We start from the raw sequence: 115,343 nt of genomic DNA, 5'->3' as shown, positions 1-115,343 counted from the left end.
ATACATGATTGTGGGCGGTATGCCGAAAAGCCTGTCAGCGTATTTGGAGAACAACCGGAGCTTCGAAATGGCCGATGTGGAAAAAAGGGATATACTGACACTGTATCGGAATGACATAATGAAGATAAGGTCAGGTTACAGGTCGAACGTATTGAGCATCTTTGACCAAATTCCCGCTTTTCTTTCACGTTCGGAAAGACGGGTAGTAATGAATCGTATTGAAAAGGGAGCAAGCTTCCCAAAGTATCATGATACTTTCTTTTGGCTCTCTGATTCAATGATTGCCAATGAATGCTTTAATTGTTCAGATCCTAATGTGGGCCTCTCGCTGAATGAAGACAGAACCTATGTGAAATGCTATATGGGTGATACCGGACTACTTATCAGCCATACATTCGATGAGAATGAAATCTCTGACGGAGAACTTTACCGGGAAATCCTGTTGGGAAAACTGTCGGTGAACGAGGGTATGTTCTACGAGAACGTAATCGCACAGATGCTTGTGGCTGCCGGACACAAGCTTTACTTTTACACCCGATACAATGAAGAAAAGCATCGCAACGACATGGAAATTGATTTTATCCTGTCGAACCAAAGCAAACTAAAATATAAGATTTTTCCGATAGAGGTAAAATCGAATGACAAGTATACTATTCGTTCACTCATCAAATTCAAAGAGAGTTTTCATCAGCGCATAGGAGAATGCTATGTGATTCATCCGAAGAACCTGTACGTAAAGGAAGGAGTAGTGTATCTGCCTGCCTATATGACCTTCTGCTTGTAAAGAGAGAGTATTCCTGCAGGAATTTTCTCTCTTTTTCCTTAAATCCGCAACAGTTATCATGAAGGACGCTTTCATGATAACTGTTGCGGATTTAAGGAAAAAGTATCAGAATGAGTTAAAATAATATTTGTTTCCCTACTACTTTCGCCCTACTTTTGCATCAAATAAAATAAACCTAATCGAAATAACGATATGAAACTACACGAAATCGATATTCTCATCATTTGTGCCTATCTCATCGCCATGATTGTCATCGGACTTATCCTGAAGAAACGGGCTGCCCAAAATATGGATTCTTATTTCCTGGGAGGGAAATCATTGCCATTTTATATGCTCGGACTCTCCAATGCTTCCGGAATGTTTGACATCACAGGAACGATGCTGATGGTATATTGGGCATTTGCCTACGGATTCAAGAGCCTTTGGATTCCCTGGTTGTGGCCAGTGTTCAACCAAATCTTTCTAATGGTTTATCTGTCCGTGTGGTTACGTCGTTCCAATGTACTCACTGGAGCAGAATGGATTAAGACACGTTTCGGTAAAGGCAAAGGATCGACTCTTTCACATACGATTGTTATCATCTTTGCATTACTTAGCGTACTCGGTTTTTTAAGTTATGGATTCATAGGTATTGGTAAATTTATGGAGATATTCATCCCCTGGGAAGTAGTATCTCCATTCATTCCTTTCAATGTGCCTGCAGAATATGTTCCTCATGTATATGGTATTTTCTTTACCACAATCGCCACTTTCTATGTAATGCTCGGAGGAATGTTGAGTATTGTATGGACAGACGTTGTGCAGTTCCTGATTATGACAGTAGCAGGTATCGTAATTGTTGTTATCGGAATGCAAATGGTAGCACCGGACATGATTCATTCTTTCGTACCGGCCGGCTGGGACTCTCCTTTCTTCGGATGGACGCTGGATATCGACTGGAGCAGTCGGATGAGCCTCTTGACGGAACGGATGGCGAATGAACCATATAGCCTGATTAGCATCTTCGTCATGATGGCCTTGCTCAAAGGAATATTTATGAGTATGGCAGGACCGGCGCCCAACTATGATATGCAGAAAATTCTATCTTGCAAATCCCCCAAAGAAGCGGCTATGATGAGCGGTTCCGTATCAGTCGTACTATTAATCCCCCGCTACCTGATGATTATGGGATTTGCTCTGCTGGCTATCTACTTCTTTAAAGAAGATGGCGGTCTGACACAAATGGAAGTGACACGAACGGATTTTGAAACTATCCTCCCCCATCTAATCACACGTTATGTGCCTGCAGGATTAGCCGGAATCCTACTAGCCGGACTACTGGCAGCTTTCATGTCGACTTTTGCGTCCACTGTTAATGCCGCACCGGCTTATATCGTGAATGATATTTATCTGAAATATATCAATCCGAAAGCGAGTGTGAAAACACAAATACGCAGTAGCTATATTATTTCTGTCGCAGTAGTAGTTATCAGCACTGTCATCGGATTCTTCCTGAAAGACATCAATGAAATATTCCAATGGATTGTAGGAGCACTCTTCGGAGGATACATCGCGGCCAACGTACTGAAATGGCATTGGTGGCGCTTCAATGGTGAAGGCTATTTCTGGGGAATGACCGCCGGAGTAATAGCAGCCATCGTCATGAAGTTCACTGTTCCCGACGCATGGGTACTCTATTTCTTCCCCGTACTGTTCGGAGTTTCCCTGATAGGATGCATCGCAGGAACCTATAGCGCACCTCCAACAGACGAAGAGACGCTCATCAACTTCTACACCCGTGTACGCCCATGGGGATGGTGGAAGCCGATTGAAGAAAAAGCATTGGCCCGTTACCCTCATATCCAGCCAAACCGCAACTTCAAAAGAGACGCATTCAACGTGGCAATCGGCATTGTGTGGCAATGCAGCCTTACCATTATCCCAATGTATCTCGTTGTCCGCCAACAATTGGGGCTCTGGAGCTCTATCGCATTGCTTCTGGTTACGACCTTGATACTAAGAAAGACTTGGTATAAGCCTCTGTGTAAAGAAGAAATCAGGTACAACGAAGAAATAAAACAACTAAAACAAGAGAAGGAATAATTAGCTTAACACACTAAAATTTGAGAACCGACCATGAAAAGACTATCTGTGATTCTGGTATCATTTTTACTATATCTGCCTCTATGCGCTCAATTTAAGGGAACAGTTTCTGTCGACACTAATCAATCGGGCATAGTTGATAAAGGCGATAAGCCGCTGGCGGGAGTTATGGTAACAGATGGATTGAACGTAGTAAAAACAGATAAGAAAGGTCGGTTCTCTTTGCCCGGATTCGAGAAAACAAGATTCATAAGTATTACAACTCCTGCGGGATTTGAAACACAACAATTCTACCTTTCTACCAAAGAGAACAGAAAAAGCTACGATTTTATCTTAACCGAAAGCGAGCGGACAAAACCCAGAAAACATTCTTTCGTGCAAATCACCGACACCGAAGTAACGGGTGGAATGGGGCGTTGGGTAACCGATCTCCAGCAATACATTGACAATGAGAAGCCTGCCTTCCTCATTCACACCGGAGATATCTGCTACGAACCGGGACTCACCATCCACAATCAAGTGGTAAATGCACAAACAATGGATTGTCCTGTTTATTATTGTATCGGTAATCATGACTTAGTGAAAGGCAACTATGGCGAAGAGCTTTACGAATCTCTCTATGGTCCGACATGGTATTCATTTGATATAGGTAACGTTCATTATGTAGTCACTCCAATCGACCACGGAGATAACCCGACCAACTATACCCAAAGAGATGTATACAACTGGCTAAAAAACGATCTTGCTCTCATAAAAAAAGACCAGGCACTTATCCTTTTCAATCACGACTTATTTACTCCAAATGACTCTTTCGTCTTTAAAGCAGATGACGATCATCTGCTTGATTTTCGTTCTTTCAATACCAAAGCCCAAATCTACGGACACATGCATTACAACTATGTCCGCAACCAAAATGGGATTTATACAATCTGTACCGGCACATTGGATAAAGGAGGCATTGACCATTCCCCTTCTTCTTTTAGAGAAATAAAAGTAGACGCAAACGACAATATCACCACCCAACTGCGATATGCTTTCATCGAGCCACAAATCGCAATAGTCTCTCCGATGAATAATCAGACGGCCGCAGCCTGCACCATCACTAAAGATCAGCTTCCTGTTTCCGTCAATACATATTATTCGCAGGCCAAAACGTCTCACGTTTCTTATATCCTAAGCGATTCGGAAAATAATCAAGAAATAGCTAAAGGCGATCTAGCCTCCCGTACAGAATGGAACTGGGGTGGAAACATTCAAATGCCGGCTAATGAAATGGGGAAAAAACTAAATCTCACAGTGACTTCATTCTTCAGCAACGGAAAGAAAGCGACTGCTACCAGCCAGTTTATCTACCAAAAGGACTTCAAATTATCCACTATTGCAGGTGAAGACTGGAATACATTACTTCAAAACGCAGCACACTCCGGCGGAGTCAACAACTCTCAAATCAAGCTCCCCCTGCAATTACAATGGACAGCTAATACAGGCAGTAACATTTTTATGTGTTCTCCCATTATCGCCGGACAGAAAGTATTTATCGCTACCACCGACGATAATGTATCACTGAACACATTTATCTGCGCATTTAATTTTAATTCAGGCAAACTGTTGTGGAAATTCCGTACTGCAAATTCTGTTAAGAACACAATAGCCTATGAAAATGGAATTGTAGTAGCTCAAGATGCCTCCTGCAACCTCTATGCCTTAGACAGTGAATCAGGGAAATTACTCTGGAAACAATCTATTAATTTGGACAGCTATCCCTATCTGACTGAAGGCTTGACAGTAGACAAAGGAGTGGTCTATGCCGGAATCGGCGCCGGACTATCTGCCTACAACCTAAAAACAGGACAAACGATATGGACTAACAAGGACTGGAAACAGCGGGAAGGTTCTACTACAACACTCACTATTGCCGGAGATGTATTAGTCAGCGGAACCCAATGGGGAGGTTTATACGGCAATGATATCCACACAGGAAAGCAACTCTGGAAACTATCTGACAACGGACTTGGCAACCGGGGAGCCTCTCCTGTCTATAAAAACGGGAAATTATGGATTATCTCTTCCAAGAGCTTCTTCACAATAGAGCCACAGACCGGAAAAGTATTGCAACAAAAAGAGTTATCAGCCAATCTGGATGTTACATCCACCCCACTCATCACCGAACAGGAAATCATTTTCGGTACTGCCGACCGGGGAGTTTTCGCATTGGACAAATCTACACTTTTCAATAAATGGAAAGCAGAAACGTCACCTTCACTTGTATATACTGCTCCTTATTCCACCACTCCGCAAGCCGGAGTTGAAACAAGTCCTGTTGCATCACAAGGAATTGTCTACATCGGAGCTTCCGACGGTTATCTATATGCCATCGACCAAACTACAGGAATTATAAAAGATAAACGACACATTGGAGCGCCTATATTTTCAACCGTAGCCGTATCCGGGAATAAGATGATTGTTTGTGGTTTTGCGGGTAATGTTTATTGCTTTTCATCGAAGTAAACTCCCTCTTCACTATCATAATGCATAAACTCAAATGGTACATAAGCACTAAAATTATATAGATACAGTTTTTGCCACCCCACACGTTGTAATTTAAAGATTATCACGTATCTTTGCCTGCTCAAATCATAAATACGAGATATGGCTATTACAATCAAGAAAGTCTCCACAAAGAGAGAACTTAAGAAATTTATCCGTTTCAATTACAGAATGTACAAGGGTAACCCTTACTCTGTGCCTGACCTCTATGACGACATGCTCAACACCTTCAACAAGAAGAAAAACGCAGCATTCGAATTCTGTGAAGCAGATTATTTCCTCGCATACCGGGACGATAAAATAGTAGGACGTGTAGCTGCAATCATCAACAATCAGGCGAACGAGAAGTGGGAATGTAAAAACGTTCGTTTCGGATGGATAGACTTCATCGACGATCCCGAAGTATCATCCGCACTCATCAAAACGGTGGAAGAATGGGGAAAAGAACGAGGCATGACTCACATTGCCGGTCCTCTCGGATTTACTGATTTCGATGCGGAAGGTATGTTAGTTGAAGGATTCGACCAACTTAGTACCATGGCTACTATCTACAACTACCCGTACTATCCTGTACACATGGAAAAGTTAGGCTTCGAGAAAGACGCCGACTGGGTGGAATACAAAATCTACATACCGGATGCCATTCCCGACAAGCATAAACGTATCTCCGAACTGATCCAACGAAAATATAACCTCAAGATAAAGAAATATACTTCCGGAAGAAAAATAGCCAAAGACTACGGACAGAAGATTTTCGAGTTGATGAATGAAGCATACAGTCCTCTTTATGGCTATTCTCCGTTGACACAGCGGCAAATCGACCAATACGTGAAAATGTATCTGCCGATCCTTGACTTACGGATGGTTACACTGATTACTGATGCCAATGACGAACTGGTCTGTGTAGGTATCTCCATGCCATCTCTCGCCGAGGCTTTACAGAAATCACACGGGCGTCTGTTGCCACTCGGATGGTTCTATCTGTTAAAGGCACTATTTATGAAACGCCGTGCCAAAATGCTTGATCTGCTACTCGTTGCAGTGAAACCGGAATATCAAAACAAAGGTGTTAACGCTTTGTTATTTTCCGATTTAATTCCAGTTTATCAAAAATTAGGTTTTATCTTTGCGGAAAGCAACCCCGAACTGGAACTGAACGGAAAAGTTCAGGCACAATGGGATTACTTTGAGACTCAACAACATAAGCGCCGCCGTGCGTTCATCAAAGAGATAAAATAAAAAAACAGCTATGGAAGAGAACGAATTGATACCTGTAGACAACAACAATGCAGTAGAGTACACTGACGACAACATCCGTCACCTAAGTGACATGGAACATGTACGCACACGCCCCGGTATGTATATCGGAAGGCTGGGCGACGGTGCACATGCCGAAGACGGAATCTATGTCCTCCTGAAAGAAGTAATTGACAACAGTATTGACGAGTTCAAAATGCAAGCCGGTAAGAAAATCGAGATTACCGTTGAAGAAAACCTCCGTGTCAGCGTACGCGACTACGGACGAGGCATCCCGCAGGGAAAACTCATCGAAGCCGTCAGCATGCTGAACACCGGTGGTAAGTACGACAGCAAGGCATTTAAGAAAAGTGTCGGACTAAACGGTGTCGGTGTGAAAGCCGTCAATGCCTTGAGCTCCCGTTTTGAGGTACGCAGTTACCGTGACGGTAAAGTACGTATCGCCACTTTCTCAAAAGGAAACCTGCTGACCGACGAGACGCAGAATACCGAAGAAGAAAACGGAACTTACATCTTCTTCGAACCGGATAATACATTATTCCTGAATTACTGTTTCAAGCCTGAATTTATTGAGACAATGCTACGTAATTACACGTACCTCAATACCGGGCTTGCCATTATCTATAACGGACACCGTATCCTGTCGCGCAACGGCCTGGTAGACCTTTTGAACGACAATATGACGGCAACCGGACTTTACCCGATCATCCACCTGAAAGGGGAAGACATCGAAATCGCCTTTACGCATACCGGACAATACGGAGAAGAATATTACTCCTTCGTCAACGGTCAGCATACCACCCAAGGAGGTACGCATCAGAGTGCTTTCAAGGAACACATCGCCCGCACTATCAAGGAGTTCTTCAACAAGAATATGGACTATACCGACATTCGTAACGGACTGGTTGCTGCCATTGCCGTCAATGTGGAAGAGCCTATCTTTGAGAGTCAGACGAAAACGAAGCTGGGTTCTACCAATATGGTTCCCGGCGGAGTGACAGTCAATAAATATGTAGGCGACTTTATCAAACAGGAAGTGGACAACTTCTTGCACAAAAATGCGGATGTAGCCGAAGCGATACAACAAAAGATCCAAGAATCCGAGAAAGAGCGTAAAGCCATTGCAGGTGTAACCAAACTTGCCCGTGAACGTGCAAAGAAGGCAAACCTGCACAACCGCAAATTGCGCGACTGCCGTATTCACCTCAACGACCCGAAAGGAAAAGGACTGGAAGAAGATTCCTGCATCTTTATCACCGAGGGGGACTCTGCAAGTGGTTCCATCACCAAAAGCCGTGATGTGAACACGCAAGCAGTGTTCAGTCTACGTGGTAAACCGCTGAATTCTTTCGGGTTAACTAAGAAAGTGGTCTACGAGAACGAAGAATTTAATCTGCTTCAGGCAGCCCTGAATATAGAAGATGGCTTGGACGGACTACGCTACAACAAAGTCATCGTAGCAACCGATGCCGATGTGGACGGTATGCATATCCGCCTGCTATTAATTACTTTCTTCCTGCAATTCTTCCCTGACCTTATAAAAAAAGGCCACGTATATATTCTGCAAACGCCTTTGTTCCGTGTACGCAATAAGAAAAAAACAATCTATTGTTATAGTGAAGAAGAGCGTGTCAATGCAATTAATGAACTAAGCCCGAATCCGGAGATCACGCGATTTAAAGGTTTAGGAGAGATTTCACCGGACGAGTTCAAGCATTTCATCGGTAAAGACATGCGTCTGGAGCAAGTTTCTTTACGAAAGACGGACGCAGTGAAAGAACTACTTGAATTCTACATGGGTAAAAATACCATGGAACGACAGAACTTTATTATAGATAATCTGGTTATAGAAGAAGATTTGGCATCATGAGAAAAGCAATATTCCCGGGTACTTTTGACCCCTTCACCATCGGACATTATTCGGTAGTGGAACGTGCACTCACCTTTATGGACGAAATCGTGATAGGAATCGGTATCAATGAGAACAAGAATACATACTTTCCCATTGAGAAAAGAGAAGAAATGATTCGGGAGCTTTACAAGGATGAGCCTCGTATAAAAGTGATGTCCTACGACTGTCTGACCATTGATTTTGCGCAGGAAGTAGGGGCCAGATTTATTGTCCGCGGTATCCGTACAGTGAAAGATTTCGAGTATGAAGAAACGATTGCGGACATCAACCGCAAACTGGCAGGCATTGAAACCATCCTGCTCTTCACAGAACCGGAACTGACTTGCGTCAGCTCGACGATTGTACGCGAATTATTGACTTATAATAAAGATATCAGCCAGTTTATTCCCAAAGGAATGAGGATAAGTTGAGAGTTGAGAATGGAGAATTGAGAAGGATGCAGGCGTATCTGTGCCCGGTTGTTAATACTCGGCTATTAATATAAAGTAAGATTATGAATAAGATTAAAATATACGTCCTTTTGGCTTGCCTGTGGGCAGTATCAGCCTTACAAGCCCAAAATTTCGGTTCTGAAGCCATGCGCAAGCTACAAATGGCAGAGTTCGCAATCTCCCATTTCTATGTAGACAAAGTAGATGAAGACAAGTTGGTGGAAGAAGCCATCATCAAGATGCTGGCACAACTCGACCCGCACTCTACCTACTCGGACGCAGAAGAAGTGAAGAAAATGAACGAACCTCTTCAAGGTAACTTCGAAGGTATTGGAGTTCAGTTTCAGATGATTGAAGATACCCTGTTAGTAGTGCAACCCGTCAGCAACGGACCCTCCGAAAAAGTCGGCATCCTTGCCGGTGACCGTATTGTTGCGGTCAATGACAGCGCCATTGCGGGAGTGAAAATGAGTACGGAAGATATTATGAAGCGTCTTCGTGGTCCGAAAGGCTCTAAAGTCAACCTGACTATCGTTCGTCGTGGCGTGCAGGATCCTTTATTGTTCACAGTGAAAAGAGATAAAATACCTATCCTTAGCCTCGATGCTTCTTACATGATTCAGCCTAAAACAGGTTATATCCGCATCAACCGCTTCGGAGCAACCACTGCCGAAGAATTCAAAAAAGCAATGACAAGCCTTCAGAAACAAGGTATGAAGGACCTGATTCTCGACCTGCAAGGAAACGGAGGAGGTTACCTTAATGCAGCTATCGACCTTGCCAACGAATTCCTGGGGCAAAAAGAATTGATTGTCTACACGGAAGGACGGACTGCCAAACGCAGTGATTTCTACGCCAAAGGAAACGGAGATTTCCGTAATGGACGCCTTATCATCCTGGTAGATGAATATACGGCTTCCGCCAGCGAAATTGTCAGCGGTGCAGTGCAGGATTGGGATAGAGGAATTATCGTAGGACGCCGTTCTTTCGGCAAAGGATTGGTGCAACGTCCTATCGACCTGCCGGACGGTTCCATGATTCGTTTGACTATTGCGCGCTATTATACTCCATCGGGACGTTCCATCCAGAAACCGTACGACAGTACTGTCGATTACAACAAGGATCTGATAGAACGTTTCAACCACGGTGAACTGATGAATGCTGACAGTATTCACTTCCCGGATTCACTGAAAGCACAAACCAAGAAGCTAGGACGCACTGTTTATGGCGGAGGGGGTATCATGCCGGACTATTTCGTACCTATTGATACTACTCTTTATACGGATTATCACCGTAATCTGGTAGCTAAAGGAGCTGTGATTAAATTCACCATGCAGTTTATCGAAGGGCACCGGAAGGAGTTGAAAAACAAATACAAGAAATTCGAATCGTTTGATGAAAAGTTCGTCGTTGATGATGATATGCTCGCCACTTTAAAAGAAATAGGAGAGAAAGAAGGAGTGAAATTTAATGAAGAACAATATCAGAAGTCGCTCCCTCTCATCAAAACACAGCTTAAAGCACTGATAGCCCGTGACCTTTGGGATATGAACGAATATTTCCGGGTAATGAATACCACCAATGAGAGTATACAAAAGGCGCTGGAGATACTGAATTCGGATGAGTATCAGAAGAAGCTGAAATAGGGTATTCAGTAAACAATCATAAGACACCATTTTTCAGTTCGGTGGACATATATACTCACCATAGTGAAAAAATATCTATCATAAGTATCATTCATTTTGATAGTCTTTTCATTATCAAAGGAATAAGTATGATAGATAGCTTTTAAAAAAGGTATCTATCATACTTTTACCAGCAAAAACAGGTTATCTATCATCTACAAAATAGCCGAATAAAGACCCTATATGCATAAGACAGCTTGTTTTTGTTGAATAGTTTAATTCTCCCCTGCCCTATATCTATCAGATAGAACAAGGCGTATAAATACCTCAAACAAGCAGAGATAGTTTGCTTTTCTCCCTGATATAGTTTATCTTTGTTACCGATATAGTTCATTCTTCATGGCCGTGGCGAATTCCTACCACGGCCGTGGAAAGATACTACCACAGCCATGAAGAGATCTCTCCACGGCCGTGGGAAACTAATGATAAAGGCACCGGAAGACAACTATCCCTATGCCTTAGTCCAAGAATAAAGGCAGGATAACTTATAAAAGCCGCTTGATAGCAAACAAACAACAGCTATATAACACCCTCCCCCTAAGTCCGAAGATGATCGATTAGCTTCGCAACAACAAAAAACAATGCCCTTATAGGCTTGCAACGGTAAATTAAAAAGGCGTAGCAATGTATAAGGCAAAAAACAAATAAATAATGGCAATACAATTTGAATTGTACAAGACTCCCCGTCCCAAGGATGAGGAAGACAAAGAAGTGTATCACGCACGTGTAGTCAACTTCCAACACATTGACACAGACTATTTGGCAAAAGAAATCCAGATAGCAACTTCTCTAACTGAAGGGGATGTAAAGTCAGTTCTCGAATCCCTAAGTCATTTTATGGGGGATCGTCTTCGGGAAGGACAAAGCGTCCATCTGGATGGCATCGGTTATTTCCAGATAAAGCTGAATAGTCAAGAACCTATCACTTCGCCCAAACTAAAAGCGAATCAGATAAAACTCAAAGCCAACATCAGCTTTAAAGCGGACGTCAAACTGAAAAAGTCTGTCAGTGTTGTTCATGTGGAGCGAAGTAAACTGAAACCCCATTCGGCTGTCCTTTCAAATGACGAGATAGACAAATTGCTGACAAACTACTTCAAGAGCAACCCTGTATTAACCCGTCGCGACTTTCAAGGATTGTGCGGCTTTACCCCTACCACTGCCGCACGGCAAATCAAACGGCTGAAAGAGGAGGAGAAGAAGTTGAAGAATATCAATACTTATTATAATCCGATTTATGTGCCGATGCCAGGATATTATGGCAAGGCGGAGATGAAGACAGATGAATAAAAGGAACAAACATAATACAGAAATAAAATGAAATCAGAAGAAATAAAAGAGCTATTTAAGCAGTTTGAGAGCATTGTTTGCGAATACAACAAAGTGGAATGTTGGAGTGCGAGAGAACTTTATCCATTGTTAGGATATTCTCAATGGCGTAACTTCCTGTCTATCACAGAGAAAGCAAAAGATGCATGTAAAAATGCCGGAGAAAATATTGCATACCATTTTGCTGACGTCAGCAAAATGGTTATATTAGGTTCAGGCGCTGAAAGAGAAGTAGATAACATCTTTCTGACCCGTTATGCCTGCTATCTGGTAGCACAAAATGGAGATTCTCGAAAGCAAGAAATTGCCTTTGCTCAAAACTACTTTGCAATACAAACGCGCCGTGCAGAATTAGTAGAGCAACGTTTAATAGAATATGAACGTGTCCAAGCACGTACCAAACTAGCCGAGACAGAGAAACTTCTCTCGGGTGTTTTATATGAAAGAGGAGTTGACAATCAAGGATTCGCCATTATACGTTCCAAAGGAGATAAAGCACTGTTTCACATGGACACCAAAATGCTAAAACGTAAACTTGGCGTACCTGATAGCCGACCATTGGCTGATTTTCTTCCGACCATCAGCATAAAAGCCAAAGACTTTGCCGCAGAAATGACCTCTGTGAATGTTCAGCAAAAAGACCTATACGGACAAACTGCCATTGAAAATGAACATGTTGACAATAATGTCGCAGTCAGAGATATGCTTGTTGGTAGAGGCATATTTCCTGAACAAATTCCTGCAAATGAAGATATTGCGGCAAGGGTATTTCTCTAAAGAAAAACGTTTTAACACATTCTTTATAAATCTGATTTATAATCAAGGAGGGGAGGAACCTATTAAAAAGAGCCTGTTAGACAGCATCTACAAAAAGAATCTACAAGCAGCAGTCGTGCGAACTAAGTCATTCCCTCAATTCTTCAGTCATTGTTTTTAGTAATGACCTGCTGTCACTTAATGGCAAATCCGTAGCTAAATCCCAACTCATCATACCTTTCAGCTTCTGTTCCTTTGCATAACGGGTTTTGATACGAATGTTATCCTGACCGTCAAACACATAAGTATCTCCCTGATAGATCACTTCATTCTGTGCAGGACTCGTAACCAATCCATTCTGTACAAAATTGAAATAAGCCTCTGTCTTCTTTGAATTATCTTTGGTCGCCCCATAAAAAGGAACTCCTGCCACCAGTTTTTCCTTCGGAATGCCATACTCCAATACCATCTGTATATCCGAACAATATTTCTCTATCGGAAAGCGAACCGGTGAAGGACCATAGCACTGAAGTGAAATAAAATCAACTGCTTCAATAGCTTCCTTACTAATCTTATAACAAACAGGATGCAGAGATACACTGAAAAGATACTTGTTTCCCAACACTTCCCGCATCTTCAGGATAGCCAAACTATAATCTTTATATTCTTTCTCATTTTCTGCCCACTCAAAATCAAGATCAATGCCATCCAGTTTATTCTTTTCCAGTACAGTCTTTATGTTCTTTGCAAACGTCGTACGAGCGGCCTCATCGGCTATCATCGCTTTCCATTCGCCACTGGAAGCTCCCAAACGTATTTTCACTTTTGTACCTTTTACTTTTGCACGAACCGATTTAATCAAACCTTCCCAAGTGGTCACCCCTTTTCCCTGAAATGCACGTGGATTCTCAAATGACAATGATCCGTCTTTATTAGGATGAACATTCAAGAAAATAAGGTCGTCACTTGCCCGCAAGCTTTCTGTAGAAATACGACCACGGTTGTAAAAATTACCCCGCACATAAGAACTGACCATATAGTCTTGTTGTGCAAACAATGATAATCCAACAAACACAAAAAGGAAGAATACAATTTTTCTTAGCATTAGCATAATGATTGATAATTAAAACATTTAGATCGCAAAAATACGCATATCAAAAGCAAACAGATGTTCAAAAACAACTATAATACTTCCAAAAATCAACATAAAGTTTTCTATTCAGAAATTTACAACAGATAAATATTGAATTCTCTAACATCATCCAAAGGGATAAGAATAATATTTGCAGGTTTCTACTAAAACATAAATAAAAGAAAGAGTTCCATTTTCCGCAAAAAAAGCCTATCTTTGTTCCGTTAAGATAATAAATCACGCATAAAACTCATGCCAGGAGATTCATTTTGCATACAATATACCAACTGTACGGGATGTCCAAAAAATGTTGAGAATATCCTTGTATATAGAAACTTACCTAAAGGAGAGCATATCCCCAAGGATAAGTGTACGCAGAATTGTATGCTTTTTATGATAAAGGGCGAATTACTTATCAATAGCGAAGAGCATCCCGGAATAACGTTACGCGAGAAACAAATTGTTTTGCAAGCTATTGGCTCCAAGGTCGAAATACTGGCACTGACAGATGTTGAATATGTTGTCTACTGGTTCAACGAACTGCCTTTGCTTTGCGAAGACCGATATAAGGAAATGATGGAACAGGCGGAAGCTCCTTTGACCTACACTCCACTGATTATGAGTGAAAGGCTTTACCACCTTGTCACCAGTATGCCCGAATTCCTCGCTGAGGAAAACCCTTGCAGCAAGTATATCGACTTAAAATGCAAAGAACTGGTTTTCTTGATTACTAACTTCTATCCGCTGCCCCAACTGGGTTCATTCTTCTATCCGATCAGCACTTATACGGAAAGTTTCCACTATTTCGTCATGCAGAATTACAGCAAGGTGAAGAACGTGGAAGAATTTGCGCATCTGGGAGGATATACGACCACTACTTTCCGCCGACTATTCAAAAACCTCTATGGTGTGCCCGTATACGAATGGATACTGGAAAAGAAACGGGAAGGAATCCTGGAAGACCTACAGCACACCAAAATGCGAATCACTGAAATCTGTAACAGATACGGATTCGACTCTCTGTCTCATTTCGCACACTTCTGTAAAGACTCTTTTGGCGATACCCCACGCGCTCTACGCAAAAAAGCAGCCGGCGGTGAGAAAATCGGGAAAGTACAATAAACAGCCTCATCCTACTAATGTGCCAATCAGTTGCACCATGCGTACATACTGGCTGGCATATTGACACATTGGCGCATTGATCCATTATTAAAGAATTATTTCTTTAATTCCTTGCTCAATCAATCTATTTCCCCTATTTTTGCAGTCCGTAAGAGGTGTAAAACGTCGAAATTTTAGTTCTAACAATTAAATAATTTAAATTCAATCATTTATGTGGTTAAGTAATTCATCTGTAGGAAGGAAAGTGGTGATGAGCGTTACCGGTATCGCCCTTGTCCTGTTTCTAACATTTCACATGGCGATGAACTTGGTTGCAATCATCTCGGCTGATGGTTACAACATGATTTGTGAGTTCCTGGGAGCAAACTGGTATGCGTTAGTGGCTACCGCAGGACTAGCCGCTCTTTTTGTGATTCACATCATCTACGCATTCTGGCTGACAATGCAGAATCGCAAAGCGCGTGGTAGCGAACGCTATGCAGTGGTTGACAAACCAAAAACTGTAGAATGGGCATCTCAAAACATGTTGGTGCTGGGTCTGATCGTTATCGTAGGTCTTGGTTTGCACCTCTTCAACTTCTGGGCAAAAATGCAGTTGCCGGAACTGATGCACAACATGGGCATGCACGCTGATACACTGACGCTGGCTTATGCCGCTAACGGTGCTTATCACATCCAGCAGACTTTCTCTAGCCCGGTTTACGTAGTTCTTTACCTCGTTTGGCTGTTTGCTTTGTGGTTCCACCTGACTCACGGTTTCTGGAGCTCTATGCAATCACTGGGATGGAACAACAAAGTATGGATCAATCGTTGGAAATGTATTTCTAACATCTATTCTACGATTGTTGTACTCGGTTTCGCACTGGTAGTAGTGGTATTCTTCGTGAAAACACTGATTTGTGGCGGTGCTTGCTAAATAGTAAATTGTAAATGATTAAATTGTAAATAATATTATGATCAAAATAGATTCAAAAATTCCAGAAGGCCCGGTGGCTGAGAAATGGACCAACTATAAAGCTCACCAGAAATTGGTGAACCCCGCTAATAAACGTCGTTTGGACATCATCGTTGTGGGTACAGGTCTGGCAGGTGCTTCTGCCGCTGCTTCACTTGGTGAAATGGGTTTCAGAGTATTCAATTTCTGTATTCAGGATTCTCCCCGTCGTGCACACTCTATCGCTGCACAGGGTGGTATCAATGCTGCAAAGAATTATCAAAATGACGGTGACTCCGTTTACCGTCTGTTCTACGATACTGTAAAAGGTGGCGACTATCGTGCCCGTGAAGCAAACGTATATCGTCTGGCTGAAGTGTCTAACGCTATCATCGACCAATGTGTAGCGCAAGGTGTTCCTTTCGCTCGCGAATATGGCGGTACACTGGACAACCGTTCTTTCGGTGGCGCACAGGTATCCCGTACTTTCTACGCTAAAGGCCAGACTGGTCAGCAATTGCTGCTGGGTGCTTACTCTGCATTGAGCCGTCAGGTAAACGTAGGTACTGTTAAACTGTATACCCGCTATGAAATGCAGGATGTTGTCATCGTTGACGGACGTGCCCGCGGTATCATCGCAAAAAATCTTGTAACAGGCGAATTGGAACGTTTCGCTGCTCACGCTGTAGTAATCGCTACCGGTGGTTATGGTAACGCTTACTTCCTGTCTACTAACGCTATGGGTTGTAACTGTACAGCTGCTATCTCTTGCTACCGCAAGGGTGCTGTATTCGCAAATCCTGCATACGTTCAGATTCACCCGACTTGTATTCCGGTACATGGCGACAAGCAGTCTAAGCTGACTTTGATGTCTGAATCTCTCCGTAACGACGGTCGTATCTGGGTTCCGAAGAAGAAAGAAGATGCTGTAAAACTCCAGAAAGGCGAAATCAAAGGAAGTGATATTCCGGAAGAAGACCGCGACTATTACTTGGAACGCCGCTATCCGGCATTCGGTAACCTGGTTCCGCGTGACGTTGCCAGCCGTGCCGCTAAAGAACGTTGCGACGCTGGTTTCGGTGTAAACAACACAGGTTTGGCCGTATTCCTCGACTTCTCTGAAGCTATCAACCGTTTGGGTATCGACGTTGTTCTTCAACGTTATGGTAACCTCTTCGATATGTACGAAGAAATCACTGACGTTAATCCGGGCGAACTGGCTAAAGAAATCAGTGGTGTGAAATATTATAACCCGATGATGATTTATCCGGCTATCCACTATACAATGGGTGGTATCTGGGTAGACTACGAACTGCAAACCACTATCAAGGGTCTGTTCGCTATCGGTGAATGTAACTTCTCCGACCATGGTGCAAACCGCCTCGGTGCTTCTGCATTGATGCAAGGTTTGGCTGACGGTTACTTCGTATTGCCTTACACTATCCAGAACTATCTGGCAGACCAGATCACTGTTCCTCGTTTCTCTACCGATCTTCCTGAATTTGCTGAAGCTGAAAAAGCAGTTCAAGCTAAGATTGACAAGTTCATGAGCATCCAGGGTAAAGAATCTGTTGATTCTATCCACAAGAAACTGGGTCATGTCATGTGGGAATATGTAGGCATGGGACGTACGGCAGAAGGCCTGAAGAAAGGTATCGCCGAACTGAAAGAAATCCGCAAGGAATTCGAAACGAACTTGTTTATCCCCGGTTCTAAGGAAGGTATGAACGTAGAGCTTGACAAAGCAATCCGTCTGTACGACTTCATCACTATGGGTGAGCTTGTTGCTTACGATGCATTGAACCGTAACGAAAGTTGTGGTGGTCACTTCCGTGAAGAATACCAGACTGAAGAAGGAGAAGCAAAACGTGATGACGAAAACTTCTTCTATGTAGCATGCTGGGAATATCAAGGTGATGATGAAAAGGCTCCGGTATTGCACAAAGAACCGCTGGTATACGAAGCTATCAAGGTTCAGACTCGTAACTACAAGAGCTAATCGGTGAAGTTAAACATTTAAAAGAATTAGAAGAAAATGGATAAAAATATATCATTTACACTGAAGGTATGGCGCCAAGCTGGTCCGAAAGCTAAAGGTGCTTTTGAAACCTACCAAATGAAAGATATCCCCGGTGATACTTCCTTCCTCGAAATGCTGGATATTCTGAACGAACAGCTCATCAGCGAAAGAAAAGAACCGGTAGTATTCGATCATGACTGCCGCGAAGGTATCTGCGGTATGTGTTCTCTTTACATCAACGGACACCCGCACGGTCCTGCAACAGGTGCTACTACTTGCCAGATCTATATGCGTCGTTTCAACGACGGTGATACCATCACTGTTGAACCTTGGCGTTCGGCTGGTTTCCCTGTCATCAAAGACTTGATGGTAGACCGTACTGCATACGACAAGATTATGCAAGCTGGTGGTTATGTAAGCGTACGCACAGGTGCTCCGCAGGATGCTAACGCTATCCTGATCGCGAAACCTATCGCTGACGAAGCTATGGATGCTGCTTCTTGTATCGGTTGCGGTGCTTGTGTAGCTGCATGTAAGAATGGTTCTGCTATGTTGTTCGTTTCTGCAAAAGTTAGCCAGTTGAACTTGCTGCCGCAAGGTAAACCAGAAGCTTTGCGTCGTGCAAAAGCTATGTTGTCAAAGATGGATGAACTGGGATTCGGTAACTGTACAAACACTCGTGCTTGTGAAGCTGAATGTCCGAAGAATATTTCTATCAGCAACATCGCTCGCTTGAACCGCGACTTCATCATCGCAAAATTAAAAGACTAGAAATTGCTAGATTTCAATAGCGAGAGCTTAATTTGATTAATGACAGAATCCCCTGCCGGCTAGTTCGACAGGGGATTTCTTTATATATGAGTAGATCACAATTATTATTAATACGGATCAGTAACATGAACTTTTAATTCATAAGTTTCACCGATTTCACCTTATAGCCAAAACTGTTATGAATGAGAGAATTACGGGTGAAAGCGAGGACTGAAATAAGGTAAAATCATTCGTTACCGCTTTCACCTGTCTTATTAAAATATCCCTTGAGCTAAAACAATTATCATTATAGCTAATCCGGATATGCTTATAGCAAATCCGCTTTCAGGTATTAATGAGTGAACTGTACGGATGTAATACTTTGGCCGCCAAGTCTTAACACCTTAGTTCTCATGTGTTAATACTTGAGTTGTTGCATCTATATATCCAGCATCTTGGAGCTATATATCCAACACCTTGGAGCTATATGTCCAACAGTCGGTATGAATAAACTCAATAGGTGAAATCGGGAAGGTTCAGTTTCACCTGAATTTCTCCCTTGCTTTCACCCGCTGTTACCTTATTCATCGGCATTTAGAGAATTGGGTGAAACCGGTGAACCGCAATTATCTTACATAGTTGCATTTATGAAATGTCTTGCCTACGTAAATTACGTGGAGAGGCACCAAAAGATTTCTTGCAGAAATTAGAAAAATGGGGTAAAGATTCAAAACCATATTTATAGCATATCTCCGAAATGCTATATTCAGAGTTGTTCAAGTCGTCCAAAATGCCCTCTTTACGTCTCGCCAGCATCCATTCATAAACAGGTTCATGAAAGACGTTATTGAAGATACGACGGAATGTACTAAGAGTATATCCACCCAATTGTGCCAGTTCTTCCACTGTCTTTACTTTCTTATAGTTTTGAATAATGAAATATTGGAAACTATTTACATATTTAGAGAGTGGGTGCACCAAGCTCGAAAGATCATAATCGGAATAATAGTATCCCAACACGAACGCTAACTCTTTTCGTTTCAGAGATAGCAAATCCCGACAGACTTTATCCCCTTTCAAATAAGTAATAGACCCATTGAGGAAATATTGTAGTTCTGGAATTATTTTTAATGGAGTATAAATAAGTGGAGGAGATACTTCCTTCATGATATGATTGAAACGGAAATCACAAAACAGTTCGGGCTGAATAAAACGATAATAAATGCACTCACATTCAGTCATAGCAAGCATCTCAAACATAGAACCAATAGCTTGAAGGATAAATTCACCTCCCTTAAGCATTGTCCCCGCATATTCCTTACTATTGACCAGTATTTCTCCCTTCATCAAAAAAAGGATAAGATTTTCTTCACACTTTTGAGCCGGTTTATGAAAACCACGCTGATAAATCACATGAGTAATGGCATTACTCACCGCTTTTGGACATATCTAACAATCCCAGGTTCCTTGACAAATAGATGGCATACGCTGACTGTGTTTGTTTTTGTTTATGCTGCCAGCAAAAATATATGAAATCTTTCATATTGCCATAAAAAAAGGAAGAAAAGTGAAAATAAACCTTTTACTATCACGAACCAATTATAAGACAACCCATATCATATACAAAAGCAGCACAAAGTGAATACTTCATGCTGCTTTTTATTAATATAATTATTTAACTCTATATGAAAGAACTGTATCTATATTTACTTAAGATCATCCGGTTGAGGCTCCTTATCAGCCCAACCATTGTTTACAACCTCACCTGAAATATTCATGATCTTACCAGGGGTTAAAGCAATAGTGAAAACAATTCTTTGACTCACTTCCCACTGGGCAGTCGGTACATTTACTTCTTTAGGAGCATTATTATACACAATATTCGTTGTCTTATCAGTAGCAGTATATGTTACCTCTATTTTTGCACTATTTGGAGCTTGAGGAATCAACATCAGCACTTTATCATCACCTGTCAATTCGACAGCATCTGCACTATCACCGACAAATGTTGCAGCAGAACTTACCATATCAATCGTATAATCTTTCGTTCCAGTTGTAGACTCCCATGTATTCGTTCCCCATTTATATGTTCCAACATTGTTAATCCCTTTCAGAACTAATTTTGTAACAGTGTAATTAACATTTGAATCACTCCCTTTCAACTTAAATGCAATCTGGGTCAGAGCATGTTTAAATCCTAAAGAAATACCATCCACATTAGTAGTTCCATTACCAGTCTTATCAGCAACCAAAAAATCTGATTGACTAGCAATATCATCATTAACTGTATAAACGATTGTAGGATATCCTTTAGAACTTTCTGGAGCAGTATAAGTAGTCCCTGTTTCTGCTACAGGGCTATATCCAAAGAAAGTTACATTACCTTCGGATGGCCAGTAAAACTTATTACTATCTTTCTCTGACCATTTTTTGTCTTCTGACTTATTAAAAATTCCTTCAACAAGAGTTTTACTTTCAGTCTCAGTAGTAAATCCACCTGTATGCGCATAGCCATACACTTTAAACTGCTTAAAATTATCAGTAATCATAGCAGTTGCTCTTGTAACAGCAGCTGTACTAAAATTAATTTCGGCTTTCTGTGAAGGGGAGTCAAACTCTTCATTCTGTGAGCAACCCGTAATTGCCAAAGCAGCTGTAACTGCCAATAAAATCTTCTTCATAACTGTATTTTTTAAAGTTTATAATATTGTTATATTTTGTTTATAGCATCTATTTCAATTCACGGGTAACTCAACATTATCTTCGGGTCCCCATCCATCAACATTGCCGCCCATTCCTCCACCTCCATCAGGATTCGGTGGTGTTTCCGGCTTATCAACCTCAATCTTATCATCAGGCGGTAACTCAATCTCCGGTGGTGGGGTTGGTTTTCCATCTTCCCCTGTTCCAGCATTTTCAAGTGTACCTATTATTTCAGTAACATCAATTGTTGCTTCCTGAACTGTATTATCTGTTTTGATAAATTTCAATATTAATATTATAGCATCTTTCTCACTAGAAGTTTCTCTCTCTGATGTTGACATTCGCGTCGGCATTGTCATTTCCTTTACTTGTTTGAAAGCGGTGAAAGATGCCGTTACCTTATTGTCTCCCTTCCTTACCTCAAAGTAGATAGGTTGTGAGCTACATACTCCACGACCTTTGCCTATACAGTAACAATCGGATAATCCATCAATGCTTCCTACCACTGTTGCAACATACTCCAAGCCTCTAGCCTCTACTACAAAAGAATATTTCTTCACCACAGATTCCAACTTCCAGTCTAAGCGAAGCACTTCTTCACTCTTCTCTATTTTCAACTCATCTATATTCAACACATACAATGAATCCGGTGACCAAACCATCTTTTCCGTTCCTGCAATCCCTAAACCGTTGCAGTTTCCCGTGTAGGCTTCTATCGTTTCATAGGACTCTTCACCCCTGATTCGTATAGATTCCGTGTTATAGTTGTAGACTACTACCGAATACCGTCCCGGAGGAACTTTCATTTCTCCGCCTCGTACCGAAAGGTACTTATCTACTTTCCTGCCATCTCCGTTCTTCGGATAAAAAATCACCCGAACTCCCTCCGGCAGTTGATCTGTCACTCCATCCCAATCCAGCTTTATATCTACCCCACTTACGGGATAATCATCCAATATATCGCGACGGCTACATCCAGTTAGCATCAGCAGCGAGGACAAAAGCACAAGAAACCCGTATCTTGTATTTCGCATTACGCCCTCCTATCTCTTTGTTGTTATCAACCATACCAAAGAAACTTTCGCCTTGGTAGGACCAATAAAGTTATAACGTCCACTATTTGTCCATACAATATCTCCCTCATAAGGAGTATATTTTTTATATTCTGTTGTCAAATACCCTATGCCAAGACTGAATTCAAGGGAAAAATGCCGTGCCAACTGCCGTGCATATCCATAAGTCACTCCCGCAGCTCCGTAATACTTACCTTGATAGCCATCTCCACGCAGCTGGAAGTCATATATCCCGCCTTCAGCATAAAGTCCGATAAAATGTCCGGTCAATCGGTCACGCTTCTGACGGTTTCCCAGCCAACAACGTCCTTCCATCCCTCCCGAAAGGAGCTGATAGCAGAAATCATGTTTGCTATTCAGCCACCACGGACATTTATATTCAGTATTCAAAGACCACCTCTTGCCCATCGGAATTTCCACTTCTATATTTGGCGCCAATGCCAAATCATATAACAGATTATTCTTCACTGCAAGTACAGTTTGGCTTTTCACCGGCCCTTCTGCCTCCGATATATCGACCTCACAGGCCTGTTTTTTTTCACTTTCTCCCACAGGCTTATCAGGTTGATCTTTCGGAAGCGCCTCTTCCTGCTTTGAAACAAACAACCCGGAGACAGAAGATACCGGTTCAAAAGCCTCTTTACCTAATTTCGAAGTTTCTCCGACAATCGTAATAACCGATCTCCGCAGTTCTGGAAAGATATTGTGAACAATGTATCGGTAAGCAATTCCCCGATTCAATTTTCGCAACAGTTGCTTCCGTTTATTGACATCATTCTTATGATAATCAATCAATATCAGCACTTCTTCCCGATCTGGTAAGTTAGAGTCGGATGCCACCAACTTACGAAACTCCGACCAATCCTCTCCCCCTGAAAAAAAATGAATCTTATCAACACTAACATCCGAATTATACCGTTGTAAGAATTCCTTTATCGAATCATTTCTCCGAGCAGCCAAACTTCTATTATAAGATTCATCACCATCAGGAGAAACAAAAGTTTCCACATTCAGCGCTGTTATATATTTCGTATTTAAATTTCCGAGAAGCAAAGAATCTAAAATTATAATTACCTGATTATTATTCTTATAACTAAGATCCACTTTCGCTTCATTCGCATCAAAATATATCACTGCCCGCCGGATTGTATCATTCGCAACAGCGAAAAATGGAATCGAAGCATACCCACTTTCTGGAAGGCTTAATAAAGCCATAAGAATAGTCAATATATAGATACCATGTTTCATTGTCGTTCGTTTCTGATAACAAATATAGAAGTTAGAAAACAAATCGAATCATACTTTTAGAACAAAAACAAAGGCATGAAAGGTTCTGTGAAACGATTGAAACTATTTTGCAAGTTTTGAGAGTTTAAGGTCAATAATAAACAGAAAAAGGAAGTTCTGACAAGCGGCTTTTCCACATACACATGGATGCCAAGCTTCATCGCCTCTATACAAATCGGGAAACAACTATGATCGGGAGTCGCCAGGAATTTTCTACGAGATATTTTATCCCCACCCAAAAATCTCATTAAAGAAATCATGTATCAAAGTAGGTTTATGAATAGATCACATTTCTATAAGGAGTTTACAAAGCGGATGGGAGTGGTACCTAAAGACTACCGTTTTGCATAATAAAAATTAGATATATATTGTTATAATGCAAATATTAAAATTTATATTGGAATTAGCAGATTCTTAATCATATTTTGTAGTATCACTAATTAAAAAAAGATGCACAGGTCATCGAATTTTCATCGATCCCCTGTACACCTACTACTCTAAATTCTACTTCAAAACATAAATAGCCTAATTATGCTGCCGAATCCATTATTAACAACCATGTTAGTTTTATCCATCAAAAGTACAGAACATAATTACGTAAATAGTTCAGAAGTGCCCAGAACGCCATCATCATTGCCAATACAAACAAAACGACAAGTCCGATTGCCAAAGCAATCCAATGTTGTGAATGATCATCAGAATATTCTTTATGACCATCATTAAACTTGTATATTGTCCGCACTGTCTGCGCTCCTGCCAATAACCCGAACACTCCGGCAAAAATACCATTATGAATATTTCCACCGCCACGAAGTGCCCGCTTATCAATTAAGAATTGAGGCGTCCTGCTCGCTACCACATACAAACCGGTAGCTATTAAAGTAGAAAACATCATACCGACTCCCATCATCCAATACATCAAGATACCCACAATGACACCTAACCAGATTAATTTCTTGGAACCATCAAAATGACGTTCTTCACCACTATTAATCACATCAGTCAATGAATTTAAGCGTTCTATGACATCAGCATCAGTAGGACACATACCGATAACCTGATCAATCAAAAGAACAGATTTCTTAATTTGCTTCATCTTTGTCGGCTTTCTGAATTCATCATCATCTGTTTTTTCAATCACCGTCCAAGTAGCAAATGCCTCATCCATCAGCTTCCACGCCTCCGTTATCTCTTCATCCGTCATTTTCTCCGGCATTCCGGCTGCAAGGCGTTTATTCAACATTCCTTCTACCGTAAAAACCTCTTTATAACGTGCGCCCTTATACCATACAAAAAACATATGCCCCACAATAAATAAAACAACGGCAATATACAAAATCAGTTGGAGAACAGCCAATATCTTTACTCCCAAAGGAACTCCGTCATCCGCCGCAGCATCAGCTATTGCATCAGCTCCACTACCGCTTTTTACAAGTGTCAATCCATTAAAGGCAGCATCTTTTCCGCCTTTATCAAGTCCGGTAAACGACAACTTATCATCCCTATAAACGACTTTGCATTGACCGGAAATCCCGGCATCAACCTCCGGACGTCCGCCTACAAAAGAAAGAGTCAGTTCATTCCCGTTCATACTCTCGACGTAAAACTCATAAGTTGCCATCAAAGATTCCCTTCCACCGGGTTCCAGCATATTCACTTCCATAAATCCATTGCATCTGGCATTCTCATTATAAGGATTCAATTGCCAATTACCATCACAATTCAATGTGAACGCAACCTTTAAATCGCCTTCTTTATTTGCTCCTAGCCAGTCACCGCTAAAAACATCTTCCTGCGCAAATGCAGTCATCGAAATAACCATCATTACAATGGCACACAAATACTTTTTAATATTCTTCATAATATAATAAAATTAATATTTCACCTTGGCTGCCACGTTCTTAAATTGCGGCATAGCAAGCCCGATAGAAGCTCCAATATAAGTCGGATCACAAATTATGTACTTCTTTCCGCTTACAGTTATATAATCTCCGTCAATGTTTTCATCAAAACAGACCGCTGTTGCCATGTGATTGGGATATTCCAACAATACAACATCAAGCCCCATAAGAGTACGTACCAAATAAGAGTATAACACAGCACGGTCTTCGCAATCGGAATAAGGATAGTAGAACAGCTCATCCACAAAGAAAGGCTTCTCATAACCAAACTGGTCACCATCTGTCTTATAATCAAAAGCTGTCTGCACGAAATTAATCAGTATATTAGCAGCTTCCGATTGTTTTTTCCCTTGTATGGCAGCTTGCAATGATGGAAGCACCGTCTGTTGTACTTCCTGACTGACAGGAGCTCCCACATAGACAGAAAAGTCACATTGCGGATAATCCTTATAGAAGGAAATAAGTCCCGAATTTACTTTCGAGCAGACTTTGACGGATGGATAAGCTTTCGCTTGCAATGTTTTCTCCACGTAAGTTCCTGAAAAGGATTGAGGAGTAGTGATATTCATATTTACCGGGTTCTTCGCATTGGCGAAATCACGGTTGTAAGTGTAAATAGAATTAGTTTTATCCGGGGTAGTATCAAACCTGTAATAGTTTACTCCATTCAAAGTAATAAAACAGGTAGCATAAATCATGTTACTCGAAGCATAGAATAAAGTAAGGCGGTTATCCATACGCGCCACCTTAACCCTATATCCCGATTGAGAAAGGAGAAACATTTGCATAAGAGCTATTTCATCGGAATGAGTACTTCCACATAGTTCAGTAGCAACTTTCCTCGTCAACAGCAGATAGCCATAGTCATTCAGGGCATTATCCTTTTTAAAAGCCAGACAGTCGTCTATCAAAGGCTGATAGTTGCTACGCGATAACGTCTCCCATCCGGCAGAAATATCTTTCTCTGCAATCCCTTTTAAAGTGAGCCGGTTCTTCAATGAAGCATTGACAACACAATCTTTACTGTAGAACGAAAACTCTACACCGGAAAGTGAGCGTTTGGCCGGAACGGTTTCTTCAGGCTTCACTTCCGGTTTTATTTCAGGGAGCACCGCAAAATCCTTTTCCGGTTCTACAGCCACATCTTTACCTCCCGGTATAACCGGAACCGGTGTTTTCCCTTTTGAAGGAGAAAATGTCGCACTTGGAGTCACTGTCGGAATGGGGAGTCGGGTCACCTCCCCTACTTTAACCTCTTGCGGTTTTGTTGCCGGCTTCTTATGGTCAAAGCTGACCGGTTTTACAGGCTCTGGTCTTTGAGGACGTACCACCGGCTTCTGCAAATCATACTCTTTCCAGGTTTCTTTCAGGAATTCGGCAAATTCCTTATTCTGTTCGCTCACAAAATCATCAAACTCTTTTTGCTGCTGCTTCACAAAATCGTCAAACTCCTTCATGTCTTTATCTATTTGCGCAAAAAGACTAAACGGCAAACACAATGAAAAAACTACCATAGATAGTATTCGTATCCTATTTTTCCTCATTTCCTTATTATATTTTGTTGTTCTGTTATCTGCCAATCCACATACAGCTTATTATTCCGTATATCTTTGATAAAGGGGGAAATGGACAAGACAGCGACAACCTTCTCCCGATACAAACCACAACCGGAATCAGTGCCGCCATTGAAACGATCGTCCACCTGCTTGACATTTACATCAGAAAACGGATATAACAACAGTGCCTTCACCAAAGAAGACATATAGGCATTCCAAAAGGCATTCCTCATATCCATCTTCTCCAATCCGTCCTGACCTCCAAAACCGGCATCTTCATACCAACAGCCTTCCTGTGAAGAACAAATTTCAACTCCGTTCATATATGAAATTATTTGAGGAGATGACTGTGTTCCCTTAAGCTGAAACCATGACTGGTCTGATTGCTCCCTACAACTATCCGATTCCAACAATAAATTGAATTTCACCTCTTCTTCCTCAACCCTTTCTTTCGTAAACAAAAGCATCAACTCACTAATGGAATGATAAGAAAAATCGCAACTATCATTCGATGGAGTAAAAGATACCTCCAGAAATTTCTCTCCAAATATAGAAGTATATTCATGCTCAATCCGGTAGGAAACATGTTGAACGGGATGTTCGATCACTCCCAGTACAAGCATTTTGTTTCTTTGGTCTTCGTATGTATTACTGGCAGTCTCCATGGTGGAAAAAACGTCCGAGAGAAGTCTCAATTGTACCCCTTGCTGCAATGAATACAGATAAGCCGCTCTTTGCAAAGCAAGCATCCTTGCAGCTTCGGATTTCATACAAGGATCAGATATACCAACTACCCGGCCTTTCCGTTGAGAAGCAAACACCCATTCGGGCAAAGTCTCCCGCTGTCCCAGTCTCCAGTCATAAGATTGGTTATAAACTGTATCAACAGGCATTGCCTGTGAAAACACATCAATACCGGGAGACAAAAGCAACTGGATAATAAAAATAACTACCCAATTATATCTTATATCCGACAAATTAAGCTTCATCATTCAATCTTCAAATAGTTGGGTAGTTATTAAAGAGATCATTACTATCCGCAATGTTTTAAACAAGCTGCTTATTGGGCGTTTTTACTCATTTCTTCTTCAAATACCTTTTTGAACTTTTCATATTCAAAGTCAATGCGCAATTTGTCATCATTCTTAATACGATTTGCCATAGCATTCATGATTTCCTCTCCTGCCAGTTCAAGAGAAACATATACTTTGTATTTACCATCAGGAGTCTTCATGGTTTTTTCACAAATTACACGCGTACCGCTCAATTCCTGTTCCACTACCGTACGGGTCAATGATTGATAACGACTTTTGCTTTCATCATTTTCACCTTGCTGATAAGAGGAAACATAACTATCGGTTACCGATTTCACTTTTGCATTGATAGCAGTAGCAATTTCAGCCCGGGCCTCCGTCATCGCTTTTTTCTTTGCAATAGACATATCCGTAGAAAGTCCCATCGAACTAGCTCTAAAATACTCTTTGTTCGTTTGAAATTCCGGTCCCGAACAAGGAACATTAATTTCTACGTCCTGTTGCACTGCCGGTTGCTGCACTGTTTGTGTTACAGGTTTTGAACTACCGCAACTTGTCATAACAGCAATGATTAGCAATGCTGTTCCCAATAAATTAATTCTTTTCATTTCAAGTCTTTTTTAATGTTAATATATGATTCATTTCAAGCCTCTCAACTTCACTATATTATTTTTGAAATCCTTCAATTGCAGCAGTGCCACAGATTGCAACTTACTTACCTCAATAACCATCTCCGTAGGCAGATCAGGCACAATGAGCGCAGTGACTCTGCGGTCATTGAACTTAGACCCCAGTTTGAGACTGACAATCGGAGATTCTTCACCTTTTTCGTTTATAACCGTCAGATTTCCACTATATAAGTCCACTTCGCAATCGTCAGCATTTGTATTCACAATCTTAAGATGTATCCTCGATTTGTCTCCCAAAGTTGCAAGTTTGTCAAATTCAACAAAGACACCATCCAACCATTCAACCCGAATTGCCTTTTGATTCTCTGGTTTGGCGGACTTAACCGGAACCAAAGGAGCAGGAATAACTTCCGGCACCACAACAGGGACAGATATAACCGGATCAGCTTCTTTTTCCGGTACGGAAGAACCGACTACCGGAACAGGAACATCCGGCAACATCTTCTGTCTTTCCGGAATCTTTCCGGTTCTGTCGAATGTTATTTTCTTCAATTCACGTGCAAACTCCCGGTTCAGCCGTTTTATCAATTCACGCGCCGCCATATTCTTGCCTTGAGAAGCGGACTTATTTTCAGGTACTAATGTCCGTTCATCATTAATAGAATAATTCAACATGGTTTGCCCCGTCCGGTTATTTTCTATTTTAATCCCCAACGTAGAAAAGAATTCGATGAAGTTATACAGTTCACCCGGAACGGTATTGCCTTTACGACACTTATTATCCAATGTAACGATAATGTCGGCTTCAGAAGGAGATGCAACTACGTTAAAGAAATGATTGTTCAGCAAACTCTTCACAGTTCGTTCCACCGCCTCTATATCGCTCTGCGCACTTCTAACATAAGCAGAAGTCTGTGTCTGCACCGTGTTGATAGTCAACGTTGCTCCGGGAAGAGAAGAAAGCATTTGTTTGAATAAAGCTGCATAACTTCCCTTCCGGAACAAGCTGAACACATCATCAATTAATGAAATTCCAATTTCCTGCTGTGCCTGTTTAGAAGTAATATTGCGCACATAAAGAGCGGCAACTCCCGATTCGTCGGTGGGAGACATGGAAGACAAATCTCCCGACCCGGAAACAAACTCGGCTTTCAACCGGATATTCCTTAACGGATTTCCATTACGGTAAACACCTATAGCAATAGGCTCCCTTATACCTTGAAACGGCGTGACTGAAACGGTTGCCGGATTCAGAACAATCGTTATTCCATCAAATACTCCAGCCAAAGCCGCATATAGTTCGGTCGCCAGATTAATTGTCTTTCCTTCGTAAGAGCAGAACAACTCCTGATTAAGCACCGGGCGTATAGCCTCCATTCCATTTGAGAATAATTCAATGGCAGTCATTAAATCTCCCTGTTGTAAAGTAATGTGTCCCTTATACCAAAAATCGAATCCGTTACGGATTGCCTTCTGACGACGTGCTTCCACCAAGGCTGCATAATCGCCCTTATTCAATTCATAATAAACCCAATACTCATTGTCACTTCGCCAGGAATCCACCAGACGAAAGTTCTCTATTTCCGCCCGGGCTTCTGTACGAATACTTTCTGCGAAGGTTTGTTTCACATTACCATCGTCCTCCAACGTATTCAACAAAGAATTGGCGGCAATCACCACTTGAATTTCAGATACAAGGTCAGACAAAGCGTTTTGCTTTGCCTTTTGCTGATAATCTCCTTCCGATATTTCAGCCATTCCTATTCCGATGTAACTTAAACCACTAACAGGATGCTGTTTCACCCAGTCAGGACGGTTCGTTTGTTGACCGGAAAGCGGAAAGCAAAACCATGAAATCACAAGAATAAATAAAAGCCAATGTTTCATACGTCCTTGATTTATTGAATAGTCAAATAGATGGTACTTCCATCCACTCTATGTTCACTATCTATTCCGGAATCATTCAGATAATTAACCAGATTATCCGCAAACGTGATGCAATCCATCGGCAAGCCGTCGCTATCCTTTGCCGGAATCTGTATCGAATCAAATATCAGACTATCATCCACAGCACCTTGAATATGGTAGCATCCTCCCTGAGCATTCTTCCTCACCCAGTTGCGTATATGCGCCGAAAGAGTAGTGCTCCCGTTTATCCGGCTGTTCATCGTATTGACAGCGTTATCAGCAAGACTGACCCGAAGAACTATCGTATTTCCCTGTTGGACTCTCCGAGCAAACTCCTTTGAAATATCTTTCAGAAAACCATCCAAAACATCCTGTGCCGCATACGCACATAGTTTGTCCACATCTGTTGTCCTAAAGCGGTTCGTCCAGCTTTTCCGGCTGGCTAAATCAATTCCTGTAGCGGTCTCACGAGCAGTCATAATCAATGATACCCTACTACCTGAGGTTGCCGATATATCTTTCTGCAAATCAACAATCACATATACATCTGCCCCCGAATTCATCAACAACTGTTTATCATTAGAATCAGCATTCTTACTCTCCCATTCAGAAGCACGCAGAGTACCTGCCTGTTTTCCTTCGGCAGCTACCGTCTTCACACCAAGTTTGACGAATCCTTCTTTTACCGTACTTACCGCTACGCGAAGATCAAAATCATTTTTCAGGATACCGGCATACGAACTCCGGTCATTACTTTTATAAGGAACCACCATAATGGTTGGAAGAGCAACCTGTTGCCGGGTTTCTTCCATCGACATCTCCTCCATGGGCTTTGTCATCAATTTGTTCCGTATCAAATCCTTTTTAAGTGCACCCAGTAAAATTTGGGCCGTAACCGTACCCTTATAAAGTCTGGAAGATTGTCGCACCGGTTCTTCGACCGTCTCATAATTTTTCACAAAAAGCATATAGCGTGAATTGAAAAACTGGTTCATATAGTAAGAGTCTTCTTTCCCAACCAGCGGCCGACCGTTTTCTACTCCGTCAATACCATTCAAGAAGAGAGCGTTGAAAATCGACTTCAATGCCATAGAATATACATCTTTCTTCTTTTCTGCTATTCCGGAGGCTGCGATAACAGCCAAATTATTATCTGCTTTCACGCAAGACAGATCATTGGAGTATAGCTCCTGTGCTGTGAGATGAATAGTATATGTCGCCAGCAGGCTCAAAAGTAGTATTCGTAGTTTCATTTTCTTTTTGCTAGGAGAAAAGTTGATAATTGAAATTGATTATAGTGACAAAAAGGTATCTTTCCTCGAAATGATAATCAACTTCCTTTCTTCCTTGGTAGCTCTCATGATTTCTTCCCCACCTTTGCTGACACTGCACAAAGAACGTGCCCCGCTCAACACTTCTTTCACGTTTAAGCGACCGATTTCTTTCAATGACAGTTCACCGGCAATGTCCATCTCTATGTAAACAGTAAACTTCTGTCCTTTCTGTATACCTCTTTTTGTTCCAAGATCAACGTATACAGTTTGTGCTTTATCTTTCTTTGTGCTTTCCACTTGCACAATCGTACCTTGTATCTTAAAATTCTCGTTAACAAAGTCATCCATACTTATTTTGGCATAATCCAACGTTTTAATGATTGCCTCTTCAGGAGTATCTCCTATACTTCCCGTCAACCCTTCATGAGAGAAAGCCTGGGTACCTTTGAGCGTACCATTAGAAGGATCCACAATCTTTAATGTGTAAGAAACACTTCCTTTATAATAGGGCTTTCCTTTACTGTCCGTTTTTTTAATACCCTGCATACTTGTAATGTTCCCCTGAATCAGATATTTAGCTCCCAACGTCGTCATAGCCTCGCTTCTGGCAACAACATCTCCCATAGCGGAAGCTTCCTGACGCCGCCTGGCTTCGGTTTTCAATGCTTCATTAGAATCAACGTCAATCAACACGACACGATTCATTTCTTGAATACCTTCAATAATTTTATTACGCAAAGCTTCTGCTAAAATGTTGTTTATACTGCCAGGACGGGAAAAATAATCAATGTAAACGCTTTCTTTTCCATCTTCATTAGTTTGTGCATAACCTAACATCGAAATTAAGCAGATTGAGAACAATAGTAAAATCTTCTTCATGTTTGTTTTTCTTTTATTATTAATGAAATGTTTGTTTTTTAAGTGTTAAGAGTCACTGCGTGTTTCTCCGGTTGCAAAGTTAAGCACACATCAAGATCAATTGTATACACAATATTTACTACAACTATCCATTAAACGCATAGTATTATCCAAATATCAACGAGAAAGGAAAATATAAAAGGAATATTGCAGTATGTACGATAATATGAAGTATTTTTCTCTCATTCAAAATCTTTCCATCATTGTATTTTCTTCAGTTCCTTTGAATAAGTATAAAATAGCATTTGTTATATCCGCTAAAATTGTTACATTTGTCGAATAAAAATTGCTTCCCAACAACAATATACATGGAAACGGATTTAAAAAAGATAGTAGGACATCGGCTGCAAATGCTTCGTATGGAAAAGAATCTTACTCAAGAACAAATGGGAGAAAAGTTGAACCTGTCAACAAGTGCCTATTGTAAGATTGAGTATGGTGAAACCGACCTCACATTAACAAGGCTGAACAAAATAGCAGAAGTGCTAAATATGTCTGCATTGGAGCTATTTAATAAAATAGATGGAAATGTGTATGTCAATAACACAGGTACAATCGGGACAAATATCGGAGTCGCGAAAGATTGTAGCACTGTCCGCATCGAAGCTGCAGAGGATCTCCGTGAACTAATCAAGGCAAACAGCCGGTTTATCGAGATATTGTGCAAACGCATAGAACTTTTAGAGAATAAAGTACTGGTATAGTAACATACTCATAGAATTATTACATTAAGGTAACAATAATGAGAATGCACAGATCACCGATTAGTTATCGATTTTCTGTGCATCACTACTATTTTAAAAACACTTTTAAGACACCCTACTAAAATTCTTTATTAGGTGTAGCTTATACCCCTAACTCTTATAAAAAGGCTTACGCAAAGATATCACTCCGTAGAATATAACCGATTACATCTCCTTTACGTACATTGGTACCTTGTTGCGCACATATTTCCACCACACGTCCGGTAAATCCGGTCAGAATCTTTTCATATTCTCCCCACGGGGTAGAAAGATAACAAAAGACTTCGTCATGCTGATATTTACGTCCGATGAATGGAGCAATGGATGGTCCCTCTACGGAAACTTCCCAAAGTACCTGTCCGTTATCAGGAGCAATGACCGGGTCCGCCTTGGCACGCTTCAATTTCTTAATTTCCTCTTCCGAATATCCGTTCTTTGCCATTGCCGCATCTTTAGCATGTTGTAACTCTTCCTCAAAACGCTTTTTGGCAACCCCGGACTTATAATCACGATATTGGCGATCGTGCATGGCCAGTTCGAAAAGTTCCTCGTCATCCTCTCCATATTCCCAGCCATTTTCATCCATTTCCTTCCGATATTCATCCAAAGCATCCGGATAATTCAACTGCGGGTCGGTATCGACAAATTCATATCCTTTAGATTCCGCCAACTCTATAATCTCTGGAGCGAGCTTACCCGGAAGACGTCCACTTTTACCCAGAATCATATCCCAAGTGTGGTTATCTATCATTGTCCAGCGATCTTCCCCTTTTACCTGCTGCATAAGATTCATTAATGCAACATTCTTCACATACTGGCTGAAAGGAGTCACCAAAGGAGGATACCCCAGCTTAGGCCATACATATTCCACTTCATCAAAAAGCATCACAAGCAAATCATCCAGACTAAGTTCCGGCTCATTCTTACTCCTTAATATCATATTGATACCGGAATGTACTCCTTTCAAGTCTGCCATCATGGAACCCATCATACCACCCGGCAAACCACATTTCAGTAGAAGTGAAGACATATATTTATTGGTAGGATCCATAAAATAACCCAGAAAATCATCAATGAATTCTTGCGTCATAGCGCGAGCTTTCATATATGCTTTCATATTTATGTCGGGAACCTGGAAGCCTAAATCTTTCAACATAGCCTGCACAGAGATTACGTCCGGATGCACTTTGCCCCAAGACATCGGTTCCATAGCCACATCAATGATGTCCGCACCATTTTCGCAAACCTCAAGAATAGAAGCCATAGACAATCCCGGTCCGCTATGACCATGATATTGAATCAATATATCCGGATGTTTCTCCTTGATAGTCCTGACCAATTCTCCTAACATACCCGGACGACCGATACCCGCCATATCCTTCAAGCAGATTTCAGGTGCACCGGCCTCAATCAGTTGATCGGCAATTCGAGCATAATACTCAACAGTGTGTACGGGAGAATAGGTGATACAAAGAGTTGCCTGCGGAATCATACCTGCTTCCAAAGCATATTTAATAGAAGGAATGATATTTCTTGTTTCGTTCAGTCCACAGAAAATGCGTGTGATGTCCACTCCCTGCGCATGCTTGACTTTATACATCAATTTACGTACGTCTGCCGGAACCGGATACATGCGCAACGCATTCAATCCGCGATCGAGCATATGCGTTTGAATACCCGCTTCTTTAAAAGGTGCGGTAAAAGCACGGACAGCCTTATTAGGATTTTCGCCGTACAACAGATTCACTTGCTCAAAAGCACCGCCATTCGTTTCAACTCTGGCAAAACAGCCCATCTCAATAATCAAAGGAGCGATACGGACAAGCTGATCAACCCGAGGTTGATATTTACCGGAAGATTGCCACATGTCCCGATAAACAAGACTGAATTTAATTTCCTTTTTCATCATAGCCAATAATAAGTGATTTTTTCTTCGGTTAACTTCACATATACAAATATAAAGGTTTAAACTGACATATAGTCAAACAAGCACCTTAAAAAATAGATATAAAGAGATGTTTAATATCATAATGAAAGAAGGCCACCTCTAAATAGATCCATTTACTATAAATAACAAATCAAATTGTTTTATGTTCGCATTTATTCTTTTAAGAATACTAACAAGTCTGTTAGTAACAACATTGTTAGTAACAAACTTGTTAGTATTTCAAAGAATCACTATATTTGCCCAATAAGAATAATAAAGAATAGTTATGGAAAAGCCGTTTGTTTTTGGTGTAGCCACTTCCGGAGATAACTTTACAGATCGCGAAAAAGAGACTCAACGTTTACTCCTAAACTTTGCACATGGTGTAAATACAGTGCTTATTTCTCCTAGAAGATGGGGAAAAACATCACTAGTTAAGAAAGTAGCCCAGCTATCACAAGATAACAAGAGAAAAGTGGTCTACATAGACATTTTTTCCTGTCGCACCGAAAATGAGTTTTATCGTCTCTTTGCCACTTCTATCTTAAAACAAACTTCTTCCAAATGGGAGGAATGGATAGAGAATACTAAACAATTCCTCTCACACATCAATCCCAAAATCTCTATCGGAGCAGATCCGATGAACGATTTCTCTATATCATTCGAGTACAACATGCAAAATAATACGGAGAATGACATCTTACAGTTACCCGAAAAAATTGCAATAGAGAAAGGAATACAGATAGTCATTTGCATTGATGAGTTCCAACAAATTTCGGATTTCGAAGATTCCAAAACGTTTCAGAAAAAGCTACGTAGCGTATGGCAATTACAACAACATGTCTCATATTGTCTTTTCGGAAGTAAAAAGCATTTAATGAACGAACTCTTTGAAAAGAAGAATTTACCATTCTATAAATTTGGAGATGCTATCTATCTCGCAAAAATAGAAACAAAATACTGGATTGAATATATATGCAAACGATTTGAAAATACAGGAAAACACATTTCTCCCGAACTTGCAGAAGAAATCTGCCGCCTTGTAGACAACCATTCGTCTTATGTACAGCAACTTTCCTGGCTACTTTGGATACGTACCATTAATACAGCAACCACAGAACAACTTTCTTATGCATTGGAAGACCTACTCGACCAAAACAATATTCTATTCCAAAGTGAAACAGAAAACCTTTCTGCCTATCAAATGAATTTTCTAAAAGCAATTGTTGATGGAATACACACTAAATTCAGCAGCAAAGAAGTCATTTCAAAATACAATTTAGGAACATCGGCCAATATTGTCCGCTTAAAAAATGCATTACTACAAAAGGAGCTCATAGAGACAAATGGAAAAGAGATAGTTCTTGCAGATCCAGTATTTGAAGTATGGTTTAAAAAAGAAATGCTTTACTGACATATATACAATAAAAGATGCACAGATTGCCGATCATAAATCGATTCTCTGTGCATCACTACTACTCTAAAGACACTTTTAAGACAAAACTAACTAAATTATGGAAGAATATATAATACCGCGCAGAAAACGTATCCCATACGGCATGATGAACTTCGCAGTAATCCGCCGCGACGACTGTTATTATGTGGACAAAATCCGGTTTATCCCCATGATAGAAGAGGCAGACAAGTTTTTCTTCTTTATTCGCCCGTGCCGTTTCGGCAAAAGTCTTACAGTAAATATGTTGCAACATTATTATGATATACTTGCCAAGAATAAGTTCGATGCCCTGTTTGACGACCTTTACATCGGAAAACACCCTACCCCCTGACCGGAACAGGTATTTGGTGCTGTATCTCAACTTCTCCGGAATAGTCGGTGAACTGCACAACTACCGAAAGAGGCTGGATGCGCATTGTGGCACCACCTTTGAGAACTTCTGCAAAATATATGCCGACTATCTGCCACAAGATACGGTGGACGAATTGATAGAAATAATAAAACCCTGGTATGACAACTACTGCTTTACGGAAGAATGTTATGGCGAAACCACCATGTACAACTCAAATATGGTGCTCTACTTCGTCAAGAATTATATTCAACGAGGCAAAGCACCCAGGGATCACCAACCCCGACAACTTTGTGAGCCTGCTCTATTATTTCGGCATGCTTACTATCAGTGGTATGTATGAAGGAAAGACTAAACTTACCATCCCCAATCAGGTAGTCCGCGAACAAATCTACACCTATCTGCTGAGTACTTATGACGAAGCCGATCTCAGTTTCAGCGGTTACGAGAAGAACGAACTGCCAGCACCCTTGCCTACCACGCTAACTGGAAAGCCTATTTCGGTTATATTGCCGACTGCCTGAAACGTTACACTTCCCAACGCGACAAACAGAAAGGTGAACTTTTTGTCCACGGCTTTACGCTTGCCATGACGGCACAGAACCGCTTCTACCGTCCCATTTCCGAACAGGATACACAGGCAGGATATGTCGATATTTTCCTCTGTCCGCTACTGGATATCTATTCTGGCATGAAGCACAGCTACATTGTAGAACTGAAATACGCCAAATATAAAGACCCCGAAAGCCGTGTGGAAGAACTGCGTCTGGAAGGGATTACACAAGCTAACCGCTATGCAGAAACCGAGACGGTGAAGAATGCGGTCGATGCCACACAACTTCATAAGATTGTGGTGGTGTATAAGGGAATGGATATGCCGGTATGTGAAGAAATTTAAAGCAAACTCAGCAATAAAGCTATACAGAATCTCGAACATCACTGGGAATGGAAGCATATTGTGCCCGTTAACAGTGAAAATCCGTAAAAGAATTCAAAAGAGAAACAAATACAACAAAATTATTTGGAAAGGGCAAGAAGAAGGCTTATATTTGTCATGTGATTTTTTTCATAGTATTAGATTTAAGGTTAACAAAGGTTGGAGCAAGGCGTTGCTCCTTTTTTTATGTCTTATTCCCTGCCGCCAACAGTTTCCCGAACAAATTCAGAATCCCCACTACACTCTCTTTATCAGATACAGGTATCCGAATACTAGTCCGACCTGTCTCCTTATCTTCCTCTACAATAGAATCAACCAATCTCTGAGTAGCTTCTGGCGAACTAAGCGTACGTGCCAGTCCGCTAAGGAAAGAAAATCCCTGCTGAAGCAATTGCTCCGGATTATTATCTGCCGCAGATACAGAAGACTTCTTTTCCGTACTCACCTCTGTTACTCCTTCTTCAGGTGTTTCTTCCTCAAGCAATGCCAATGAATCCGTGTCCGTCGTTTGCAAAACAGCCGTTTCCTCCACAACTTTCTCTTCATTATCATTCAAATCAATACTGCAGCCCGCCATACGATTATGCGCTCCGTCCACTTCTTCAGACGGTTCGGCCACCACCTTGAGACTATCCATCATCTTGTCGAACTTGCTGTTTTCCAAGAAGATGGTATCTTCACCATTATCAAGGATACCCTCAAAAAGAGAAGTTTTGAAGTTGAGGGTAGACAACATCCTCTCTTCAATAGTCTGGCTGGCAACAAGATTGATAACCTGGATATTCTTTTTCTGACCGATACGATAAATACGGGCAATACGCTGTTCGAGAACGGCCGGATTCCAAGGCAAATCGAGATTGATAAGTATAGACGCAACTTGCAGATTCAGCCCTGTACTTCCGGCATCAGTTGACAGAAAGACACGGCTTTCCGGCAGTTCGGTAAAGTTATCCGTCAGATTTTTACGGGCTTCGGAAGGAATCCCCCCATGAAGATACTCATACCGGACATCTAAAACGTCCAGTTCTTTCGCTATCAGACGAGTCATCCTCTCCCATTGGCTGAAAATAACCACCTTCTCATCTCCACTCTCAAAGACATTCCTGAGAATATTCAGCGTTTCCTCCACCTTCGTATCATAACGGGTTTTCTGGTCAAGAATATAAGTGCTGTCGCAAAGCATACGCATCTGGCTAAGCATCAACAATAGCCGCTTCCGGTCTTTCTCACTCAGGAAACGGGTTTTCGTCCATTTGAATACTAGTTGCGACACGATAGACTGATATTCATCATGCATATTCCTCTGTTGCTCAGTCATCGGCACAAACAGAACTTTATCCATCCGCCCGGGCAACTGGAGAGCTACATCTTTTTTCCGGCGGCGAATCAGTACGTTCTTCATCTGCTCGCCAATGGCATTCAGATTCTTGTAAGAAACCACCTTACCCGTATCCGACCGGACAACAGTCTGGTCAAGAAACTGATAATAAGGTCCCAAACAAAACTGGTCGACAAACTGCATGATGGAATAAAGTTCCTCCAACTTATTCTCCAATGGAGTACCGGATAAAATAACCGAATAATCCGACTCAATATGACGGGCTGCTTTGGATATTTGAGTATTCCAGTTCTTCAGACGCTGCACTTCATCCATGATAAGGAAATCAGTATGAAGAGACTTCAAGATTTTAATATCATTGCACACACTGTTGTAAGACACTATCTTATAAAATTCTTCCGCTCCATATAGCACTTTCCTGGTCAGGTGATTTCCTTCTACCACAATAGCCTTGGCATCGGTAAAACGCTCTATTTCCTTTTTCCATTGATATTTCAATGATGTAGGGCATATAATCAGAGCGGAAGATATAAACTGATGCTTCCTCATCAGTTCAGCCGTTCCAATAGCCTGGATAGTTTTGCCCAGTCCCATTTCATCCGCGATGATAGATTTTCCGGCACGAAAAGCAAAACGGATTCCTTCTTTCTGATAAGGGTAAAGTTTTGTTTTCAGCAATGTGTCCAATGCTGTGTCCGAAGCATAGTCCGGTAGCAATTGCGACCGCCTCCGCAAATCACGCTGTTCAAGTATAAATCCCAGTGCGTCGGGATACCAACGGAATGTGTTATTCAGGCGGGTAGCAGCCCTCAAGAATTCAGTTATCGAGTCAATGGCGGCAGGGCGCATCACTCCGTCGGGAGTAAAATAAGGACTTGCCAGTTTGCGGAACTCCTCCTCATTGTCCGTACCGATTCGCAAGCAAACTTTACGCTCTCCCTGATAAGACAGGTATACGGAAGAATACGGTGGCGTGACACGGCAAACTTTACGTCTTTTCTCTCTAATCCATAGTTTGACTCCTTCCAAATGTTTGCAAGTACCCAATTGGCTTGCCTTAAAATCCATACACGAACAATAATTCCAAGGACTCTGATGTCCTCTGTATACCACATTATATTCATTGCCGGATGTAGGATTTATCACCGTATAATAACCGGGATATTCTTTTTTGTCTCTCTCAGATATTACAAACTTCTCTTTCATTGCCGCCTGCCTCCGCAAAGCAATCTGCCAGTCTTGCAAAGTCATATTGTCCGGTCGATAATGATAAGAAACTTTATTCACTGTGCTTTTCGTCTTTTTATCTGCTTTTGTCTTTTTTGCCATGCTCATTGTACCTTCGAAATTTTGCCAAAAATACGAAAAGGTTTCTGTTTCTCCACAATATAAAGTATACAAATTATCAGGAAATTACTATAATAACTGGTACATTCCCCCTACCAACACACGAACTACACCTTTCATTTCAAGCTCGAAAAGAATCGTATTCATTTTCTGCACGGGAATATCCGCTTCAACTACTAATGTATTAATCTGTAAATCGCCTCGTTTCTCAAGAATTTCAATAACCTTTTGCTCCTCTTCAGACAAATCAAGAAAAAGACTACGCTGCACATTTGCCACTTTTGCCGAATGAGCACTAACCTCCCAGCCCATAGCCTTCACAAAATCTTCGGCTGATAATAACAAAGAAGCTCTGTTTTCTCTGATTAACAGGTTGCATCCTTTTGAATATTCATCATTCACGCGACCGGGGAAAGCGAAACAGTCGCGATGATAACCTTCGGCAAGTTCGGCTGTAATCAGTGAACCGCCTTTCTCTGCTGATTCAATGACAATTGTAGCATCACACACACCGGCGACAATACGGTTACGGCTGACAAAGTTATGCCGGTCGGGATTGGTGCCGGACAGAAATTCGGTCAGTAATCCCCCTTTTTCAAGCATGTCAACAGCTGTTTTCCGGTGGACATGAGGATAAATACGATCCAGCCCATGAGCTAAAACACCTACTGTAGGTAATTCATTGGCCAAAGCTTCACGATGCGCATGAATATCGATTCCATAAGCAAGACCGCTGACTACAAGCACTTCAGGACAAAGTGCTTTCAGATCCCGCAGAAAAGAGGCGCAGATTTGTGTCCCATAATCAGTAGCATTACGGGTTCCTACCATATTCAGGATATGAAGGGAATTTAGATCGGCATTTCCTTTAAAGAAAAGAACGACAGGGGCATCTTCACATTCCCGCAAACGGGAAGGATAAGCCTCATCATGAAAAGACAGACAAGAGATCCGATTCTTCCGGATAAATTCATATTCTTGTTCGGCGCGGAGCACAGCTTGCGGACAATCCAATGCCTCTATCACCCGTTGACTTACTTCTGGAATACGTTCCGGTATTTCTTTGCGCAGACGGAAGACATCAACGGCATTACCCATTCCATCTATCAAATGTTTTGCTCCTATGTGCCCGATACCGGGCACCATTGTCAGAGCAATACTATAAATTTGTTCTTCTTCCGAGCTGTTCATTTCAGGTAGGGCGCAAAGACATTATCGAACAATTCGCTGTCACTTAAACGTCCGTTTACCACACATACCGTCTCAACAGTGGATTTCACTACTACTTTATTATCATTCTTACGGAAGATATCCTGATAAAACACATATTTGATACCTTCCTTTTTCATATATAGTTTCGAGACAAACTCATCTCCGCTTTTCAATGGAGTCTTGAATGCCATACTAATACGTGCCACTACCGGATCGACTCCTTGCTCATGAAGTGCAGCAAAACTGACACCCACCGAAGTCAGAAACTCGTGGCGGGTATGTTCCAGATAGTGCTGATAATTGGCATTATTGACAATACCTTGAAGGTCACATTCGTAATCGCGAACCTTCATTTCCAATTCATAGATATAGTTCATTTAAATTGAGAATTAAAAGTTGAGAAATAACAGTTAGCCTCTTTTTTGCTCAATGTCGAGTCCTTTGAACTTCCTCAATTCTTCGGTCGATACCAGTTTATACAGCTTGTCACTGGGACGTATCTTATCCGATTTCATGGAGAAATGCTGTCCCTTCTTCACTGTTTGCACAGATTCCAAGTCAACACGAGCTTCTTCCAAAGTCATAAATAGGGCACCGGTAGTCGGCCCTGTAATGAGAAGCTTATCGCCTACACTTACTTCAGCCGCTTCTACCAGGAATTCGGAAACTCCGATATTAGAGAAGTATTTGATACCTTTACCTACATAAATCTTACGTTCCGTAGCTGCCGAACCATAATTCCTGGTCCATTCGCCCAAACGCTGTCCCAAGTAATATCCATCCCAGAAGCCACGGTTGAATACGGTTTTCAGGCGTTCATCCCAAGCCGCAATCTTTTCATCGGTGAATGTTCCATCCAAATAAGCCTTGATAGCTTCTTTGTAACATTCAACCACCGTACGTACATATTCAGGTCCACGGGCACGGCCTTCAATCTTGAATACACGTACACCGGCATCCAACATTTTATTCATAAAATGGATGGTCTTCAAGTCTTTGGGAGACATGATATATTCGTTATCAATATCCAGTTCCACATCCGTTTCCTTATCACGAACCGTGTAAGAACGACGACATACCTGCATACAAGCACCGCGATTGGCCGAATGATTCATCTCATGTAAAGAGAGATAGCATTTACCCGATACTGCCATACAAAGCGCGCCGTGGCAGAACATTTCGATACGAAGTTGTTCACCGCTCGGACCACAGATATGTTCTTCCTGTATCTGACGATAAATCTCGGCCACCTGTTCCAGATTCAACTCACGGGCCAATACTACCACATCTGCAAATTGCGCGTAGAATTTCAAAGACTCCGCATTGGAGATATTCAACTGGGTGGAAAGATGTACCTCCTGCCCTATCTGACGGGCATAATTCATCACTGCCACATCAGCTGCAATTACCGCAGAAATTCCCGCTTCCTTGGCCGCATCGACAATGGTATGCATCAGAGGGATATCTTTATCATAGATAATCGTATTGACCGTCAGGTAGCTCTTCATCCCGTGCTCGTCACACGTACGGGCTATTTCCCGCAAATCATCAATCGTAAATGTATTAGCCGAACGGGCACGCATATTCAGGTTTTCTATACCGAAATAGATAGAATCGGCACCTGCCTGAATGGCCGCAGCAAGAGATTCGCGCGAACCCACAGGAGCCATTATTTCAAAATCTTTTATATTCATTTTACTGTCCAATAATCATTAATATGATAGAAGTGTGCAAAGGTACGAATTTATCCGTATTTTTGCAGAGAATAAAGCAGAAAGAAGAAATGGAAAATAAGAAACCAATCGTACTCAACAATCTGGAAGAGTGGGATTTCACCGACTATATAGACTCGTTGATACAAAAAGAGGAAGCTGTAGATTTGGAATTCAAGATTGCCAAAGATGGTCTTCCCAACAGTTTATGGGACACTTATTCTTCTTTTGCCAATACAGATGGAGGAGTTATTATACTTGGTGTGAAAGAGTATAAACAGCAATTCATTATTGAAGGACTGACAAAAGAACAAATCAGCCAGTACAAAAAAGACTTTTGGAATCAGATTAATAATCCGGATTGTGTAAATGAGAATCTGCTTTCTGATAACGACCTGTATGAAGGTTGTTATAAAGGAAAAAATCTGCTCCTCATTTATGTTCCTCGTGCAACCCGTATACAACGTCCTATCTACAGAACAAGAAATCCTTTTGGCGGACATACATTTAAACGTAACCATGAAGGCGATTATAAATGTACAGATGCTGAAGTGAAACGCTTGATTGCAGATTCGGACGAAAACCACCCACGTGATTCCAGAATCCTGTGCAATTATTCCATAGAAGATATTGATAAGGAAACCCTGACACAATACAGGCAACTATTTGCCAATCTGAAACCATCTCATCCATGGCTTAGCCTGAATGACCTGGAATTTCTGACAAAATTGGAAGCGTATCGTAAAGACCGGCATACTAAAGAGGAAGGTTTCACTTTAGCCGGAATACTTATGTTCGGCAAAACAGAAAGTATCACAGATCCTGAATGCGCTCCTAATTATTTTCCAGATTATAGGGAACATTTAGGAGCAGACGATTCTATCAGATGGTCAGATCGTATCTGCCCGGACGGAACTTGGGAAGCAAATCTCTTCCAATTTTATCGCAAAGTATACCCTAAACTGACTGTCATACTCCCTAAACCTTTCCAAATAAGAAATGGTATACGAATTGATGAGACTCCCACACATATTGCAATACGTGAAGCATTTATCAACACACTTATTCATTGTGATTTCTCGGAAGAAGGAAACATTGTTGTTGAACAGTGGGTAGATAAATACCGCTTCAAGAATCCCGGAACAATGTTGGTCAGCAAAACACAATATTATTCAGGGGGAGACAGCGTATGCCGTAATAAAGCATTACAAAAAATGTTCATGCTAATCGGTTTCTCGGAGAAAGCTGGTAGCGGTGTAAATAAGATTATAAAAGGTTGGAGAGAAGCTAACTGGCAAAAACCGTATGTTGAAGAATTGAACCGTCCGGACAAGGTGGAACTAACTTTACCTATGATAAGTTTATTACCGGATGATGCTGTAATCAAACTAAAAGAACTATTTGATGGAAAGATTGAAAAACTAACCCAAGATGAGTTAACGGCTTTGGTTACTTGTTATAGTGAAAATGAGATTAATAACACTCAACTACAATACGTTGTTCCTCAACATCGTTCAGATATCACAAAGATGCTAAAAAAACTCTGTAATGAAGGATTTTTGATTGCAGAAGGAAATGGCAGAGGAACGAAATACCATATTAATGAATCTGAGGGAAAGTTTGAAACTTTGGAAGATAAGGTTGAAAGTTCAGAGAATAATATGGAAAGCTCGGAAAGTAATATGGAGAGCTCGGAAAGTAATATGGAGAGTCTGAAGAGTAACATGGAGAGTCTGAAGAGTAACATGGAGAGTTCAAAGCAAAATAAACAAAGAATGACTTTTGAAGAATTGCAAGCACTCATCATTTCGCTATCACAAGACTATATTAGTATTGAAGAAATAGCAACAAAAGTTCATAAAACACTTAAATATCTTATCAATTTTATTATCCCCAGAATGCTTCAAAACGGTACAATAGAGAGACTATACCCCGGAATTCCCAACCATCCGAAACAGAAATATAAAGCAACCAATAAAAACTTTAATAAGCAGTAATATTATATATGAAAATAGCCCATATAGATTTAGGAAAACACCCCATCTTACTTGCCCCGATGGAGGATGTAACCGATCCGGCTTTCCGCCTGATATGCAAGAAATTCGGAGCAGATATGGTGTACACCGAATTTGTATCGAGTGACGCACTGATACGCGCTGTCAGCAAGACTGCGCAGAAACTAAGTATCAGCGATGCAGAACGTCCTGTCGCCATCCAGATATACGGGAAAGATACAGAGACAATGGTGGAAGCTGCCAAGATTGTAGAGCAGGCACAACCTGACATTCTGGATATTAACTTCGGATGTCCCGTGAAAAGAGTAGCTGGAAAAGGTGCTGGAGCAGGTATGCTACAAAATATCCCCAAAATGCTGGAGATCACCCGTGCTGTCGTAGATGCGGTGAAAATACCCGTAACAGTGAAGACTCGTTTGGGATGGGATGCAAACAATAAAGTAATTGTAGAATTAGCGGAACAATTGCAAGATTGTGGCATAGCCGCATTGACTATACATGGCCGTACCCGCGCACAAATGTATACCGGAGAGGCGGATTGGACACTGATAGGCGAAGTGAAGAATAATCCGAGAATGCATATTCCCATTATCGGTAATGGAGACGTGACCAATCCTCAACGCTGTAAGGAGTGTTTTGACCGTTATGGAGTAGATGCTGTGATGATCGGTCGCGCCAGCTTCGGTCGTCCATGGATATTCAAGGAAGTAAAACACTATTTAGAGACAGGTGAAGAATTACCTCCACTTAGTTTTGAATGGTGTATGGAAGTACTTCGTCAGGAAGTGGTAGACAGCGTTAATCTGCTCGATGAGCGTAGAGGTATTTTGCATGTACGCCGTCATCTGGCCGCAAGCCCTCTATTCAAGGGAATCCCTAACTTCCGCAACACACGTATTGCGATGTTACGGGCAGAAACAAAAGAAGAGCTTTTCCGGATATTTGATGAAATCACTTCCCAACGCAAAGAAAATCCGGAAATTTAAATCAGCACCTATTATATCTATTCTTCAGGAACTTGTACTTGTTCCTGAAGAATAACATGATCTAATTAAAACGTCAAGGTCTTTGGTTTCTATTTAAACATCGGCTGCGCAAACCACTTTTTGAACATCCAGGTTACGACTACATACAATAGGAATGCAGAGAAGAAACCAACAATGGCATCAATCACATAATGCGCCTGAATATATACGGTAGCCCCACAGAGCAACATATAGAAAGGTATAAGACAGGCAAACAACTTCTTGCTGCCACGCCAAGCCATAATCATCAGAATAGTAGAAATGCCTACATGCGAACTGGGGAATGCCGCCGTAGGACGTTCACCCACTTGCTGCGAGCCTTCCACCAAACTATAAAAAAATCCGTGCTGATAGCCCGGTCCGGGAAGTAACTCCTGATTATGATTGAAATAATCACCGATAGCAGGAAAAATACCTTTAGATACATTATCAATACCAATGGCAGGAAAATAGAATTGAGGGCCTGCAACAGGAACGAATATATAAATCAGATAGTAAATAAAGAAAGAAGTGACAAGCACAAAAGACATCTTTTCGAACCACTCAAATTTATAAATGAAATAGAATAGAGCCACAATCAGCATCATCGGATAATAAAAGAAATATCCCATATTGAACGCCTCGCTGACTATAAGATGCGGAAACGTATGGCAGAACCAAATAGCAGGCTGACCATTGAAAATAAATTGTTCGGCAGTTGCAAATACATGATCTAAATTCGGAAAAAAACGATTGAACTCGAAAGTGTCCGGATACCAATAAGACAGCAGACTCATCTGAATAACAATACGCACAAACGCCGAAAATTTACAGGGAGCAAGACGATAAAGATACATCAATAAAAAAGTCATTGCCGCGATCATAGCCCTATCCAGCAACATGTGCCATGGATGATCCATCCGCTGAAACAGGAACAGAATCAATATGGAAGTCAACAGATTATAAATCAATGTAATCTTTTCCACAGCAAACAACCCTTTCCGGGTTTCTATGCGCTTAAATAAGTCTAAAGCCATCCTTCATTTTTATACCAGGCAATGGTTTCCCGAACTCCCTTTTCCAAATCATATTCGGGCACATACCCCAGTTCATCCATTACCGGGGTTATATCGCATTGCCAGTTGCGTTGTTTCATTATCTTATATTTATCCGAATTCAGGGTACTGCTCCTCCCGGAACGTGTAGCAATGAATTCAGCGAACAAAGATATAACTTTTAGCACAATTAATGGACATTTCAAGTGAAGAACAAACGGATTACCCAATTCTTTTTGTATCAAATCCGAAAAGGCACGGCTTTTATAAACTTTCCCGTCTGTCAAGAAATACGCCTTACGAACTACTTTTTTCTCTATTCCTAGGAAAATAGCCTGCACAATGTCTTTCACATACACAAAAGTCAAGTCCTGACGACGGAAACCGACCGAGAAATCAACGTGTTTCTGAATAGACTTTGCCATCAGATAGTAATCAGCTTCACGAGGTCCATAGACTCCTGTAGGACGATAAATGACATAAGGGAAACCGGGCATACTCTGAATATACAACTCCGCTTTCAGTTTGCTCAATCCATAAGCAGTATTGGGTACCGGAGGGTCGTCCGCCTTTATCGGAGTATAGTCCTTCTCACGTACAGGTCCGAACACACTCAATGTACTGATATAGATAAACTGTTTCGGAACCATATTCAGCTCCTTCAACGTATCGATAAAATATTTGGTCTGAAGATAATTCACATAGTCAAAAGAGTGCTTGTCGGGGCACTTTGTAACACCGGCGCAATGAATGATATAATCAAATTTGTTGTAAGTGCCTTTATGCCCGGAGAGTTGGGCACGAAGTTTATTAGGGTGCGCAAAATCCAGTTCCAGAAAGTGGATTTTCCGGTTTTTCAAATACCGCTTGCTACTCGTAGAACGAATCCCGGCCCACACACCAAACTTTCGCTTCAACGCTTCCTCCACGATGAAACTGCCGATAAAACCACTCGCGCCTGTAATTAAAATACTCTCCATTATTACTTTTCAGGTCCTACATGAATATTAATTGAAAAAATATGATGCCACAAAGATACGATAAATATAAAATAAAAGCCATTTTGCTTTTCTCAATTATTATTTGTTTATTTGCAACGCGATTTATTTACTATTCAACACTTTTAAAGCACGTGGAAGATAAGGCCGATTTTGATTTTCTTTTTAAAGAGTACTATCCTCAACTTTATTATTATGCATTTCACCTGATTAATAATATGGAGGCTAGCAAGGATATCGTAAGCGACGCCTTCGAATTTATTTGGGCCAATTATGCAAAAATAGATAAAGCCACGGCTAAATCTTATCTATACGTTTACGTTCGCAACAAAAGCATTGACTTCCTACGACATCAGAATACACATGAACAGTATGTACAAATCTATTCCGAATTGACCAAAAGTTATGTTGAAACGGAATATCTGGAGCAGGATGAAAGAATGATGCATATCAGCAAGGCAATGGAAAAACTGACTCCACATACCAGGCATATTTTAGAAGAATGTTATATTCAGCGCAAGAAATATCAGGAAGTGGCAGAAGAATTAAATATCAGTGTCAGTGCAGTCAGGAAGCATATTGTGAAAGCATTACAGGTGATACGTGAAGAATGTGCAAAAAAATCATAAATCAGGTATCTTTATTTTATGATTAAACGTAATATAAATAAGTATGATACAGTCAAACAGTGATGAATAAAGATATTGACAATATAAACAATACAGATGAATCTGTAAAGAAGGCGCTCGACATCATGGAGAGTTCTTCAGAAATAAACGACGAACAGCTGCAGGAGATGCTTAAAGATAAAGAAGTCCTGCAAGCTTGTCGCGACATCATGGATAGCAGTCTTTTCCTACAACAAAAAGGAGGAATAGAACTTCCCAATGTAGAAATGGAATTGGAGCGATTCAAGAAAAAACAACATTCAACACGAATGCGTTCCAATCTCTGGAAAACAACTATCGGAATAGCCGCCATGATTACCGTTCTATTCGGGAGTTACTACTTAATTAATAGCCTGACAACCCCTGCACTAGAACCAATCACTGTATTCACTGCTGATACTACTCCCCAACATATTGTTTTGCAAAAAGATGACGGAGAAAAAATTGTGTTAGACGAACCGCAGTCAAACAATCAAGTCGTGCCTAAAACCGCCATCGCAAAGTCTGAAAAGAAAGAGCTGGATTATAGGCAAGTCATCTCAACAACTACACAGACACACGTACTTACCGTGCCACGAGGTGAAAGTTTCAAAGTGGTATTATGTGACGGCACAGAAGTCTGGCTGAATGCCAATAGTAATTTTGTTTACCCTACAGCCTTTATTGGCAACGAGCGTATCGTTACTTTAGAAGGCGAAGCTTATTTCAAGGTAGCCAAAGACGCCAAGCGTCCCTTTATTGTAAAAACCGAGACAGTCCAAACCCGCGTTCTCGGTACGGAATTCAATATACGTAGCTATACTCCCGAAGATACCCATGTAGTACTTATTAACGGGAAAGTAGAAGTAAGTAACACAAAAGGAGGATCATATACCCGACTATATCCGGGAGAAGACGCACACCTGCAATCTGATGGAAATTTCGTTCTAACAGAAGTAGACTTAGACTCTTACGTTTATTGGAAAGACGGCTATTTCTATTTTGACAATATTACATTGAAAGATATTATGCAAAACTTAGGACGCTGGTACAATGTAAACATAGAATTCAGAAACAAAGAAGCAATGACATATAAAATGCACTTCATATCCGATCGCACTAAAGATTTAGAGCACACAATCTCATTGCTTAACAGAATGAAAAAAGTCACTGTCACCTTGCAAGGCAATACGCTTACCATAGACTAGGTTTTTATTGCATAAGTATAACAAATCTATGCAAGAAACAACAAAATATCACTTTTATTAAAAAATAAATCGCAAAAGGGGTATCCATTTTCTTTTCTCGTACGCATTAGTTATATAAACATATCCAAATAGTGTTATTAAAAACAAACGTATGAGAAATAATTGGAACTTATTTATTGTGTGTTTTCTATGCGTATTGTGCTTCCAGCCTTACCAAGTTAATGCTCAAACGCAATCACAAAAGAAAATCACGATTGAGATTAGCAACGAACGATTGCCGTCCGTACTTAAACGTCTGGAAAAACTCTCCGGCTACAAAATCCTATTTACGTATGACGATGTCAAGAAATTCACCGTTTCCGGCTCTGTCAAAGATAAGAGTATAGAGCAGACTCTCGATATTATCTTAGCCAATAAGCCACTAGAATACCATATTGAAGATCAATTTATCACAATTACTTCCAAAGGTCCTTCCAAACAAGCGAAAGTATTCAATGTAAAAGGAGTGGTAATTTCCGGTGATGACGGACAGCCTCTCATCGGTGCAACTGTTGTCATCAAGGGAAGCAAGTCCGGTGTATTAACAGACATAGACGGAAAGTTTTCGATAGAAAATGTATCCAATAAATCCCTGTTACAATTTTCTTATATAGGAATGAAGCCACAAGATCTGACTCCTACCCCAACTATGAATGTTACATTAATGCCTGATGTACAAACTTTATCAGAAGTAGTAGTAACAGGTATGCAAAAAATGGATAAACGCCTGTTTACAGGAGCAACCAAACAATTGTCCGCAGATGAAGTGAAACTAGATGGTTTGCCTGATATCAGCCGTGGACTTGAAGGACGCGCCGCAGGCGTATCTGTACAAAATGTTTCCGGCACGTTTGGTACTGCCCCGAAAATCCGGGTACGCGGTGCCACATCTATTTTCGGTAGTTCAAAGCCATTATGGGTAGTAGATGGAGTCATCATGGAGGATGCTATTGACGTAGGTCCGGATGACTTATCTTCAGGAGATGCAGAGACGCTAATCAGTTCAGCCATTGCCGGGTTGAATTCAGATGATATCGAGAGCTTTCAAATATTGAAAGACGGATCAGCAACCTCTATCTATGGCGCACGAGCCATGGCAGGGGTTATTGTAGTAACAACCAAGAAGGGAAAAGCCGGCGTTAGCAAAATGAGCTATACCGGTGAATTTACAACCCGTATGATTCCCAGTTATAAAGAATTCAACATTATGAATTCGCAGGAACAAATGGGAATCTACAAAGAGATGGAGCAGAAAGGATGGCTTAATAACAGCGATACTTACCGTGCCAAAGATAGTGGTGTATATGGACGTATGTATCAATTAATCAATCAATATAACCCGGTTACAGGACAATTCGGACTTGCCAACACGCCGGAAGCACGTAATGCTTACCTGCGCGAAGCGGAAATGAGAAATACCGACTGGTTCAATACCTTATTTTCCAACAACGTTACACAAAACCATTCGGTCAGCATCACTTCCGGAACTGAAAAGTCTTCATTCTATGCTTCATTAAGTGCGATGTCAGATCCGGGATGGTATAAACAAAGTGAAGTAAAACGTTATACTGCTAATTTAAATACAACATATAATATATATAAGAATTTATCTATAAACCTGATCTCCAGTGCTTCCTACCGTAAACAGAAAGCCCCCGGGACACTAAGTTCAGAGGTTAATGCAGCAAGTGGAGAAGTTACCCGTCAGTTTGACATCAATCCCTATTCGTATGCACTAAATACATCACGCGCACTAGATCCAACAGTTGACTATACAGCCAACTATGCACCGTTCAATATCCTCCATGAATTGGATAACAATTATATGGACTTGAATGTAGCTGATGTTAAATTTCAAGGAGAAATAAAATGGAAAGCCCTTCCGGAATTAGAGCTAAGTGCATTAGGAGCAGTCAGATATCAGGCTTCTTCACAAGAACACAACATCAAAGATCACTCGAATCAGGCAACCGCTTATCGCACAGGAATGGACGACGCTACCATTCGTGACGAAAACAACTTATTGTATACCAATCCGGATAATCCGTATGCTTTGCCTATCAGTATACTACCGGAAGGAGGTATTTACCAGCGTAAGGACTATCGTATGTTGGGGGTAGACTTCCGTGCCACAGCATCCTGGAATCATTTATTTGCAGAAAAGCATATAACCAATCTTTTCGCCGGTATGGAAGTAAATGATTTGAAACGTATGCAAAATTATTTTCAAGGATGGGGAATGCAATATACAATGGGTGAAATACCATCGTATGTATATGAATTCTTCAAGAAGGGCATTGAATCCGGTGAAAGCTATTATGGATTAAACCATACAACAACAAGAAGTGTAGCAGGCTTTGCCAACGCAACTTATTCTTATGATGGACGTTATACAGTAAACGGAACATTCCGCTATGAAGGCACCAATCGCATGGGAAAAAGCCGTTCTTCCCGCTGGCTTCCTACATGGAATATGTCAGGAGCATGGAATGTACATGAAGAAAATTTCTTCAAGACATTCAGCTCTGTACTGTCACACTTAACATTCAAAGCATCCTACTCTTTAACAGCCGATAGAGGACCGGAATATGTGACCAACTCACATGCCATAATCACTAGTTATTCACCATTTCGTCCTTTCACCAGCGGACAGGAAACAGGACTTTATGTATCTGATCCTGAAAACAGTGAATTAACCTACGAAAAAAAGCATGAGTTGAACATCGGTGCCGACATGGGATTCTTAGACAACCGGATCAATTTTTCGATCGACTGGTATAAACGCAACAACTATGACCTGATTGGTATTACCCCGACACAAGGAGTAGGCGGTTCTATCTACAAATATGCCAATATAGCTTCCATGAAATCACATGGTATCGAGTTCACCATCTCAAGTAAGAATATCCAGTCGAAAAACTTTTCATGGCATACAGACTTCATCTTTTCCAAAGCAAAAAATGAAGTTACAGAACTGAATGCCCGTTCCAGCGTAATGGATTTAGTTTCAGGTTACGGTTTTGCCCGTCAGGGTTACCCGGTACGTGGTTTGTTTTCCATTCCATTTGTCGGCCTAAATTCAAATGGTATCCCGATGTATAATATCAATGGAAAAATAACCAGTACCGATATTGATTTTCAGACACGTGACAACATAGACTACCTAAAATATGAAGGTCCTACTGATCCTACCATAACAGGAAGTTTTGGTAATATTTTCACTTATAAAGCATTCAAACTGAATGTATTCATCACCTATTCATTTGGTAATGTAGTACGTTTGAATCCATGTTTCAGCTATCAATATAGTGACTTATCTTCTATGCCACGCGAATTCAAGAATCGCTGGACAGTGCCGGGTGATGAGAAACGCACGAATATCCCCACTATTATCTCGAAACGCCAATATGAAGATAATAAAGATTTAATGTATGCATATAATGCCTACAATTATTCTACAGAACGAATTGCCAAGGGAGACTTTATCCGTATGAAAGAGATATCCTTGTCCTATGACTTCCCCCAATCATGGATTGCACCAGCAAAGATATCTAATTTATCTTTGAAACTTCAGGCTACCAATTTATTCCTGATTTATGCAGATAAAAAACTCAACGGACAGGACCCGGAATTCTTCAATACCGGTGGAGTAGCTTCCCCTGTACCTCGTCAGTTTACATTGACTCTTAGATTAGGATTTTAACCATTCAGATAATTATAAAAATGATGAAATACAGAAACGTCTTATATACAACACTCATTTCAGCTCTATGCTTGGGAACAACTTCCTGTAGTGACTTTTTAGATGAAATGCCGGATAACCGAACCGAATTGACTACTGAAGAAAGTATTACTAAAGTTCTGGTATCTGCATATCCTATGACTACCAACTGCCACATAGGAGAATTTTACAGTGACAATATCGATGAAAATAGCAGAGCATACAGCTACCTTTTCCGATTAAACGAACATTTGTACCGTTGGCAACAAACGACTGAAGAAAATCAGGACTCTCCTCATGCTTTATGGAATGACTGTTATAACTCGATTGCATCAGCCAACCAAGCCTTGGCGGCTATTGAGCAGATGGGAAATCCTCAATCATTATCAGCCCAAAAAGGCGAAGCTTTGATATGCCGTGCATACAATCATTTTGTATTAGCTACCACATTCTGCAAAGCGTATGGTACAAATGGAGACAAAGACTTGGGTATACCTTACATAAAAGAACCGGAAACATCTGTAAATCCACAATACTCACGCGGAACAGTTGCTGAAGTATACGAAAATATTGCAGCCGATTTAGAAGAAGGACTGCCTTTAATTGATGACAATATTTACTCACGGGTAAAATATCATTTTAATAAGAAGGCCGCTTATGCATTTGCAGCCCGCTTTTATCTATATTATACACAACCGGATTTTTCCAACTGTCAGAAAGTTATCAATTATGCCAATATAGTACTCGGTAATAATGCGTCCCAATATTTACGTGACTGGGCTGCATTAGGAGCTTTATCTCCCAACAAGAATATACAGCCGAACGCTTATGTAGATGCAGATAACCGTGCCAATCTAATGGTAATATCAGCAGCTTCATATTGGCCATTGGTTTCCGATCCGGGTTATGCCAACTGCGAAAGATATTGCATGAACAATATTACTGCTTCGGAAAGTTGTAAATCCGAAGGTCCATGGGGAGATCAGTCAAGTTATCATCAGATCCCATTTTCACCCGGTGGCTCTATAAAGAACGGATTCCGCCGCTTAGTTATCTATCAGCAATTCACGTCGGGCAACAGTTGGGTCGGCTATATGCTGTATCCTGCTTTTACCACCGATGAAGCATTGCTTTGCCGGGCTGAAGCCTACACGTTACTAAAACGTTATGACGAAGCTGCCGCCGATATAGATGCCTGGCAGAAAGCCTTTACAAAAAACACTCAAACTTTGACCAAGGAGACAATCAATGATTTTTATGCCCGACTAAAATATTACACACCGGAAGCTCCGACAGTAAAAAAGGAATTGCATCCGGATTTTGTAGTAGAAAAAGGAATGCAGGAGAATCTGATACATTGTATTCTACATGCAAGACGCCTGCTAACCTTAGAAGAGGGTCTTAGATGGCAAGATATAAAACGCTATGGCATTGTAATCTACCGCCGCTATTATGAAGGTTATACCTTGGTGAATATCACCGACAAGATGGACACAAATGACCCCAGACGTGCAATTCAGCTACCGGCCAGTGTCATTACAGCAGGTATGCAACCAAATCCAAGAAATGACTAAATAACTTTAGGAGGAAAAAAATATGAAGAAATACATCATATATAGTTTAATCATGACATTGACCTGTGGACTGGGTGCTTGCAACAATGACGAAGACGTAGACAAAGCAAACAGCATCTTCTCCACAGAAGAAGTAGATCGTAGCCCATTCGACAAGTGGATATTAGGCAATTATACCCATCCATACAACATTGCATTAAAATATCGCATGGAAGATAACGAGAGCGACATGACACACGTATTAGCACCTGCCGAATACAAAAAGTCTGTGGTACTGGCTAAAATTATCAAACATGTGTGGCTGGAAGCATACGATGAAGCAACAGGCAATCCGAACTTCTTACGCCAATATATTCCTAAGACAATCCACTTTATCGGTTCCCCCGCCTATGAAGACAATGGAACTATGGTATTAGGAACAGCTGAAGGCGGCATGAAAATTACATTATACAATGTAAATGACATCAATCCCGACCAAATAGATATTAACCTGTTAAACGACTACTATTTCCAGACAATGCACCATGAGTTCGCACATATTCTGCATCAAACTAAAAACTACGATCCGGCCTTTGACCGTATTACGGAAAATGCCTACATCGGTAGCGACTGGTATATGGTGGGAGCCGACCGCAATGCATGGCAACAAGGATTTGTCACTCCTTATGCAATGAGTGAATCACGTGAAGATTTTGTGGAGAACATCGCAGTGTATGTCACAAATACCAAAGACTACTGGAATAACATGCTGCAAAATGCCGGTGAAAACGGCCGTGCACTCATAAAGCAGAAATTCGAAATAGTCTATAGTTATATGGAACAAACCTGGGGAATCAATCTGGACGAATTACGCGAGATTGTTCTACGACGCCAGGATGACATAGCAAACGGCTATGTAGACTTAAGTATTATTGAATAAAATATGAAAATTATGAAGAAATATCTATCCATATACACACTTCTGGCATTGGCCTGCATTGTTTTGCAATCTTGTCTTTTCTCCGAAGAAGAAATATTCGACGAATCATCTGCCAATAGAGCCACAGCCGATGTAATCAAATGCCAGGAGATTCTTAAAGATGTGCCGAACGGCTGGAAACTGGAATATTACATAGGAAGCAACTATTCTGCAGGTGCAGTCACTTTACTAATGAAATTTGACGGGAAGCAGGTAGAAATGGCTTCGGAAACAGGCGCAGAAAGCTATAAACCGGGAACTATAATAACCTCTCTGTATCAAGTAAAATCGGAACAAAGCACAATGCTCACTTTCGACTCATACAACCCACTGATCCATATGTTTTCAGGTCCTTTAGGCCTGAACATGAACCTAGGAGGGGATTACGAGTTTATTATAATGAGCGCAACTCCCGACAAAGTAATTCTGCAAGGAAAAAAATACAAAAACATAATGGAGATGACGCCTATGCCCAAAGATATACCATGGCGTATTCAGATTGAAGATATCATTAACATTGAGAAAGATGCTTTTCTAAATACATACCGCATGGAGAAAGGCGGACAAGTACTGAATTACTTTATACGCAACAATGGCACAATGGCTACATTCTCCGCTTACAGCGCCGATTATAGTAGTGCAAGAAGTTTACCCTATATCTACACAGAAAAAGGATTAAAGTTACAATCCCCGTACAATGTCAACGGACTTGAAGTCCAAAACTTCAAATGGGATAGAAAGTCCAGACTATTTGTTTGTACCGACGCAGGAGCAACTGACATCGTACTTAAAGAATATTATCCCGAAAACTATCTACAATATGAAGACTATATCGGTACCTACACTGCAACGATTGACGATTATGACGAAGGGCCAACTTCGCAATCTGTAACCATCTCTCCTAAAGTCAGAGGAGAAAGTTATACACTGAAAAGTATTGGCGGATTCAACTTCACCCTCCAGTATGACAAAGCCAGCGGAAAACTAGTTTTAGATTCACAAAGTATAAGTTCGACTTCTTCATCGTCTTATTACTTTGCGTGCGCGGCAGGTGTGGAAGGCTATGCCCACACAGAATTAAGTCTGCCATCACGCCTACGCAACGGATTGATAAATGTGACGACAAACAGCAACCCTTTCACTTTTTACTTTGCGGATAAAGCAAGCCAGGAAATTACATCATTAATAATCTGGGCTTATTCATCTGATGAATATTCAACCTCCGGACTAATGGGTTACTGGAGCTGGTATAACTCAATCTTAATGGTAAAAGAAAACGAAAGTAATTAATACGATTATGAGAAAGCTTTTTAATATATTCTTATTTGTACTTTGCATCGTAGCAATAGCGGGATGCAATGATACGGAAAACAGCGAATCCAAGTTAGAAATCAAAGCTGTAAATACTAATTTCCAAGCTACCGGCGGAAAAGGATACATACAACTTCAGTCAACAGGAAATATAACAGCAGATGTTGACGTCGATTGGTGTGTGCTGAAAGAAGTAAATCCTAATGAAGTGGTATTCGAAGTAAAAGAAAATACCGGGTACTCCGGTAGAAATGCTTTATTGACAATCAGTAACGGAGTAGAGACAGAAGCATTCAACATCAATCAATCCGGAGCTGTTTTCATCTTCGGCAAAGACGAATGGATGCTCCGTACCGACAATAAAGCAGCTACTCTGCCAATAAAACTACAAAGTTCTTTCGATTATACAATAGACATACCCGCAGAAGCTCAAGAATGGTTGTCATTTGAACAGAATGCGAAGGGAATAAATTTCAAGGTAAAAGAAAATACCTCCGGAAAAATGAGAGGAGCTATTGTCAATGTGGCAGCAAAAGACAGATCGGCTTCTTATCAGGTAATACAATATGATGTTGACGAACTTACCGGAACATGGCAAGGTATGTTTTCAGACGGGCAAATGAATTACGGTTTGAAAGATGTCACCATTGAGAAACAGGAAGACGGAACATACCTGCTTTCAAACATTCTAACCGGATTGCCTTACAAACTGAAAGCAAAAGCCATAGACAATTGCCTGGCTTTTGGGGCCGGTCAAAACCTAGGAGTCTTCGAGGACAATTTATATCTCTCATTCGAAATTCTTAGCTCTGACCTATATTATGTAAAAGATCCTTCTGTAACAATCTCATTAGGCCCCGTAATGTTAACAGACGGAACATTCGTTTTCGCTTTTTCCGGAATAAAAGAAAGTGATCCTTTCGGTTTTGTTTTCCGGGTATATGAAGATGCAAAACTACAGAAAGTTATAGACAATCTGTCCATTTTTATTAATTGTATTCTATTTAAAGAAGACATAATCCAATAACATATGAAAAAGATACTATTAACTAGCTTTATCGTGGCATTAGGATTACTTGGTGCAAGCTGTAAAGATGACAACAGCACCGCAGGCGGAGGAGGAGAAATACTTCCGGACCAACAGGTAAGCTGTGAGATATTTATGCCGACTGATGGCGCAACCGTTATTATGTCAGACAAACTGATTATCAGAGGAGAAGGGACTACAAACTATGGTAAAATCATTTCTGCAGAACTGAAAGTCGGGGAAGAGATTATCACTGACATCACTTCAGTTCCATTCTATTATGAGTATACCTTCTCCAAAGATGCCGAACCGGGAGAACTGAAAATTGAGTTAGCAGTTAAAGGAGATCACGAAGGTAGTGCCTTGGCAACTATTACAGTGACAACAGAACAAGGAAACAGGCCTGCTCCCCCTCAATATGGAGAAGTGCTAACCGATACCCGTGATGGAAATACATACAAAACCGTACAACTTGCAGACCAGTTATGGATGGCAGAAAATTTACGCTATCTACCAGAGCAACAGTTTGATGTGTCCTCAACCGAACCAAGATATTACGTAATGTTTGATAATGATGCAAAAACAGAACTTGGAAAAGGTTTCCTGAATGCATATGGAGCCTATTACAACCTACCTGCTGCTCTACAAAACGAAACGGCTTTAGGTCCCGATGAAACACGTATAATAAAAGGAGTTTGTCCTGATGGATGGCATATTCCTTCTCAAAAAGAATGGCAAAAATTATCTCAATATGTATTAGATTCCGGAATGGCAGCAATTATGAATGATGGTCAAGTAGATGAAACAGCCCTAGCAAAGGCTCTAGCTTCAACAACGATGTGGATGATGCCGGAATACACAGAAATAGAACCACAGCCAACCTGGGTTGGAGTTGAGATGGAAAAGAATAATGCAACCTTATTCAATGGTCTGCCTATAGGTTTCCGTGCTTGTGCAGGCGACGAAGATTGGATGCATTCAGCCTACAGTGCGGGTTGGTGGAGTTCGACAGCGGGAGTACAAATGGGACCAGAATTTGGTATTACCGTACGTATGTGGTCAGACCTCCACACATTTGTAACCAATGCAGAATTTAATCCGGGAGTAGGACTCCCCGTTCGTTGTATCAAAGATTAACCATATATTATTATTCACTAAATAAAAATACAATTATGAAGAAGTTAGGATTCCTTTTATTTTTAGTCTTAGGACTAACGGCTTGCGGTGATGACAACAATGATCCCGCTCCAGAACAACATGTAACATGTGCCATATCTTCTCCTACTGAAGGAGCAACGATAGACATAGCTGAAAAGATGACAATCAAAGGAGAAGCAACTGTTGACATTGGTCAAATATCGAATGTTACTCTTAAAATCGGAGACAAACAAATTTCAGAAGTAACTTCTGTTCCATTTAGTTATGAATACACATTCGAAGCCAGTCAAGCCGTAGGAGCACTAAAAATTGAACTGACCGTCAAAGGCGATCAAGGTGCCATGGCGACAAGTGAAGTAAATGTCACACTAAAAAAGACCGAACCAACCCCAGAACCGGAAGAAGGAAAGATGATTGACCCACGGGATAATCATGAATACAAAATTGTTACAATTGGTGAACAAATATGGATGGCAGAGAACTTGGCTTATTTACCATCAGTTAGCAAACCGGAAGATGCCGCTACCAGTGATGGAGATCCGCTCTATTTTGTTTTCAACTATGATGGCAAAGATGTAAATGCAGCTAAAGCCACGAAAGAATACAAGACATACGGAGTCTTGTATAATTGGTATGCCGCTATGAACCAAAAGAACGCAACCGGTGGAAATGCGGATGCCATACCAAGTGGTATTCAAGGAATCTGTCCTAACGGATGGCATCTACCCAGCAAAGCAGAGTGGAAAAAACTAGAAAATTTTGTTGCAGATGAATTAGCACCAGTTGAAGGTAATGTATGGACAGATGATGAAGGAAATAAATACTCCGATAAAGACTGTAAAAACGTCTGGTCAGCATTGACAGGAAAACTGGATGCTGACGGTTGGGGAGAATCCGGCATGATAGATGAAAATCCTGATCTCGCTAAAGGTCCACGTGACACCTATGGCTTTAATGTTATACCTGCCGGACAATGTTATCAGAGCGGAAGTTTTGAAACGCCTAAGTCACAGAGTAGAACAGACTTTTGGAGCACAGACCAAGCTACTTACGGAGCAGGAACTGTATATTTCAGTAATATGAGTTATGGGTTAGGTTATTCTTCTGATAAAGGAGGAATACAAGTAAAACGTGGCCTTTCAGTACGTTGCGTAAAAGATTAACTATATTGTAGATAAACATTTATCAATTAGTTCATTACAGAATTAATAAATTCTCTCTTAAAGATAAGGGAAGTATGTCGGGAGATATGCTTCCCTTTTAATATATCTTTTTACACCTAGTTACCAACTCACTCAAACATATAATTAGTCGATATCCAATATCACGAAATAAAACAAATTCTGAATGTTCTTCCATTTTATTATATATCTTTGTAACTAGATATTTTAAAAGACTACATTATGGCAAAAAAGAAAGAAAAGAAAGAGAAAAAGGCCGGCAAAAGAATGAGTAAGAAAGAGCTGGCAGCATTATTAATAGACTTTTTCCATGCCAAATCCAGCGAGACCTTGAGTATGAAATATATATTTTCGGAACTGCGTCTCACTACCCATCCGCAAAAAATGTTATGCGTCGATATATTACATGACCTTTTAGCTGACGATTATATCAGTGAAATAGAAAAAGGAAAGTTCCGCCTGAACAGTCACGGAACGGAGATGACAGGTACTTTCCAACGGAAGAGCAACGGTAAGAACTCGTTTATTCCTGAAGAAGGGGGCGACCCGATATTCGTGGCCGAACGTAATTCCGCACATGCGATGAATAACGATAAGGTAAAGATAACCTTCTATGCCAAACGGAAAAACAGAGAAGCCGAAGGAGAAGTCATCGAAATACTGGAACGCGCCAACGATACATTCGTCGGCACACTGGAAGTAGCTAAGTCATACGCATTTCTGGTGACAGAGAACCGTACATTAGCCAATGATATTTTCATCCCGAAAGATAAGCTGAAAGGCGGAAAGACCGGAGATAAAGCCATTGTGAAAGTAACCGAATGGCCGGACAAGGCAAAGAATCCTATCGGACAAGTAATAGATATATTAGGTCAGGCTGGCGATAACACCACAGAGATGCACGCAATTCTTGCGGAGTTCGGTCTGCCGTATGTATATCCAAAAGCAGTAGAGACAGCAGCAGATAAGATTCCTGCCGAGATTTCAGCAGAAGAGATTGCCAAACGCGAAGATTTCCGTAAGGTAACAACTTTCACCATCGACCCGAAAGATGCCAAAGACTTTGACGACGCACTTTCCATCCGCAAACTGAAAGACGGATTGTGGGAAGTAGGTGTACACATTGCCGACGTAACACACTACGTAAAAGAAGGTAGCATCATCGACAAGGAAGCAGAGAAGCGGGCAACTTCCGTTTATCTGGTAGACCGTACCATCCCGATGCTTCCCGAACGGTTGTGTAACTTCATTTGTTCACTCCGCCCGAACGAAGAAAAACTAGCTTTCTCCGTTATCTTCGATATTACAGAAAAAGGAGAAGTCAGAGACTCACGCATCGTACATACGGTTATCAACTCCGACCGTCGCTTCACCTACGAAGAGGCACAACAAATCATAGAAACAAAAGAAGGAGACTTCAAAGAAGAAGTACTCACGTTAGATACGATTGCCAAAGCACTGCGCGAAAAACGCTTCTCTGCAGGAGCTATCAACTTCGACCGCTACGAAGTGAAGTTCGAAATTGACGAAAAAGGAAAACCAATCAGCGTTTACTTCAAGGAGTCAAAAGATGCCAATAAACTAGTGGAAGAATTCATGTTGCTCGCTAACAAGACCGTAGCAGAAAAGATAGGATGTGTGCCGAAGAACAAGAAAGCCAAAGTGCTTCCTTACCGTATCCACGACCTACCCGATCCGGAGAAGTTGGAGAACTTGTCACAGTTCATCGCACGCTTCGGCTACAAAGTGCGTACAAGCGGAACGAAGACGGATATTTCAAAATCCATCAACCACTTGCTGGACGACATACACGGAAAGAAAGAAGAGAACCTGATAGAAACCGTATCCATCCGCGCCATGCAGAAAGCACGTTACTCAACCCATAACATCGGTCACTACGGACTAGCTTTCGAATATTACACTCACTTTACTTCTCCCATCCGCCGTTTCCCGGACATGATGGTACACCGTTTGGTGACGAAGTATATGGACGGAGGACGTAGCGTATCCGAAGCCAAGTACGAAGACCTCTGCGACCACAGCTCGAACATGGAACAAATTGCAGCCAATGCCGAACGTGCTTCCATCAAATATAAACAGGTGGAATTTATGAGCGAACGTCTGGGACAGATTTATGACGGTGTAATCTCCGGCGTAACCGAGTGGGGACTTTATGTAGAACTGAACGAAAACAAATGTGAAGGTCTGGTCCCTGTTCGTGATCTGGATGATGACTACTACGAATTCGACGAGAAGAACTATTGTCTTCGCGGACGCCGCAAAAACAAAATATACAGTTTGGGAGACGCTATTACTGTTCGGGTAGCTCGTGCCAATCTGGAAAAGAAACAATTGGATTTTGAATTAATAGAAAAGTAAAAGTTTGAATATTCAAACAAACAGAAAAGCTCATTCAACCCCTGATAACATTAGTACAGAAATACGATTGATTAGATAAATCTGTGAAAGTAACGAGAAAAAAGTTCGCATAGATTTGTGTAATCAGTCGTAAGTCTGTACTTTAGCGTATCATTTTGATTATTCTTATATTATAACATTCATATATCCATGAAGACTGTCATTATCGAAGACAAACAACGAATTGAGTCCATTATTCTGCATTGCGATGCCTGTTTTGTGGGCATTACAGATTTAGAAGGTAATCCCTATGTAGTTCCCATGAACTTCGGTTATGAAAATGGTATCATATATCTGCATTCAGGTCCCGAAGGCAGCAAGTTAGAGATGTTGGAACATAATAATAATGTATGCATCACTTTCAGCCTTGGACATAAACTTGTCTACCAACACGAAAAGGTAGCCTGCAGTTACAGTATGCGTTCCGAAAGCGCGATGTGTCGGGGGCAAGTAGAATTCATCGAAGAGATAGACGATAAACGTCGTGCACTGGATATTATCATGCGTCATTATACAGACAACGCATTCAGCTATTCCGATCCTGCCGTACGTAACGTAAAAGTGTGGAAAGTAGCTGTCCGGCAGATGACAGGAAAAGTCTTCGGTCTGCGAGCCAACGAAAAGCCATAAAACAGTTTCCGGCTTTCGGCTAATGAATTTAACTTCATGTGCCACACCCGTTTAAGAAACGAATTCAGCATTCAAGAAGCATGACGGAGTATCTCCAAGCAAATTTCTCTAAACAAAAGTTTAGAACACTTTTACCCTCACACCCTCATCCTCTGCTTGTATCTCTTTATCCATCGGCATTACAGGTGTGAGGGTAAAGGTGATAGTAAGTGAGGGTAGGCAGTTACCCTCACCCTGTTTCATTCTAAATGTTGTCCTACTTCCTTGTATTACGTAGGAAGTGCAACCGATATATATCTATTATCCCTTCATTATCCATCCGTTAAACCACCGATATAGTTAATTCACCACAGCCGTGGGGAGATCTTCCCACAGCTGTGGTAACTTCTCTTCACGGCCGTGAAGAGAAGTCGTCACGGCCGTGGGAAGCTAACTATATCGGTAGTCTGATGCAAGAAGAGCGGTAACTTAATACAATAATAAAGGGGAGATAAGGTATTCTTCCCTGCTTCATAATATCCATTCTCCCTATACACCAGTACCAAGACAGCCGTTTATAACATGATTATTAGGAAGATTTACTGAATATTCCTTCTAATTTCACACCCCTATTCTGTTGGGATTTTCTAAAGAAACTTTATCTTTGTAATGTCAACAATTAAAAGAATATGGTTCGTTTTAATCTTGTTATCACCTTACTACTAATGATAAATATGGCTGTCAAAGCCGAACTGACCAACCGGATGTTCGATGTCAGGCATGTAGGCTATGCAGAAGGCCTTAGTAGTCAACGTGTTTTTTCGATTGTCGAGGATGGAGACGGTGCTATGTGGATTGCTACAAAAACCGGAATAGACAGATACAACGGTCATACGGTAAAGAACTATGATTTGCCGGGCAGTTTCTATTATGGCGATCTTGCCGGACGCAGGCTTTACTTATTGTACGACGCACAACAAGGACTGTTTGCCTACGACCACACCGGACGAATCTACCGATATTCCACCATCCTGGATCATTTTGAACAAGTCCTCCACCTGGGACAATTGATTCAGGAAGAAGTCATCTTGAACAAACTCTGTTTGGATAGTGACGGAACCTGGTGGATGGGGGCGGATAAAGGACTATACAAGCAAGAAGCGGACCATCGTATAGTTGCCGTGCTGAAAGGACAATATGTCAACGACATCGCATTTGCCGGCGAGTCGCTTTTTGTGGGTACTTCTAACGGAGTCTGGCAACTGTCACACACCCTGCCGGATAAGAAACGCCAGCTGCTGGAGGGGTGGAATGTACAAACATTGTTCTGCGACAAACCGAAAAAAGAACTCTGGATAGGCACATTTGGCAGCGGTTTGTCTGTGATGAACCTCAACACTTCCAAAGTGCTTGCGCTGGAGGGACAAGGGAGCACGTTCCTTCATCCGATACGGGCAATTACAGACTATGATGTACATACCATACTCATAGGCGTGGACGGTGGCGGTGTGTATGCGATAGACAAGGACACTAAGAAAGCCCGTTTACTGATGAATACCAAAGATGACACAGATACTTACCTGCGCGGAAACGGCGTATATGCCGTAACCAGAGACGACCAGGGCAACATCTGGATAGGTAGTTATACGGGAGGTGTATCCGTGGCTATCCTGCTGAAACATCCCATTTCGATATTAGCACACGAAAAGGGAAATACCCATTCTCTCATCAGCAACAACGTAAATGATATCGAAGAAAACCCGGATGGCAACCAATGGTTCGCTACTGATGATGGAATCAGCATCCGAAACACCCTGTCAGGCACTTGGAAACACGTGCTGAAAGAAATCGTAACCATTTCTCTTTGCACATCCGGAAATGGGAACGTATGGGTAGGAACGTACGGAGACGGAGTGTATCTACTGGATAACAACGGACGCGTGTTACGCCATCTCACCAAGCAACAAGGGCAATTGACCACCAATTATATTTTCTCCGTCAGACAAGACATGGAGGGAGACTTATGGATAGGAGGTCTGGACGGATGCCTGATCATGTTTGAAAAAGAAAAAGGCAGCAGACGGTCTTTCGACGTGAATTGGGTACAATCCATTGAACCTATCGACCGAAACCGGGTAGCGGTGGCTACCGTCAATGGTTTCTTCCTGGTGGACAAACATACAGGGAATATACAGCACTATGCCAATTCCCAGGAATTTCACAATCAGAATGTCAGTGCTTATATCATCTCTATGCTGTTCAATGACGACGGAACCGTGTGGCTGGGAACCGAAGGGGGAGGATTGAATCTATATGATATGAAAAACCGGACGGTAAAGACTTTCACTGTTCAAGAGGGATTGCCGTCCAACGATATATATAGTTTGCAGCGAGACGACAAGAAACGCTTGTGGGTCAGCACCGGAAAAGGAATTGCCTTGATAGACAGCCTGCGCGTGTCGAACCTCAACTATGCGGGCAATATAGACAAGGAATATAACAAATCCTCATTTGCCCGGTTGATGAACGGCGAGTTTGTGTATGGCAGCACGGATGGTGCTGTCTTTATCATGCCACTCGACATCTCAACCGTAGACTACTGGACGCTCCTGCGTTTCACGGGGCTGACGGTTGATTATCAAAACGTCCAGGAAGAAGAATCGTTGAAACCTGCCATCTATGATATGCTTGCCGACCGTGCGGTACGGCTCGGCTATAAATACAACTCGTTTACCGTTTCTTTTGAATCTATCAACTATCGTTTCCAGCGCGATATTGTCTATCAGCATATTTTAGAAGGGTATGACAATGACTGGAGCAAACCGTCTGCCGAGGGGAAGGCATCCTACACCAAGGTATCGCCGGGCACTTATCTTTTTAAGGTGCGCAGCCTGCGGCGCAGCGACGGAAAGACTATCTCCGAAAGCACCTTAGAAGTGAAAGTGAGCCAGCCATGGTGGAACTCGTGGTGGGCTTGGACTATTTACCTATTTATAATAGGCTTCGTTTTCTATTTCATCCTGCGCTATAAGAGCAACCAGCTCCAAAAGAAATACGACAAAGACAAAATACGTTTCTTCATCGACACGGCACACGACATTCGCACGCCGGTGACGCTTATCATGGCACCTCTGGAGGATTTGAACCGGGAACAGGATCTCTCGGACAAAGCCCGTTATTACCTGAATCTGGCTCATGAAAGTACCCGGAAACTCCATTCGCTCATCACACAGTTGCTCGAATTTGAAAAGGTAGACGCCCACAAGCCATCCTCTTCATCGGTTCCGCTTTGTCTGAATGAAGTTTTGCTGAAAGAAGTCTCCGTCTTCCGGTCTTTTTGCGAGAAGAAGCAGTTGACACTGAATCTGACCCAACCCAACGAATCTGTTTTCGTTTCGGCCGACAAACACCTGATAGAGATGTTACTCGACAATCTTCTTTCCAATGCCTGCAAATACACCATGCCCCAAGGAGAAATCAGTCTGGATTTGAAAGCCACGAAACGCAAAGCCATCCTTTCGTTGAAAGATAACGGAATAGGCATACCGAAGAAAGCGAAAAAGCACATCTTCTCCGATATTTACAGAGCCGAAAATGCCCGGCAGTCACAGGAAGAAGGAACCGGATTCGGACTGTTGCAGGTGCAGCGCATTGTAAAGATGCTGCATGGAAAAATCACTTTCTGTTCCGAGGAGGGCAAGGGAACTACTTTCATCGTAACATTGCCGCGAACCACCACCGTAGCCGAACCCGTGTCGCACGAATCATCCCTCGAACACCTTGCCGGCACATCGGATAATAACAGCCACGAAACGGATAAAATAAAAGATCCGGACGACCGGAATACATTGCTCATTGTAGAAGACCACGAAACTCTCCGTCACTACCTCCGCCAGACCTTTGAACACCTCTATCGGGTGATTGATGTTGCCGACGGACACGAAGCTATCGCCTGTCTCGCCAATGAATATCCGGATATCATCCTCTCCGACGTCATGATGCCCGGCATACGGGGTGACGAGCTTTGCAGAATGGTCAAGGAAAATCCTGACACATCAGGTATTCCGGTCGTTCTGCTGACGGCAAAGGCTAACCACGAAGCAATAGTGGAAGGATTGAAGAAAGGCGCGGATGATTATATCCCCAAACCATTCAGTACAGAGATACTGAAATTGAAAGTACAAGGATTGATTGACAATCGAAACAGGCAACGGCAGTTTTTCATGCGGCAAGCCATCGCTCAAGTAGAGGCGGGCGGCAAACGTGACGACAATGAAAGCAATGAAAACAATGAAAGTATCGACAACAAAAACGTAACGACAGCAAGCGAAACAATGGCCGAGGGCGACCGCCGGTTTATCATGCAAGCTACCCGGTTTGTTCTTGAACATTTGGATGAACCCGATTTCAACATCAATCTCTTGTGCCATGAAATGGCAATGAGCCGGACACTATTCTACAGTCGCCTTAAATCACTGACGGGAAAAGGGCCGCAAGAGTTTATCCGTATCATACGGCTACAAAAAGCTGCCGAACTGCTGAAAGAAGGTAAAAGCGTAACCGATGTCGCCGCCGAAACCGGATTTGTCAACACGAAGTATTTCAGTTCATTGTTCAAGAAACAATTCGGGATGCAGCCAAGTAAATATAGTGGGAAGTAGACAACCATTCATGTTCGGTTTTGAATTAGAATTAGCTCGTTTCCGGTACAGTAATGAACTGTTTCAGCCTATTCTGACAAGGGTATATTCTCACTGCAATGAGAAAAAGTTCTCATTATAATGAGTATTTCTTCTCATACCTATGAGTATTTTTTCTCATAGTGATAAGTACACTTGAGAATGTTTACGGAAGTTTTTTTGAATTATAATTGTATGAGTTTACCTCATTTCCGTACCGTTCTTAATTAAATGGGAATTTTGCAGTTAAATGAGAATTTATCGGTTAAATGAGAATTTAGCGTTTAAATGAGAATTTATCGGTTAAATGGGAATTTTGCAGTTAGGCTGAAAGCCTTACAATTATATATTTATTGGGGTGCCCTGAAAGGGCTTAATTATATAGCGTAGGGCAACGCCCTACAAAAAAAACACCCCAGCCACAAGCCCTGAAAGGGCGGAACCGTATACAATTATGCCCTTTCAGGGCGCAAATTCAGATTGTCGTTTTTACGTAGGGCGTTGCCCTACGCTATATAATTAAGCCCTTTCAGGGCACTCCGCAAAATTATCATTTACCTCATTCTTGTATAGCAACAATCTTCGAAAAAGAATGGGTAAGATAACGTCCGTTCGATAAAAATCAGCAGATTTGTCAGCAATCAAACCTAATATGTCAGCAATCTGACCATCGTTTCAGCCGGATATTAGCATCTTTGCACCAAGCTTTACAAGTATAAAGCACATATTACGTTTAACCTTTAAAATGCTAAAACGATGAAAAAAGTAGCACTATTCCTATTTTTATCCGTTTGCTTCGCGCAACAATCCTGTTCGTCGGATTCTGTTGGAACGGAACCGGAGGAAAATCCACAAGACATTCTTTTTAAAGACGATTTCAACTTTTTCGATGAAAAAGTATGGACGAAAGAAACTCATGAACCCGGTTGGACCAATCAAGAGCTACAGGCATACGATGCCGCTCATGTGTCCGTTGGAAAGGACGGGGATAAATCGGTTCTGATTCTTACCGCCGAACGCAAAGGGAATAAAATCTATTCAGGCAGGATCAATTCAAAAGGAAAAAAGAGTTTCAAGTATCGCAAGATAGAAGCAAGCATCAAGCTTCCCAAGACTAACGGCGGACTGTGGCCTGCGTTCTGGATGATGGGAGATAACGACAAAGAATGGCCGGCATGCGGGGAGATCGACATTATGGAAATGGGAGAACAGAGCGGAATGGCTGCGGGCGATTCGGAAAAACAAGTGAACACCGCCATTCACTATGGCCCTAGCGCAGCGGCTCACGAACAGCAATACTACAAAGCCAATGTTGCCAACAGCCTGCAAGACGGCAATTATCACACCTACTCTCTGGATTGGGATGAAAACAACCTGACAATATCCATCGACAACGTCAAGTTTCATACGTTCGACATTAGCTCGAACACATACTTCCACAATAACTTCTACATCCTGTTCAACCTCGCCGTGGGAGGTGCGTTTACAGGGATTACCGACATTAATAAACTGACGGGTCTGAAAGACGGTCAGAAAGTGAATATGTACATCGACTGGGTGAAAATATTATAGGAATCTTAAATATACATGCTATGAATATGGAAAAATGTAAGTATCTACTGTTTTGCGGAACACTCGCCCTTTGGATGGCGGGAAGTTTCCAGCAAGTGTATGCAGCAACGGAACCAAGTTCCCAGGCTATTCAACAACAAAGCAACAAGGTAACCGGAAAAGTGAGCGATGCCACAGGTCCCATCATTGGGGCTTCCGTAGTGGAGAAAGGAACTGCCAACGGAACGATTACCGATCTGGATGGAAATTTCAGTTTGAATGTAAAAGCGGGAGCTACGCTCGTTGTCAGCTACGTGGGTTATAAATCCGAAGAAGTAAAAGCGGGAAGAGGTCCTTTGAACATCACCTTGAAAGAGGATGCCAAAGCATTGGATGAAGTGGTAGTTACCGCCCTTGGCATCAAGAGAGAGCGCAAAGCGTTGGGCTACGGCATTGATGAAGTGAAAGGCGAAGCCTTGACCAAAGCCAAAGAAACGAATCTCATCAACTCCATGGCAGGACGTGTGCCGGGCTTGGTAGTCAGCCAGACCGCCGGTGGTCCTTCCGGTTCTACGCGTGTCATTCTGCGAGGCAGTACCGAAATGACCGGCAATAACCAACCTCTTTATGTAGTGGACGGTGTACCTTTGGACAACACTAATTTCGGCAGTGCCGGCACAAACGGAGGCTTCGACTTGGGCGACGGTATTTCGAGCATCAATGCCGATGACGTAGAAAATATGTCGGTATTGAAAGGCCCTGCGGCATCCGCACTTTATGGTAGCCGTGCCAGCCACGGTGTTATCTTGATTACAACCAAGCGAGCCAACAAGGATAAAATCAGCGTGGAATATAACGGAACACTGACTTTCGACACCCAACTTGCCAAATGGGACGAAGTGCAACAGATATATGGTATGGGAAGCAACGGTACTTATAGCTATGATGCCATATCCAACACAAACAAAAGTTGGGGCCCCAAAGCGGACGGTTCAAACATGTTGAAGTATTTCGACGGCGTGGAACGCCCTTTCCTCATTGTCCCCGACAATACGTCCAACTTCTTCCGCACGGGTATCACCGCCACCAACTCCGCCATCATAGGTGTGAACAGCGGAAAAACCGGAATTCGCTTTACCTATACGGATATGCGCAATAAAGACATTGTTCCCCAGACACACATGAGCCGTGACATTTTCAACCTGCGCGCCAATACGTCTGCAGGAAAGGTAGACTTGGATTTCAGCGTCAACTATACACGGGAAGACGTGAAGAACCGTCCGGCTCTGGGCGACAGCAAGTCCAATATCGGTAAAAACCTGATGACCCTTGCCACCACCTACGACCAGGAATGGTTGCAAACCTATCAAACTGCCGACGGCGAATATTCCAACTGGAACGGTATGGATCCCTACAACGTGAATCCGTACTGGGATATCTATAAGAACTTCAATAAATCCAAAAAAGATTTGTTCCGCATGAACGGCAAGGCCGTATGGAACATCGACCCACATCTGAAACTTCAGGCAACGCTGGGTGCCGAACTCAACTGGTTCACGTTCGATGATTACAAAGCACCTACCACTCCCGGATTCGAAGCCGGAAGACTTCAAAACAGTGCTTTCCGCAACCGCATGTACAACTTTGAAGTGTTGGCTCTCTACAACAACCATTGGGGTGATTTCGATTTCAACGCTACGTTAGGCGGCAATGTATATAAGGTGAACAACCAGACCACCGTTACCACCGCTCAAGACATGAAGATACGCGATGTCCCTTCATTGACGAGCTTCAACGAGATCAGTGTAGTGCCCGGCAGTTACCGCAAGCAGATTAATTCGGTTTACGGAGCAGTGAACGTGGGATGGAAACACATGCTTTACCTCGATGCTACGTTGCGTGGCGACCAATCGTCTACCCTTCCCACTGGCAACAACATGTATATGTATCCTTCTTTCTCCGGTAGCTTTGTATTCTCCGAGCTGACAAAACTGGGCGACCTCCTGCCTTACGGAAAGTTACGTATGTCATGGGCCCAAGTAGGTAGCGATACCGATCCTTATCAATTGGGACTCGTCTATACGAAATCCAAATATGCTTATCCCGGATATACCATCGGATATATCGATAACGGAACCATCCCCAACAAAAACTTGAAACCAACCAAAACAAACTCCGTGGAAATGGGATTGGAATTGAAATTCCTAAAGAACCGTATCGGACTGGATTTCACCTACTATTCGCAAATCAGTAAAAACCAAATTATGGGAATGGCAAGTTCCTGGACAACCGGTTATAACTATCGCTTGATTAATGCCGGCAAGATAGAAAACAAAGGTATTGAAATTGCCCTTAGCACACGACCGATTCAAACACGCGATTTTTCCTGGGACATTAATCTGAACTTCTCCAAAAACAGCAACAAGGTAAAAGAACTGGATGGCGAATCGGATATGTTTGAACTGGAAAAAGCATCTTGGCTCGACGTTCAGGTGGCCGCTAAGGTAGGCGAGAACTTTGGTTCTATTGTAGGCCCGGACTTCCAACGGAACGAAAAGGGAGATATTCTGATTGACCCGCAAACCGGTCTGCCGCAATATGACAAGAGCAACCACGTATTGGGTAATGCCTCTTGGGACTGGACAGGTGGATTGCTTACCAACTTTACCTACAAGAATCTTTCGCTGGTAGCGGTATTTGATGTGAAAGTAGGCGCCGACCTCTATTCTATGTCTGCCCGTGCTGCTTACGAATCGGGTAAAAGTCCGGAGACATTGGCAGGACGCGACGCCTGGTATCGCTCGGAAGAAGAAAGATTGGCAGCCGGCATTGCGAAAGGAGCCGATAACTGGAAGCCGACAGGCGGATTCGTTGCTCCAGGTGTCATCGACAACGGTGATGGAACGTATCGCCCCAACGACATCTACATCAATCCGGAAGACTACTGGATGAGCGTTTGCCGTAATGCACCTTCTATGTTTATTTACGACAACTCATACGTAAAATGCCGTGAGCTGACGTTGAGTTATAATGTACCCAAATCCTGGCTGAAGAATGTAGTAAGCGGACTGACCGTTTCGTTCGTTGCCCGCAATCCGTTCATCGTATGGAAGAATATCCCGAATATCGACCCGGATTCCAACTACAACAATACCACCGGTATGGGACTTGAATACGGTTCGTTGCCTTCACGCAGAAGCTATGGTTTTAATGTAAATGTGAAATTCTAAAAAGATATATCATGAGACAATCTAAATACATCACAATCATCACGATGGCATGTGCCCTGTTTTTCGCTTCTTGCAGCGATGAATACATGGAAAACATGAATACCGACCCTTCCAAGGCCGCTACCATCGACCCGAATGCGCAGCTCACCACTGCCCAACTGCAAACGTACGGAGACCTTAGTATGATGGAAATCTACCGTAACTACCATTATGCATTCACCCAACAACTGATGGGATGTTGGAACACCACCAACTACGGCGGACGCCATACGCTAGACAATAATGAAATGAGCCGTATCTGGACATCGTTCTACACTCAATCCCTGAAGAATATCATTGATGCTCAATATCGCACAGCCGAAGATGCAGAGAAAGTGAACATCAACTCTGTGCTCCGCATTTATCGGGTTTATCTTATGTCTATCATCACCGACACTTACGGAGACGCTCCTTTCAGTGAAGCCGGCCTGGGATTCCTCGAAGGAAAGTTCAATCCGAAGTATGACAAACAGGAAGATATTTACAACGCTTTCTTTCTGGAGCTGGAAGATGCCGTCAATAAAATCGATCCGACCAAAGATAAAGTGACAGGTGACCTCATCTATGCCGGTGACGTAACTAAATGGCAACAACTGGCAAACTCGCTTCGCCTACGTTTTGCCATGCGAATCTCCAATGTCAATCCTACAAAGGCACAAACGGAATTTGAAAATGCTTTGGTTGCCAATGGGGGTGTGATAACGGACGCCTCAAGCGATGCGCTCATCAAATACATGACAATCGCATTTAGTTTCGGACAAGAAGCTTACTCTGATTATCGCGGAAATTCATTGTCACAGTTATTGTTCGGCAACGACCCCGCTAATAATCCAAGTTACCTCTGCTCCACTTTCTTTAATCAGCTACGCCAATCCGGTGACCCTCGTACATTCAAAATTTCCCGTTGTTATTATGACGGGCTGATGAGTGCCACCAGTCCCGACAATCGTGTCGACATCACCCAGGAGATGATTGAAAAAGGGATTGATTTCAGTCCGCGCAACCCGGGTGCCTACTCGTGGGAGCCATGGCCTACAGGATACGACAGCGATATTTGTAAGGAATTAGCCGTTAACAACCCTTCTGTTACAGCAACCATGGCTCGTGAAGTGGAACCCAAACTTGCCAATAATTTCCTAAAAAGCGACAATCCGGGCGTAGTGATGACCTCTGCAGAAGTGAAGTTCCTGATGGCAGAAGCTACTGTGAAAAAATGGAATGTCGGCAGTGTGTCAGCAGAAGATCTTTACAAGCAAGGAGTGCGTGCAGCTATGGATTTCCTGACAGACAACTACGGTTGCACGGCTACTACTGATGCAGAGTTTGATGCATTCATTCAAGGTAGAGGGACGTTCGGACATACGGACAATCAGAAACTTGAAGCTATCAATACACAGGCCTGGATTCTTCACTTCACCAATCCTGCCGAATGTTGGGCAAACGTGCGTCGTTCCGGTTATCCGAAGTTGAAATCACCGGCAGAATATGGGTTCGGACAATATCTCACCGGTGGAACGGAAATTCCGGTACGTCTCTGCTATCCTGTATTGGAATCTTCCTATAATAAGAAAAGCTACAATGAAGCCATCGAGCGCATGGGAGGAACAGATAATTGGCACAGCCTTCTGTGGTGGGATACTGAAAACTAACTATTAAACAATCATCCATTATGAAAAAGATATATATTGCACTATTTGCCCTACTCGCTGTAGGCTCCACATTTACTGCATGCACCGAGGAAGAGCCGTTCGCTACGGTGACGGAAAATGATGATCCGCATATCCTTGCCCCGGTATTCCCTGACAGAACGAACGGCCAATTGGCTACATTCGCCAACATCAGCCGGGATGCGAACTTATCCATCGCGCTGACCGTGACTCCGAAAGATTACACCACAGTAACCTGGTTCATTGATGGGCAGGAAGTGGAATCGGGTACCGACTCCGACAAAGAAATCAACCGTAGTCTGAAAGCCGGTACGTATAATTTGAAAATAGAAGTAGAAACTGTGAAAGGGAAGAAGACTTCCCGTGAAGGATTAGTGGTGGTCAATCCGTTGGCTGATGACCCTCAATCTAAAGAAGTAGCCTTTGAGAGAATTGTATCTCCCGGTAAGACTGCCCGTTTATATGGCAGTAATTTACAGAACGTAACAGCCATCCTCTTGGGAGGAAACACAATCACCGATCCTACTTATGTTGAATCGGAAGACGAGAACTATCTGGAATACATCGTTCCGACAGGCGTAAGCGAAGGCGATTACCGTATCGTTCTGCAAGATGCCGCCGGCAATGAATATGGAGCCGACATGGTGAAAGTGACCAATGCTTCCCTTGTCATTTCAGGTGCTAACCGGGCTACTGCCAACGTGGACTGGACCATTTCCGGTATCAATCTTGAAAACATCGCTTCTCTAACTATCGGCGGACAGACGGTGTCTCAATTCAGCAATCAATCTTCTACGGAAGTTACGCTGACTTGTCCGGATTTGTCTGATGGAAGCTATACGCTGACAGGCAAAACCCGTAGCGGAGAGGCTGTGCAGTTCTTAAACGATAATGCTACGACTACCGAACAGACTGTGACCGTATCTACCGAAATAACGCTTTGGTCAGGACACCATTACGTTTCGTGGGATAAGCCGGACGGTGACCCCAACAAGAGTTTCGGTCTGATTCCAAAAGATGTGTTTGCCGGTATCACAGCCGGATCAACACTGAAAGTAGTCTACTCCATAGAACCAACTGCCGAATATCATCAGATGCAACTTGCCACAGGTTGGTGGACTGGCCTGGCAGATAAGATAGAATTTACGGAAAACGGTGAATACACACTGGTACTGACACAAGAGATACTGAATAAGATTCAAACTGAAGACGGATTCTTATGTACGGGTCATGGCTATTATGTAGACCTGGTAACCGTGAAATAATGTTCCTAAGTAAGTTTAAAAATCATTCATACCATAAGTATCTGTCATTCTTCGGGTTAAATCCCTCTGAATGACAGATTACATAAACGATGCTACTTAAAAACAAATCATAATGAAACTAAGAAATATTATATTAATGACCGCATCTATCGCAATGACTGCCTGTTCCAAACAGGCAGTTCCCACTGCCATTCCTGAAGACGCAAAAATAGAACAACAAGTGGAAGAGCTTCTATCAAAGATGGACCTTGACGCCAAGATAGGGCAAATGACCGAGCTTGCTATTGATGTATTAGGAGAGACGATAAATGGAGAATTCCAATTGGACGAGGCAAAACTCCATAAAGCGATTGCTGAATATAAGGTAGGTTCGTTCCTCAATGCCCCCGGCCCGGTAGCACAAAGCCCTGAAAAGTGGAACGAGATTATCAGTCGAATACAAGAACTGTCGATGACGGAGATTGGTATTCCATGTATCTACGGCCTGGATCAGAATCATGGTACTACCTATACATTGGGCGGCACGCTCTTCCCTCAAAATATCAATATGGGTGCTGCCTTCAATCCGGATTTGACCTACGAAGCAGCACGTGTAACGGCTTATGAAACAAGGGCTAGCAATTGTCCCTGGACATACTCCCCCACCGTCGATATGGCACGTGATCCCCGTTGGCCGCGTGTATGGGAGAATTATGGAGAAGACTGTTTAGTCAATGCCATTATGGGCAGCACTGCCGTCCGAGGCTTCCAAGGAGATGATCCTAACCATATTCCCGCCGACCGAATCGCCACCTCCGTGAAACATTACATGGGATACAGCATGCCACGTACCGGTAAAGACCGCACACCGGCTTATATATCGGTTTCCGAACTGCGTGAGAAATGTTTTGCACCGTTCAAGGCTTGTGTGGAAGCTGGTGCACTGACTATAATGGTCAACAGTGGTTCCATCAACGGAAAGCCTGTGCACGCCGACCGCGAACTCCTTACACAATGGCTGAAAGAAGACTTGGGATGGGACGGAATGTTAATCACCGACTGGGCGGACATCAACAATCTTTATACCCGCGAACATGTGGCGGCAAACAAAAAAGAAGCCATCGAAATGGCAATCAATGCAGGTATAGACATGGCTATGGAACCGTATGATCTCAATTATTGTACACTACTAAAAGAGTTAGTGCAAGAGAAGAAAATACCCATGAGCCGTATTGACGATGCCGTCCGCCGGGTGCTTAGACTTAAATTCCGTTTGGGTCTGTTCGATCATCCGAACACTTTATTGAAAGATTATCCTCTCTTCGGCAGCAAGGAGCATGCACTTATCGCACTTCATGCAGCCGAAGAATCGGAAGTATTGCTAAAAAATAAAGATAATATTCTTCCGCTTCCTCAAGGGAAAAAGCTACTGGTAACCGGTCCGAACGCCAACTCTATGCGTTGCTTGAACGGCGGTTGGAGCTATTCGTGGCAAGGACATCTGACCGATAGATTTGCCGACAAATATAACACCATTTACGAAGCAATCTGCAACAAATTCGGAGCCGATCATGTCCGTCTGGAACAGGGCGTAACCTACAAACCCGAAGGTGCTTACATGGAAGAAAATGAACCGGAGATTGAGAAAGCTGTGGCCGCCGCCCGCAACGTGGATATCATTATCGCCTGCATCGGTGAAAATTCATATTGCGAAACACCCGGTAATCTTTCCGAGCTTACCATCTCTGCCAACCAAAGCAAACTGGTAAAGGCACTTGCCACGACAGGAAAACCGATCATCCTGATACTCAATGAGGGTCGTCCCCGCATTATCAACGACCTGGAGCCATTGGCTGATGCTGTTATTGACATTCTATTACCCGGAAACTATGGTGGCGATGCATTAGCGAACATTCTGGCAGGAGACGTGAACCCCAGTGCCAAGATGCCTTACACATATCCGCGACACGAAGCAGCACTGACTACCTACGATTATCGGGTGAGTGAAGAGATGGACAAAATGGAAGGAGCTTACGACTACAATGCAGTAGTCTCCGTTCAATGGCCTTTCGGATACGGATTGAGCTACACCACTTTCGAATACAGCAACTTCCAAACGGACAAATCTTCGTTTACCGCAGGAGATGATTTGCACTTTTCCATAGACGTAACCAATACCGGTAAATATGCCGGAAAAGAAGTTGTCATGCTATTCAGCAGTGATCTTGTGGCTTCGCTTACTCCCGAAAACCGTCGGTTACGAGCCTTCAAAAAGGTGGAACTACAACCGGGCGAAACCCAAACTGTCACTCTATCCATCAAAGGCAGCGACTTGGCTTTTGTCAATTCTGACGGGCAATGGGTACTGGAACAAGGGGATTTCCGTATGCAATGCGGAAATCAAGTAGTGACTATTACTTATAAGTAGGCATTTATAAGTAGGTATTTATAAGTAAATGTGCATTATTAATGTATACACTCCCGACAATAACTCTATGAGACACTGCGTTACTTTGTGGTGAACTCAAATTATCATCTAACCGGCTGAACAGCCTCAAACGGCTGTTCAACCAAATTTAAACAACCGCTCCTCTTGATCCAAACGACCGTATGTCTACAACAAAAAGACAATCGTTTGAGCCCAAAGGAGCGGTTGTTTTTATCTGAAGGAAAGCGGCATTATTACAAAGGATATTCCTCAAAAGCATACAAAATGGTAGACAAATAACGTTCACCTGTATCGGGTAATAATGCAACAATCATTTTCCCTGCATTTTCCGGTCGCTTCGCCAGTTCCGTAGCAGCATATACGGCTGCGCCTGAAGATATGCCTACCAACAAACCTTCCTGTTTGGCTAATTCACGACTCGTACGAATGGCATCGTCATTCTGCACCTGAATAATCTCATCTACGATAGAAGCCTTGTACGTTTTAGGAACAAACCCTGCACCGATTCCCTGAATCTTATGCGGACCTGGTTTTCCTCCCGAGAGTACCGGAGAATCAGAAGGTTCTACTGCCACGATCTTTATACTCGGATCACGCATCTTCAGCGCTTCCCCTACACCGCTAACTGTCCCGCCAGTACCTACTCCGGCCACAAAGATATCGACTTTCCCCTCGGTATCTCTCCATATTTCCAGACCGGTAGTCCGTAAATGCATGGCGGGGTTAGCAGGATTCTCAAATTGTTGTAAGATGACAGCTCCCGGAGTGACCGCTTTCAGTTCTTCAGCTTTGGCAATGGCTCCTTTCATACCATCTGCACCAGGAGTCAATACTAATTCCGCACCTAAAGCTTTCAGAAGATTACGCCGTTCGATGCTCATGGTATCGGGCATCGTCAAAATTAACTTATAGCCTTTAGCTGCCGAAACAAAAGCCAATCCCACGCCGGTATTCCCGCTGGTCGGTTCAATGATAGTTGCTCCGGGATGCAAAATTCCTTTCGTTTCTGCATCCTCAATCATAGCCAATGCTATGCGGTCCTTCACGCTTCCTGCCGGATTGAAAGATTCAATCTTTACAATCAGACGAGCTTTCAGGTCGTTACTTGTATTATAGTTACTAAGTTCCAATAACGGAGTGTTACCTACCAAATCCGTCAATTTTCTTGCTATCTTTTCCATATATATCTGTTTTAAATTTCTCTTGTTTTAATATATGACAAAGATAGTGCGGATTCTGTTCAGGGTAAATACCATATATGTGGTAAATTCATACCACATATATCTGACTTCTTGCCAGAACAATATATCATTTGAATCTCTTCACATAATCTGCAATCAGACAACATGCCGGGCCGAGTACCTGACCATGATCGAATCCTTGCATTTCATACAAAGTCACCTTCTTGTTACCTATACTTTTCAAGACAGCTTCTAACAACGCATTTTCTTCATATCTTGCCGCCATCTCCAAATGTTTATCTCCCGTAATCAACACGAGAGGAGCAGTTTCCTTGCGGGCCTTATTTACCGGAGCATACTCATCAACCACCGGAATACCGTCAGGCAAACCGCGTTCCTTACGAATAGTGAAATGTGTCACCGTCTGACCACTCACCGGAAGATAAGCAGCTACACTATCGGCATCTGCTCCGTATGCTGCCATGTACTTTTTATCCATTGCCAGAATCAACGAAAGATAGCCTCCCGCAGAATGACCGGAAACAAAAATGTGATCCTTACGACCACCATACTTCTCAATATTCTTGAAAACCCATGCCACAGCTTCAGCCGCATCTTCGATGTAAGCCGGATTCTTTGCTTTCGGACTCAAACGGTAATTCACCGCCACTACTGCAAACCCTTGTTCTCTCAATTCTTTGGGAATAAATTTATTTCCACCTTCCATACCACCACCGTGAAACCAGACAATAGTTGAGAAATCCTTCTTGTTTTCAGGATAATAAATATCCAGTTTACAACGTTCCAGACGATAGGTGTCCGTTTCGGAGCCAGAGACATAAGATATATCTTTGTTTGTGCGATAAGCATTTTGTGCTTGAGCAATGCAAGCACAAAGCAAAAAGAGAAGAAGGCAAATCTTTTTCATGATCTTATTTATTTCAGTATTTCTAATAAAATGCAATATTACGAAATCTTGATAAGAAATCTCACAATTTTTACTTATGTTTATAGCCTTACTTAGTGGAAAAAGCTACGTAAAAAGTCATATATAAATAAAATAATAGATTAATGACTATGAAGAAACTATTCATTTATCTTTTTATAATGACAGCGGGACTCCTGTCTGCCACACAAGTATCTGCCCAAAAAGAAATTGCTCCGGAAGTTATCAAACTGCAAAAGGGGGAGATTGAAAGCACTGGAACCTTACTCTGCCGAGGATTTCTTTCATCGCCTGCAGACGGTGATTCTTTCTCCGCAAGCAATGGTCAACGCATGGTACCTGCAATACGCCCCCTGACTACAATTTGACCGCGGCAAGAATGAACGAGGCGAGTTTCTGCCGGAAGCAAAGCAATATGAAGAGTATGTCCGCACGCTGATTAACCTTCATATGGAGCTGATTCCTTACCTTTATAAATGAACGCTTGCGCACTATCAGTGACCAATATATGATCGGGAGCGACCTGATGGTCACTCCCCTGTATGAGAATAAGAAATCACGGAAAGTTTATTTCCCGGAAGGGGTTTGGTACAACTTCAATACCAACGAAAAATACCGCGTGATGGTTACTTCATAAGAACCAACCTCACCGAAACGGGCTTTCTCTTCCACTTCTACCCAGTTGCCAAGAAAGTCAACAAGATCTGTGCTAGCATTTTCATCTTGTTTTATATTAAATTCAGGCTAAATTTACAGACTTATCACCAAACTCATATCATCAAAGATAGCTACAAGTATCATTTATCCAACTGATAAACTCTAAAATTTGCATACTTTGAATTACGAGTATACATTTGTCTTAAACCCACTCGCCCTTTATCTATCTTTGGAAAGGCAGAAGCATCAAAGTAAAAAGTCTTATCTTGGCCATCTCCCTTCACATTCATATACAAATTCGTTTCATATTTTATGAAAGTCAGATGATAAGTGACTCCAATCTTAAACAGACCCGTATTCAAATATTCAGGCTTCAGTTCCGTTCCTTCAAGTCCCTTCTCCCACTGAGGCATATACCGACGAGCACGAATATATTCAGGCTTATCTTCTGATGCAACTCCTGTTACTGCATAACTAATATGATAAGTATCCATATTATTGAAATACATACTCATCCGGGGAACCTTACGGAGTTCATTCCACTTGAATATATCTTTAACAAATGGTTTTCTTCCTGCCCCTTGCGCCTGAATATAGAGTATATTCACACAATAATACCCGGAAGAATCCAGCCTCGTAAAATCATATTCTATTTTCAAGTTCCCTTTGAATTCCTCTTTTGTCCACAATACCAAGTGATCGGCATCTACATAAGCTCTTCCGCCTGCATACATTTCCAGTCGCCCGTCTTTCTGGATTATCTTGGCATTTTCTCCATCCAGATGCCATTTCTCCGACCATGCATGTCGGAAATTATCTTCAAAAACCAGTTGTGCCGGTTTCTCTGATAATATATCGAATCGCTTTTGTTGCTCGTTTTGCTGCCCCCATACTATCCAACAGGGGCACAGCAAAAAGAACAAACCAAGAATCATCTTTTTCATCTTCCACTCCGTACTATAAGATTCCTATGGGTTCAGTACCAAACTCATATCATCTAAGAATGGCTGCTGATGTCCATTTCTTCTCCAGACAATATACACTTCTGTCTTTCCGACAGGCATAGTAAATGTATAAGATACTTTTTTATGCTCATCGGAACTACTCAAGACTCCATCAGAGGCGGCAACATATCCAAAAGTTACTTCCGGTGCCAATGGATTGGACAAATTCGATATATCAGCAGCATCAACAACGGCTCCCAACCTGATATTCCCAGTCTGTACCATATCTTTTTCCGGCGGAGTTTTATACCAGAAAGAGAATGTATACGATTTACCGGGTATCAATCCACTTAGTTTTCTCCATAACCAATTCAAGGAAGTTGCTTGCTCGTTATCGCGCATACGTAAGAATAAATATGACGCCCCGGTGCGAGGTGTAGGAGAACCTGCTGAAACCCTGATAGCGGTATTGTTAGCTCCAAATTTACCAATACCTTCCGTATTCGAGCCACCCCATTCTCCCAAAGCAGGCCAAAACTTGTTGGTAGTGATTCTTTCGAAGCTGTAATCTTCTTCCGGAGTGTCCAGTAAATTCACACCACCCATAGCTTCGGTCTGCTGTACGATTTCTACCGTTTTGATTAATCCTTGGGCTACAATGGTGATTATTCCTTCTCGAATTTCATCTCCTTCATTCGCGTCTACTACAAAATCCAGTGTGCCGTCTTCCAATCCAGAAGTCGCATTACTGAAAGAAATCCAGTCCACATCGACGGAAGCTTCCCATCTTACATTACAAACAAAGGATATAGCCTGGACACCTCCTTCGAAGCCTAATTTGACAGGATTCTTAGTAGTAATCTCCAATTGAGGAGTTGAAGTATCCCTATATTTCTGAGTGATACTTAACGTTTTCTTCAATTCACCGGCAACAAGGGTAATAGTTCCTGTCCTGTCTGCTCCTTCTTCATTCTTTGCAATCCGGGCATCTATCGTGGCGCTTTGGCTACCGCTTGTTTCATCCAATGTAATCCAGGATGCATCCGTAGATGCTTTCCAATCCAGATTACAAAGAAATTCTACTTGTACAGCTCCACCATACGTACTCAATCCGTCTATAGGCTCCGTTATTATATAAAGAGTCGGTTTGTTTTTCACTTCATCATTGTCATCACAAGACTGTAACAAACTGATGGCCAAAAGCAAAAGCCATATATACGTACCAGCTATCTTGAATGATTGGCTCAAATGGCATGAAATATGTTCTTTCATAATCTATCGCTTTTAAATTAGTTATCAATTACTACTGAAAGAAAGCGGGTGTATCCCAACAAATCCATATAAGATGATTCTCTGTTGAAGACACCAGAATTTATCAATTGCTTAACAGGTTCGCTATCCGGATAATACCGGAATCCCATTTCATACATACCCGGATTGTCCCCGGCTTTTGCAATACGCTCGGTTTCACCGCAATAGTATCCACCTTTGATGCACGAGTCCATCATCCTGTAATAATCGCTATAATATTCGAAAGAATAACGCAAGTTTTCTCCAGTCGGAGCTGTGTATGCAAATAAATCCAGACCATTATTATAACACATCCTCGCATTCACAGACAACAATGTCAGCGTTAAATGAGTATATTGCAGCCCTTTCAACGGTGCCGTATCATGACGATAGCGGTCGTAGATTTCACCTTTCACAGGGAGCGGAGCTCCTGCCTTTTCTCTTGGACAAGGAGTATCGCCATCCATAAATATACATCCGGCCAATAATTCATATACATCCCTCGGATTCGATGGATCATCTATGGCAAACTGAATCAATTCATCATTGTCTGTTACCAGCCCGAGCATCAAGAACCCCATCGTATGGGCTACGACATGATTCTGATAATACTGCTTATTAAAATAATCATTATTCTCCCATTTCTCCAGACTATTCATTCCCTCTTTATAGATTACTTGGAACCAATCGGTTATAATCTTCTTCGTCTCTTCATCCATGACATTCTCAGTCAACAACATATCATAAGCACAGAACATTGGATACATTCCTCTGGTGAGATACATGGCACTACCCGCATCCGCCACATAGGTGATGTTCCGGCATGCTTCAGCCCAAGCCTTTATAATCTCAATTGATTTTTGAGCGTACTTCTTATCTTGTGTGAACCAATAGGCCATAGCTAAATCCCGTGAGTTTGACCCGGGAGTATAAATAGCTGTAATAAACTGGGCGGGATCTTGTCCCGTATAAGGATTAGCTGTATAAGTAAGAGCTTTATTACAACGACTCATCAAGTTATTGTAAGTCCGGGTTATGTCCGCTGAACGATTTTCCTCAATCATACTTTTAATATTCAGCAATTCTTCTTTTGTATAAAGCAGAGAAGGATGCCTATGCTCAATATTAATCGTTTTTATAGATTGTACTACCTTTATTATTTCGGCATTACTTCCGCAAGTAATTGAAAGTTGGCCGATACGCTCCTTCTCTGATGTGTTTTTATCTACACTGATTCTGATAATAGCGTTCCCATTCCCTTCTGTCGGGCTCTCAAATTTTATCCATCCCACATCTGACGAGATAGTCCATTTATCATAGCAAATAAATTTAATCAATTCTTTCCCACCCACATATCCTATCTTGACAGAACTATCCGACACCATAGATATTTCCGTATTTTTTGCATCATCATTGCATGCTAAAAGCATCTGTGCCATTAGCAACAATGTCAGAATGATTGAATGCTTATATTCTATTTTCATAATCTATTTCATTTTGATTGTTTACATTCCTACTCCATATAAAATACTTCTTCCAATGAAATGCTTACCGGTGAATTGTCCGGATTGACTTCCATTATATCCGCCATATAATCCCACCATCGTTTCACAATCTCATTCTCTCCCATATCTTGTGAACCTGCACCGTTATTTTTTTGCACAGCATACAATATATTCGTTTCTTTATCCCAAAATATAGAATAGTCAGAGACACCGTTAGCTTTCAAAAGCTTTACTAACTCAGGCCATATTTCACTATGCCGTTTTTGATACTCTTTTTCAGATCCGGCTTTCAGATACATTTTAAATGCTTCTCTTTTCATCGTTTACTCAATTTGTTTGCAACTAAGACTAAATTCACCAACCCGGATTATTCGGTTTCAAAGCCGGATTTCGTTGAATCTCTTCACTGGGGATAGGCCATAAATAATCCCTGTCGGTAAACTTGCGTGTGAAACGAACTTCTCCAGTAAAATCTTTCTCTTGCCGATTGTTCAAGTATTGCACAGCTAGCCCCCAACGCCTCAAGTCACTGAAGCGATGCCCTTCACCGATAAGTTCTACCGCACGTTCCTTCATAATACGTTCGAACATTTCTTCCTTTTCGGTTACTTGTAACCATGCCGGACCACTATTCAGCCCCGGCATTTTGGTAGACTGTCTGTTTCGTACCTTATTCAATTCAACGATAGCCTTTTCCAGTTGATTATCCTCATTATAAGCCTCTGCCAACATTAACAATACATCTGCGAAACGAATGACGGGGAAATTAATAGGAGTATGATTACGATTCGTAATTGCTCCTCCCATGTCTTCAATAGGAACAAACTTACGGTAAAAATAAACATTCCATCCCCTGTCATTCTGTATAAAACCATTAGCTACGGTTGTTCCTGCTGCAATGGCATACAACTGTCTCTTAGCTCCCGTTCCTACAATATAGCCATTATAATAAGAATACGGAACTATCAGGGATTGCATCATTCTCGGATCCCTACCCCTATAGATATTACCTAATAATGCCGTATCCGGTATGGTTTCCAGTTTTTGCTTCGAGGAGTTCAACGTGGCCAGAAAAGCCTTTTTCTTCACTGCATCATTCTCATTATATCCCGGGATATGATTATTCCAATCGAACGGCTGACCATCCTTCTCCTCATATATATCTGCCAATGTTACAGATGGCATACAGGTGGCCCGACCTCCTCCATAAGAACCACGGGTTCCATATAAAGTGCACAATGCCATTCCATACAAATTATCAGTAGTACCCTTATTCTGAATGGCAAATATAGTTTCATTATCATTCGGAACCGGTCCTGCCGAAGTGAACAGGGCTGAATAATCCGGATACAATTTATAACCATACTGATTGGTTTTATTATAAACAATCTCCTCAAAATCTTCTATCGCCTTCTTCCAATCCTTCATATACAGATATGTCTTTCCACGCAAAGCATAAGCCGCGCCTTTTGTTGCCCTGCCATAATCAGACGCATCCCATTTGAGAGGAAGATTCGTTACGGCAAATGTCAGGTCTTTAATGATAAACGCCCATACTTCTTCTCTGGAACTACGAGGCAACAACATTTCATTGAATGACTCGGAAACTTCCCAACTTTCATCGTAAACAGGTACTCCCCCGAAAAAGTCTGCCAGATGGAAATAATACAATGCCCTCAAGAAACGGGCTTCACCTAGAATACGATTCTTTACCGTCTCGTCAATTGCCATGCCCGACACATTCTTGATAACCGTATTGGCACGTTGAATACCATCATATGTATCTTGCCAGTTTTGCACAAGAAAATCATAGGCACCGTTATAAGTCCCTTGCTCAACCGGGCCGCCAGGCCCCTGAGCAATATCAGAATAAGTATCCAATAACGGCATATATCCATATGCCCCATTATTCTTTAACTGGGCATATACTCCCATCACTCCCGACTTGGCATCAGCCTCGGTTTTCCAATAGTTGCCTTGAGCCACTTTATCGTAGGGAGCCACATCCAAATCATAACAGCTGCTCAACCCCAATATCAGGGAAAATGCTGCAACAATATATTTTGTTGTTTTCATAATAATAGTTTTTTAAAATACCACATTTACACCCACCGTCATTTGTTTCATCGTCGGATAAGTTGTTCCGTTTATTTCCGGATCGATACCTTTGTAAGAAGTAAACGTCAGCATATTCTCCAAGCTCGTATATATGCGAAGCTGTGATATATCCAGCCTCTGAAGGAGTTTCTTCGGAAGTTTATAACCAACCTGAACATTCTTCAAACGCAAATACGATTTATTATGCACCCAAAAATCGCTCGGCTGAGTATTCTTTGTATCCAAGTTCGTAAGTAATCTCGGATATTTGGCATCGGTTCTCCCTTCCCTCCAAGCACCTTCGGCGATTTCTTTGTTTATCACACTTCCGTAATCAATACATCCTCTATAGAACTTATCTTGCCAATATCTTTTTATCCCGGCATTGCCCTGAAACAAACAGGCAAAATCGAATCCATTCCACTCTGCTCCGAATGAGAATCCATAGGTGAAGCGGGGAGCGAGGCCATGTCCTACCGCATATTTATCATTGTCATCGATGATTCCGTCACCATTGATATCCTTATATAAGAAGTCTCCTTTTTGCGGAGTTCCATACGAGGCGAACGGATTGACACGTTGCCCGGTAGCAGGATCAATAGGCGCATCCTTAATCATCTTCTCGACAAATAACATATCTTCATCTGTTTGAAGAATACGGTCAACAGCCAGCACATATTGGATATTGATAGGATATCCTTCCTGAATCATGTTCGTTCCCGTTATCGACCTTTCTTCTCCCTTGAAACGCGTCACTTCATTGTCTATGAAGGTAAAATTACCTCCCACAAAATAATCGACCTTTCCAATCTTATGATTCCACTTCAAGTTCATCTCGATACCTTTGTTTCTGACTCTCGCAGCATTTTGTGTAGGAATGGACGCATTCCCGACAAGTAACGGTGCCGGAAGGTCGATAAGAATATCACGAGTATCTTTATTGAAGACATCAATCGTTCCATCCAGTTTCGAACCGAAGAGATTGAAATCAAGCCCGATATTAGTAACATAGGTCGTTTCCCAAGACACCATCGCATTGGCCAGTTGTGTTTGCGCCAATCCTTGCATGACAGCATTTCCCAAGATATAATTATCCTTGTTGTATACAGACTGGTATTCATAATTATCTACAGCATTATTACCCAACGCTCCCCACGAAAATCTCAACTTCATCATATTGATCCACTTGACAGACTTCAGGAAATTCTCCTCTGATATGCGCCAACCTAAAGAGAATGAAGGGAATGTCCCCCATCGGTGATTCTTATGGAAACGGGAAGAGCCGTCGCGACGTATGTTTCCTTCGAATAGATATTTATCCGCCCATGACAAATTGATTCGCCCAAAATAAGAACGCATCACCCAATCGGTTGCCGCCCCGCTAGTCTCCGAATCACCGGTAGCACCATTTATTACAGAGAGGTTATCAGCAAGAAGATCGTAGCGCTTAGCTTCAAACCATTTCACATTGTCTTTCTCCTGACTGGCGCCTGCCAACACTCCTACATCCAGCTTGTCAAAGAATGTTTTTTGAAAACGCGCAACTACATCCGCCACATGATGCGTGTTTGTCCAGTTCTTATTCCTCACATACGTTTTGCCAGCAGCCAGTTGCGTTATCGTATTAGTCTGAAAACTCCAACGGTCAGCATAATCAGGGGTTTCTTCTTCTTGTGTGTTATTGCGACGGTAGGTATAGGATGCTTCTATATTTAACCCTTTGAAAACTTTTATATTTCCCCAAAACCGGGAAGTGATATTATTAACTTCTATATTTCCCTGATACATGTTCAAATGATAAAGAGGGCTCTGCACCTGCTGGTTCTCTTCCGGATTTTCAACAGCCCCATACCTGCCGTCGGGATGACGATAAACAATACCCGGATTAGCTATCTTGTCAAATAATGAACTCATATATTTAGACCCCATCTCAGCATCCGACTTGAGCCCGCTGATATTCATACCTAACGTTATCCAAGGTTTCAATTCTGCATTCACATTAAGACGGGCTGAAAATCTCTCATAGGCCGAATTCTCCACAATACCCGGATTGTTCAGGTAGGCAACAGAACCGAAAGCTTTCAACTTCCGGTTTCCAACCGAGAATGACAAATTATGGTTAGTAGATACCCCGGTTGAGAATATTTCATCTGCCCAATTTGTGTTTGGATATAGATAAGGCTCATTGGGATGTACACGCCATTCTGCTATTTTCCGTTCCGAATATACAGGCATTGCAGTGGGGTCAACATTATATGCCGCCTCATTGTAATATTCCATATAATCCGCATAGTTATTCACAGTCTTAATTGTATTAGAAGGCTTTTGAAATGAAACATATCCATTGTAAGAAATAGATGCCTTACCCTCCGAACCTTTCTTGGTAGTTATAAGAATAACTCCATTAGCTGCCCTTGAACCGTAAATAGCTGATGAGGAAGCGTCTTTCAACACGGAAATAGATTCCACATCCTGCGGATTGACTTCGTTGATATTGCCTTCCGCCCCATCAATTATAACGAGCGGAGAAGAGTTGTTCAGTGTTCCCTGCCCCCTGACAAGCAATGTTGCTCCATCATTATTAGGACGGGCCGAACCCTGATTGACATATAATCCGGAGCTCAATCCTGCCAAACCGGTCGATAGGCTTGTCATCGGACGGCTTTCGGCCTGTTCTATCAGATTCACAGTAGATACCGAACCAGTTAGATTCACCTTTTTTTGGGTGGCGTAGCCCACCACCACAACTTCCTCCAATGCCTTGCCGTCTTCTGTCAAAATAATGGTTGCACCATTAGCCTTTGATGCTTCCATTTCCTGTCGGGCATATCCTATATACGAAAATAGGAGTACATCTTTCTCTTGAGCCCTTATGGAGAACAAACCGTCCATATCAGTGATAGTACCAGTCTGTTGTCCTTTAATCCGAACCGTAGCTCCAATCATGGGCTCGTTGTTTCCATCCACCACTTTCCCGCTTATATTCAATGGTGACTGCGCCCAAATACCATATATAGGTATCATGAGCATGAATATAATCATATAAAATGAACATATTCGTTTACTGATGTCTTTCTGTTTCATAGATATTGATTATTAAAGATAATTTTATTCAATACAACGCCCGTGAGTAAGCAATACCGGCCCTAACAAATGTAGTTTTCGAGAAGCACGTTCATTTTTACGTAAAACCTCATTAAAGATTTTCTCTTCAGGATAACGCGCATGTGCCACTTCCCATAAAGTGAAAACAGCCTGGTCATTATGATTAATCCAGGAATCCTCCCCCTCATAAAACCCTCCTTTTATAGAAGCATCTTTTGTAATATAGAAATCGGCATAAAATAACAGAGGAAGCTTAATATTCTCACCTGCTGGTGCTACGTAATTATAAAGGTCGAATCCGTTCAGTCGCCCCATTTCTGCTGTTATCATCATCAAATTGGTTGATAATCCGACATATTGCAATGCCCTGTTCGGTTTTGTGGTATATCCGTGGTGAGTCAGAACGAAATGCCTGTACCTGTCCATTATTTCTCCATCATGAGTGGCCCAACTACCTGGCTCACCAACGTAAGGGGGTTGTCCATTCATCAGAATCATGCCTTCAATCACATTCTTTGCATTACGCGGATTATTTTTTCCATCGTATGCATAGTTCACCAGCTCATTGTCGCGCAGAATGATACCGATAGACATAAGACCTACCACTTCTGCAACAATGTGATTCTGATAGTACTGTTTTCCAAAATAGTCGTTCTCATGCCATCGTCTGGCTCCCTCCTTTATATGAGGAAGTAATATTCTAAGCCAGTCTTTAAATTGCTTTTGCTTATCTTTATCAATCAGATTGTCCGCACAAAGCAAATCATAAGCATACAAAAAAGCAAATATTCCGCGGGATACTAACATTCCGGTATTAGGATAGGATTTATCGGGATCAAAATAAGCGCCTGCCACATCCTTAGGTGAGGACCATTCATCAATGATTCTAATAGCCTTGCCTGCATAACGCCTATCCTTGGTTATCTGATAACCAATCGCTAAATCACGAGCCGCTGATCCATCACGTATTGCAGCATTATAAAATGACATGCTGACATCCCCCCGATAAACTTTCGTTTTCCATTTTTCATCCGCATAACCATCGATCTCATTTTTCAGATTCTCCCAAGCTGTTTTCCAAGGCTCAATACCGGAAAGGGCATTTCCACGCATTAAATCAATATCCGCATTCGATAAAATCAGGCGGGGATGTTCCTTGTTTATCTTTATAGAATTGCTTTGGGCAAAAGATTGCACTACAACGACGGTCGTCAGTAACAATAGAAACTGCATCTTCATCAACTTGTTTTTCATATAGTAATGATTTTAATTAAGAACTCTATTCTTTCAAACACATAGCCCTGTATCTCATTAGTGCTTCCACAAAATAATAATCGGCATAAGTCAAGGGTACATCTACTTCACTGTTTTGAGGTAAGAAACCTACACTATGTTTAAGTATAAAATTAGCATTCTCTCCCGGCTTTGCCAGATATTCGTCCGAAGCCAACGTTTTAAGTTGTGTTTCAGCAACAGCGATATAGTCTTGCCCGGTTGCTTTGTCCACATAGCCCGACAACTCCAACAAGGCAGACGCCATGATAGCAGCAGCCGAAGCATCTCTCAAGACATTCGGAACGCCAGGGTCGTCAAAGTCCCAGTAAGGAATCTTATCCTGCGGCATCTTCGGGTGGTTAATCAGGAACCGGGCGATATGCCTGGCTTGTTCCAGATAGCGTGGTTGTTTCGTCTCCCTATACATCATCGTATATCCGTATAATGCCCAGGATTGTCCCCTGCTCCATACCGACTCATCAGCGTATCCTTGCCATGTACATTTCTGGAGTGCATTTCCACTTATCGTGTCATAGTTCACCACATGATAGCAGCTATAATCCGGTCTGAAATGATTCGCCATTGTTTTGTCAGCATGAGAGATTGCCATATCGTAGAAACTCTTGTCACCTGAGAACTCTGTCGCACGGCAGAGCAGTTCAAGATTCATCATATTATCAATGATTACGGGAAACTGCCAATGCAAAGTTCCCGGATGACTCCATGAACGCGTGCATCCTACGGCTGAACGATAGCGCGTAGATAACGACCGGGCGGTCGTAGTAATTATATCAATACAGGAAGTATCACCCAATAACCGGTATTTATTCCCGAAAGAACAGTTAATCATAAAGCCGACATCATGATTGTCCTTATTATACTTCTGAATCTCCACTCTGTCACTCATCCTGGAAGCCATGTCCTTTAGTTGCTCGTCTCCGGTATATTCATATAAGTACCAAAGAGTTCCGGGATAAAAGCCGCTCGTCCAGAAATAAGAGTCCGAGGTTTCAAGCCCCCCGTTTTTATCCACCGAACGGGGTAACATCTCCGGAATAGAATCCATGACAGCGTACATATGCTTATATTGTTCTACCGCCCGATTCAAGGCATAATCGACAACGTGTTCCATAGAAGGTTCCGGAGTTGTTACACATCCTGATACCATAAATGAGAGCAGGCATATCACCACATAATTTTTCATATTTTCTTTGCTTATAATTTGGGGTATATTAAAAATTAAAAGATTCATCCAAAGGCTTTCGCTTGACAACAAGAGCAAAAGTAGGAGATTACGGGAAGCAGTATTGGATAAAAAAGTACCAAAGGTTCTACAATTTTGTTCATATCCCTGTTACAAACCGCTTTTTGTTTCATTATCTCAAAAAATAACGATACATTTGTAATTATCGAACCTGCCATCAGATATAAGATGTATAATAAATAGTCCCCCACTATATAAATCCCTAAGATGAATTTCAAAACTAAATATAGGAAGTTCCAAAAACAATAGAAACTTAATTAACGCTTTTAATATATGGCTGAACATAACAGACTGGTTGCTATTATATTTATGCTGGTTGCGTGCATTTCATCCGCCGTTGCGTCCGAAACGGTAAACTTTCAGCATTTGTCACTTAATTCAATGTTTCCCCAGATAACCATCAACGGACTTTATCAGGATGAGTCCGGTGTCTTGTGGATCGGAACTAAAGACGGCGTGAAGAAGTATAACGGAAATTATATCGAGTCTGTCAACTTCATGGGAATAAATAACTGGATACAGTCCAACCTTGTTCCGACAATTTGTGGAGACAAGAAAGGGCATTTATACGTCAATACGGATTACAGCATCATTGAATATGACCTGATAAAAGAGGAAAGCCGTATCATATTCAGCCAGCCGAACACACAGATATTGCCGTCCATCGCTTTCAACTACGGCATCAACTCTCTATGGATCGGTTTACTGGACAGTGTCTATAATTATAAGGAAGGAATATGCCAGGCCAAATACAAAATTGACAGTAATAACCTGAGTATTTCGTCATTGAAAGAAGCATCTGACAAAATGCTATATATCGGAACCAAACATGACGGTGTATTTTCCATCGACCCATCAGGCAGGCAGCAGAAAGTACTGACCACCCGCAGCGAAATTATATCAATAAACGAAGACAGCCGGAACAACATCTGGGTGGGCACTCTGAATGAGGGGTTATTCAAATTAACTCCGTCGGGAGATATCGTCCAATATACGGAACCTACCTTAGCCAGTAACTATGTAAGGACAGTATGCGAAGATAACAATGGAAATATCTGGGTAGGAACCATGTTGGGATTGAACGTCATAAACCCGAAAACAGGTGATATCAGTTTTTATGGTCTGGAGAAAGAAGGCAGTGCGGGATTGAGTAACCTCTCTGTCTGGATTATAATGAAGGACGACCAAGGCACGATGTGGTTCGGCACTTACTACGGTGGGCTGGACTACTACAATCCGCACACCGACATTTTCGAATACAATAATCTGAAACTGGGACACGCCGGAATCGGGCCTGTAATCAGCAAAATTATAGAAGACAGGACGGGGCGTCTATGGATAAGCACAGAAGGGGGCGGCCTGGTGTCTTACCTGCCCGCAACCAATGACTATGCATATTACACGAAAGAGAATCATACAATATCTCACAATAATGTCAAGACTCTGTATTATGATGATGCGTCCAATACCATATGGATAGGAACTCATCTCGGCGGACTTTGCAGCTACTCAATTGACAAAAAAGAATTCAAACATTTCACTATTGATCCGTCCGACCACACAAAACGCTCAGAAATCGTTCAAGCTATCATCCGCCACAAAAATATCTTATATCTGGGTACGCTCTCAGGTGTATATTATATGAATCTGGAAGATTACAGCATCAAGAAAATATCTCTTCTAGACAAATACATCTATGCCGTAAATTCATTGATGATAGACAACCAGGACAACCTGTGGATTGGGGGAAATAATCTGTGTTACTACAGCATCAAACAAAACTATGTACGTAGCCTCGACAAATATCTAGCCCAAATCACCGCTTCTTCAAAGAATACCATAACATCTCTTATCCAAGACAACGACAATCGTATCATAGCTACAACATTAGGCGCAGGTATTCTTATTTATTATCCGGCTCAGGACAGGCTCGAACAGATAAACAGCAAGAATAGTAATCTCGACAGCGATTATCTGAGTGCTGTTTATCCCTTATCCGACCACCAGCTTCTAGTCACCAGCGCAAACGGCTTGTCCTATATCGACCTCAACACAAAGAGAAGCTACAATTATAAATCGCAGAACAAGTTCGTCCTTCCGTCAATGATTCCGGGCGACATTATGAAAACCAGTGATAACCGCATCGTCATGGGGGGAATAAACGGTCTTGCTATAATTTCCGAAAGTAACCTGTTTCCGGAAAGTCTGCCTACTAAGATGTTTTTCTCCAAACTATTCGTTAACAACAAGGAAGTAGCGGCAAACGATTCTTCACGGATATTACCCCAATCTCTTTTCGCAACGGACCACATCAAACTGAAACATCACGAAAATAACATATCCGTCGAAATCGGAACCAATGACTTCGTTAATCTCGGACAGTCCAAATATCAATATAAACTGGATGGGTATAGCCATACCTGGATTGAACTTCATCCCCAGAAATCAATCAACTACATGAACTTACCTTATGGAGATTATAAGTTAAAAGTAAGAAACATCTCTTTTAAGGATGAAGCCGAACTTAATGAAATCAGTCTCGGGATTACGATTATCCCCCCGGTTTATGCCACCTGGTACGCTTATCTCTTATATACATTACTGATATTATCCGTCATCGTCAGCATCGCCTATTTCTACCGTTCCAAGTTATTGCTAAGAAACTCACTGGAACTTGAAAGACGGGACAAACTGCAAAAAGATGCGATAAACGAATCCAAGATGCGTTTTCTCGGGAACATATCACATGAGTTAAAAACACCTATTGCGCTGATATCCGGGCAACTGGAGCTTATCCTTATGTCCAATTATTCATTGCCAACCATTCAGAATAGTTTGCGTGAAGTACACAACAGGGCTGCCAAAATGGGAGCTTTGATAAACGAACTTCTCGATTTCCTGAAATACAACAAGGAGAATTTCTCATTAAGAATCAAGCAGCAGGATATAGTGCTATTCACACAAGAGATATATGATTCTTTCGTCAGTTATGCCGAATTAAAGAATATACATTTCAATTTTGTGTTCGACCAAAAGAGCCGGTACGCGTGGTTTGACGAAGTTCAGCTACAAAAGGTATTCAATAATATCCTGTCGAATGCTTTCAAGTTCACTCCGGAAAACGGAACGGTCGAGATAAAAATAACCTCATCGGATTCTTCTGTAATTATAACTTTCACCGATTCCGGCATCGGAATCCCCAAAGATATGACCGGACGAATCTTTGAACGTTTCTTCCAGGTGAATAACTCCGTAAACAGAGAATTATCCAATACCGGAACCGGCATAGGATTATCGCTGTCACTCAACATCGTAAAAGCCCATCACGGACAAATAACAGTGGAAAGTGAAGAACACAAAGGAAGTTCGTTCATCGTTGAACTACCCGTCGGCAAGGAGCACTTCAAGGAAGACAAAAATGTCACTATTATAGAAGATGAAGGGAACAAGGAAATTATCAACAACGCTATAAGCATAGAAAGCGAAAAAGAAAACCTGGAAGATTTCATCGCACAGCAAAAAAAGGACTTCGACCATTCATCTACCTTGCTTATCGTTGAAGATGATGATGAATTGCGGAAACTGCTTATAGAGATATTTGAACCTATTTTTGAAATCTTTGAGGCCAAGAATGGTGAAGAGGCATTTAAGATTGCACAGTTAAACTCACCGGATCTTATTTTATCAGACGTCATGATGCCCGGTATTTCCGGCATAAATCTCTGCGCAAGAATAAAATCTCACTTTGATACCAGTCACATACCGGTCATCCTGCTCACTGCACTAAGCAGTGTGGAACATAATATTAAAGGTCTGAATTGCGGGGCTGATGATTATATCACTAAACCTTTTAATATCAGAATCCTAATCGCCAAATGTATTAACCTACTAAATAACAGACGAAAATTACAAGAACGATACAGAGCATTAGAAAACAGCAGTGCGGAACAACTGACTGATAACAAACTCGACCAAGATTTTATCGACCAGATAATAAGAATTGTACAAACCAGACTGGAAAAAGGAAGCGGAGATATTAACGTCACACTGCTATGTGCTGAGTTAGGGCTGAGCCGGACAAAGTTATTCCTAAAAATGAAGAAGGTTACAGGTGAATCCCCTCATTCCTTTATCCAAAATATAAAGCTGAAAACTGCCGCTAAAATGCTTCGGAAAAATGAAGAATACAACATTAGCGATATTAGTTTTCAGCTAGGTTTCAGTTCATTGAACTATTTCGGGAAAAGCTTCAAGGAGTATTTCGGGATGTCTCCTACTGCTTATCGAAAGGTTCATCAAGAACAAAAAGAATAATGCTGCTTTACAAGAATTCGGTTTATATAAAAAGAATCATAAGCATGTCAGAACACCCTCTTATTTGATAAGATAAGTAGCCACTACCGGATAATGGTCTGATTCCTTATCCGCCCAATAACAAACATTATACGCCTTCACCGTAAAAGCCTCGTTTGGCGCATAAATCAACCAGTCACATGCGTAAGCCGGACTTGGAACGGGTACTGTCCATGGAGCACCATCACTCAAACAATTTACGGTGAAATACTTTTGAAAAGCAGCCATGGTAGCAGAACCACGGCGGGAATTCAAATCTCCCCCCAAGATAACAGGTTTATCCAGTTGCTCCACACACGCAAGAATTTCATCAACCTGTTTCAGACGGGCAGCATCTTCGTATTTATGGTCCAGATGTGTCGTAGCGAAATAGAATTCTTTGCCTTCCTTCGCAACTTTCACATAGCCGAAAGAACGGACATAATCGCCTTCTTTCAGTACACTCAACTTAAAACTCTTTTCCTCGGAAACCGGATATTTGGAAAGAATCACATTTCCGTAATCTCCGCCAGTCGGAATATCGAGCGCATGGGCAAAATAATAATATTTCATCCCCGTCAGTTCCGACAGTTTTTTCGGAGTATCCCAAGGGTTAATCTCCGTGTTTCTTTCTATTTCCTGGAGTGAAACGATATCCGGGTTCTCTTTTTTAATGACTTCGGCTATCTTATCAATTCCTTGTTTACGACCGCTATACGTGTTGTAAGTCATAGCTTTTACTGTGACCTCTTTCGGTTTTGTCACAGGTTTCTGTGCCGTTGAGGGTTGTAACAAACAACACAATAGAAACAATGAAATGCATATTCTAAAATTCATATACGACCAATTAATAAGTGAATGTTATCCTGAAAAACAATCTTTTCTACCTGATACAAAATTAATCCTTTTCTATCTTACGAATCTTATGATTCCAATAATCTGAAATATACAATGCTCCGTCCGGACCGAACTGTACACCTTCCGGATGGTTGAATTGCGCTTTATCCAACGGACCGTCCGTCGTACCGGAAGTGCCCGTACCTGTGTAATTTGTCAACATGCCGTCAGGGGTGATTTTCGCTATACGATGCTTTTTGCGGACTGCTACATAAATATTTCCCTCTTCATCCAAATCCATCTGGCAAGGCTCTTCCAGTTTGGCTTCATTTCCCTGACCTTCTGTAAAACCTGCTTTCTCATACTGCCCTACCCAAATATGGAGATTAGAGAATTCGCCTGTCAACATGTCGTAATCCCCTTTATAAATCACATCTTTTTCCTGTGAACTCATATACACGGTAGTTCCTGCCTTGTCAAAAAGAATACAGCGGATTTTTACTTTCGCCGCATTTTTATCTTCTGCATCGGGAAGTTGCACACCGGTTGCCACCATCGTATTCTGCTCCGGGTCATATTTGTAAATCATGGCATTTCCATGAGCTACGGAGAAAACCTCTCCCGTGACAGGATGCACACCTACATTAGTAACTCCATTTCCCAAAGAGGGAGTGACTGACCATATTGCAGACAGATTAGCAGCATCATACTGATGCGTATCATTGCTCCATGGCATTGTTGCAATATGCGCATTGCCCGAAGCGTTGGCATCATTGGACAAGAATAAAGTATTGCCATCCGATGAGAAAGCGATATTCATCATTCTGAATACAGTTCCACCGGTTCCATCTCCGCGTAAGAAAGTAGCGACCTGATTATTTTTCGCGATACGGATATCACGGTCATCATCTTCCACGATATACAAAGCACCTTCCTTATCGAAAGCGATAGAACCCGGTTTCCAAAGAACCGCTTCCATGAGGGCCCCCTCTTTCTTCTCCGTTTTTGCGGAAGGAACATAACTGCCGATATAAGTACTTACAATAGGAGACTGAGAATACTCAAACTCCGTTTTATATGTCAGTTCTTGCGCAGCTTCTCCCTGACCGATATACACTTTCACCGGACCGGAGCCGGAACCTCTCTGTACATTGGCAGTAATAATATTCCCCAACGCACCCGTCACTTCGGCGTCCACCCCGTTGACTGTCACGCGGATATTATCCAAATCCGTGCCGAAATGCGTACCGTATAAAGTCAGGCTTGTAGACTTCCCACCGGCTGTCGGTGTGTACATAGTGATTTTGGGAGTGGCCTCGCCCTCACCTATTTCAGGCGTCATATCCTGCCGGTTCTCATCCTCGCAAGCGGCAAAACCGACTGACGCAAACATCAGGGAATAGATAGAAAACCGTTTCAAATGAAGTATCAATGTTTTCATGTTTCTGTCTTTTTAGGTTAATCGTTTATACTAAACGTAGCTACCACCGGAAAGTGGTCTGATTCTACATAAGCATCATAATGCACATCATAGGCTTTCGGAGACATTCCTTCATCCGGAGTGTACAATACGAAATCAATCGCTTTCACCGGAACGGGCGTTCCCGTTGTCAGTCCATAGTTCCCGTTCAAGCAACCGATTTCAAAACGTTCATACAATATCTTCATCGGGCCGGAGTCGGCTAAAGCATTGAAATCACCAGTCAATATCATTGGCTCATCCAAGCCCTTTGTCTTTTCGATAATCGTTGTAGTCTGGTTGATACGGTTAGTTTCGTTGCCCACATGAGACAGGTGCGTCACTCCGAAATAGAAATCCTTTCCATCTTTTTCTGTTTTCACTACGCCCATCGAACGCGGGTAGACATCTTCCACTGTCTCTATTCTCGGCAAATCATAATTCACTTCATCACTTATCGGATATTTCGAGAGAATCAGGTTTCCATACTCGCCGCCGTCCACATCACGGGTTTTGACAAAGAAAGCATAAGGCATTCCGGTCACTTCTTTCATCAGGGCGATAATATCCGCTTTCTCCACCTTGTTAGTCTTCGTCTCAAACTCCTGCAAACCTGCCAAGTCCGGATTTATCTTTTTAATCACTTGGGCAATCGCTTCCATTCCCTTTTTCCCGGAATAAGCTTTCTGCCCGCTATATATATTGTAAGACATGACTTTTACCAATACCCCGTCCTTTTCGTCCGGCGGGGTCACACCGTCATCGTCCGAACTGCAACCGGCAAACAAACCGCCCGCCAACAGTAGCAGTAATAAATAGAATTTATATTTCATTGTTACCTTCTTTTTTATCGTTTATCTTATATCATTCACAATTACTTCCACTACCCGGCTGTAATTCACATACGGTTTGCTTTCTGCTGTCACCGTAGCCGCAACACGTACATACACCCTATTCTTGTTGGAAACAATCTTATAATGATTCTCTATAAATTCAGTATCACTCATCAGGTCGATGACGTGCGTGCCACTGGCCTTTGTCCCCAGTGAAGAGAGGGTGGCATGGTTTGCATTGTTCACATCCACTCCCGGAGCATAATTCCATATAACGGAAACATCCGTCAGTTGCAATGTCTCGTTCGATGTTTTCGCATCATAGGTCAGTGTCAACTTATTATCTGCCGATACAGACACATCAAGGCTAATACGCGAGAACGGGATTGTGTACAAATCAACCTGCGTTTGTCCGTTTACGGTGACATATCCCTCACATACCCCGACAAAAGGGCCATCCTTTGCCTGAATACGATAGCTGCCATTGAACACCTTCGTATGCTCAAACGTTCCATCCTGGCGGGCACGGAAATCAACAGAGGCGGTAGCCCCCGTATTCTGCTCGTACAAACTCATCATCACACCGCTACTTCCCGGCACAGGCATAGGAACCGGTTCATTCGTTTCCTTATCATAGATAGTGCCATACACGCCACCGTTCGGTGCATCATAATTATCGATGTCATTTTCGCATGCCGCCACGAAACAGGCGAATAATGCAGTCAATCCTATGTTTATTATTTTATTCATATCGTTTCTTCTTTAAACTTACAATTGGACGTATCAATTACCGTAACCCGGATTCTGTACCATCAACGGATTCGTACTCAAGTCCTCGGCACGGAACACCGTATAGTAGTTCTTTTCAAGGAAAAGACGCTTTCTCTTTTCGGGCACACCGGTTTCAAAGGTGTACTTGCCGCTCTTGACATTGTAATACGGACAGAGAGCCGTGCCGCGGAAATTGGTCAAACCACCTTTGCTTACATCCAGATGAGCCAGGCGCCAACGTTTCAAATCCCAGTAACGATGCTTCTCAAAAGCAAGTTCCACTTTCCGTTCATGGCGCACTTTATCCAGCGTCAGGTTACCGGCAGTCAATAGTTTGATGCCTGCCCTGCCGCGAATCTCATTGATATCTTTCAATGCCACGTCTAGGTGCTGATTCAATTCCATGCAAGCCTCTGCACGATTCAGATAGATTTCTGCCAGACGGAAAACCACCCAGGGAGTAGAAGAACGTTTTGCGTCGATGTCCGTATAGTCCGTCAGACTTTCATCCAGGAATTTACGCTGATAGAACCCCGTCTTACTGGCGTCGCCTACACTTAACGAGCCACCGTCTTTTCCCGAAGTATTATAAGTCTGTCCGTCTATTACGACCTTGTTCTCCTTATCCGGTTGGGCGGAAGCTTCATACTTGGTTCCTATCCCATCCTGTCCGTTGATGACACCGCGTATCCATTCGATTTTACCGCCGCCGTATCCTTTATAATCAGCACCGGGCAGGTAAACCGAACCTAATAAGCGAGGGTCTTTATTCTTAAAGATGTCATACGGGCTATCATAGCTGATAGCTTTTCCACCGCTGTCTTTCATCTTCAGCTTCCCTTCCGTACCGTCAATATATTCAAATTCCTCTACCATTTCCAGTACCGGTGACATGCCGCATCCCCAACCGTCGCCACGATAAGAGAAAGGAACATTCAGCTTATCCCACATATGCCCTTTACCGGCAGCCACATTATACTGTTTCTGGAAAATATATTCTCCGTTATCCCCATTCACTGCTTTGGAAAAGAGATTGTAAAAGTTCTGCGCCAGCTCTTCCGCTTCCGTACCGGTCGATTTATACAAGCTATACACACGGGGAACCATTTCATCCAGAATCTTCGATGAAGCAGTGTAACATTCGTCAAAGTAACGTTCCGCTTCTGTCTCGGGAATATACACATATCCTTTGGAAACAGCCTCGCCTGTCAGAGTCAGCGTTTTGGAATACTTAGCGATAGTACCGGCATACAGTGCGGCACGTGACCACAAGGCAAGCACCGTTCCACGATTTGCGCGGTATTTGGCATCACTGCTGCGTACTTCCGGCAATGATTCATAGATAGCTTTACATTCATTGATAATGAAATCATAGGTCGCGGCTTCCGTATCACGAGCCTGGTAAAGAGCTTCCGTATTTCCTGCGGTATATTCTTGCGGAACAGTCTGCAAAGGAACGCCCCCATAACGTTTCACCAGTCCAAAGTACTGCATAGCACGGATGAAGCGGGCTTCTGCACCGAGTTCTTCTTTCTCATCCTCACTCAATACGGAAGTTTTCTCAATATTCAGCAGGAAGTTATTCACAATACGGATTTGCTTGTAGCGGGTCACCATGTCGTCGTTGAATACATAGTCGCCATAAGAATAAGTAGAGTTCGACTTGTCGAATGCGCTCTCCTTCTGATAACTGGCGGTAGCCTCATCCGAGAGGCTGGTCTGATTCGCCAGGTTCGCTTTCTTGCTTCCATACCAGTCATCAAACTCATCCAGTTTCAGTCCCGAGTCATACATATCCGCCAATACGGCTGTGATTGCTTTCGGATTTTGCCAAATCAAATCCGGTGTGTTAACACCGCTGGTACTCTCACGGTTCAGATAATCATCGCATCCCGTCCATACGAAGATGGATGCCCCGCCTATCAATATATATTTCAGATAATTCCTATTCATTGTCTTTACTGGTTTTAGAAGGTTACATTTACGCCAAAGTTATACGTCTTCATCTGCGGATAATAGCGTATTCCACTGGAATTGCTTTCGGGGTCGACGTTCTTCATCAGTCCGTCACGCTTGGTGAAAGTCAGCAGGTTATTGCAATTGATATAGAAACGCACCCGGTCGATAGCCGCCTTTTTTGTCAAGACTTTAGGAAGCGTGTATCCCAGTTCCAAGGTTTTCAGGCGCAGGTAACTTGCGTTGTGCAATGACCACGAGTTACTGGAACGGTTATCGGCGACACCTGCCACGCGTGCGGCAGGCATATATCCCGGAATCCATTTGCTATAAGGGTCGGTCGGGTCTTCCCGGTGCCAGCGGTCGGTCATGATAGCCAGCCCATTACCCAAACCTTGCTGGATAAACGGGTCGAGAATATCCCCGCTAACATAAATATCGTGTCCGGCAGCTCCCTGGAAGAAGACAGTCAGGTCGAACCCTTTGTATTCTCCGGACATATTCAGCCCGTAGTACATACGAGGAGTGGCACCGTGTCCGAGGGGTTGCGTATCGTTATCATCGATAATACCGTCGCCATTGTAGTCTTCGAATTTCAAATCACCCGGCATCAGCGAACGGTTACCGTCCTTATCCTGAACCGGTGAGTTCAAAATTTCCTCGAAAGAAGTAAACTGCCCGATTACTTTCTTTCCCCAGCGGATATCCTTGTAACGCCCGTTGGTGTTATTACGCCAATCGTCATACATATTGGTGGAAGCCGCCCGCTCCACATAATCATACTTAATCCGGGTAGTAGAGAAGTTGGCCGACACATTATAATTGAAATTGCCAATCCGGTTCTTATGCCCGACTACAATCTCGAATCCGGTGTTAATATCAGAATTCAGGTTCTCCTGCGGCATTGATTCTCCGAAGATAGTAGGCAATGAGCCTACACGGGTGGCAGGCAGACCGGAACGGTTTCTGCGGAACCAGTCGAACTCCACAGAAATCAGTCCCCTGTGGTAAGACGCCTCAAAGCCGATGTTCATTATCTTCGATTCATACCAGGTCAGCCACGGGTTTGCCATACCTACCGTAGTCATGCCCGAAGTCACTCCGTTGCTGCCCATGATATAGCTTCCGTGAGACGTATATCCATCCAGATACTGGAACGCGTCGAAATCTCCTTCATCTCCCACTTTGGCGTACGAAGCACGGATTTTCAGATTATCCATATCGGGCAACAGTTTCTTGAAAAAAGCTTCTTCGGAAACACGCCATCCCAATGAAACACCCGGAAAGAATCCCCAACGATTACCTGCACGGAATTTATAGGTTCCGTCATAGCGGAAATTGAATTCCACCAGATAACGGTTAGAGAAATCATAGTTCAGACGTCCCACCAAGCCGGCATGAGCTGTTTCCTGTGTCTTACCGGAAGCTTCCTGGTTCGTCTTATCCCCATAGTCCAGGTCAGGAATCAGCCCGATTGCAAAGTCACGTGTCCCGGTCACCCAGTTCTTCTTGTCATTATACATTTCCCATACGAGCATGGCACCGATATTATGCTTTTTAGCAAACGTATTGTTGTAATTCATAGAGAACTGATAGGTCGGTTTGTCATAGTTTTCCAGTTTCGATTCCAGATGCGCGGTATTAACCACTTTCTCTATATACTCTTCATTCGCATAATCATACGTATATTCCGAGAGGTCTTTCCGCCACGTTTTCCATTCCTTGTTCGTATAGTCGTAGGCAACCAATGCTTTTGCCATCAGTCCTTTCACCCAGGGAAGTTGCCAGGTGATAGCCAACGAGCTGTTAAATTCGCGACGCAGGCGGTCTTCATAACCACTGTCGTCCGAATCGGAAACATGCACGGGATTCGCCATATCTCCTACGGCTCCCCAATAATCCGGGTTATCATTGGCATACATGGAGTAAGTCGGGATGGCCATTTGTGCCGAACGGAACAGGTTATCGCCATTGTAAGGCTTTTTGCGGTTGTCGAAGCGCCCGCTCAAACGCAGTTCCACGTTCAGTCCCTTAGCCACTTCCACGCTCAGGTTGGAACGGACGTTGTAACGTTGGTAATTCCAGTCGCCCGAACGGATGATACCGCCCTGGTCCATATATCCGATAGACATGTAATATTTCACTTTCTCCGTACCGCCTGTCAGGCTCAAGTTATGTGAAGTCTGGGGAGCGGTGCTACGCATCGTCTCACTCCACCAGTCCGTACCTGCCGTACCATTCCGGTAAGCTTCCAGTTGTTCTTGCGAGTAAGCGGAAGCTCCGCGCCACGGGTTGGCATTGTGAATCGCTTCATTGTAAAGAGAGGCATACTCATAAGCATTCATCATCTCCGGATAGCGGGTCACTTTCTGAAAGCCTACATAGCCGTTATATTCTATCTTTACCTTCTGTTCCGTCCCTTTCTTGGTAGTAACCAGCAGAACACCGTTTGAACCTTTAAAACCGTAGACCGCTGCGGCGGCATCTTTCAGGATAGAGATGGACTCGATATCATTCGGGTCGAGCTGTGTATAATCACGCTCGATACCGTCTACAATCACCAGCATGCTTCCATATCCGCGAATATCGACGGAAGCTCCATCATCACCGGGGCTACCGCTACGCTGTACGGCACGCAAACCCGGCAAACGTCCGGCGAGCATATTCGTCACACTGGGAGCTTTTACTTCCATCAACTTGTCCGAAGAGATGGCAGCTACCGAACCGGTCACGGAAGCTTTTTTCTGAATACCGTAACCTACCACCACTACCTCGTCCAGTGTCTCGGTATCTTCCTGCAAAGTTACTTTCAGTCCGGCTTGTCCGTTCACCCGCACTTCTGCTGTTTTGTATCCGATATAGGAAATCTGTAACACTCCATTAGCGGGAACCGGCAAGGTAAACTTACCGTCCACATCGGTAATCGTCCCCACACCGGCAGCACCTTTCAGTTGCACCGAAGCCCCGATAACCGGTTCTCCGCCGGCATCAACAACCACACCTTTCACCGTGATATTCCGAACGGTCTGTTCGATACCCGATACCGAAGGGCTTTCCGCATATACCGTAAACGGTACACACAGGAAAGTCCCTGCCATTAAAGCTGAAACAGTAGCTATCTTCAGCCGGTCATTGAACGACTTTAAGACAACCGTGTTCATTTTACAAACATGTTTCATAGATTAAATTAGTTATGTGTTTTAAGTTTCGAATCTATATTATCATCACATATCGCTACTGCAACCTGCGAATCGGCACAGCCATAATAGAGATATAATTTGTTTTTAAAGTAAGCCAGCCCTTCGATAAACACTGTTCCGTCCTTGTATTGACCGCTCTTTTCAAAAGCGGCTTCGGGCACAAAGAAGGGTTTATCCAGGCGGTCGAGTACTTTATAAGGGTCGTTGGAGTCAAACAGGAACTGCCCTGCACAATAAGCGCCTGCGGGGTATGCCGAGTCCCTTTCTTCCTTGTATCCGTTCTTGCCATTGTATAATAATACAATACCGTTCACTGTCTTGATAGCCGGCGGCCCGCACTCAGTCAGGCGGCTGTCGAAATATCCGTTGCGGGGTTTGGCTATCTCCCTTAGTTCGTTGTTTTCGTTCAGTACCGGAGCCCAGTCGGTCAGGTTATCGGAAGTTGCGGCACATACCGCATTCTCTCCCCAGTACATAAAGTATTTGCCAGCCACTTTCTCAATGACCAGTCTGCCGTCTTTCACTCCGGTGACAATAGAAGCCGATTTGCTTGCTATATTGGCAAAACGCCCGTTGTACGCTTTCGCAAAAGCGAGTCCGTGTTTCGTCCAGTTTTTCAAGTCTCTGGAAGTAGCCACCGCCAAGCGGGGAAGATTGCGGTTCCAGGCTGTATAAAGCATGACGTACAATCCGTCTTCCGTCATTGCCACACGCGGGTCTTCGCAACCACCTTCCCATTCTATTTCTTTAAAATCGTCTTCGGAAGGAAAGAGTACCGGTGCGTCCGCTTGGCTCATCGTCACTCCGTCCGTACTTTCCGCATAGCCAATGCGGGATGTCCTCTTTCCGATGCCTTGCGCCGAGTTGTCTTCCGCGCGGTAGAGTACCACAATCTTCCCGTCCTTGACGGTTGCCGCCGGATTGAAAGTGTCACTCTCTTCCCATCTTACCGGCTGCTTGCGCATCGGGCATTGGAAAGTAGTCGGTTGCGGGGAAATCACCGGATTCACCCCTTCCGGGCGGACAAAAGGGCCGAGTATCCATTGTCCGCTCTGTTCTTCGACAGCTACGGATGCCTGTTTTTGTCCGGAGCATCCGGCTAGTGTCATCATACTGATTAAATAGATTACAGATTTTAGTTTTATCATACGTCGTTTTTTTAGTTTTCCCAAATCGGTCGTTCATCGTTTTTCTGCCGGCAAAACTATCGTACCCCGCAAAAAATAGAGTGTACTATATTCTCAAAAGAGTATATAGGTGCTGTACAACATAATAATTCATTCGTTTGCAACGACGATTTAACGATTTTGAAATATTAGCGAATAGCTTGATTCTGTCTGATGATGTTCCGGGCTAATGGATAGGCAATCAACTGCAAAGCTCCCACCAGGATCAATGCATACTTCAATGCAAAATCCTGTGATATGACAAATGCGAGTACCATAAAAAGTATTAGTCCAAAAGCACGTCCCAGAAATAGTCCGAACTCATGGCTTAAAATATAGGTATATTCATTTCTTTTTTCGATTTTTACTACTGCATCGATGGTTTGCATCATAATAGGGTAATAAGGTAAGTCAAACAATGGCTGAAAGATCACCTTACAGAGGACAAAGATAATCACTCCGGTGACTGAAAACAAGATTCCGTTGAACAGAGTACCGATAAAAAAGACAAGTAGCCCGGCTATAAATACTTTCGATCGGTCTTCAGGTTTGGTTATTCGTCCCAATACATAAACCAAAACAGCTGTCAGTGTACCACTGATTCCCTGTATTAAACCCAGTACATCTTCATCACCTACTAACTTCAGAACCAGAATAGCAGGAGCAGTCACCAGAAATCCCTGTACCATTCCTTTCAGGGAAGCCAGCAACAACATTTTTTTCCAAAGTGTGCAAAACCGGAAATACAGAAAATTCTTCTGCACCGGATTGGCGAACTTACCACGCCATAAAACGGCTACAGCAAACAAAGTCACTATGATTACTCCAACCGTCACCAACCGATAGGCTCCATTAATATCAATCAGGCATCCCATTATTTCTCTGCCATCTATCTGACTGATAAATGCTCCAATCAATAAAGGTACAGTAATCGAAGTAATGGAAAAGAAAAAAGACTCCAGCCCGAAGAAGTAGTTACGACTATCATCTGTCGTGTTATTCAGAGTCAGCAGATAGCGATTGGTCCAGAAGAAGCCCGATGCAGCTCCAAGTACAAATCCGGCTATACTCAATTCCACAAAGCCTAATGACTTTACCAACATCATGGCAAACATCGACAATCCACTAACTAATATCCCTCCTGCATACAGAATCTTCACACTCACATGTCGCAACAAGAAACCATTCACAAATGAGGTAGTGATGATACCAATGTATATGAAAAGCTGATAAAAAGCCACCGAAACCGGTTCACTGGTATGGCGCATCACATAAGCGCCCACGAAAATCTCAACTACAGGAAGCACCAGCGCATAAAGAAGATTAGTCATCAGCAAGACCCGTACATTAGAAGTTTGCTGTTTGAAGAACTGATACTCTCTTTTTAGTTTATTCATTATCTATCTTATTTATATTACGACTTTAATGAACAGAGAATCTCTGCAATAGACAACTCCGCCCCACAGATTACTTCATCACTGGCACCATAATAAAGCCTTATCTTATCTCCCTCTACCAAATGTCCGTTGGTGAAAACTACATTCCCGAAAAATCCGGTTTGTTCGTAAGGAGCAACAGGCTCCATGATAGGTTCTTTACTTCGGGCAATTACCTTTGAAGGATCATTTAAATCAAGTAGAAGAGCTCCCAGACAATAACGGTTTTGATAGTCCGCACCATGATAAATTTCCAACCACCCTTCCTCTGTACGAATAGGTGCCGCTCCTGCACCCACGCGGGCACAGTCCCAACTATCAGGACGGGTAGTTGCAATGCAACAGTGGTTGCCCCAATGCAGCCGGTCGGGTGATTCGGCAAGCCAAATATAGTTGCCACCCAACTCTGGGCTACTCGGACGATGCAGTGCAAGATATTTTCCGTTCACTTTCTCTTCAAACAGCGCGCAATCTTTATTATGAGGAGGGAAAATCATGCCATAACGAGCATAGTTTTTCCAGTCATAAGTATGAATCAGCCCTACACCAACAGCTACAGAAGAGACTTCCGTAAACGTAAGATAATAACCATCGGCAGTAGTGGCCACCCGGCAATCTTCAATGCCAAAAGCCTCTAATGCTCCTTTACCAAAAATAGGAGGATAATCCGGTTCTTCCTTGAAGTGAATTCCGTCTTCACTCGACACCAGTCGGAGATAAGACATAGTAGTCAGATAATTCTGCCCTGCATATCCTATCACACGAGGATCAGAAGCATCCAGTTTCGGGTCATTCTCATCGAAAGAGAGCACTTCTATTTTTCCATCTTTATTATATACGGGAAAACTAATAACTCCCTGTTTCTGCACAGGCCGTTCGGCCACTCGCAGTAATAACCAAATTTTTCCGTCGAAACGGAACACGCCGGGATTCAGAAAACAGGTGATTTCCATACCTTCTATTCCTGATTGTAGGTCGGAGGGTTTCAACAATGGGTTTTGATGAAATCGTTTTGCAATATCCATTTTCAAATTATTAAATAAATATGTGTTGTTTTTATTTCTGATGACAAAGCTACCCTGCACAACAACGGAAAAGGTGCACTATATTCTCAAAAGGGTATACAGGTGTTGTACAGCATATTTTTATCTTTGTTTTCTTATTTTTCCTCTCTATCTTTGCGACATGATTCTACGAAAGCACTCATATTTCCGCTACATCTGCATCCTTATTTATTCATGCCTGATGCCTGTTTTATTACATTCCCAAAATGTAGTGAAACAGATTTCGAATGCAGACGGGTTATCCAATAATTCAGTGAATTGTTTTCTGGAAGATTCGGAACATACGCTTTGGGTAGGAACATGGGACGGGCTGAATGCCTACAACGGACGTAGCTTTAAAACCTATTCTTATAATAAAAATGCAGGATCTATCAGTAACAATGTGGTCTGGCAAATTATCGAGCAAAATGACTCTGTATTGTGGGTATCTACCGACTATGGCGTCAACCGGTGGAAACGTTCCACACAGCAATTTACTCCTTATTATTTAGGTACGCAGAACAATCCGCCCAAACAAGAGAAATCATTCCTACTGGGTATCACTTCCGGCAAATACATTATCTGCTATGTGAAAGAACAAGGTTTATTCTATTTTGACGACCGGAAACAGGACTTTGTTCCATTGAAAAATAATCTGCCTGATGGCATCAAAAACTTCGTTATTGATGCCAAAGACCAAGTATTCTTCCTCACAGAACATGGACAATTATTACATTATCAACTATCTGTCCATAGCTCTAATCTCGAACTCTCGTTCAAAAAAGAAATCAAACAACCTGCTTTCATTTCCGGCATTTATCTTTCTCAAGATTATCTTATCATTAACGATGACCGGACATTAACCGTTTCTTTGGACAACCGCATACTGAATAGCATAGATATTCCGGAAAATAAAACGGTTTCGCAAGTTATCTGTCACAAAGAGTATCTTCTCATCAGCTTTATCGAAGGGGGATGTATCAGGTATAATCTGAAAGATAATACTTCAACGGAATTACCTCAATTACCAGCGAAAGCACCCATTTTCACCATCTACATCGGTTCGCAGAATATACTCTGGGTAGGCACCGACGGGCAAGGAGTATTGGAAGTCTATGAACACAGTTCTCCATTCCACACCATAAAAACTGATTATCCCGTACGTTGTTTTTGCGAAGAAGATAATGGTAATATACTCGTGGGAACCAAAGGAGAAGGAATTTTGCTGCTTGACAAACAGAAACGGCAGGTCGAACCTTATCTGTCAACCGACAACGGATTGATTTCCAATTCTGTCTATACTATCCGAAAAAATATGTCCGGAGACATATTTATCGGGACCGAGGGAACGGGCATCAATTATATTCCACTTAATAGCAGTCAGGTAAAGAAGTTAAATATTCCTGCTGAATATCCGACTTTCAAAGCTGTATACAGCATCCTGTTCACTCATAACGACTCACTATTATGGTTGGGCACTTCCGGCTATGGACTTATCAAACTAAGCTTGCAAAGGGAAGGAAAAAGTTATAAAGTGACAGAAATGAAACAATATAAATCTCCCGGACCTTCCTCACCAAGTAATAACATCATTTATTCGGTCATTGCCGGGTATAATGAAAATGAACTTTGGCTAGGCACACGAGGCGGCGGAATCAATAAGTTCGATATCACATCCGAATGTTTCCAACAAATTCATGAGATAGACTCTACTTTATCCCTAACCAACAACGATATACTCTATCTGACCAAAGGAGATTCTGCCAGCATTTGGGTAGGCACCAGTTACGGCCTCAATCGATTGTTTCCGGCAGACATTCCGCCATCTATTATGGAATATACGGATCATAACGGACTGCCCAACAATACGATTCACGGTATTCTAAAAGATGAAAACGGTAATATCTGGGCAAGTACCAATCAAGGTATCTCTTTTATCAATCTATCTTCGGGAAAGATTACTAACTATTCTTCCAGAAACGGATTACAAAATGATGAATTTTCCGATGGAGCGATTTTTAAGGATAAAGCAGGATGGTTGTATTTCGGAGGAGTCAGTGGGCTGAACTATTTCGATGAGAACAAAATACATTTACGGGACCATATTGCTACTCTAAGTTTGAATAGTCTAAAAATTAATAACACCAGCCAAAACATTTACGAGCGTATTCTTAATCATACGCTCCGGCTTGCCTATGACGAACCTTACCTTACATTAGGGTTCACAACACACGACTTTATCAACAACGAGAACTGCGAATTTAGTTATCGGATTATTGACTTCGCTGATGAATGGATTTACAACGAAAACAACCCCAATATCGTCATCACCAAACTTCCTCCGGGGAAATATAAATTGGAAGTAAAATGTACTAATGGTGACCGTGTATGGAGCAATCAAATCTACTCTCTTCATCTGGATGTCGCCTATCCCTGGTGGCTAAGTACTACTGCCTTTATTATCTATTTTATTTTAATTGCTATTGCTATTTATATAACACAGTCTGTCATCAAGAATCGTATCCGACTGAATCGCCAGATTTTACTAGAACATATTGAAAAGCAAAATCAACAACGTATTCATGAATCGAAGTTGAACTTCTTTACGAACGTGGCACATGAGTTCTTCACTCCGCTAACACTGATATATGGTCCGGCACAGCATCTGCTGGAAAAAGCAGACCTTGACAGTTATACGAAAAGGTATATCTACATCATCAAGAACAATGCCGACCGGATGCAGAAACTCATCAACGAACTAATGGAGTTTCGGAAAGCAGAATCGGGACATACAGCTATCTATGCAGAGAAAGTAGATATTCACCTACTCGTTGATTATGTGTCAGACAACTATACTGAAATTGCTGAAGAGAATAAAATAGACTTTAGTTTCAAAAGTAAAGAAGTGTCGTCTTTTACTACAGACCGGAATTCGCTGGAGAAAATTATATTCAACTTATTATCTAACGCATTCAAATATACACCGTCCGGAGGATATATTCATGCTGAAATAAGACAGAATGCCACTACCGGAACATTACATTTCCGTATACGCAACTCTGGTAAGGGATTGACTGAGAAGCAAACGAGCGAAATATTCAGTCGCTTTAAGATTTTCGAGAGCAGTAAGCTGAAGCATGCCGGGAGTACCGGAGTGGGTCTGAACCTAACCAAAAGCCTGACTGAATTATTAGGTGGAGAAATCACTATAGAAAGTACTTTGGGAGAATATGTAGAATTCAATGTATCCCTGCCTCCTATGCACGTGAATACCGAAAAAGAAAGTCAGCCTACAGAAGAAGAAACAGAGGTCAGTGAAATGCTTTTCATTCCTAAGCAGAAAGAAATTACCATACTGATTGTAGAAGACGAAAAGAATATCCGGGAACTGTTGAAAGATATTCTGCTTCCCTACTATCAGGTTCGCGAAGCTGGCAATGGAGAAGAGGCACTGAAAGAAGTAGAGCAAAAACAACCGGACATCATTATCAGCGATGTGTTAATGCCTAAACTAGATGGTATTACACTGACAGACATATTGAAATCTAATGAACGGACAATGCACATTCCTGTTATCCACATCTCTGCCAAAAACTCTATTGAAGACCAAATCAATGCTTATAATCATGGTACAGATCTGTATATCCCGAAGCCTTTCCATCCAAGGCATGTGTTGAGTGCAGTAGAGAATATGATTAATAAATATTCTCTGATGAAAGAGTATTTCAAATCGGGCCGTTCTTCTCTTATTGTAAGAGATGGAATCACCATGCACAAAGAAGATGAGCTATTACTAAACAAGATTATCAAGTTCATTGAAGATAATATTGACGATGAATCCATGAATCCGGATTCTCTAGCAGACTTTATAGGAGTGAGCAAAGCAGGATTGTATCGCAAACTCAAAGAATTAACAGAAAAGACCCCAAGCGAATTTGTCCGTACCATCCGCCTGGAATATGCTGCCGGGTTGCTAAAGACTACCAAGCTCACCGTCACCGAAATCATGTATAAATCAGGCTTCTCCAACAAGTCGTATTTCTACCGGGAATTTACTAAATTATACAATACATCGCCCAAAGAATACAGAAGCGAACGAACAGAAAAAAAAGATATTAAATAACCATCTAACAATAAAAAACAATGAGAAAACTTTTTATTGTATGTAACCATTCTATTTTCCGCCTTGACATAAGTTGTTAGCCGCCATATCTTTGC

The 115,343-nt window shown here is 42.2% G+C and carries 77 protein-coding genes and 1 pseudogene (1 of these 78 running past the window's edge); 39 read left to right on the top strand and 39 right to left on the bottom strand.

The features are described from left to right. The 9 genes from DW862_RS08520 to dinD all read left to right on the top strand — a co-directional run. Window positions 1–784, top strand: the 3' portion of a protein-coding gene (locus DW862_RS08520; RefSeq protein ID WP_008023375.1) for an ATP-binding protein. Its footprint begins 575 nt before the window's first position; only the last 784 of its 1,359 coding nucleotides appear in the window; its start codon lies off the left edge, out of view; its stop codon occupies window positions 782–784. Between the two features lie 192 nt (window positions 785–976). Next, window positions 977–2,866, top strand: coding sequence for a sodium:solute symporter family protein (locus DW862_RS08515; protein ID WP_061448480.1), 1,890 nt, complete (start codon window positions 977–979; stop codon window positions 2,864–2,866). A 33-nt stretch (window positions 2,867–2,899) separates the two neighbouring features. Continuing rightward, on the top strand, window positions 2,900–5,374 hold the full coding sequence (locus DW862_RS08510) for a PQQ-binding-like beta-propeller repeat protein (RefSeq protein WP_008023378.1): 2,475 nt from the start codon (window positions 2,900–2,902) through the stop codon (window positions 5,372–5,374). 141 nt (window positions 5,375–5,515) lie between these two features. Beyond that, window positions 5,516–6,652: a GNAT family N-acetyltransferase gene (locus DW862_RS08505; RefSeq protein ID WP_004311086.1), complete on the top strand. Its 1,137-nt coding sequence runs from the start codon at window positions 5,516–5,518 to the stop codon at window positions 6,650–6,652. Between the two features lie 10 nt (window positions 6,653–6,662). Then, window positions 6,663–8,540 carry a DNA topoisomerase IV subunit B gene (locus DW862_RS08500; RefSeq protein ID WP_004317072.1) on the top strand — a complete coding sequence of 626 codons (1,878 nt, stop codon included), beginning with the start codon at window positions 6,663–6,665 and terminating at the stop codon, window positions 8,538–8,540. Continuing rightward, window positions 8,537–8,992 carry a pantetheine-phosphate adenylyltransferase gene (coaD, locus tag DW862_RS08495; protein ID WP_004311084.1) on the top strand — a complete coding sequence of 152 codons (456 nt, stop codon included), beginning with the start codon at window positions 8,537–8,539 and terminating at the stop codon, window positions 8,990–8,992. Before DW862_RS08500 ends, coaD begins: the two co-directional genes overlap by 4 nt. An 83-nt stretch (window positions 8,993–9,075) precedes the next feature. Next, window positions 9,076–10,659: a S41 family peptidase gene (locus DW862_RS08490; protein ID WP_120067782.1), complete on the top strand. Its 1,584-nt coding sequence runs from the start codon at window positions 9,076–9,078 to the stop codon at window positions 10,657–10,659. Between the two features lie 690 nt (window positions 10,660–11,349). Next, the gene (locus DW862_RS08485; protein WP_004317070.1) at window positions 11,350–11,988 is read left to right on the top strand and encodes an HU family DNA-binding protein; all 639 of its coding nucleotides are present in this window, start codon (window positions 11,350–11,352) and stop codon (window positions 11,986–11,988) included. Window positions 11,989–12,015: 27 nt separating this feature from the next. After that, a complete protein-coding gene (gene dinD / locus DW862_RS08480) occupies window positions 12,016–12,804 on the top strand; it encodes a DNA damage-inducible protein D (protein ID WP_120067780.1) in 789 nt (262 codons plus the stop codon). 127 nt (window positions 12,805–12,931) lie between these two features. Here dinD and DW862_RS08475 read toward each other — a convergent pair whose 3' ends face one another. Beyond that, window positions 12,932–13,894, bottom strand: a complete 963-nt coding sequence (locus tag DW862_RS08475) for a glycoside hydrolase family 18 protein (RefSeq protein WP_120067776.1) — start codon at window positions 13,892–13,894, stop codon at window positions 12,932–12,934. Window positions 13,895–14,167: 273 nt separating this feature from the next. On the opposite strand from DW862_RS08475, the gene DW862_RS08465 reads away from it, so the two are divergent. From DW862_RS08465 to DW862_RS08450, 4 genes are all read left to right on the top strand, one after another. Continuing rightward, entirely contained in the window at window positions 14,168–15,037 is an 870-nt protein-coding gene (locus tag DW862_RS08465; protein WP_120067773.1) for an AraC family transcriptional regulator, read from the top strand. 211 nt (window positions 15,038–15,248) lie between these two features. Next, window positions 15,249–15,953 (top strand): succinate dehydrogenase/fumarate reductase cytochrome b subunit, encoded by a 705-nt coding sequence (locus DW862_RS08460; protein WP_004298481.1) that lies wholly within the window; start codon window positions 15,249–15,251, stop codon window positions 15,951–15,953. A 37-nt stretch (window positions 15,954–15,990) separates the two neighbouring features. Further along, complete coding sequence (locus DW862_RS08455; RefSeq protein ID WP_004298483.1) at window positions 15,991–17,970, top strand: fumarate reductase/succinate dehydrogenase flavoprotein subunit; 1,980 nt, start codon at window positions 15,991–15,993, stop codon at window positions 17,968–17,970. 36 nt (window positions 17,971–18,006) lie between these two features. Then, a complete protein-coding gene (locus DW862_RS08450) occupies window positions 18,007–18,762 on the top strand; it encodes a succinate dehydrogenase/fumarate reductase iron-sulfur subunit (protein ID WP_004298485.1) in 756 nt (251 codons plus the stop codon). Between the two features lie 624 nt (window positions 18,763–19,386). Here DW862_RS08450 and DW862_RS08445 read toward each other — a convergent pair. The 11 genes from DW862_RS08445 to DW862_RS08390 all read right to left on the bottom strand — a co-directional run bounded on the left by DW862_RS08445 (window position 19,387) and on the right by DW862_RS08390 (window position 32,985). Continuing rightward, window positions 19,387–20,190 carry an AraC family transcriptional regulator gene (locus tag DW862_RS08445; protein ID WP_243636461.1) on the bottom strand — a complete coding sequence of 268 codons (804 nt, stop codon included), beginning with the start codon at window positions 20,188–20,190 and terminating at the stop codon, window positions 19,387–19,389. A 257-nt stretch (window positions 20,191–20,447) separates the two neighbouring features. After that, window positions 20,448–21,422 carry a fimbrillin family protein gene (locus DW862_RS08440; protein ID WP_120067768.1) on the bottom strand — a complete coding sequence of 325 codons (975 nt, stop codon included), beginning with the start codon at window positions 21,420–21,422 and terminating at the stop codon, window positions 20,448–20,450. A gap of 54 nt (window positions 21,423–21,476) precedes the next feature. Continuing rightward, complete coding sequence (locus tag DW862_RS08435) at window positions 21,477–22,478, bottom strand: DUF5119 domain-containing protein (RefSeq protein WP_243636460.1); 1,002 nt, start codon at window positions 22,476–22,478, stop codon at window positions 21,477–21,479. Window positions 22,479–22,487: 9 nt separating this feature from the next. Then, window positions 22,488–23,765, bottom strand: coding sequence for a DUF3575 domain-containing protein (locus DW862_RS08430; protein WP_120067766.1), 1,278 nt, complete (start codon window positions 23,763–23,765; stop codon window positions 22,488–22,490). 613 nt (window positions 23,766–24,378) lie between these two features. Then, on the bottom strand, window positions 24,379–25,665 hold the full coding sequence (locus tag DW862_RS08420) for a hypothetical protein (RefSeq protein ID WP_004298497.1): 1,287 nt from the start codon (window positions 25,663–25,665) through the stop codon (window positions 24,379–24,381). A gap of 12 nt (window positions 25,666–25,677) precedes the next feature. Beyond that, window positions 25,678–27,249, bottom strand: a complete 1,572-nt coding sequence (locus tag DW862_RS08415; RefSeq protein WP_120067761.1) for a hypothetical protein — start codon at window positions 27,247–27,249, stop codon at window positions 25,678–25,680. Continuing rightward, window positions 27,246–28,253, bottom strand: a complete 1,008-nt coding sequence (locus tag DW862_RS08410) for a hypothetical protein (RefSeq protein ID WP_055234480.1) — start codon at window positions 28,251–28,253, stop codon at window positions 27,246–27,248. Before DW862_RS08410 ends, DW862_RS08415 begins: the two co-directional genes overlap by 4 nt. Before the next feature lie 68 nt (window positions 28,254–28,321). Beyond that, window positions 28,322–28,903, bottom strand: a complete 582-nt coding sequence (locus DW862_RS08405) for an LPP20 family lipoprotein (RefSeq protein ID WP_055234483.1) — start codon at window positions 28,901–28,903, stop codon at window positions 28,322–28,324. 30 nt (window positions 28,904–28,933) lie between these two features. Next, entirely contained in the window at window positions 28,934–30,811 is a 1,878-nt protein-coding gene (locus DW862_RS08400; protein ID WP_004312264.1) for an LPP20 family lipoprotein, read from the bottom strand. Between the two features lie 11 nt (window positions 30,812–30,822). Then, a complete protein-coding gene (locus DW862_RS08395) occupies window positions 30,823–32,085 on the bottom strand; it encodes a DUF6175 family protein (RefSeq protein WP_117809007.1) in 1,263 nt (420 codons plus the stop codon). Window positions 32,086–32,124: 39 nt separating this feature from the next. After that, complete coding sequence (locus DW862_RS08390) at window positions 32,125–32,985, bottom strand: hypothetical protein (protein WP_055234487.1); 861 nt, start codon at window positions 32,983–32,985, stop codon at window positions 32,125–32,127. Between the two features lie 347 nt (window positions 32,986–33,332). Between DW862_RS08390 and DW862_RS08385 the strand changes: the two genes are divergently transcribed. After that, window positions 33,333–33,728: a helix-turn-helix domain-containing protein gene (locus DW862_RS08385; RefSeq protein WP_004312261.1), complete on the top strand. Its 396-nt coding sequence runs from the start codon at window positions 33,333–33,335 to the stop codon at window positions 33,726–33,728. Window positions 33,729–33,897: 169 nt separating this feature from the next. On the opposite strand, the gene DW862_RS08380 is transcribed toward DW862_RS08385, so the two are convergent. Further along, on the bottom strand, window positions 33,898–35,673 hold the full coding sequence (locus tag DW862_RS08380; protein WP_117809049.1) for an oxaloacetate decarboxylase: 1,776 nt from the start codon (window positions 35,671–35,673) through the stop codon (window positions 33,898–33,900). A gap of 307 nt (window positions 35,674–35,980) precedes the next feature. Here DW862_RS08380 and DW862_RS08375 point away from each other — a divergent pair, with 307 nt between their 5' ends. Together DW862_RS08375 and DW862_RS08370 are read left to right on the top strand one after the other, a co-directional pair. Next, window positions 35,981–37,108, top strand: a complete 1,128-nt coding sequence (locus DW862_RS08375) for an ATP-binding protein (RefSeq protein WP_117684005.1) — start codon at window positions 35,981–35,983, stop codon at window positions 37,106–37,108. 145 nt (window positions 37,109–37,253) lie between these two features. Then, window positions 37,254–38,397: pseudogene (locus DW862_RS08370) on the top strand (AAA family ATPase). A 223-nt stretch (window positions 38,398–38,620) separates the two neighbouring features. Here the strand turns inward: DW862_RS08370 and DW862_RS08365 are convergent. The 4 genes from DW862_RS08365 to DW862_RS08350 form a co-directional block, all read right to left on the bottom strand. Continuing rightward, window positions 38,621–41,104: a DEAD/DEAH box helicase gene (locus DW862_RS08365; RefSeq protein WP_207895140.1), complete on the bottom strand. Its 2,484-nt coding sequence runs from the start codon at window positions 41,102–41,104 to the stop codon at window positions 38,621–38,623. A gap of 87 nt (window positions 41,105–41,191) precedes the next feature. Then, window positions 41,192–42,313, bottom strand: a complete 1,122-nt coding sequence (dprA, locus tag DW862_RS08360; protein WP_004317027.1) for a DNA-processing protein DprA — start codon at window positions 42,311–42,313, stop codon at window positions 41,192–41,194. Beyond that, window positions 42,310–42,711: a thioesterase family protein gene (locus tag DW862_RS08355; protein ID WP_007757582.1), complete on the bottom strand. Its 402-nt coding sequence runs from the start codon at window positions 42,709–42,711 to the stop codon at window positions 42,310–42,312. The genes dprA and DW862_RS08355 overlap by 4 nt, the downstream gene beginning before the upstream one ends. Window positions 42,712–42,744: 33 nt before the next feature. Continuing rightward, window positions 42,745–44,028, bottom strand: coding sequence for a peptidase U32 family protein (locus tag DW862_RS08350; protein WP_032811929.1), 1,284 nt, complete (start codon window positions 44,026–44,028; stop codon window positions 42,745–42,747). Between the two features lie 23 nt (window positions 44,029–44,051). On the opposite strand from DW862_RS08350, the gene DW862_RS08345 reads away from it, so the two are divergent. Together DW862_RS08345 and dusB are read left to right on the top strand one after the other, a co-directional pair. After that, window positions 44,052–46,043 carry an RNA-binding domain-containing protein gene (locus DW862_RS08345; RefSeq protein ID WP_049701383.1) on the top strand — a complete coding sequence of 664 codons (1,992 nt, stop codon included), beginning with the start codon at window positions 44,052–44,054 and terminating at the stop codon, window positions 46,041–46,043. An 8-nt stretch (window positions 46,044–46,051) separates the two neighbouring features. Beyond that, window positions 46,052–47,047, top strand: coding sequence for a tRNA dihydrouridine synthase DusB (gene dusB, locus DW862_RS08340; RefSeq protein ID WP_117684003.1), 996 nt, complete (start codon window positions 46,052–46,054; stop codon window positions 47,045–47,047). Between the two features lie 89 nt (window positions 47,048–47,136). On the opposite strand, the gene DW862_RS08335 is transcribed toward dusB, so the two are convergent. Beyond that, window positions 47,137–48,102 (bottom strand): phosphatase PAP2 family protein, encoded by a 966-nt coding sequence (locus tag DW862_RS08335; RefSeq protein ID WP_004298541.1) that lies wholly within the window; start codon window positions 48,100–48,102, stop codon window positions 47,137–47,139. Then, window positions 48,093–49,100, bottom strand: coding sequence for an NAD(P)-dependent oxidoreductase (locus DW862_RS08330; RefSeq protein WP_008023433.1), 1,008 nt, complete (start codon window positions 49,098–49,100; stop codon window positions 48,093–48,095). The genes DW862_RS08335 and DW862_RS08330 overlap by 10 nt, the downstream gene beginning before the upstream one ends. Window positions 49,101–49,144: 44 nt before the next feature. Here DW862_RS08330 and DW862_RS08325 point away from each other — a divergent pair, with 44 nt between their 5' ends. The 11 genes from DW862_RS08325 (at window position 49,145) to DW862_RS08275 (ending at window position 64,990) form a co-directional block, all read left to right on the top strand. Beyond that, entirely contained in the window at window positions 49,145–49,747 is a 603-nt protein-coding gene (locus DW862_RS08325; RefSeq protein ID WP_081354123.1) for an RNA polymerase sigma-70 factor, read from the top strand. Window positions 49,748–49,809: 62 nt separating this feature from the next. Continuing rightward, window positions 49,810–50,973 (top strand): FecR family protein, encoded by a 1,164-nt coding sequence (locus DW862_RS08320; RefSeq protein ID WP_055234493.1) that lies wholly within the window; start codon window positions 49,810–49,812, stop codon window positions 50,971–50,973. A 151-nt stretch (window positions 50,974–51,124) separates the two neighbouring features. Beyond that, complete coding sequence (locus DW862_RS08315) at window positions 51,125–54,715, top strand: SusC/RagA family TonB-linked outer membrane protein (protein WP_165861898.1); 3,591 nt, start codon at window positions 51,125–51,127, stop codon at window positions 54,713–54,715. A 23-nt stretch (window positions 54,716–54,738) separates the two neighbouring features. Continuing rightward, window positions 54,739–56,307 (top strand): RagB/SusD family nutrient uptake outer membrane protein, encoded by a 1,569-nt coding sequence (locus DW862_RS08310; protein ID WP_008023437.1) that lies wholly within the window; start codon window positions 54,739–54,741, stop codon window positions 56,305–56,307. Between the two features lie 22 nt (window positions 56,308–56,329). Next, window positions 56,330–57,226 carry a putative zinc-binding metallopeptidase gene (locus tag DW862_RS08305; RefSeq protein ID WP_008023438.1) on the top strand — a complete coding sequence of 299 codons (897 nt, stop codon included), beginning with the start codon at window positions 56,330–56,332 and terminating at the stop codon, window positions 57,224–57,226. Between the two features lie 12 nt (window positions 57,227–57,238). Then, window positions 57,239–58,555 (top strand): DUF4302 domain-containing protein, encoded by a 1,317-nt coding sequence (locus DW862_RS08300; protein WP_008023439.1) that lies wholly within the window; start codon window positions 57,239–57,241, stop codon window positions 58,553–58,555. Between the two features lie 7 nt (window positions 58,556–58,562). After that, window positions 58,563–59,603, top strand: coding sequence for a BACON domain-containing protein (locus tag DW862_RS08295; RefSeq protein WP_008023442.1), 1,041 nt, complete (start codon window positions 58,563–58,565; stop codon window positions 59,601–59,603). A gap of 3 nt (window positions 59,604–59,606) precedes the next feature. Beyond that, window positions 59,607–60,740, top strand: a complete 1,134-nt coding sequence (locus DW862_RS08290) for a fibrobacter succinogenes major paralogous domain-containing protein (RefSeq protein WP_008643925.1) — start codon at window positions 59,607–59,609, stop codon at window positions 60,738–60,740. A gap of 35 nt (window positions 60,741–60,775) precedes the next feature. Next, window positions 60,776–61,924, top strand: a complete 1,149-nt coding sequence (locus DW862_RS08285; protein WP_087318989.1) for an FISUMP domain-containing protein — start codon at window positions 60,776–60,778, stop codon at window positions 61,922–61,924. A 240-nt stretch (window positions 61,925–62,164) separates the two neighbouring features. Further along, window positions 62,165–64,321, top strand: coding sequence for a ribonuclease R (gene rnr / locus DW862_RS08280; RefSeq protein WP_008643914.1), 2,157 nt, complete (start codon window positions 62,165–62,167; stop codon window positions 64,319–64,321). Between the two features lie 189 nt (window positions 64,322–64,510). Further along, window positions 64,511–64,990, top strand: a complete 480-nt coding sequence (locus tag DW862_RS08275; protein ID WP_004317010.1) for a pyridoxamine 5'-phosphate oxidase family protein — start codon at window positions 64,511–64,513, stop codon at window positions 64,988–64,990. Window positions 64,991–65,110: 120 nt separating this feature from the next. Here the strand turns inward: DW862_RS08275 and DW862_RS26620 are convergent, their stop codons facing one another. Continuing rightward, window positions 65,111–65,233: a hypothetical protein gene (locus DW862_RS26620; RefSeq protein ID WP_255299338.1), complete on the bottom strand. Its 123-nt coding sequence runs from the start codon at window positions 65,231–65,233 to the stop codon at window positions 65,111–65,113. Between the two features lie 425 nt (window positions 65,234–65,658). On the opposite strand from DW862_RS26620, the gene DW862_RS08270 reads away from it, so the two are divergent. From DW862_RS08270 to DW862_RS08245, 6 genes are all read left to right on the top strand, one after another. Next, window positions 65,659–69,630, top strand: coding sequence for a hybrid sensor histidine kinase/response regulator transcription factor (locus DW862_RS08270; RefSeq protein ID WP_120067756.1), 3,972 nt, complete (start codon window positions 65,659–65,661; stop codon window positions 69,628–69,630). A 774-nt stretch (window positions 69,631–70,404) separates the two neighbouring features. Next, entirely contained in the window at window positions 70,405–71,220 is an 816-nt protein-coding gene (locus tag DW862_RS08265) for a family 16 glycosylhydrolase (RefSeq protein WP_120067753.1), read from the top strand. 20 nt (window positions 71,221–71,240) lie between these two features. Next, window positions 71,241–74,429: a SusC/RagA family TonB-linked outer membrane protein gene (locus DW862_RS08260; RefSeq protein WP_049701394.1), complete on the top strand. Its 3,189-nt coding sequence runs from the start codon at window positions 71,241–71,243 to the stop codon at window positions 74,427–74,429. Between the two features lie 11 nt (window positions 74,430–74,440). Next, complete coding sequence (locus DW862_RS08255) at window positions 74,441–76,117, top strand: SusD/RagB family nutrient-binding outer membrane lipoprotein (RefSeq protein ID WP_049701395.1); 1,677 nt, start codon at window positions 74,441–74,443, stop codon at window positions 76,115–76,117. Between the two features lie 20 nt (window positions 76,118–76,137). Beyond that, window positions 76,138–77,400 (top strand): hypothetical protein, encoded by a 1,263-nt coding sequence (locus tag DW862_RS08250; protein WP_120067751.1) that lies wholly within the window; start codon window positions 76,138–76,140, stop codon window positions 77,398–77,400. Between the two features lie 112 nt (window positions 77,401–77,512). Beyond that, complete coding sequence (locus tag DW862_RS08245; protein ID WP_120067749.1) at window positions 77,513–79,807, top strand: glycoside hydrolase family 3 N-terminal domain-containing protein; 2,295 nt, start codon at window positions 77,513–77,515, stop codon at window positions 79,805–79,807. A 254-nt stretch (window positions 79,808–80,061) separates the two neighbouring features. On the opposite strand, the gene cysK is transcribed toward DW862_RS08245, so the two are convergent. Both cysK and DW862_RS08235 read right to left on the bottom strand, forming a co-directional pair. After that, the gene (cysK, locus tag DW862_RS08240) at window positions 80,062–81,009 is read right to left on the bottom strand and encodes a cysteine synthase A (RefSeq protein ID WP_004317446.1); all 948 of its coding nucleotides are present in this window, start codon (window positions 81,007–81,009) and stop codon (window positions 80,062–80,064) included. Window positions 81,010–81,136: 127 nt separating this feature from the next. Next, complete coding sequence (locus DW862_RS08235) at window positions 81,137–81,937, bottom strand: alpha/beta hydrolase (protein ID WP_117809020.1); 801 nt, start codon at window positions 81,935–81,937, stop codon at window positions 81,137–81,139. Between the two features lie 149 nt (window positions 81,938–82,086). Between DW862_RS08235 and DW862_RS25850 the strand changes: the two genes are divergently transcribed. Continuing rightward, entirely contained in the window at window positions 82,087–82,323 is a 237-nt protein-coding gene (locus tag DW862_RS25850; RefSeq protein ID WP_165861897.1) for a hypothetical protein, read from the top strand. Window positions 82,324–82,439: 116 nt separating this feature from the next. Further along, the gene (locus tag DW862_RS26310; protein WP_233562197.1) at window positions 82,440–82,592 is read left to right on the top strand and encodes a glycoside hydrolase family 31 protein; all 153 of its coding nucleotides are present in this window, start codon (window positions 82,440–82,442) and stop codon (window positions 82,590–82,592) included. A 160-nt stretch (window positions 82,593–82,752) separates the two neighbouring features. On the opposite strand, the gene DW862_RS08225 is transcribed toward DW862_RS26310, so the two are convergent. Genes DW862_RS08225 through DW862_RS08190 form a run of 8 tightly spaced genes read right to left on the bottom strand, consistent with a single transcriptional unit; the run spans window position 82,753 to window position 94,032 of the window. Further along, complete coding sequence (locus DW862_RS08225) at window positions 82,753–83,556, bottom strand: DUF1961 family protein (RefSeq protein WP_117809021.1); 804 nt, start codon at window positions 83,554–83,556, stop codon at window positions 82,753–82,755. 24 nt (window positions 83,557–83,580) lie between these two features. Continuing rightward, the gene (locus tag DW862_RS08220; protein ID WP_117809022.1) at window positions 83,581–84,828 is read right to left on the bottom strand and encodes a BACON domain-containing protein; all 1,248 of its coding nucleotides are present in this window, start codon (window positions 84,826–84,828) and stop codon (window positions 83,581–83,583) included. A gap of 17 nt (window positions 84,829–84,845) precedes the next feature. Continuing rightward, window positions 84,846–86,330, bottom strand: coding sequence for an alginate lyase family protein (locus DW862_RS08215; protein ID WP_117809023.1), 1,485 nt, complete (start codon window positions 86,328–86,330; stop codon window positions 84,846–84,848). 29 nt (window positions 86,331–86,359) lie between these two features. Next, window positions 86,360–86,671 carry an L-rhamnose mutarotase gene (gene rhaM / locus DW862_RS08210; RefSeq protein ID WP_117809024.1) on the bottom strand — a complete coding sequence of 104 codons (312 nt, stop codon included), beginning with the start codon at window positions 86,669–86,671 and terminating at the stop codon, window positions 86,360–86,362. Window positions 86,672–86,705: 34 nt separating this feature from the next. After that, the gene (locus DW862_RS08205) at window positions 86,706–88,427 is read right to left on the bottom strand and encodes a RagB/SusD family nutrient uptake outer membrane protein (protein WP_120067746.1); all 1,722 of its coding nucleotides are present in this window, start codon (window positions 88,425–88,427) and stop codon (window positions 86,706–86,708) included. Window positions 88,428–88,439: 12 nt separating this feature from the next. Continuing rightward, entirely contained in the window at window positions 88,440–91,532 is a 3,093-nt protein-coding gene (locus DW862_RS08200; protein WP_120067743.1) for a TonB-dependent receptor, read from the bottom strand. A 24-nt stretch (window positions 91,533–91,556) separates the two neighbouring features. Then, entirely contained in the window at window positions 91,557–92,807 is a 1,251-nt protein-coding gene (locus tag DW862_RS08195) for an alginate lyase family protein (RefSeq protein WP_120067741.1), read from the bottom strand. A 25-nt stretch (window positions 92,808–92,832) separates the two neighbouring features. After that, window positions 92,833–94,032 carry a glycoside hydrolase family 88 protein gene (locus DW862_RS08190; RefSeq protein WP_120067738.1) on the bottom strand — a complete coding sequence of 400 codons (1,200 nt, stop codon included), beginning with the start codon at window positions 94,030–94,032 and terminating at the stop codon, window positions 92,833–92,835. 333 nt (window positions 94,033–94,365) lie between these two features. Between DW862_RS08190 and DW862_RS08185 the strand changes: the two genes are divergently transcribed. Further along, window positions 94,366–98,406 (top strand): two-component regulator propeller domain-containing protein, encoded by a 4,041-nt coding sequence (locus tag DW862_RS08185; protein ID WP_243636458.1) that lies wholly within the window; start codon window positions 94,366–94,368, stop codon window positions 98,404–98,406. Window positions 98,407–98,466: 60 nt separating this feature from the next. Here DW862_RS08185 and DW862_RS08180 read toward each other — a convergent pair whose 3' ends face one another. The 9 genes from DW862_RS08180 to DW862_RS08140 form a co-directional block, all read right to left on the bottom strand. Next, window positions 98,467–99,261, bottom strand: a complete 795-nt coding sequence (locus DW862_RS08180) for an endonuclease/exonuclease/phosphatase family protein (protein ID WP_117809030.1) — start codon at window positions 99,259–99,261, stop codon at window positions 98,467–98,469. Window positions 99,262–99,322: 61 nt separating this feature from the next. After that, entirely contained in the window at window positions 99,323–100,702 is a 1,380-nt protein-coding gene (locus DW862_RS08175) for an SMP-30/gluconolactonase/LRE family protein (RefSeq protein ID WP_117809031.1), read from the bottom strand. Window positions 100,703–100,719: 17 nt separating this feature from the next. Beyond that, on the bottom strand, window positions 100,720–101,553 hold the full coding sequence (locus tag DW862_RS08170) for an endonuclease/exonuclease/phosphatase family protein (RefSeq protein WP_120067733.1): 834 nt from the start codon (window positions 101,551–101,553) through the stop codon (window positions 100,720–100,722). A gap of 21 nt (window positions 101,554–101,574) precedes the next feature. Beyond that, entirely contained in the window at window positions 101,575–102,303 is a 729-nt protein-coding gene (locus DW862_RS08165) for a DUF3823 domain-containing protein (protein ID WP_117809033.1), read from the bottom strand. A 33-nt stretch (window positions 102,304–102,336) separates the two neighbouring features. Further along, window positions 102,337–104,277, bottom strand: coding sequence for a RagB/SusD family nutrient uptake outer membrane protein (locus DW862_RS08160; RefSeq protein ID WP_117809034.1), 1,941 nt, complete (start codon window positions 104,275–104,277; stop codon window positions 102,337–102,339). A gap of 14 nt (window positions 104,278–104,291) precedes the next feature. Beyond that, a complete protein-coding gene (locus tag DW862_RS08155; protein ID WP_120067730.1) occupies window positions 104,292–107,459 on the bottom strand; it encodes a TonB-dependent receptor in 3,168 nt (1,055 codons plus the stop codon). An 8-nt stretch (window positions 107,460–107,467) separates the two neighbouring features. Next, entirely contained in the window at window positions 107,468–108,628 is a 1,161-nt protein-coding gene (locus DW862_RS08150; protein WP_182019479.1) for a glycoside hydrolase family 130 protein, read from the bottom strand. Window positions 108,629–108,795: 167 nt separating this feature from the next. Further along, window positions 108,796–110,043: an MFS transporter gene (locus DW862_RS08145; RefSeq protein ID WP_117809036.1), complete on the bottom strand. Its 1,248-nt coding sequence runs from the start codon at window positions 110,041–110,043 to the stop codon at window positions 108,796–108,798. A gap of 17 nt (window positions 110,044–110,060) precedes the next feature. Continuing rightward, window positions 110,061–111,107, bottom strand: coding sequence for a glycoside hydrolase family 130 protein (locus tag DW862_RS08140; protein WP_117809037.1), 1,047 nt, complete (start codon window positions 111,105–111,107; stop codon window positions 110,061–110,063). Between the two features lie 160 nt (window positions 111,108–111,267). On the opposite strand from DW862_RS08140, the gene DW862_RS08135 reads away from it, so the two are divergent. Next, window positions 111,268–115,248, top strand: a complete 3,981-nt coding sequence (locus DW862_RS08135; RefSeq protein ID WP_182019481.1) for a hybrid sensor histidine kinase/response regulator transcription factor — start codon at window positions 111,268–111,270, stop codon at window positions 115,246–115,248. The last annotated feature ends 95 nt before the right edge of the window (window positions 115,249–115,343 follow it).

Source organism: Bacteroides sp. AM37-9, from assembly GCF_003603455.1.
Classification (GTDB): Bacteria; Bacteroidota; Bacteroidia; order Bacteroidales; family Bacteroidaceae; genus Bacteroides; species Bacteroides xylanisolvens.
This window is presented reverse-complemented; position numbering and strand designations above follow the sequence as displayed.

Coding starts and splice junctions, on each gene's coding strand:
- DW862_RS08190 (WP_120067738.1), bottom strand. CDS start 94,032: ATGAAAAATTATGTGGTGATATGCCTGCTCTCATTTATGGTATCAGGA.
- DW862_RS08275 (WP_004317010.1), top strand. CDS start 64,511: ATGAAGACTGTCATTATCGAAGACAAACAACGAATTGAGTCCATTATT.
- DW862_RS08415 (WP_120067761.1), bottom strand. CDS start 27,249: ATGAGGAAAAATAGGATACGAATACTATCTATGGTAGTTTTTTCATTG.
- DW862_RS08250 (WP_120067751.1), top strand. CDS start 76,138: ATGAAAAAGATATATATTGCACTATTTGCCCTACTCGCTGTAGGCTCC.
- DW862_RS08350 (WP_032811929.1), bottom strand. CDS start 44,028: ATGAATATAAAAGATTTTGAAATAATGGCTCCTGTGGGTTCGCGCGAA.
- DW862_RS08365 (WP_207895140.1), bottom strand. CDS start 41,104: ATGGCAAAAAAGACAAAAGCAGATAAAAAGACGAAAAGCACAGTGAAT.
- DW862_RS08200 (WP_120067743.1), bottom strand. CDS start 91,532: ATGAAACAGAAAGACATCAGTAAACGAATATGTTCATTTTATATGATT.
- DW862_RS08410 (WP_055234480.1), bottom strand. CDS start 28,253: ATGATGAAGCTTAATTTGTCGGATATAAGATATAATTGGGTAGTTATT.
- rnr (WP_008643914.1), top strand. CDS start 62,165: ATGGCAAAAAAGAAAGAAAAGAAAGAGAAAAAGGCCGGCAAAAGAATG.
- DW862_RS08395 (WP_117809007.1), bottom strand. CDS start 32,085: ATGAAACTACGAATACTACTTTTGAGCCTGCTGGCGACATATACTATT.
- dprA (WP_004317027.1), bottom strand. CDS start 42,313: ATGAACAGCTCGGAAGAAGAACAAATTTATAGTATTGCTCTGACAATG.
- dusB (WP_117684003.1), top strand. CDS start 46,052: ATGAAAATAGCCCATATAGATTTAGGAAAACACCCCATCTTACTTGCC.
- DW862_RS08385 (WP_004312261.1), top strand. CDS start 33,333: ATGGAAACGGATTTAAAAAAGATAGTAGGACATCGGCTGCAAATGCTT.
- DW862_RS08290 (WP_008643925.1), top strand. CDS start 59,607: ATGAAAAAGATACTATTAACTAGCTTTATCGTGGCATTAGGATTACTT.
- DW862_RS08320 (WP_055234493.1), top strand. CDS start 49,810: ATGAATAAAGATATTGACAATATAAACAATACAGATGAATCTGTAAAG.
- DW862_RS08450 (WP_004298485.1), top strand. CDS start 18,007: ATGGATAAAAATATATCATTTACACTGAAGGTATGGCGCCAAGCTGGT.
- DW862_RS08455 (WP_004298483.1), top strand. CDS start 15,991: ATGATCAAAATAGATTCAAAAATTCCAGAAGGCCCGGTGGCTGAGAAA.
- DW862_RS08505 (WP_004311086.1), top strand. CDS start 5,516: ATGGCTATTACAATCAAGAAAGTCTCCACAAAGAGAGAACTTAAGAAA.
- DW862_RS08465 (WP_120067773.1), top strand. CDS start 14,168: ATGCCAGGAGATTCATTTTGCATACAATATACCAACTGTACGGGATGT.
- DW862_RS08295 (WP_008023442.1), top strand. CDS start 58,563: ATGAGAAAGCTTTTTAATATATTCTTATTTGTACTTTGCATCGTAGCA.
- DW862_RS08335 (WP_004298541.1), bottom strand. CDS start 48,102: ATGGCTTTAGACTTATTTAAGCGCATAGAAACCCGGAAAGGGTTGTTT.
- DW862_RS08305 (WP_008023438.1), top strand. CDS start 56,330: ATGAAGAAATACATCATATATAGTTTAATCATGACATTGACCTGTGGA.
- DW862_RS08260 (WP_049701394.1), top strand. CDS start 71,241: ATGAATATGGAAAAATGTAAGTATCTACTGTTTTGCGGAACACTCGCC.
- DW862_RS08390 (WP_055234487.1), bottom strand. CDS start 32,985: ATGAAGAAGATTTTACTATTGTTCTCAATCTGCTTAATTTCGATGTTA.
- DW862_RS08270 (WP_120067756.1), top strand. CDS start 65,659: ATGGTTCGTTTTAATCTTGTTATCACCTTACTACTAATGATAAATATG.
- DW862_RS08345 (WP_049701383.1), top strand. CDS start 44,052: ATGATAGAAGTGTGCAAAGGTACGAATTTATCCGTATTTTTGCAGAGA.
- cysK (WP_004317446.1), bottom strand. CDS start 81,009: ATGGAAAAGATAGCAAGAAAATTGACGGATTTGGTAGGTAACACTCCG.
- DW862_RS08140 (WP_117809037.1), bottom strand. CDS start 111,107: ATGGATATTGCAAAACGATTTCATCAAAACCCATTGTTGAAACCCTCC.
- DW862_RS08220 (WP_117809022.1), bottom strand. CDS start 84,828: ATGAAAGAACATATTTCATGCCATTTGAGCCAATCATTCAAGATAGCT.
- DW862_RS25850 (WP_165861897.1), top strand. CDS start 82,087: ATGAAGAAACTATTCATTTATCTTTTTATAATGACAGCGGGACTCCTG.
- DW862_RS08150 (WP_182019479.1), bottom strand. CDS start 108,628: ATGATAAAACTAAAATCTGTAATCTATTTAATCAGTATGATGACACTA.
- DW862_RS08255 (WP_049701395.1), top strand. CDS start 74,441: ATGAGACAATCTAAATACATCACAATCATCACGATGGCATGTGCCCTG.
- DW862_RS08510 (WP_008023378.1), top strand. CDS start 2,900: ATGAAAAGACTATCTGTGATTCTGGTATCATTTTTACTATATCTGCCT.
- DW862_RS08485 (WP_004317070.1), top strand. CDS start 11,350: ATGGCAATACAATTTGAATTGTACAAGACTCCCCGTCCCAAGGATGAG.
- DW862_RS08380 (WP_117809049.1), bottom strand. CDS start 35,673: ATGAAAAAGGAAATTAAATTCAGTCTTGTTTATCGGGACATGTGGCAA.
- DW862_RS08195 (WP_120067741.1), bottom strand. CDS start 92,807: ATGAAAAACAAGTTGATGAAGATGCAGTTTCTATTGTTACTGACGACC.
- DW862_RS08265 (WP_120067753.1), top strand. CDS start 70,405: ATGAAAAAAGTAGCACTATTCCTATTTTTATCCGTTTGCTTCGCGCAA.
- DW862_RS08180 (WP_117809030.1), bottom strand. CDS start 99,261: ATGAATTTTAGAATATGCATTTCATTGTTTCTATTGTGTTGTTTGTTA.
- DW862_RS08155 (WP_120067730.1), bottom strand. CDS start 107,459: ATGAAACATGTTTGTAAAATGAACACGGTTGTCTTAAAGTCGTTCAAT.
- DW862_RS08215 (WP_117809023.1), bottom strand. CDS start 86,330: ATGAAAATAGAATATAAGCATTCAATCATTCTGACATTGTTGCTAATG.
- dinD (WP_120067780.1), top strand. CDS start 12,016: ATGAAATCAGAAGAAATAAAAGAGCTATTTAAGCAGTTTGAGAGCATT.
- DW862_RS08475 (WP_120067776.1), bottom strand. CDS start 13,894: ATGCTAATGCTAAGAAAAATTGTATTCTTCCTTTTTGTGTTTGTTGGA.
- DW862_RS08170 (WP_120067733.1), bottom strand. CDS start 101,553: ATGAAATATAAATTCTATTTATTACTGCTACTGTTGGCGGGCGGTTTG.
- DW862_RS26620 (WP_255299338.1), bottom strand. CDS start 65,233: ATGAAACAGGGTGAGGGTAACTGCCTACCCTCACTTACTATCACCTTT.
- DW862_RS08430 (WP_120067766.1), bottom strand. CDS start 23,765: ATGAAACATGGTATCTATATATTGACTATTCTTATGGCTTTATTAAGC.
- DW862_RS08515 (WP_061448480.1), top strand. CDS start 977: ATGAAACTACACGAAATCGATATTCTCATCATTTGTGCCTATCTCATC.
- DW862_RS08245 (WP_120067749.1), top strand. CDS start 77,513: ATGAAACTAAGAAATATTATATTAATGACCGCATCTATCGCAATGACT.
- DW862_RS08500 (WP_004317072.1), top strand. CDS start 6,663: ATGGAAGAGAACGAATTGATACCTGTAGACAACAACAATGCAGTAGAG.
- DW862_RS08405 (WP_055234483.1), bottom strand. CDS start 28,903: ATGAAAAGAATTAATTTATTGGGAACAGCATTGCTAATCATTGCTGTT.
- DW862_RS08135 (WP_182019481.1), top strand. CDS start 111,268: ATGATTCTACGAAAGCACTCATATTTCCGCTACATCTGCATCCTTATT.
- DW862_RS08400 (WP_004312264.1), bottom strand. CDS start 30,811: ATGAAACATTGGCTTTTATTTATTCTTGTGATTTCATGGTTTTGCTTT.
- DW862_RS08420 (WP_004298497.1), bottom strand. CDS start 25,665: ATGAAGAATATTAAAAAGTATTTGTGTGCCATTGTAATGATGGTTATT.
- DW862_RS08460 (WP_004298481.1), top strand. CDS start 15,249: ATGTGGTTAAGTAATTCATCTGTAGGAAGGAAAGTGGTGATGAGCGTT.
- DW862_RS08235 (WP_117809020.1), bottom strand. CDS start 81,937: ATGAAAAAGATTTGCCTTCTTCTCTTTTTGCTTTGTGCTTGCATTGCT.
- rhaM (WP_117809024.1), bottom strand. CDS start 86,671: ATGAAAAGAGAAGCATTTAAAATGTATCTGAAAGCCGGATCTGAAAAA.
- DW862_RS08175 (WP_117809031.1), bottom strand. CDS start 100,702: ATGAAAACATTGATACTTCATTTGAAACGGTTTTCTATCTATTCCCTG.
- DW862_RS08185 (WP_243636458.1), top strand. CDS start 94,366: ATGGCTGAACATAACAGACTGGTTGCTATTATATTTATGCTGGTTGCG.
- DW862_RS08435 (WP_243636460.1), bottom strand. CDS start 22,478: ATGCGAAATACAAGATACGGGTTTCTTGTGCTTTTGTCCTCGCTGCTG.
- DW862_RS08285 (WP_087318989.1), top strand. CDS start 60,776: ATGAAGAAGTTAGGATTCCTTTTATTTTTAGTCTTAGGACTAACGGCT.
- DW862_RS08490 (WP_120067782.1), top strand. CDS start 9,076: ATGAATAAGATTAAAATATACGTCCTTTTGGCTTGCCTGTGGGCAGTA.
- DW862_RS08325 (WP_081354123.1), top strand. CDS start 49,145: ATGCCACAAAGATACGATAAATATAAAATAAAAGCCATTTTGCTTTTC.
- DW862_RS08160 (WP_117809034.1), bottom strand. CDS start 104,277: ATGAATAGGAATTATCTGAAATATATATTGATAGGCGGGGCATCCATC.
- DW862_RS08300 (WP_008023439.1), top strand. CDS start 57,239: ATGAAGAAATATCTATCCATATACACACTTCTGGCATTGGCCTGCATT.
- DW862_RS08375 (WP_117684005.1), top strand. CDS start 35,981: ATGGAAAAGCCGTTTGTTTTTGGTGTAGCCACTTCCGGAGATAACTTT.
- DW862_RS08205 (WP_120067746.1), bottom strand. CDS start 88,427: ATGAAAACAACAAAATATATTGTTGCAGCATTTTCCCTGATATTGGGG.
- DW862_RS08330 (WP_008023433.1), bottom strand. CDS start 49,100: ATGGAGAGTATTTTAATTACAGGCGCGAGTGGTTTTATCGGCAGTTTC.
- DW862_RS08355 (WP_007757582.1), bottom strand. CDS start 42,711: ATGAACTATATCTATGAATTGGAAATGAAGGTTCGCGATTACGAATGT.
- coaD (WP_004311084.1), top strand. CDS start 8,537: ATGAGAAAAGCAATATTCCCGGGTACTTTTGACCCCTTCACCATCGGA.
- DW862_RS08440 (WP_120067768.1), bottom strand. CDS start 21,422: ATGAAGAAGATTTTATTGGCAGTTACAGCTGCTTTGGCAATTACGGGT.
- DW862_RS08145 (WP_117809036.1), bottom strand. CDS start 110,043: ATGAATAAACTAAAAAGAGAGTATCAGTTCTTCAAACAGCAAACTTCT.
- DW862_RS08310 (WP_008023437.1), top strand. CDS start 54,739: ATGAAATACAGAAACGTCTTATATACAACACTCATTTCAGCTCTATGC.
- DW862_RS08225 (WP_117809021.1), bottom strand. CDS start 83,556: ATGAAAAAGATGATTCTTGGTTTGTTCTTTTTGCTGTGCCCCTGTTGG.
- DW862_RS08165 (WP_117809033.1), bottom strand. CDS start 102,303: ATGAATAAAATAATAAACATAGGATTGACTGCATTATTCGCCTGTTTC.
- DW862_RS08315 (WP_165861898.1), top strand. CDS start 51,125: ATGAGAAATAATTGGAACTTATTTATTGTGTGTTTTCTATGCGTATTG.